The organism is Rhizobium mayense, from assembly GCF_030272705.1.
GTDB lineage: Bacteria > Pseudomonadota > Alphaproteobacteria > Rhizobiales > Rhizobiaceae > Rhizobium > Rhizobium mayense.
Map to the genome: position 1 here is coordinate 1 of NZ_JARFYM010000004.1, position 113,039 is coordinate 113,039.

General features: G+C 59.0%; 112 protein-coding genes. 57 read left to right on the forward strand and 55 right to left on the reverse strand.

The window, feature by feature from the left end; translation table 11 throughout:
- Window positions 1–306, reverse strand: a 306-nt coding sequence (locus PY649_RS07275; RefSeq protein ID WP_285867557.1) for an alcohol dehydrogenase catalytic domain-containing protein, incomplete at its 3' end; no start/stop codon positions are given.
- Window positions 307–347: 41 nt separating this feature from the next.
- Window positions 348–1,181 carry a sugar phosphate isomerase/epimerase family protein gene (locus tag PY649_RS07280; protein WP_285867558.1) on the reverse strand — a complete coding sequence of 278 codons (834 nt, stop codon included), beginning with the start codon at window positions 1,179–1,181 and terminating at the stop codon, window positions 348–350.
- A 229-nt stretch (window positions 1,182–1,410) separates the two neighbouring features.
- Here PY649_RS07280 and PY649_RS07285 point away from each other — a divergent pair, with 229 nt between their 5' ends.
- On the forward strand, window positions 1,411–2,340 hold the full coding sequence (locus PY649_RS07285) for a sugar ABC transporter substrate-binding protein (protein WP_285867559.1): 930 nt from the start codon (window positions 1,411–1,413) through the stop codon (window positions 2,338–2,340).
- 191 nt (window positions 2,341–2,531) lie between these two features.
- A complete protein-coding gene (locus PY649_RS07290) occupies window positions 2,532–3,566 on the forward strand; it encodes a sterol desaturase family protein (protein ID WP_285867560.1) in 1,035 nt (344 codons plus the stop codon).
- A gap of 115 nt (window positions 3,567–3,681) precedes the next feature.
- Here PY649_RS07290 and PY649_RS07295 read toward each other — a convergent pair whose 3' ends face one another.
- Complete coding sequence (locus tag PY649_RS07295; RefSeq protein ID WP_285867561.1) at window positions 3,682–4,719, reverse strand: LacI family DNA-binding transcriptional regulator; 1,038 nt, start codon at window positions 4,717–4,719, stop codon at window positions 3,682–3,684.
- Window positions 4,720–4,934: 215 nt separating this feature from the next.
- Here PY649_RS07295 and PY649_RS07300 point away from each other — a divergent pair, with 215 nt between their 5' ends.
- Both PY649_RS07300 and PY649_RS07305 read left to right on the forward strand, forming a co-directional pair.
- Entirely contained in the window at window positions 4,935–5,264 is a 330-nt protein-coding gene (locus tag PY649_RS07300) for a MocE family 2Fe-2S type ferredoxin (protein WP_285867562.1), read from the forward strand.
- A 65-nt stretch (window positions 5,265–5,329) separates the two neighbouring features.
- The gene (locus PY649_RS07305; RefSeq protein WP_285867563.1) at window positions 5,330–5,701 is read left to right on the forward strand and encodes a COG4315 family predicted lipoprotein; all 372 of its coding nucleotides are present in this window, start codon (window positions 5,330–5,332) and stop codon (window positions 5,699–5,701) included.
- Window positions 5,702–5,938: 237 nt separating this feature from the next.
- Here PY649_RS07305 and PY649_RS07310 read toward each other — a convergent pair whose 3' ends face one another.
- The gene (locus tag PY649_RS07310) at window positions 5,939–6,160 is read right to left on the reverse strand and encodes a hypothetical protein (protein WP_285867564.1); all 222 of its coding nucleotides are present in this window, start codon (window positions 6,158–6,160) and stop codon (window positions 5,939–5,941) included.
- Window positions 6,161–6,462: 302 nt separating this feature from the next.
- On the opposite strand from PY649_RS07310, the gene PY649_RS07315 reads away from it, so the two are divergent.
- Genes PY649_RS07315 through PY649_RS07335 form a run of 5 tightly spaced genes read left to right on the forward strand, consistent with a single transcriptional unit; the run spans window position 6,463 to window position 12,178 of the window.
- Complete coding sequence (locus PY649_RS07315) at window positions 6,463–7,164, forward strand: CerR family C-terminal domain-containing protein (protein WP_285867565.1); 702 nt, start codon at window positions 6,463–6,465, stop codon at window positions 7,162–7,164.
- On the forward strand, window positions 7,161–8,174 hold the full coding sequence (gene hlyD, locus PY649_RS07320; RefSeq protein ID WP_285867566.1) for a secretion protein HlyD: 1,014 nt from the start codon (window positions 7,161–7,163) through the stop codon (window positions 8,172–8,174). The genes PY649_RS07315 and hlyD overlap by 4 nt, the downstream gene beginning before the upstream one ends.
- A complete protein-coding gene (locus PY649_RS07325; RefSeq protein ID WP_285867567.1) occupies window positions 8,171–9,913 on the forward strand; it encodes an ATP-binding cassette domain-containing protein in 1,743 nt (580 codons plus the stop codon). The genes hlyD and PY649_RS07325 overlap by 4 nt, the downstream gene beginning before the upstream one ends.
- A complete protein-coding gene (locus PY649_RS07330; RefSeq protein ID WP_285867568.1) occupies window positions 9,910–11,064 on the forward strand; it encodes an ABC transporter permease in 1,155 nt (384 codons plus the stop codon). Before PY649_RS07325 ends, PY649_RS07330 begins: the two co-directional genes overlap by 4 nt.
- Before the next feature lies 1 nt (window position 11,065).
- Complete coding sequence (locus PY649_RS07335) at window positions 11,066–12,178, forward strand: ABC transporter permease (protein WP_285867569.1); 1,113 nt, start codon at window positions 11,066–11,068, stop codon at window positions 12,176–12,178.
- 37 nt (window positions 12,179–12,215) lie between these two features.
- On the opposite strand, the gene PY649_RS07340 is transcribed toward PY649_RS07335, so the two are convergent.
- A complete protein-coding gene (locus PY649_RS07340; RefSeq protein ID WP_285867570.1) occupies window positions 12,216–13,028 on the reverse strand; it encodes an IclR family transcriptional regulator in 813 nt (270 codons plus the stop codon).
- An 82-nt stretch (window positions 13,029–13,110) separates the two neighbouring features.
- Between PY649_RS07340 and PY649_RS07345 the strand changes: the two genes are divergently transcribed.
- From PY649_RS07345 to PY649_RS07365, 5 genes are all read left to right on the forward strand, one after another.
- On the forward strand, window positions 13,111–14,403 hold the full coding sequence (locus tag PY649_RS07345) for an MFS transporter (protein WP_285867571.1): 1,293 nt from the start codon (window positions 13,111–13,113) through the stop codon (window positions 14,401–14,403).
- A 74-nt stretch (window positions 14,404–14,477) separates the two neighbouring features.
- Window positions 14,478–15,221 carry an SDR family NAD(P)-dependent oxidoreductase gene (locus tag PY649_RS07350; protein ID WP_285867572.1) on the forward strand — a complete coding sequence of 248 codons (744 nt, stop codon included), beginning with the start codon at window positions 14,478–14,480 and terminating at the stop codon, window positions 15,219–15,221.
- A gap of 27 nt (window positions 15,222–15,248) precedes the next feature.
- Window positions 15,249–16,145, forward strand: coding sequence for a polysaccharide deacetylase family protein (locus PY649_RS07355; RefSeq protein ID WP_285867573.1), 897 nt, complete (start codon window positions 15,249–15,251; stop codon window positions 16,143–16,145).
- Between the two features lie 141 nt (window positions 16,146–16,286).
- On the forward strand, window positions 16,287–17,888 hold the full coding sequence (locus PY649_RS07360; protein WP_285867574.1) for a gamma-glutamyltransferase: 1,602 nt from the start codon (window positions 16,287–16,289) through the stop codon (window positions 17,886–17,888).
- A 79-nt stretch (window positions 17,889–17,967) separates the two neighbouring features.
- Window positions 17,968–19,212: a flavin monoamine oxidase family protein gene (locus tag PY649_RS07365; protein ID WP_285867575.1), complete on the forward strand. Its 1,245-nt coding sequence runs from the start codon at window positions 17,968–17,970 to the stop codon at window positions 19,210–19,212.
- A gap of 98 nt (window positions 19,213–19,310) precedes the next feature.
- Here the strand turns inward: PY649_RS07365 and PY649_RS07370 are convergent, their stop codons facing one another.
- The 5 genes from PY649_RS07370 to PY649_RS07390 all read right to left on the reverse strand — a co-directional run bounded on the left by PY649_RS07370 (window position 19,311) and on the right by PY649_RS07390 (window position 24,790).
- Window positions 19,311–20,057, reverse strand: a complete 747-nt coding sequence (locus PY649_RS07370) for an ATP-binding cassette domain-containing protein (RefSeq protein ID WP_285867577.1) — start codon at window positions 20,055–20,057, stop codon at window positions 19,311–19,313.
- Complete coding sequence (locus PY649_RS07375; protein ID WP_285867578.1) at window positions 20,050–21,117, reverse strand: ABC transporter permease subunit; 1,068 nt, start codon at window positions 21,115–21,117, stop codon at window positions 20,050–20,052. Before PY649_RS07375 ends, PY649_RS07370 begins: the two co-directional genes overlap by 8 nt.
- A 107-nt stretch (window positions 21,118–21,224) precedes the next feature.
- Window positions 21,225–22,214, reverse strand: coding sequence for a substrate-binding domain-containing protein (locus PY649_RS07380; RefSeq protein WP_285867579.1), 990 nt, complete (start codon window positions 22,212–22,214; stop codon window positions 21,225–21,227).
- A gap of 229 nt (window positions 22,215–22,443) precedes the next feature.
- On the reverse strand, window positions 22,444–23,856 hold the full coding sequence (locus PY649_RS07385; protein ID WP_285867580.1) for an ROK family protein: 1,413 nt from the start codon (window positions 23,854–23,856) through the stop codon (window positions 22,444–22,446).
- Window positions 23,849–24,790: a tagatose-bisphosphate aldolase gene (locus PY649_RS07390; RefSeq protein WP_285867581.1), complete on the reverse strand. Its 942-nt coding sequence runs from the start codon at window positions 24,788–24,790 to the stop codon at window positions 23,849–23,851. The genes PY649_RS07385 and PY649_RS07390 overlap by 8 nt, the downstream gene beginning before the upstream one ends.
- Window positions 24,791–25,028: 238 nt before the next feature.
- On the opposite strand from PY649_RS07390, the gene PY649_RS07395 reads away from it, so the two are divergent.
- Both PY649_RS07395 and PY649_RS07400 read left to right on the forward strand, forming a co-directional pair.
- Complete coding sequence (locus PY649_RS07395) at window positions 25,029–25,946, forward strand: sugar-binding transcriptional regulator (protein WP_285867582.1); 918 nt, start codon at window positions 25,029–25,031, stop codon at window positions 25,944–25,946.
- The gene (locus PY649_RS07400; protein WP_349644413.1) at window positions 25,943–26,647 is read left to right on the forward strand and encodes an HAD-IA family hydrolase; all 705 of its coding nucleotides are present in this window, start codon (window positions 25,943–25,945) and stop codon (window positions 26,645–26,647) included. Before PY649_RS07395 ends, PY649_RS07400 begins: the two co-directional genes overlap by 4 nt.
- Before the next feature lie 15 nt (window positions 26,648–26,662).
- Here the strand turns inward: PY649_RS07400 and PY649_RS07405 are convergent, their stop codons facing one another.
- Together PY649_RS07405 and PY649_RS07410 are read right to left on the reverse strand one after the other, a co-directional pair.
- A complete protein-coding gene (locus PY649_RS07405) occupies window positions 26,663–27,931 on the reverse strand; it encodes a D-tagatose-bisphosphate aldolase, class II, non-catalytic subunit (RefSeq protein ID WP_285867584.1) in 1,269 nt (422 codons plus the stop codon).
- A gap of 26 nt (window positions 27,932–27,957) precedes the next feature.
- Complete coding sequence (locus PY649_RS07410) at window positions 27,958–28,911, reverse strand: sugar kinase (RefSeq protein WP_285867585.1); 954 nt, start codon at window positions 28,909–28,911, stop codon at window positions 27,958–27,960.
- Between the two features lie 239 nt (window positions 28,912–29,150).
- On the opposite strand from PY649_RS07410, the gene PY649_RS07415 reads away from it, so the two are divergent.
- Window positions 29,151–30,185 carry a LacI family DNA-binding transcriptional regulator gene (locus PY649_RS07415; protein ID WP_285867586.1) on the forward strand — a complete coding sequence of 345 codons (1,035 nt, stop codon included), beginning with the start codon at window positions 29,151–29,153 and terminating at the stop codon, window positions 30,183–30,185.
- A 19-nt stretch (window positions 30,186–30,204) separates the two neighbouring features.
- On the opposite strand, the gene PY649_RS07420 is transcribed toward PY649_RS07415, so the two are convergent.
- Entirely contained in the window at window positions 30,205–31,158 is a 954-nt protein-coding gene (locus PY649_RS07420) for an alpha/beta hydrolase (RefSeq protein ID WP_285867587.1), read from the reverse strand.
- A 295-nt stretch (window positions 31,159–31,453) separates the two neighbouring features.
- Here PY649_RS07420 and PY649_RS07425 point away from each other — a divergent pair, with 295 nt between their 5' ends.
- The 7 genes from PY649_RS07425 (at window position 31,454) to PY649_RS07455 (ending at window position 37,085) form a co-directional block, all read left to right on the forward strand.
- Window positions 31,454–32,530: a Gfo/Idh/MocA family protein gene (locus tag PY649_RS07425; RefSeq protein WP_285867588.1), complete on the forward strand. Its 1,077-nt coding sequence runs from the start codon at window positions 31,454–31,456 to the stop codon at window positions 32,528–32,530.
- The gene (locus PY649_RS07430) at window positions 32,530–33,348 is read left to right on the forward strand and encodes a sugar phosphate isomerase/epimerase family protein (protein ID WP_285867589.1); all 819 of its coding nucleotides are present in this window, start codon (window positions 32,530–32,532) and stop codon (window positions 33,346–33,348) included. Before PY649_RS07425 ends, PY649_RS07430 begins: the two co-directional genes overlap by 1 nt.
- Entirely contained in the window at window positions 33,348–34,178 is an 831-nt protein-coding gene (locus tag PY649_RS07435) for an alpha/beta fold hydrolase (protein WP_285867590.1), read from the forward strand. Before PY649_RS07430 ends, PY649_RS07435 begins: the two co-directional genes overlap by 1 nt.
- On the forward strand, window positions 34,175–34,900 hold the full coding sequence (locus tag PY649_RS07440) for a ribulose-phosphate 3-epimerase (RefSeq protein ID WP_285867591.1): 726 nt from the start codon (window positions 34,175–34,177) through the stop codon (window positions 34,898–34,900). Before PY649_RS07435 ends, PY649_RS07440 begins: the two co-directional genes overlap by 4 nt.
- Window positions 34,897–35,847: an ROK family protein gene (locus PY649_RS07445; protein ID WP_285867592.1), complete on the forward strand. Its 951-nt coding sequence runs from the start codon at window positions 34,897–34,899 to the stop codon at window positions 35,845–35,847. Before PY649_RS07440 ends, PY649_RS07445 begins: the two co-directional genes overlap by 4 nt.
- A gap of 232 nt (window positions 35,848–36,079) precedes the next feature.
- Window positions 36,080–36,499, forward strand: a complete 420-nt coding sequence (locus PY649_RS07450; protein ID WP_432761334.1) for a hypothetical protein — start codon at window positions 36,080–36,082, stop codon at window positions 36,497–36,499.
- A gap of 4 nt (window positions 36,500–36,503) precedes the next feature.
- The gene (locus tag PY649_RS07455; RefSeq protein WP_285867596.1) at window positions 36,504–37,085 is read left to right on the forward strand and encodes an OmpA family protein; all 582 of its coding nucleotides are present in this window, start codon (window positions 36,504–36,506) and stop codon (window positions 37,083–37,085) included.
- A gap of 112 nt (window positions 37,086–37,197) precedes the next feature.
- Here PY649_RS07455 and PY649_RS07460 read toward each other — a convergent pair whose 3' ends face one another.
- Window positions 37,198–38,025 (reverse strand): helix-turn-helix transcriptional regulator, encoded by an 828-nt coding sequence (locus PY649_RS07460; RefSeq protein ID WP_285867597.1) that lies wholly within the window; start codon window positions 38,023–38,025, stop codon window positions 37,198–37,200.
- Window positions 38,026–38,121: 96 nt separating this feature from the next.
- On the opposite strand from PY649_RS07460, the gene PY649_RS07465 reads away from it, so the two are divergent.
- Window positions 38,122–39,018 (forward strand): SDR family oxidoreductase, encoded by an 897-nt coding sequence (locus PY649_RS07465; protein ID WP_285867598.1) that lies wholly within the window; start codon window positions 38,122–38,124, stop codon window positions 39,016–39,018.
- Between the two features lie 59 nt (window positions 39,019–39,077).
- Here the strand turns inward: PY649_RS07465 and PY649_RS07470 are convergent, their stop codons facing one another.
- Window positions 39,078–39,836, reverse strand: coding sequence for an SDR family oxidoreductase (locus tag PY649_RS07470; RefSeq protein ID WP_285867599.1), 759 nt, complete (start codon window positions 39,834–39,836; stop codon window positions 39,078–39,080).
- 237 nt (window positions 39,837–40,073) lie between these two features.
- Between PY649_RS07470 and PY649_RS07475 the strand changes: the two genes are divergently transcribed.
- A complete protein-coding gene (locus PY649_RS07475; protein WP_285867883.1) occupies window positions 40,074–41,105 on the forward strand; it encodes an L-idonate 5-dehydrogenase in 1,032 nt (343 codons plus the stop codon).
- 17 nt (window positions 41,106–41,122) lie between these two features.
- Here PY649_RS07475 and PY649_RS07480 read toward each other — a convergent pair whose 3' ends face one another.
- Window positions 41,123–42,526 (reverse strand): helix-turn-helix domain-containing protein, encoded by a 1,404-nt coding sequence (locus PY649_RS07480; protein ID WP_285867601.1) that lies wholly within the window; start codon window positions 42,524–42,526, stop codon window positions 41,123–41,125.
- A gap of 127 nt (window positions 42,527–42,653) precedes the next feature.
- On the opposite strand from PY649_RS07480, the gene PY649_RS07485 reads away from it, so the two are divergent.
- Both PY649_RS07485 and PY649_RS07490 read left to right on the forward strand, forming a co-directional pair.
- Complete coding sequence (locus tag PY649_RS07485) at window positions 42,654–44,246, forward strand: isocitrate lyase (RefSeq protein ID WP_285867602.1); 1,593 nt, start codon at window positions 42,654–42,656, stop codon at window positions 44,244–44,246.
- Between the two features lie 69 nt (window positions 44,247–44,315).
- Window positions 44,316–44,495, forward strand: a complete 180-nt coding sequence (locus tag PY649_RS07490) for a hypothetical protein (protein ID WP_285867603.1) — start codon at window positions 44,316–44,318, stop codon at window positions 44,493–44,495.
- A 161-nt stretch (window positions 44,496–44,656) separates the two neighbouring features.
- On the opposite strand, the gene PY649_RS07495 is transcribed toward PY649_RS07490, so the two are convergent.
- Both PY649_RS07495 and PY649_RS07500 read right to left on the reverse strand, forming a co-directional pair.
- The gene (locus PY649_RS07495; RefSeq protein ID WP_285867604.1) at window positions 44,657–45,136 is read right to left on the reverse strand and encodes an RES family NAD+ phosphorylase; all 480 of its coding nucleotides are present in this window, start codon (window positions 45,134–45,136) and stop codon (window positions 44,657–44,659) included.
- Window positions 45,133–45,564 (reverse strand): Xre family toxin-antitoxin system antitoxin, encoded by a 432-nt coding sequence (locus PY649_RS07500; RefSeq protein ID WP_285867605.1) that lies wholly within the window; start codon window positions 45,562–45,564, stop codon window positions 45,133–45,135. The genes PY649_RS07495 and PY649_RS07500 overlap by 4 nt, the downstream gene beginning before the upstream one ends.
- A 433-nt stretch (window positions 45,565–45,997) precedes the next feature.
- Between PY649_RS07500 and PY649_RS07505 the strand changes: the two genes are divergently transcribed.
- The gene (locus tag PY649_RS07505; protein ID WP_285867606.1) at window positions 45,998–46,690 is read left to right on the forward strand and encodes a VOC family protein; all 693 of its coding nucleotides are present in this window, start codon (window positions 45,998–46,000) and stop codon (window positions 46,688–46,690) included.
- A 125-nt stretch (window positions 46,691–46,815) separates the two neighbouring features.
- On the opposite strand, the gene PY649_RS07510 is transcribed toward PY649_RS07505, so the two are convergent.
- The 8 genes from PY649_RS07510 to PY649_RS07545 form a co-directional block, all read right to left on the reverse strand.
- Window positions 46,816–47,448 (reverse strand): Vgb family protein, encoded by a 633-nt coding sequence (locus PY649_RS07510; protein WP_285867607.1) that lies wholly within the window; start codon window positions 47,446–47,448, stop codon window positions 46,816–46,818.
- Between the two features lie 76 nt (window positions 47,449–47,524).
- Entirely contained in the window at window positions 47,525–47,938 is a 414-nt protein-coding gene (locus tag PY649_RS07515; protein ID WP_285867608.1) for a GFA family protein, read from the reverse strand.
- A gap of 17 nt (window positions 47,939–47,955) precedes the next feature.
- Window positions 47,956–48,432 (reverse strand): SRPBCC family protein, encoded by a 477-nt coding sequence (locus PY649_RS07520; protein WP_285867609.1) that lies wholly within the window; start codon window positions 48,430–48,432, stop codon window positions 47,956–47,958.
- A complete protein-coding gene (locus PY649_RS07525) occupies window positions 48,429–48,758 on the reverse strand; it encodes an ArsR/SmtB family transcription factor (RefSeq protein ID WP_120706926.1) in 330 nt (109 codons plus the stop codon). The genes PY649_RS07520 and PY649_RS07525 overlap by 4 nt, the downstream gene beginning before the upstream one ends.
- A gap of 474 nt (window positions 48,759–49,232) precedes the next feature.
- Window positions 49,233–50,192 (reverse strand): glycoside hydrolase family 26 protein, encoded by a 960-nt coding sequence (locus tag PY649_RS07530; protein ID WP_285867614.1) that lies wholly within the window; start codon window positions 50,190–50,192, stop codon window positions 49,233–49,235.
- A gap of 60 nt (window positions 50,193–50,252) precedes the next feature.
- Complete coding sequence (locus tag PY649_RS07535) at window positions 50,253–52,118, reverse strand: glycosyltransferase family 2 protein (RefSeq protein ID WP_285867616.1); 1,866 nt, start codon at window positions 52,116–52,118, stop codon at window positions 50,253–50,255.
- A complete protein-coding gene (galE, locus tag PY649_RS07540) occupies window positions 52,115–53,101 on the reverse strand; it encodes a UDP-glucose 4-epimerase GalE (protein WP_285867618.1) in 987 nt (328 codons plus the stop codon). Before galE ends, PY649_RS07535 begins: the two co-directional genes overlap by 4 nt.
- Entirely contained in the window at window positions 53,101–54,054 is a 954-nt protein-coding gene (locus tag PY649_RS07545; protein WP_432761337.1) for a UDP-glucuronic acid decarboxylase family protein, read from the reverse strand. Before PY649_RS07545 ends, galE begins: the two co-directional genes overlap by 1 nt.
- Before the next feature lie 691 nt (window positions 54,055–54,745).
- Here PY649_RS07545 and PY649_RS07555 point away from each other — a divergent pair.
- Entirely contained in the window at window positions 54,746–56,101 is a 1,356-nt protein-coding gene (locus tag PY649_RS07555) for a carbohydrate porin (RefSeq protein ID WP_285867620.1), read from the forward strand.
- 273 nt (window positions 56,102–56,374) lie between these two features.
- On the opposite strand, the gene PY649_RS07560 is transcribed toward PY649_RS07555, so the two are convergent.
- Window positions 56,375–57,514: a helix-turn-helix domain-containing protein gene (locus PY649_RS07560; RefSeq protein WP_432761335.1), complete on the reverse strand. Its 1,140-nt coding sequence runs from the start codon at window positions 57,512–57,514 to the stop codon at window positions 56,375–56,377.
- 312 nt (window positions 57,515–57,826) lie between these two features.
- On the opposite strand from PY649_RS07560, the gene PY649_RS07565 reads away from it, so the two are divergent.
- Window positions 57,827–58,339: a DUF995 domain-containing protein gene (locus tag PY649_RS07565; protein ID WP_285867621.1), complete on the forward strand. Its 513-nt coding sequence runs from the start codon at window positions 57,827–57,829 to the stop codon at window positions 58,337–58,339.
- A gap of 153 nt (window positions 58,340–58,492) precedes the next feature.
- Here PY649_RS07565 and PY649_RS07570 read toward each other — a convergent pair whose 3' ends face one another.
- The 3 genes from PY649_RS07570 to PY649_RS07580 all read right to left on the reverse strand — a co-directional run bounded on the left by PY649_RS07570 (window position 58,493) and on the right by PY649_RS07580 (window position 61,192).
- Window positions 58,493–58,831, reverse strand: coding sequence for a hypothetical protein (locus PY649_RS07570; protein ID WP_285867622.1), 339 nt, complete (start codon window positions 58,829–58,831; stop codon window positions 58,493–58,495).
- A 344-nt stretch (window positions 58,832–59,175) separates the two neighbouring features.
- Window positions 59,176–60,165, reverse strand: coding sequence for a substrate-binding domain-containing protein (locus tag PY649_RS07575; RefSeq protein WP_285867624.1), 990 nt, complete (start codon window positions 60,163–60,165; stop codon window positions 59,176–59,178).
- A 46-nt stretch (window positions 60,166–60,211) separates the two neighbouring features.
- Complete coding sequence (locus PY649_RS07580; protein ID WP_285867625.1) at window positions 60,212–61,192, reverse strand: NAD-dependent epimerase/dehydratase family protein; 981 nt, start codon at window positions 61,190–61,192, stop codon at window positions 60,212–60,214.
- Between the two features lie 195 nt (window positions 61,193–61,387).
- Between PY649_RS07580 and PY649_RS07585 the strand changes: the two genes are divergently transcribed.
- From PY649_RS07585 to PY649_RS07595, 3 genes are all read left to right on the forward strand, one after another.
- The gene (locus PY649_RS07585) at window positions 61,388–62,173 is read left to right on the forward strand and encodes an ATP-binding cassette domain-containing protein (protein ID WP_285867887.1); all 786 of its coding nucleotides are present in this window, start codon (window positions 61,388–61,390) and stop codon (window positions 62,171–62,173) included.
- Between the two features lie 42 nt (window positions 62,174–62,215).
- The gene (locus PY649_RS07590) at window positions 62,216–63,214 is read left to right on the forward strand and encodes an ABC transporter permease (RefSeq protein ID WP_285867627.1); all 999 of its coding nucleotides are present in this window, start codon (window positions 62,216–62,218) and stop codon (window positions 63,212–63,214) included.
- 160 nt (window positions 63,215–63,374) lie between these two features.
- Window positions 63,375–63,584: a dodecin gene (locus PY649_RS07595; protein ID WP_285867629.1), complete on the forward strand. Its 210-nt coding sequence runs from the start codon at window positions 63,375–63,377 to the stop codon at window positions 63,582–63,584.
- 171 nt (window positions 63,585–63,755) lie between these two features.
- On the opposite strand, the gene PY649_RS07600 is transcribed toward PY649_RS07595, so the two are convergent.
- Entirely contained in the window at window positions 63,756–64,745 is a 990-nt protein-coding gene (locus tag PY649_RS07600; RefSeq protein ID WP_285867630.1) for a potassium channel beta subunit family protein, read from the reverse strand.
- 148 nt (window positions 64,746–64,893) lie between these two features.
- Complete coding sequence (locus PY649_RS07605) at window positions 64,894–65,829, reverse strand: LysR family transcriptional regulator (RefSeq protein ID WP_285867632.1); 936 nt, start codon at window positions 65,827–65,829, stop codon at window positions 64,894–64,896.
- Between the two features lie 115 nt (window positions 65,830–65,944).
- Between PY649_RS07605 and PY649_RS07610 the strand changes: the two genes are divergently transcribed.
- Window positions 65,945–67,261 carry an MFS transporter gene (locus tag PY649_RS07610; protein WP_285867633.1) on the forward strand — a complete coding sequence of 439 codons (1,317 nt, stop codon included), beginning with the start codon at window positions 65,945–65,947 and terminating at the stop codon, window positions 67,259–67,261.
- A complete protein-coding gene (locus tag PY649_RS07615; RefSeq protein ID WP_285867634.1) occupies window positions 67,258–68,391 on the forward strand; it encodes a mandelate racemase/muconate lactonizing enzyme family protein in 1,134 nt (377 codons plus the stop codon). Before PY649_RS07610 ends, PY649_RS07615 begins: the two co-directional genes overlap by 4 nt.
- Before the next feature lie 140 nt (window positions 68,392–68,531).
- Here PY649_RS07615 and PY649_RS07620 read toward each other — a convergent pair whose 3' ends face one another.
- From PY649_RS07620 to PY649_RS07630, 3 genes are read right to left on the reverse strand one after another with little or no spacing between them, the layout of a single operon-like run.
- Window positions 68,532–70,820 (reverse strand): xanthine dehydrogenase family protein molybdopterin-binding subunit, encoded by a 2,289-nt coding sequence (locus tag PY649_RS07620; RefSeq protein ID WP_285867635.1) that lies wholly within the window; start codon window positions 70,818–70,820, stop codon window positions 68,532–68,534.
- On the reverse strand, window positions 70,817–71,800 hold the full coding sequence (locus PY649_RS07625; protein ID WP_285867636.1) for an FAD binding domain-containing protein: 984 nt from the start codon (window positions 71,798–71,800) through the stop codon (window positions 70,817–70,819). Before PY649_RS07625 ends, PY649_RS07620 begins: the two co-directional genes overlap by 4 nt.
- A complete protein-coding gene (locus PY649_RS07630) occupies window positions 71,797–72,273 on the reverse strand; it encodes a (2Fe-2S)-binding protein (protein WP_285867637.1) in 477 nt (158 codons plus the stop codon). The genes PY649_RS07625 and PY649_RS07630 overlap by 4 nt, the downstream gene beginning before the upstream one ends.
- Window positions 72,274–72,706: 433 nt before the next feature.
- On the opposite strand from PY649_RS07630, the gene PY649_RS07635 reads away from it, so the two are divergent.
- From PY649_RS07635 to PY649_RS07660, 6 genes are all read left to right on the forward strand, one after another.
- Window positions 72,707–73,390 carry a 5-formyltetrahydrofolate cyclo-ligase gene (locus PY649_RS07635; protein ID WP_349644414.1) on the forward strand — a complete coding sequence of 228 codons (684 nt, stop codon included), beginning with the start codon at window positions 72,707–72,709 and terminating at the stop codon, window positions 73,388–73,390.
- Window positions 73,391–73,472: 82 nt separating this feature from the next.
- Window positions 73,473–74,177 carry an RNA polymerase sigma factor gene (locus PY649_RS07640; protein WP_285867638.1) on the forward strand — a complete coding sequence of 235 codons (705 nt, stop codon included), beginning with the start codon at window positions 73,473–73,475 and terminating at the stop codon, window positions 74,175–74,177.
- A 90-nt stretch (window positions 74,178–74,267) separates the two neighbouring features.
- Window positions 74,268–74,789, forward strand: coding sequence for a DUF4142 domain-containing protein (locus PY649_RS07645; protein ID WP_285867639.1), 522 nt, complete (start codon window positions 74,268–74,270; stop codon window positions 74,787–74,789).
- A gap of 11 nt (window positions 74,790–74,800) precedes the next feature.
- Window positions 74,801–75,121 carry a cupredoxin domain-containing protein gene (locus PY649_RS07650; RefSeq protein WP_285867640.1) on the forward strand — a complete coding sequence of 107 codons (321 nt, stop codon included), beginning with the start codon at window positions 74,801–74,803 and terminating at the stop codon, window positions 75,119–75,121.
- A 224-nt stretch (window positions 75,122–75,345) separates the two neighbouring features.
- Window positions 75,346–75,660 carry a hypothetical protein gene (locus PY649_RS07655; RefSeq protein ID WP_285867641.1) on the forward strand — a complete coding sequence of 105 codons (315 nt, stop codon included), beginning with the start codon at window positions 75,346–75,348 and terminating at the stop codon, window positions 75,658–75,660.
- Window positions 75,661–75,814: 154 nt separating this feature from the next.
- The gene (locus tag PY649_RS07660; RefSeq protein ID WP_285867642.1) at window positions 75,815–76,834 is read left to right on the forward strand and encodes a LacI family DNA-binding transcriptional regulator; all 1,020 of its coding nucleotides are present in this window, start codon (window positions 75,815–75,817) and stop codon (window positions 76,832–76,834) included.
- A gap of 29 nt (window positions 76,835–76,863) precedes the next feature.
- On the opposite strand, the gene PY649_RS07665 is transcribed toward PY649_RS07660, so the two are convergent.
- The 7 genes from PY649_RS07665 to PY649_RS35040 form a co-directional block, all read right to left on the reverse strand.
- Window positions 76,864–77,874 carry a zinc-dependent alcohol dehydrogenase family protein gene (locus PY649_RS07665; RefSeq protein ID WP_285867643.1) on the reverse strand — a complete coding sequence of 337 codons (1,011 nt, stop codon included), beginning with the start codon at window positions 77,872–77,874 and terminating at the stop codon, window positions 76,864–76,866.
- A gap of 82 nt (window positions 77,875–77,956) precedes the next feature.
- Complete coding sequence (locus PY649_RS07670) at window positions 77,957–78,745, reverse strand: L-iditol 2-dehydrogenase (protein ID WP_285867644.1); 789 nt, start codon at window positions 78,743–78,745, stop codon at window positions 77,957–77,959.
- A gap of 114 nt (window positions 78,746–78,859) precedes the next feature.
- Window positions 78,860–79,918 (reverse strand): carbohydrate kinase family protein, encoded by a 1,059-nt coding sequence (locus tag PY649_RS07675; protein ID WP_285867645.1) that lies wholly within the window; start codon window positions 79,916–79,918, stop codon window positions 78,860–78,862.
- A complete protein-coding gene (locus PY649_RS07680) occupies window positions 79,918–80,589 on the reverse strand; it encodes a D-lyxose/D-mannose family sugar isomerase (protein ID WP_285867646.1) in 672 nt (223 codons plus the stop codon). Before PY649_RS07680 ends, PY649_RS07675 begins: the two co-directional genes overlap by 1 nt.
- Entirely contained in the window at window positions 80,589–81,743 is a 1,155-nt protein-coding gene (locus tag PY649_RS07685) for a Gfo/Idh/MocA family protein (protein ID WP_285867647.1), read from the reverse strand. Before PY649_RS07685 ends, PY649_RS07680 begins: the two co-directional genes overlap by 1 nt.
- 21 nt (window positions 81,744–81,764) lie before the next feature.
- On the reverse strand, window positions 81,765–82,589 hold the full coding sequence (locus PY649_RS07690) for a class I fructose-bisphosphate aldolase (protein ID WP_285867648.1): 825 nt from the start codon (window positions 82,587–82,589) through the stop codon (window positions 81,765–81,767).
- Window positions 82,590–82,911: 322 nt separating this feature from the next.
- A complete protein-coding gene (locus tag PY649_RS35040) occupies window positions 82,912–83,484 on the reverse strand; it encodes a hypothetical protein (protein ID WP_349644415.1) in 573 nt (190 codons plus the stop codon).
- Window positions 83,485–83,664: 180 nt separating this feature from the next.
- On the opposite strand from PY649_RS35040, the gene PY649_RS07700 reads away from it, so the two are divergent.
- From PY649_RS07700 to PY649_RS07755, 12 genes are all read left to right on the forward strand, one after another.
- On the forward strand, window positions 83,665–84,549 hold the full coding sequence (locus tag PY649_RS07700; RefSeq protein WP_285867649.1) for a dihydrodipicolinate synthase family protein: 885 nt from the start codon (window positions 83,665–83,667) through the stop codon (window positions 84,547–84,549).
- Between the two features lie 24 nt (window positions 84,550–84,573).
- Window positions 84,574–85,233: a GntR family transcriptional regulator gene (locus PY649_RS07705; RefSeq protein ID WP_285867650.1), complete on the forward strand. Its 660-nt coding sequence runs from the start codon at window positions 84,574–84,576 to the stop codon at window positions 85,231–85,233.
- 51 nt (window positions 85,234–85,284) lie between these two features.
- Complete coding sequence (locus tag PY649_RS07710; RefSeq protein WP_285867651.1) at window positions 85,285–86,613, forward strand: ABC transporter substrate-binding protein; 1,329 nt, start codon at window positions 85,285–85,287, stop codon at window positions 86,611–86,613.
- Window positions 86,613–87,548 (forward strand): carbohydrate ABC transporter permease, encoded by a 936-nt coding sequence (locus PY649_RS07715; protein WP_285867890.1) that lies wholly within the window; start codon window positions 86,613–86,615, stop codon window positions 87,546–87,548. Before PY649_RS07710 ends, PY649_RS07715 begins: the two co-directional genes overlap by 1 nt.
- Window positions 87,548–88,369, forward strand: a complete 822-nt coding sequence (locus PY649_RS07720; protein ID WP_285867652.1) for a carbohydrate ABC transporter permease — start codon at window positions 87,548–87,550, stop codon at window positions 88,367–88,369. Before PY649_RS07715 ends, PY649_RS07720 begins: the two co-directional genes overlap by 1 nt.
- A 39-nt stretch (window positions 88,370–88,408) precedes the next feature.
- Window positions 88,409–89,479, forward strand: coding sequence for an ABC transporter ATP-binding protein (locus PY649_RS07725; protein ID WP_285867653.1), 1,071 nt, complete (start codon window positions 88,409–88,411; stop codon window positions 89,477–89,479).
- 265 nt (window positions 89,480–89,744) lie between these two features.
- The gene (locus tag PY649_RS07730; RefSeq protein ID WP_285867654.1) at window positions 89,745–90,827 is read left to right on the forward strand and encodes a substrate-binding domain-containing protein; all 1,083 of its coding nucleotides are present in this window, start codon (window positions 89,745–89,747) and stop codon (window positions 90,825–90,827) included.
- 78 nt (window positions 90,828–90,905) lie between these two features.
- Window positions 90,906–93,161: an ABC transporter permease gene (locus PY649_RS07735; RefSeq protein WP_285867655.1), complete on the forward strand. Its 2,256-nt coding sequence runs from the start codon at window positions 90,906–90,908 to the stop codon at window positions 93,159–93,161.
- Window positions 93,154–93,936, forward strand: coding sequence for an ATP-binding cassette domain-containing protein (locus PY649_RS07740; RefSeq protein ID WP_285867656.1), 783 nt, complete (start codon window positions 93,154–93,156; stop codon window positions 93,934–93,936). Before PY649_RS07735 ends, PY649_RS07740 begins: the two co-directional genes overlap by 8 nt.
- 146 nt (window positions 93,937–94,082) lie before the next feature.
- On the forward strand, window positions 94,083–94,850 hold the full coding sequence (locus PY649_RS07745) for an SDR family NAD(P)-dependent oxidoreductase (RefSeq protein ID WP_285867658.1): 768 nt from the start codon (window positions 94,083–94,085) through the stop codon (window positions 94,848–94,850).
- Window positions 94,851–95,171: 321 nt separating this feature from the next.
- Window positions 95,172–95,693: a hypothetical protein gene (locus PY649_RS07750; RefSeq protein ID WP_285867659.1), complete on the forward strand. Its 522-nt coding sequence runs from the start codon at window positions 95,172–95,174 to the stop codon at window positions 95,691–95,693.
- Window positions 95,690–97,102: a P-loop ATPase, Sll1717 family gene (locus PY649_RS07755; RefSeq protein ID WP_285867660.1), complete on the forward strand. Its 1,413-nt coding sequence runs from the start codon at window positions 95,690–95,692 to the stop codon at window positions 97,100–97,102. The genes PY649_RS07750 and PY649_RS07755 overlap by 4 nt, the downstream gene beginning before the upstream one ends.
- A 101-nt stretch (window positions 97,103–97,203) precedes the next feature.
- On the opposite strand, the gene PY649_RS07760 is transcribed toward PY649_RS07755, so the two are convergent.
- The 5 genes from PY649_RS07760 to hppD all read right to left on the reverse strand — a co-directional run bounded on the left by PY649_RS07760 (window position 97,204) and on the right by hppD (window position 102,007).
- Entirely contained in the window at window positions 97,204–97,653 is a 450-nt protein-coding gene (locus PY649_RS07760) for an SgcJ/EcaC family oxidoreductase (RefSeq protein WP_285867661.1), read from the reverse strand.
- A 133-nt stretch (window positions 97,654–97,786) separates the two neighbouring features.
- Window positions 97,787–98,419: a maleylacetoacetate isomerase gene (maiA, locus tag PY649_RS07765; RefSeq protein WP_285867663.1), complete on the reverse strand. Its 633-nt coding sequence runs from the start codon at window positions 98,417–98,419 to the stop codon at window positions 97,787–97,789.
- Window positions 98,416–99,441 carry a fumarylacetoacetate hydrolase family protein gene (locus tag PY649_RS07770; protein WP_285867664.1) on the reverse strand — a complete coding sequence of 342 codons (1,026 nt, stop codon included), beginning with the start codon at window positions 99,439–99,441 and terminating at the stop codon, window positions 98,416–98,418. Before PY649_RS07770 ends, maiA begins: the two co-directional genes overlap by 4 nt.
- A gap of 37 nt (window positions 99,442–99,478) precedes the next feature.
- On the reverse strand, window positions 99,479–100,840 hold the full coding sequence (hmgA, locus tag PY649_RS07775) for a homogentisate 1,2-dioxygenase (protein WP_285867665.1): 1,362 nt from the start codon (window positions 100,838–100,840) through the stop codon (window positions 99,479–99,481).
- 57 nt (window positions 100,841–100,897) lie between these two features.
- Window positions 100,898–102,007 carry a 4-hydroxyphenylpyruvate dioxygenase gene (hppD, locus tag PY649_RS07780; RefSeq protein WP_285867666.1) on the reverse strand — a complete coding sequence of 370 codons (1,110 nt, stop codon included), beginning with the start codon at window positions 102,005–102,007 and terminating at the stop codon, window positions 100,898–100,900.
- Window positions 102,008–102,135: 128 nt separating this feature from the next.
- Here hppD and PY649_RS07785 point away from each other — a divergent pair, with 128 nt between their 5' ends.
- Window positions 102,136–102,633: an Lrp/AsnC family transcriptional regulator gene (locus PY649_RS07785; RefSeq protein WP_285867667.1), complete on the forward strand. Its 498-nt coding sequence runs from the start codon at window positions 102,136–102,138 to the stop codon at window positions 102,631–102,633.
- Window positions 102,634–102,731: 98 nt separating this feature from the next.
- Here the strand turns inward: PY649_RS07785 and PY649_RS07790 are convergent, their stop codons facing one another.
- Window positions 102,732–103,193, reverse strand: a complete 462-nt coding sequence (locus PY649_RS07790) for an Lrp/AsnC family transcriptional regulator (protein WP_285867668.1) — start codon at window positions 103,191–103,193, stop codon at window positions 102,732–102,734.
- 122 nt (window positions 103,194–103,315) lie between these two features.
- Between PY649_RS07790 and PY649_RS07795 the strand changes: the two genes are divergently transcribed.
- Both PY649_RS07795 and PY649_RS07800 read left to right on the forward strand, forming a co-directional pair.
- Window positions 103,316–104,107 (forward strand): phenylalanine 4-monooxygenase, encoded by a 792-nt coding sequence (locus PY649_RS07795; protein ID WP_285867669.1) that lies wholly within the window; start codon window positions 103,316–103,318, stop codon window positions 104,105–104,107.
- 233 nt (window positions 104,108–104,340) lie between these two features.
- Window positions 104,341–104,550 carry a hypothetical protein gene (locus PY649_RS07800; protein WP_285867670.1) on the forward strand — a complete coding sequence of 70 codons (210 nt, stop codon included), beginning with the start codon at window positions 104,341–104,343 and terminating at the stop codon, window positions 104,548–104,550.
- A gap of 242 nt (window positions 104,551–104,792) precedes the next feature.
- On the opposite strand, the gene ppk2 is transcribed toward PY649_RS07800, so the two are convergent.
- From ppk2 to PY649_RS07835, 7 genes are all read right to left on the reverse strand, one after another.
- Window positions 104,793–105,710 carry a polyphosphate kinase 2 gene (gene ppk2, locus PY649_RS07805; RefSeq protein WP_285867671.1) on the reverse strand — a complete coding sequence of 306 codons (918 nt, stop codon included), beginning with the start codon at window positions 105,708–105,710 and terminating at the stop codon, window positions 104,793–104,795.
- Window positions 105,711–105,956: 246 nt separating this feature from the next.
- Window positions 105,957–106,718 carry an SDR family oxidoreductase gene (locus tag PY649_RS07810; protein WP_285867672.1) on the reverse strand — a complete coding sequence of 254 codons (762 nt, stop codon included), beginning with the start codon at window positions 106,716–106,718 and terminating at the stop codon, window positions 105,957–105,959.
- Between the two features lie 406 nt (window positions 106,719–107,124).
- On the reverse strand, window positions 107,125–108,708 hold the full coding sequence (locus PY649_RS07815; protein WP_285867673.1) for a Na+/H+ antiporter: 1,584 nt from the start codon (window positions 108,706–108,708) through the stop codon (window positions 107,125–107,127).
- Window positions 108,709–109,012: 304 nt separating this feature from the next.
- On the reverse strand, window positions 109,013–111,115 hold the full coding sequence (locus tag PY649_RS07820) for a PAS domain-containing sensor histidine kinase (protein WP_285867674.1): 2,103 nt from the start codon (window positions 111,113–111,115) through the stop codon (window positions 109,013–109,015).
- Window positions 111,108–111,524: a response regulator transcription factor gene (locus tag PY649_RS07825; RefSeq protein WP_285867675.1), complete on the reverse strand. Its 417-nt coding sequence runs from the start codon at window positions 111,522–111,524 to the stop codon at window positions 111,108–111,110. Before PY649_RS07825 ends, PY649_RS07820 begins: the two co-directional genes overlap by 8 nt.
- Window positions 111,525–111,612: 88 nt before the next feature.
- A complete protein-coding gene (locus tag PY649_RS07830) occupies window positions 111,613–112,263 on the reverse strand; it encodes a response regulator transcription factor (protein ID WP_285867676.1) in 651 nt (216 codons plus the stop codon).
- A 130-nt stretch (window positions 112,264–112,393) separates the two neighbouring features.
- A complete protein-coding gene (locus tag PY649_RS07835) occupies window positions 112,394–112,948 on the reverse strand; it encodes an RrF2 family transcriptional regulator (protein ID WP_285867891.1) in 555 nt (184 codons plus the stop codon).
- Window positions 112,949–113,039 lie beyond the last annotated feature (91 nt).

Sequence of the window (113,039 nt, forward strand, 5' to 3'; positions counted from 1 at the left end):
CTTGCGGCTGAGGCAGGAGGGGCATTCGCGGCATTCGGGCGTATAAAGCGGAATGACGTGGTCGCCTTTCTTCACCGAGGTCACACCCGGGCCGACATCGACGACGATGCCGGCGCCCTCATGGCCGAGGATCGCCGGAAACAGGCCTTCCGGATCGGCGCCCGACAGGGTGAAATCGTCGGTATGGCAGATGCCCGTCGCCTTGACCTCGATCAGCACTTCGCCGGCCTTCGGGCCGTCGAGCTTAACAGTCATGACTTCGAGCGGTTTACCGGCGGCAACGGCTACAGCGGCGCGTACGTCCATGGACATTTCTCCCAATATTGGTTTCGAGTTTGGTTCGAGCGTCAGTCGGCGGTTCTGGCCCATACATCGCGGGCCTCTCGCATCAAGAGCAGGGATTCCTCCCACCGGTCCGTGGTGTCTTCCCCATCGCGCCCCGTAATCGCATAGGGCTTCGGTCCCAACTCGCAGGTAAATGCGAGACTATCGTCCGCGCCGGCGCGCTTGCGCCAGCTTCGGAATCCATAGTCCCACCAGCCGAGAAAGAGATCGAGCCAAGGCCGATGATGCGGAAAGGAGATTTCGATCTGAACCTGTTCGCGCGAAGCGACCCGGCCATGAAAGGCCCATGAGCTATCGAGAATTCTGTGGATCAGAGCGTGGTTTTCATCCGATACCGGCCAGGCGAATTCCCGTCCGACAAGAAAATGCGAGATATCGCCCAACAGCTTCAAATCCGGAAGCCGGTCGAGCAGATCGAGCGTGAAGAAGAGGTCGGTGGTCATCCGGTCCCGATGTGTCTCGACCCAGACGTCGATACCTGCCTCATCCGCCAGCCGTTGCCAGCCTTCCAGCAAGGGAATGCAATCCTCGAGCCGCCGCAGCCGCACGTCCGGCTGAAGACAGATGTGATGAACATTATATTCGGCGGCGATTTCGAGAACGGGCTTCAGATCGTCGACGGTCTTGGGAAAGCATTGACCTTCCGCCTGCAGACCACGCTCTGTGAGCAACCCTGCCACACGACGCACGACGTTACGATCGTACCAATGAGTGCTGATGCCATCAAAGCCGGCCGCCGCGATCTTTTCGATATTCTCTTCCAGAGTGAGCTCCGGATATTTCGCGCTGCGCCGCTCCATGGCCCAGAGCGACTGGAATATAAGCATGCTCTGCATGGTGCCTCCCCTACCTGTGGCTTTCACAAATCACGAATTCCAACCCTTGGCCAGACGATCCGTTGAGGCGTTTTGATCATCACGGCGTTTCATTGCAAAACGGATGTATTCCAGCGTCTGGAGCTGGAGGCATGATGGTTTTTCATCAAAAAACTCTCAGACGCCAACGGGCTCTGTCGATAACTCTCTGGAGGCGGTCACCTGAGCCGCTGTTTCCTGGGAGGAGAACATGCTGAAATTTCTAAACGCAAGTGCTTTGGCATTGGTGTTGTCATCGCAAGCCCATGCCGCCGATCGCATCGGCGTTTCGATGGGATACCTGACGACCAATTTCCAGACCCTGATCGCCAATGGCATGCAGGACTACGCAAAGACCAAAGGCTTGGACCTGCAGGTGGAGGACGCTTCCAACGACGTCAACAAACAGGTCGATCAAGTGCGAAACTTCGCAGCAGGTGGCGTATCGGCCATCATCGTCGATCCGGTGGATTCGGACGGCACGCCGGCAATGAGCAAGATTGCCGAAGAGGCAGGCATTCCGCTGATCTACGTCAACATCCAGCCGACCGATCTGTCGACCCTCGGCAAGAAACAGGCTTTCGTGGGATCGAACGAGACTGAATCCGGAACGCTTCAGACCAAGGAAGTCTGTCGCGTGCTCGGCGGAAAGGGCGACGTCGTTATCATGATCGGCGATCTTTCCAGCCAGGCAGCGCGTCAAAGAACCCAGGACGTGCATGACGTGCTGAAGTCCAAGGAATGCGGTGGCATCAAGGTTGCGCGGGAGCAGGTCGGCAACTGGAGTCGCGTTGATGGCGCCGACCTCGTTTCGAATTGGCTGACTTCCGGCTTGAAATTCGATGCAGTGATCGCCAACAACGACGAAATGGCCCTTGGAGCGATCGCTGCGATCAAGAACGCGGGCGGCTCAACCGACAAGACGATTGTCGCGGGCATCGACGCCACGCCCGACGCGCTTCAGGCGATGAAGGCGGGCGACCTCAAGGTCACCGTGTTCCAGGATGCGAAAGCGCAGGGGCGCGGTGCCGTCGATACCGCCGAGAAGGCGATCAAGGGCGAGCCGATCGACAAGGAGGTCTGGATCCCGTTCAAACTCGTGACGAGCGAGAATATGGGCCAGTTCGAGCATCTCAATTAGATTCCGCGCTGCCGGGCGCATCAGCCGGGCAAGGAAAAAGGGGAGGCACCGGCCTCCCCCGACCCAAGTACTTCGCTTTCGTTGCCACGAATTTCCTAGCCGTGAGTAATTTTCATCAAAACTATGCTGTCGCCCCGAAGCGGCGTCGGTGAGACTGGTTGCATAATTTCCGTCAACTGGGAGAGGACACCATGGACGACACGCTCTACGGATCGCGCGATAAACGCGGAGACTGGAAGCCCAGCAAGCTGCTCAAATATCCTCCGGTCTTCATCTGGCCCGCAAAGCCCGCCGCCTTCCTGAAATGGTTCTTCGGCTATCCTGGCTATCTGCTGCCGTGGAACGTCCTCTATGCGGCCATCGGAACGATGCTATGGCTTTATGCGACACCATCGATGCAAACGATGAAGACCCTCGCGCCGGGCTGGATCGCCTATCTTCTTCTGCGCAATGCCGTCCTCGTCCTTCTGTTCTTCGGTCTGTTTCATTTGCGTCTCTATATGCAGAAGCAACAGGGCACGCGCTTCAAGTACAATGGCAAATGGCCATCGACGAACAATTCCGCATTCCTGTTCGGCAATCAGACCGTCGACAATGTGATCTGGACATTCGCGGGCGCCGTTCCCCTGTGGACGGCATTCGAGGTTCTGACGCTTTGGGCGTTTGCAAACGGGATCATTCCCTATGTCGATTTCGACGAGCATCCCGTCTATTGCACGGTGATCATGCTGCTAATTCCGGCGTTCCGTGACCTGCACTTCTATCTGGTCCACCGCCTCATCCACTGGCCGCCGCTCTACCATACGGTTCACAAGCTCCACCACAACAACGTGAACCCCGGTCCGTGGTCTGGATTGGCAATGCACCCCGTCGAGCACCTTTTGTATTTTTCGGGAGTGCTGATCCATTGGATCGTGCCGTCCAATCCGATCCACGCTGTCTTCCATCTGACGCATCTGGCCCTTGCGCCGGCACCGGGGCACGTCGGCTTCGATAAGATCGTGATCGGAGAAGATAGCGCGATCGATACCCACGCTTATGATCACTACCTTCATCACAAATTTTTCGAGTGCAATTATGCCGATGGCGTCATTCCGCTCGACAAGTGGTTCGGCACCTTCCACGACGGCTCCAAGGAGGCAGAGGACCGCATGAACAAGCGCTTCATGGAGCGGGCAAAAAAATACGCCGAAAAGCAGGCACGACGCTCGCAGGCCTCCGGCTGAAGCGCCAGCCGTTATCCCAGACCAATCTCCCCGCGCCGCCCAGCCAGCAGGCTATGGGCGGCGAGACTGCCGGAGCCTGCTTCGCCTCCATTGCAGGCTCCGGCCTTTTTCTCGATCAGGCCGGCGCGGAAAATTGTCCGATGTTCTCGCCTGTGTAAGTCAGGAATGGAACCGGATCCTGACTGACGGCGACGTCGATGATCCCCATTCTGTGAAGCACGGTATCCAGCGCGCGCCGGGCTTGCGTTTCAGGCGCCTGGTCGAGAACCAGGGTCATCAAGCCAGAGGAAATGAAGCTCCGCGTTTCATCATTCAACTCATGTGCGATCCAGACGAATTCGCCGGGCTTTCTTTCCCGGTAGCGCTGCAGCGCCGATCCCACGCCGAGATTTGCGCCCCCGGCATTGTAAATTCCGACGACACCTGCCTCCCGGCGTAGCGTTTCCGTCAGCATCTCGGCAGACCTGACGTCTTCGTCCAGGCCGAATATGACCTCTGAAAACCGATGATCCGGATTGTGATGGGCAGCAAGGTAGTCGGAGAAGCCGCGAATGCGTTCCTTGTGAATCTGATAGGCCCAGCTGTGACAGACGGCCACGATGCTTCCGGCTGTGCGCGCAAGCATCCTGGACATGTAAAAGCCAGCCGTCCGCCCGGCCGCATAGTTGTCGATGCCGACGAAAACATTGTCCTTTCCGGCCGTGTAAGAAACGATCTGGACCACCTCGATCCCGGCCCCACGGGCCTGGCGTAAGCTCTCCCTGATTTTGGGATGATCGACGGCAACCACGATCAGTCCGTGGCGGCGAATGGTGGTATTGGACACATGGGCCGCGAACTTCTCGGGATCATTCTCATCGACGAAAGTCCGGTGCAGGGTGATCGAGCTGTCGAGCGACGCAGCGATGCGTTCGAAGGCGCGATTGAGCCTTGCAAAGAACGGCGTCTCGGGTCTCACCATAATCACTTCGATGCGGATGGTGCCGCGATAGAGGTTTGGAATCAGCCCCTTGTACCCCAGCCTCTTTGCAGCGAGCACCACCTTCTCTGCTGTCTGGGGTTTCACGCTTCCGCGTTCATTGAGAACGCGTTCGACAGTGGCAAGACCAACGCCTGCCGCCTGCGCGATGTCGACCAAACGGGTTTTCTTCATTCCGCTCCTCCTGAGGAAAAATGATCATAATCGAACTGGAATGTGAAGGGCCATATCCCGCATGGTCGGCCCTGCTCTGGGAGGAGAAAAGCGAGTGCGATCAAGGAGCATGCTCCGCCGGGTAAGATCCCCGGTGAGACCCCTCTCCTCTCCCGCAGAGCCAAGTCTCAAGGGGTGGCTGCGAGCCACCGGACAGCCGTAGCCAGGAGAAGACAATGACGACATGGATCGACGCGTGTGGTGCTGACGACATTGACCAGGAGGACGTCGTTCGGTTCGACCATGCAGGCCGAACCTTTGCCATCTATCGAAGCCCTGAGGACCAATATTTTGCAACGGATGGGCTTTGCACGCACGAGAGGGTTCACCTGGCCGACGGACTGGTCATGGAAGACATCATCGAATGCCCGAAACATAACGGGCGGTTCAGCTATAAAACAGGCGAGGCCCGCGGCGCCCCCGTATGCGTCAACCTCAAGACATATCCGATCAAGGTCGACGGCGACCGCATTATGATTGGGCTCGGGGAACCGCCTTCGCGCTAGGGCGTTTGATAAGTTGTATCGGGTATCACCGGCATTCCGCCGACACGCCCGAGTGGGAGAGAATGATGAAAACGCTGCTAGTCTCGATAGGCTTTTTGGCTGTTACCGCTCTTTCGGTTTTTGCTGCCGAGCCCGCCAAGATGGTCGATACGAAAATGGGGAAGGTGCTGGCCACGGATAAGGGCATGACCCTGTACGTGTTCGACAAGGATACCAAAGGTAAATCAAACTGCGATGCGGCTTGCTTGAAGAAGTGGCCGGCCTTCCATGCCGCTGCCAATGCCAAGGCAGAAGGTGAGTGGTCGCTTGTCAAAGCAGCTGACGGCAAGGAGATGTGGGCCTATAGCGGCAAACCGCTCTACACATATTCCGGGGACAAAAAAGCCGGTGAAATGACTGGCGACGGCGTTGGCGGCGTTTGGCATGTGGCCAAGTGAATTTGAGGTGCGCATGCGGCGTTTGCCGCGCGCACCCATCTAGGACGACGGCCATGGATCGTCGATCGAGGACGAGACCGGCTTAAGGCACATTGGGGCGATAGAGGCCCCGCTTTGGCATGTCATCAATGCCACCGGCAAGCCGCTTGATTTCAAAGCAGCTTGCCGGGGCCGGATGAAGAGTTGTTGGCAGTCATGTCGCGCTCGCCCCAAACGAACGCAGACGGATACTCAATACTAATTCGCCGCAACTCTTCGAGCGAGAGCCATCACATATTCATCTGCGATATCGGCCAAGGTCAAAGCGACCTCGGATTCCTTCCAACCTGCGGCAACAGCCGTGAGCACGAATTCTCGAAATGCCTCAGCAAGGACCTCCTCGCGCTCTACAACGCGATATGGGTTATTCGTGGCATGCTGAGGGGCGCTGATTTGTATTGTTGGGCGGGTAGGTTCCATTGATGCGTCCCCTGAAGGTTGATTCATTGCATTTTCGCTTGCACTCGGCCTGTCTTGCCAGCACCGCTATTATGCTTCTTTTCTAAAAGGTTACGCGCGACGTGTCGTTAGACACGCATCCTGAAATTTGCCGCAGCGTCCATTTCTGCAATTACAGATCGGAGATTTCCGCCTGCCGCGCCCTCTGCTCATAGCTTTCAGTTCGAAGCTTGGGACGAGCTGCCGCTCATCGTCCGCAGACTGAGTTGGCAAAATTCAGTCAATCGATTGACTTATAAAAAAATAGGTTCATCATGAGGGGCATGAGACAGAGAAATAGTGATGCAAAGTCCGAGACCGCGCGCAGCGACATAACGCGGGAAAAACTGCTCGAAAATGCCCTCGACGTTTTCGGCCGATACGGCTTCGATGGCGCCTCGACCCGCAAGATCACAAACGCCGCCGGCGTGAACCTTCAGGCGATCACCTATTATTTCGGCAGCAAGGAAGGGCTCTACATCGCCACCGCGGAATATCTCGCCGAGATGATCGGGCGGTATGTCAGCGGCATGCGGCAACGGATCGCCGACCAGATCGCAGCGCTCGATGCAGCGGGTACGCCGCTCGACGAAGCGCAGGCTCGGCTCTTCTTGACCGAGATCGTCGAAACGATGGTCGTCCTCTTCGTCAGCAAGAAATCCGAGGCGTGGGCGCGCTTCATAATTCGCGAGCAGATGGAGCCGACGGCGGCCTTCGAACGAGTCTATTCGGGCATCATGGGACCGATGATCGGCCTTGGGCGACGTCTTATCGGGGCGATCATCGCCGATGATCCCGCATCCGAAAATGTGCGCCTGCGTTGCCTGTCTTTCGTCGGCAGCCTGATGGTTTTCAGAATGGCCAATGCGGCAGTGCTCGCTCAGATGGAATGGGACGCGATCGGCGAGAAAGAGATCGTCAGATTGCAGCAGCATGCGCGCAGGCTTGTCGCCGCCCTCGGGCCGGCGGGAGGAGAAATATCGTGAACAGGATCATTCCGATTGCGGTCGTTGCCATCATCGCCGCCGGCGCCGCCGCCTGGTGGTCTGACGCTCCGGCAAAACTCGGCTGGAAATGGCAGCAGCAACAAGAGTTCGTGCTCTACGGCAACGTCGACATCCGCCAGGTCTCGCTTGCGTTTCGCGTCAACGGCAAGCTCAGCGAGGTTCTTGTCGACGAAGGCGACGTCGTAAAAAGCGGCACGGTGCTCGCCCGGCTTGACGCGGAGCCCTATCAATATGCTGTCCGCTCGGCCGAGGCCAATGCCGCGGCACTGAGCTCCACACTCGACAAGCTCAAGGCAGGGGCGCGCCAGACGGAAATCGCGCAGGCGCGCGCCTTCTATGAAGAGCAGCTTGCCGATCTGCAAAACGCGAACCTGGCCTATGATCGCGCCAAACAGTTGCGGCCTCAGGGAAACATATCCGAAGCCAGCCTGGAACAAGCGTCGGCGGCGCGGGCCATGGCGTCCGCACGCGCGGATTCGGCCAATCAGGCGCTGAAGTTGTTGGAGGAAGGCAGCCGCGCCGAAGATATCGCCGCGGCGGAAGCGCAGCTCAAGGCTGCCCAGGCGACACTCGCGACGGCGCGCACCTCGCTTGGCGATACTGAGCTGCGCGCCCCGAATAACGGTGTGATCCTCTCGCGTGTGCGTGAACCAGGATCGATCGTGGCGCCGACCGACCCGGTCTTTGTGCTGTCGCTGACCGAGCCTGTCTGGGTACGCGCCTATATTGCCGAGCCGAATCTCGGCCGGATCCACCCGGGCATGAAGGTCAAGGTGACGTCGGATACCAAGCCGGACGAAGCCCATGAAGGCACGATCGGCTTCATTTCGCCTGTCGCGGAATTCACGCCGAAATCCGTGGAGACGCCCGAATTGCGGACGGATCTCGTCTACCGGCTGCGAGTCACCATCGACAAGCCCGGACCCGATCTGCGCCAGGGCATGCCGGTAACGCTTCACATCCCGACATTGCAGGCGGCGGAAAAATGAGCGACGTGCTCGACAGAGGCAGCAGCGGCGATCTTGTCCGGCTCGAAGGGGTCACAAAGCGGTTCGACGCAGCAAAGCCGGCGCTTGACGCCATCACCGGCGCGGTGCGTGGCGGCGAGATAACCGGCCTCGTCGGCCCGGATGGCGCCGGCAAGACGACGCTTATCCGCTTGCTGACAGGGTTGATGTTGCCGGAAAGCGGAACCGTGGAAGTTCTCGGCTTCGACACGCGCAACGATGCCGCCGCGATTCAGGCGGGGATCGGCTACATGCCGCAGCGCTTCGGGCTCTATGAGGATCTGTCGGTTCAGGAAAATCTCGATCTCTATGCTGATCTGCGGGGGCTGCCCAGGCATGAGAGGGCGGCCACCTTCGATGAGTTGCTTACCTTTACCGACCTCAAGCGTTTCACCAGCCGCCTCGCCGGCAAGCTTTCCGGCGGCATGAAGCAGAAGCTCGGCCTTGCCTGCGCGCTCCTTAAGAAACCGAAGCTGCTACTGCTCGACGAACCCGGTGTCGGTGTGGATCCCATTTCGCGGCGCGATCTCTGGAAGATGGTGGAAAACCTGACGGAGGAAGGCATCGGCGTCGTCTGGTCGACCGCCTATCTCGAAGAGGCCGAGGCTTGCGACCGTGTCTTCCTGCTCAGCGAAGGCAAGCTACTTTTTGCCGGCGAACCGAAGGATCTGACCGTGCGAGTCGCCGGCCGCGTCTTTCGGGTCAGCGGTATCCCTGGCAGGCGTCGCCAGATGCTGACGAAACTACTCGATGAAGACGGCGTGGTCGACGGCGTCATTCAGGGAGAGGCGATAAGGCTTGTCACAGTCAAAGACAGGGAGCCTCGGTTTTCGGCGGCCGGAGATTCCGAAGTCACCGCTACGGAGCCGCGTTTCGAAGACGCATTCATCGACATGCTGGGCGGCGGACCGGGCGGACGCTCGCGGCTGGCCGAGACGCAGCGCAGCTTTGCCGTCGAGGGAGAGAAACCGGTGATCGAGGCGCGCGCTTTGACCAAACGCTTCGGCGATTTCACAGCGGCCGACAACATTACCTTCGACATCCCGCGCGGACAGATATTCGGCCTGCTTGGCCCGAACGGCGCCGGCAAATCCACGACGTTCAAGATGCTCTGCGGCCTGCTGAAGCCGACGAACGGCGAAGGTCGCATAGCGGGTTTCGACCTGCGCCGCGATACCGCCGAAGCCCGCAATCGTCTCGGCTACATGGCGCAGAAATTCTCGCTCTACGGCGATCTCAGCGTTTCCCAAAACCTGCAGTTTTTCGCCGGCGTCTACGGCCTGCGCGGCGCGCACAAGCGCGAACGTGTCGACCTGATGGCATCGATCTTCGATTTTCGGTCTCGGCTGTCCATGTCGGCAAAAGACCTCCCGCTCGGCCTGAAACAGAGGCTGGCACTTGCCTGTGCGGTCATGCACGAACCGGAGGTGCTCTTCCTCGATGAGCCGACTTCCGGCGTGGACCCGATCACTCGGCGGGAATTCTGGACCCATATCAATGGGCTCGTCGAAAAGGGCGTCACGGTTCTCGTCACCACGCATTTCATGGACGAGGCCGAATACTGCGATCGCATTTCACTGATCTACCGCGGGCGCTCCATCGCACTGGGCTCGCCTGACGAATTGAAGGCCGGGGTCGCCAATGCGGAAAACCCCGATCCGACGATGGAAGATGCCTTCGTCGCCCTCATCCAGGCATCGGAGGAAAGGATGGCCGCATGACCTCCCCTTCCCCCATTGCAACCGCCTCCTCACGGCGCGAGCGCGCCCGCCGCTTCGCGGCGTTGGTGCGCAAGGAGAGCTTCCAGATCATGCGTGATCCGAGCAGCATCCTGATCGCCTTCGTGCTTCCGATGATCCTGCTCTTCCTGTTCGGCTATGGCGTATCGCTCGATACTCAATTGACGCGTGTCGGCTTGGTCATGGAGGAAACGACGCCACTTACCGCTGACCTCGCCGCCAGCTTCAGTGCATCGCGCTATTTTTCGGTCGTCAGCGGTCGCGACCGCCGGCAGTTCGAGGAGGACCTTGTCCTTTCACGCGTCCGCGGCATCATCGTCATCCCGGCGAATTTCACGGCGAACTATATGGCGGGCAATCGCCCGCAGCTCCAGGTCATCGTCGACGGCTCCGATCCCAACACCGCCAGCTTCGTCCAGAATTACGCCCAAGGCGCGGTCACCAACTGGCAGCGACAGCGGCAAGCGGAAATGATGGGAGGCAATCCGGCCATCACCGTCGAGCAACGCTTCTGGTTCAACCCGGAACTCACCAGCCGTTCCTTCCTCGTCCCCGGCTCCATTGCTATCGTCATGACGCTGGTCGGGACATTGCTGACATCGCTGGTGGTCGCGCGCGAATGGGAGCGTGGCACCATGGAAGCGATGATGGCGACACCTGTGACGGCGACCGAACTGCTTGCCGGCAAGCTGCTTCCCTATTTCGTGCTCGGCTTGACCTCGATGACGCTCTGCGTTCTGCTCGCCGTCTTCCTCTTCGGCGTGCCGTTCCGCGGCTCGGTTCTTGCACTTTACGTCTTATCAGCGGTTTTCCTGATGCCGGCGCTGGGCCAGGGTCTGTTGATCTCGGCTGTAACCAAGAACCAGTTTCTTGCCTCGCAGCTTGCGCTGATTTCGGCCTTCCTGCCGGCCTTCCTGCTTTCGGGTTTTCTTTTCGAAATCAACTCGATGCCTACCTTTATCCAGTGGATTACCTTCATCGTGCCGGCCCGGTATTTTATTCCTAGCCTGCAGACGGTTTTTCTTGCCGGCGACATCTGGCCGATGTTCCTGCAAGCGATCGCCGTGATGCTTGCCATCGGCTGCATCCTCTTCCTGCTTGCCGCACGCAGCACAAAAAAGAGGATCGGGTAAGATGTGGTGGTCGAGGCTAAAGGCGCTCATCATCAAGGAACTGCTGGCGGTGCTGCGCGATCCGAAGAGCCGCTTGATCCTGATCGGTCCGCCGATTGTGCAGCTTCTGGTGTTTTCCTATGCGGCGACCCTGGAAGTGCGCAACGTCGATATTGCGCTGCTGAACCGCGACAGTGGCCATTGGGCACAGGAACTCGTCCAGCGCATCGAAGGTTCGCCGACATTCCGCAGCATCTCGCGGGTACAAAATCTCGCCGAAATGCACGATGCGATCGACCGGCAGCGCGTCACCGCCACAGTCGTCGTCAACCCCAATTTCTCACGCGATATCGAGGCGGGCAGGCCAGCCAGCCTGCAGATCATTCTTGACGGCCGGCGTTCGAACGCCTCGCAGATCGTCGCCGGCTATCTCAACCAGATCGTCGCTACCCTTGCCGCCGAAACACCGGCAGGGACGCGCGCGGCCGCAAAAACCGTCGTCGTCGTGCCGCGCAACTGGTTCAATCCCAACCTGATCTTTCAATGGTTCATGGTGCCGAATCTGATTGCCAGCATTGCGCTGCTCATCGGCCTCATCGTCACAGCACTTTCCATTGCGCGAGAGCGGGAGCTCGGCACATTCGACCAGCTCATGGTGTCGCCCTTGCGCACCCATGAAATCCTGGTCGGCAAGTTCATCCCGCCGATGATGATCGGCCTGTTTCACATGACGATCTATATTCTCGCGGCGGTCTTCATTTTCGGCGTACCGCTACGAGGCTCATTGCTCCTGCTCTATGGCAGTTCCCTCTTCTATCTCGCTTCCGTCGCCGGTCTCGGCCTCTTCATTTCAGCACTCTCGGCGACGCAGCAACAGGCAATCCTCGGGGCCTTCCTTTTTCTGGTCCCCGCCATGCTGCTTTCAGGCTTCGCCACGCCGATCGAGAATATGCCGAGCTGGCTGCAGCCGCTGACCGTCGTCAATCCCCTCCGCTACTTCCTGGTGATCGTCAAAGGCGTCTTTCTGAAAGACATTCCACCTGCCGAGGTCCTCAATCAGACATGGCCGCTCCTAGTGATCGCGGCGGTGACCCTCAGCACCGCGTCGTGGTTGTTCCGCCGCAGGCTTGAATAGCCCGAGCGAAAGGACCGTGGTCACCTTCCGCGCTGATCTATCGCATTCGATGCGTGACATGGCGCTGCGATCGGCTAAGCGCCTGCGCCGTCTCGATCGCCAGCGGCGCGAAACGCTCCCTGAAAGCGTCTACCGTCCAATCACTCGTGGACGCTGCTATATGGACCGCGGCGATTGGACGGCCCACGGCGTTAGTGACCGCTGCCCCTACAGTTATTTCGCCGAGTACCGTTTCCTCTACTGCAAGACCGAAGCCGCTTTCCCGCGCCTCCTCCACCTTTTCCATGATAGCCACGGGGTCGGTGATGGTTTTGGGCGTTTTCGGCTTCAGATCCGACTTGGCAATGACAGCTGTGGCCTCATCCACCGGCAACTGCGCCAGAATGGCGCGCCCGCCGGCGGTGCAAAACACCGGAATGCGGCGGCCGATCAGCGAGCCATCGAAATATTCGCGCTTCGTCTGCTGGCGGATGACATAAATGGTGGTCGTCTCATCGTAGAGCGACAGGTTTGCCCGCTCCCCGCAAGAATTTCTGAGATCGATCAAAGCGGGCGTCGCAAGCTCAATCAGTGCATTCGAGCGCAGATAATAAAATGAAAGATCGAGCACCGGTTTGCCGAGCCGGAAACGCCGGGTCCGCTCGTCCTTTTCCAGATATCCGAGCTGCCAAAGCGTATGGGCGAAACGCTGCGTCGCGCTTTTATCGAGCCCCGTATACTCACCGATTTCCGATAGGCTCAGATCGGTGATCGTGTGGCCGAAGGCTTCCAGCACCCGAAAGGCCTTTGCAACCGAGGCAACATACAGCGGATCGCCCCGTTCCGCGACCGCTGACTCATTGTTTGACATCCCTAGCCGTTCCTTTTATAATTTTCAGTATTGCATTACAATACCAAAAATCAAATTGCAAGACAAGCCAAAGGGAACAGGTATGGGCAACAGCATCTCGACAAACGTGGCGGAAGGCGACGTCCGCACCAGCATGGAAAGCTGGCGCGCCGTCAGCGCCGCCGTCGCCGGCAATATCCTGGAATGGTACGATTTCGCGATCTATGGCTACGTCGCGACAATCATCGCCAGGAATTTCTTTCCCAGTGGCGACGAGGTCGGGGCGCTACTCGCCACATTTGCCACCTTCGGCATCGGCTTCGTTGCCCGGCCGCTGGGCGGCATCATCATCGGCCGGATGGGCGATACCAAAGGAAGAAAAGCGGCGCTGCTTTTGACCATCTTCCTCATGGCCCTGGGGACGATCGGCATCGGCGTCATTCCCAGCTACAATTCGATCGGCGTGCTTGCTCCGCTGCTGCTGGTCATCTGCCGGCTGATGCAGGGTTTTGCTGCAGGCGGCGAATGGGGCGGCGCGACAGCCTTTATCGTGGAATGGGCACCTCAGAATCGGCGCGGCTTTTTCGGGAGCTTCCAGCAGGCCAGCGTGGCCGGCGGCCTGCTCCTGGGATCGGCAATCGCCGCTATTTGTAGCACGCTTCTCTCAGGCGATCAGATGGAGTCCTGGGGATGGCGTATTCCGTTCCTTCTCGGCATCTTTCTCGTACCCGTCGGCATGTATATGCGCAGCGATATCGAGGAGACCCCCATCTATCGCAAGGCCAAGGAAGCCCCGTCAGGTCCGCAGACGCCCGGCTGGATCCTTGCGGCCAAGGCGTTCGGTTTCACGATCCTGTGGACCGTTTCCTATTATGTCATCCTCTATTACATGCCGACCTTCACGGAAAAATATGCCGGGCTGGCGCGCACGCAGTCGCTCTGGTCAAACACGATCGGGCTGATCCTTCTCGTCGTGGCCATTCCGGCGATGGGATTGCTCTCGGATAGGATCGGGCGCAAACCCCTGCTCATCGGTTGCTGCATTGCTTTCGCGCTTCTGACCTATCCCCTTTTCTCCTTCATGCTTTCCGGCACGTCGTTGGCGACTGTGATCATCGTCCAGCTCATATTCGGATTGATGATAGCGATGTTCTCCGGTCCGGGCCCGGCGGCGATCGCGGAGATCTTTCCGACCCATTCGCGTTCGACGTGGATGTCCACCGGTTACAGCCTGGCAACCAGTATCTTCGGCGGTTTTGCGCCGTTCATCGCGACGTGGCTGATTAGCTCGACCGGCTCGCCGATTTCTCCGACCTACTACCTGATCATCGCGGCCATAGTCTCGGCGATCGTCATCGCGACGCTGAAGGAGACGGCGCACGAAGAGTTGCGCTGATGGCGCCAAGGCTGCGGCTTGGCCACGCTGAGCCGTTGCCCCTTTGCAGACAAGATAGACGGAAGGCCACCAACATGCTGGATTTCACAGGCAAGACAGTGGCGGTCAGCGGCGCGGCGATCGGCTTCGGCCGCGCCATCGCCACCCGCTTTGCTAGTGCCGGCGCAGCCGTTTTCGGTTGCGACATCCTTGATGCGGACGATGATTTGGACGGCAACATCACCCTATCCAAGGTCGATCTTCTTGACCGGCGTGCGGCGGCCGGATGGATATCGTCCATCGAAGAACGAACCGGCCGAGGCATCGACGTCCTCGTCTGCAACGCCGGCGGTGTGGCTGGACAGGCGGAAAAGCCGCTCGAGGACGTGGCCGACGAGGATTGGGACCGAATCATCAATATCAATCTAGGGGCGGCCTTTGCGCTTTGCCGCGCGGCCGCTCCAGCCATGAAGCGGCAGGGGTCGGGTGCGATCGTCACGATTACCTCAGGCGCCGCCCTGCAGGCGTCGCTCACCGGCGTGCAGGCCTATTGCTCCGCCAAACACGCGGTCCTGGGTCTGACCCGGCAACTGGCGCATGAACTCGGACCCCATGGCATCCGCGTCAACAGCGTGGCGCCAGGTTTCGTTCGGACCAATGCTGCGACAGAACGTCAGTGGGCGTCCTACGGCGCTGACCGCCAGCGCGAAATCGTTCAGAATATCGCCTTGAAGCGTTTGGGAACGGCGGACGAGATTGCCAAAGCCGTCTTGTTTTTCGCCTCCGACCTCGCCAGCTTCGTCAACGGTCAGGTTTTGCCCGTCGATGGCGGCAAATGAAGCTCCTACAAAGAAGGATCGTGTCCTATGAGCAATGAAATGGATGCACGCGAGCCGTGGCAATGGGATGAAGCTCACTGGCGCAAGCTGGTGAACCAGACGCGCGCTGGTCGGCGGCTGGCGCCGTCGACCTGGAAAAACGGCGCCCGTTGCGCTGTTGCGCTTTCCTTTGATTCCGATCACGAAACCAACGAGCTGCGTGACGGTGGCAAGTCCATTGGGCGCATGTCCTGGGGCCAATACGGCAATCGCGTCGGCGTCCCGCGTGTTCTCGAGTTGCTGAAGCGACACGACGTCAAGGCGAGCTTCTATGTTCCCGCCGTCGCCGCCCTTCTGCACCCCGACGAGCAGCGCCGCGTCGTCGCCGAAGGCCATGAAATCGGCATTCACGGCTGGATTCACGAACTGAACTCCGTGCTGCCCTACGAAGCGGAACGGGATCTGATGTTCCGTTCGACCGATACGCTCGAAAAGATAACCGGCCTGCGCCCGGTCGGCTTGAGAACGCCATCCTGGGACTTCAGCCCCAATACGCTGAAGATCGAGACGGAGCTCGGTCTGCTTTACGACTCCTCCCTTATGGCGGATGAGGATTGCTATGAACTCGTCATGGACGGAACCCCTACGGGGATCGTCGAAGTCCCTGTAGAATGGGTTCGCGACGACGCCGTTTACTTCATGATGCATCGTTTCCAATCGCTGCGGCCATACACACCACCGAAGGACGTGCTGGATATCTTCCTGCGGGAGTTCGAGGCGGCCTATGAGGCCGGCGGCTTGTTCCAGCTCACCATGCATCCGCACATCATCACCGCACGCTCTCGCGTCTGGATTCTCGATGAGATCATCCGGCATGCAAAGTCGAAAGGTGACGTGTGGTTTGCCACACACGCCGAAGTCGCGGCCTACGTCAAGGATGCCTAAGACCGTCGCGGTCGGCCCGAGGAAGACGCTCGGCTCGATTGATATCTGATATCGAGCCACCGAATATCTGTGGCTTCGCAGCGCCTGTCCGACAGGATTGCGCCTCGGGCAGCTTTGCCTCCTTCCATACGGGGAAAACTCATGACAACAGACCGTTTGTCTTATCAATCGCAAAATTGGATACTGACCAAGCCATCCGCAAAGGGCAAGAACGGTATCGTGGTTTCGCAGAGCAGCGACGCAGCGAAGGCAGGTGCGGCAATACTCGAGGCAGGTGGCAATGCAGCCGATGCAGCCGTCGCCGCCTGCTTCGCGCTGGCGGCGGTCGAGCCCTGGAATAGCGGCCTCGGCGGCATAGGCTTCGCTGTCGTCCTTGGCGCGGGCGCAACCCAGGCCAAGGTCGTGGATTTCGGCCCTGTCGCGCCTCATCGCGCCGATCCAGCGGATTATCCTTTGACCGGCGCGATGAAGCGCGATCTCTTCACCTGGCCTGAAGTCGAAGGCGACAAGAACATTCATGGACCCCTGTCCTTTTGCACGCCTTCCGCAGTCGCAGGCTATGCCAAACTGAAGGAAGCCTTCGGCACGCAGATGCCGGTCGCCGACCTGCTGGCCCCGGCTATTACGCTCGCCAAGCGAGGCTTGGCGCAGGATTGGTATACGACGCTCAAGATCGCCTCATCGGCCTCCGTCCTCAGGCTCTATGAGGAAAGCGCGCGTATCTATCTGCCCAACGGCCTTCCTCCGGTACAGCCTTATCAGGGTGTCCCCGGCTTTTTCCAGCTTGGCCGACTAGCTTCAACGCTGGAACGCCTGGCGGAAGCCGGCTTCGACGACTTCTATCGCGGGGATATCGCCGCTCGCCTTGCAGTAGACATTGCCGCGATGGGCGGCGTTGTCGATGCCGAGGATCTCGCCGGTTGCCAAGCCGTGGTTCGCGACGCACCGACCATCGACTGGCGCGGAACCCATTTCATTCACACGGCGGGAGGTCTGACCGCCGCGCCTACACTTGCCGATGTCATCGCGGGCATGGCCGATTATCCTCCAACGGCGTCCGGCCCGGGAGCCGACTGGTTTACAGGCCTGTCGCGCGTATTGCGGCGCGCTTACGCCAGCCGTCTCGAGGGACTTGGCGCGGCGCGCGCTGCCGTCGAGCCCGGCGACACCTGTACAACCCACCTCACCGTGGTCGACGGTGACGGCAATCTCGTCGCCGTCACCACGACACTGCTCTCATCAATGGGAAGCCGCGTGGTCCTGCCGTCGACCGGTGTACTGATGAACAACGGCATGATGTGGTTCGATCCCCGGCCCGATAGCGCCAATGCGATCAAGCCTGGCGCGCGACCGCTCTGCAACATGTGCCCGGTGATCGTCACGCCGAAGGATGGCGGATGGCCGCGTATGGCCGCGGGCGCGTCAGGGGGGCGTCGCATTCTTGCGAGCGTGTACCAGATGCTCGCTTGGACGCTCGATTTCCACATGACCGTGCCGGCAGCCGCTCACGCCCCGCGTATCGACGTGTCCGGCCCCGACGATACCAGTGCCGACCGGAGATTGCCGGAAGATGTTCTTGCCGCATTGGAGGGTGCCGGGCCGCTTTCGGTCGTGGAACATGGTGTGCTGCCGATCAACTTCGCCTGTCCCAATCTGATCGTCGCCGATCGCGACGGAGCAGAAGGCTGCAGCGACGTCGTCTCTCCATGGTCGGCTGCGATTGCGGCCACTGCCCGCATTTGATCGTCGGTGAGAGGCTTGCTTGCGCAGTATGCCAAGATTAACGCATGATGCGTGACCACATCGAGTCCCAGTCGCTGCAATGAATTCAGAACCAGACATCGCAATCATTGGCGCCGGCGCAGCTGGCATCGGCGCCGCACGGCGCCTTGCCCAAACCGGGCTTTCCATATCGATCTTCGATGCGCTGCCGCGCCTTGGCGGCCGCGCCTGGACGTACAAGACATCAGTAGGGGCTGTCGATCTCGGCTGCGGCTGGCTTCACTCCGCCGATCGCAACCCATGGACACGAATCGCCGAAGAATCGGGATTCGAGGTCGACCGTCGCTTGACCGCCTGGGGCGAACAATATCGCAGCCTTGGGTTTCCGAAAGCCGAGCGCGAGGACGCTCGGCGTGCCTTCGCGCGATGGAGCCACCGCGTTGCGACGGGGCAGCCTGCCAGCGACAGAGCCTCGGACGCGCTGGATCCCGACGGGCCTTGGACAGCCTATCTGCAGGCCTTGAGCGGCTATATCAGCGGCGATGAGCTTGAACGCATTTCAATGAAGGATTATGCGGCCTATGACGAAGCCTCCACCGATTGCAACTGGCGCGTACCCACTGGCTATGGTGCCCTGATATCGGCGAGCCTGCCGGTCGGCGTCGAGCTTCATCTCGCCACCCCCGTGGAAGCACTGACTCTCGGCCAGAGCCGCATCCTGCTCCAGACCGCGCGCGGCACCGTGCGAGCCCGCGCTGCCATTCTCACGGTTTCGACGAATGTGCTCGCGGGCGGCGCTATCTCCTTGTCATCGGCGCTCGACCCATGGCGCGAGGCTGCCGCCCGCCTGCCGCTCGGCAATAACGAAAAGCTGTTCCTGGAGATTGTTGGCGAAAGCCCCTTCGCGCCTGAGAGCCACGTTCTCGGTGATCCCCATGATCCGACGACCGGCACTTACTATATTCGCCCCTTCGGCTCACCGGTGATCGAATGCTTTCTCGGAGGCGCCGGCGCACGGGTTGCGGCAGCCGAAGGGCACCGTGCGGCATTCGACCGAGCGATAGGCCAACTTGCATCGCTCTTCGGCTCTTCCGTACGCGACTGCCTTCGGCCACTCATCGCTTCCGACTGGGCTCATACGTCATCGATCGGCGGTGGCTACAGCCACGCTTTGCCCGGCCAGGCGGACGCTCGAATTGCTTTGGCCAGGCCGTTCGACAACCGGCTGTTCTTTGCAGGCGAAGCAACGCACACAAGCGACTTTTCTACTGCGCACGGTGGCTACGAGAGTGGTGTCCGCGCCGCCGAGGAAGCGATCAGCGCACTCTCCCCGCGCTCGCGATAGCATGACTGACGACGTCCCGCTTGTCGCGGCCGCTTTGGCGTGGCAGCCCGGCTCACGCCTCCACGTCCACCAGGCGCAGCCCGATGTGGCGGCGCGTTTTAGCCGCCGATCATCAGCTTGACGATTTCCTCATGGGTCGTTTCGCTGATCTTGCGCTCTCCGGCAACGATGCCACGTCGTAGGACGATGATGCGGTCGGACACCGAAAAAATGTCCTGGAGGTTGTGCGAGATGAAGATCACGCCACGACCTTGTGCCTTCAGCGACTTGATCAATGCCACCACCTTGCGCTGCTCCGGCACACCGAGAGCTGCGGTGGGCTCGTCCATGATCAGGATCCGGGCGTTCCAATAGACCGCGCGGCCGATGGCCACCGCCTGGCGTTGGCCGCCGGAAAAGTTGCTGACCGGCGCATCCAGCCTTTTCACATGGAAGTCAAGCCGCGCCATCGTTTCGCGGGCTGCCTCTGCCATCGCCTTCCGGTCTAGGACGGGCAGGAAGCCGAAAAGCTTCTTCATGGGTTCGCGGCCAAGGAAGATATTGGCACCGATCGTCAGATTGTCGGCAAGCGCCAGATCCTGGTAGATCGTCTCTATTCCCTTTTCCCGCGCATCCTGTGGCGAGGAGAAGGTGACAGGCTTTCCCTCGATCAGGATTTCACCGGCCGTCGGCGGATAGACGCCGGAGATCGCCTTGATCATCGTCGTCTTGCCGGCGCCATTGTCTCCCGCCAAGGCGACAACCTCGCCGGGGTGGACGATCATGGAGCAATTGTCGAGCGCCCGTACAGCTCCGAAATACCGCGACAGATTCCGGACTTCGAGAAGGGGTGTTTCGCTATTCATCCTGTTTTGCTCCGCTGAACCGGCGCTGCGCCTGATCGATGAGTACCGAAATGATGATGACGATACCGACTGCGATGAACTGCCAGAACGGCTCGACATTCATGAAAACCAGGCCGTATTGAATGACGGCGATGACCAGCGCGCCGGCGATGGTGCCGGTGATCGTGCCCGAACCGCCGAACAGACTGGCGCCGCCGATGACGACCGCGGCCACGCTATCGAGCAGCAGCGGTTCGCCGGCCTGGGCAGCGCCGGCGGTAAAGCGGGCCGCATAGAGCGCGCCGCCGAGGCCGGCGCAGACCGCCGAAAGTATGTAGAGCCTCAGAAGGTGGGTTCTGATATCGATGCCGGCCCGTCGCGCTGCCTGCGCGTTGGCGCCGATCGCATAATTATGCTGGCCGAAGCGTGTCTGGCTCAGCAGGTAATGCATGATGATGACAAAGACGATGGTAACAATGACGAGATAGGGCACGCCGTAAAAGCGGCCGTTACCAAGCTCGGCGAAATAGGAATTCTTGACGGGCACGGTCGTGCCGCCGGCAAGCAGAAATGCAGTGCCGCGGGCGACGCCGAACATGCCGAGCGTGCCGATGAAGGGCGGGACCTTCAAGCGGGAAATCAGCAGGCCGTTGATGAGACCGGGCAAGGCGGCGGCAAGCATTGCAACGAGAATGCCCAGAACCATCGCCACCGGTAGAGGCATATAGAGACCGGCGATATTGGTGACGTGCGCGGCGATGACCGCCGCGAAACCCATAATGAAGCCGGTCGAAAGGTCGATGCCGCCGGATATGATGACGAAGGTCTGGCCGATGGCAAGCAGCAGCGGCGCCACGGCAAAAACCGCAACCGATTGCCAGTTGAACGATGAGCCGATGAAGGTGCCGCCGAAATCGATGCGCGCCCAGATCTCGAAAATCACGATCAGCGCGGCAAGGAAAAGCCACGCACGCAATTGAGCGATGCGATTGACGATAGTCTTTGCCTGATCGCTATGGTCCGCCTGCGGCGCCACATGTTGCTGGTCCGTTTTGGGGGCCTCGATATTATCGATTGTCATGTATCAACCCGAACTCGAGCGAGGACGGCCAGAAGCCGCCACGCTCATTCTCTACCGTGGTCAAAGATGCGCCTCGCCCATTGAGCGGGGCGCCAGACTCCATCCGATCAATCGGAGTAGATGAATTTCGCGACATTCTTGTCGGTGACATTCGACTTGTCGATGACCGTGAAGCCGGTACCGATGGAAGTCGGAATTGAATTGCCGGTCAGATGGGCAAAAGCTGCCATGACACCGAAGTAGCCGATCTCGGCCGGATGCTGGGCAATCGCAAGATCGACAAGACCGGAGTTGATGTTGTCGACGATCGTTGTCGGCGCATCGAAGGCGACGACACGGATCTTGCCCGTCTGACCCGCCTGCTGCACGCCGTTCGCAGCGCCGAGCGCGGAAAACAGATTGGCACCGAAAACGCCGTCGAGATCCGAATTGCGAGCATAGACTGCCTGCAGCTGGGATGCCGCCTTGTTGGCGTCATCGTCGTTGTACTGTGTTTCCAGAACGCTGATGTTCGGATATTTCTTCATCTCGTCCTTGAAGCCCTGCTCGCGCTGGTCGGTCGTCGAGATGCCGGGCTTCACGTTGGAAACATAGACCTTGCCCTTTTCGCCGATAGCCTTTGCAAGCGCGCGTGCAGCGATCGCGCCTCCGAGGAGGTTGTCCGAGGCGATATAGGAAAGCGGGAAATCGGCGTCGCCTTTGCCCGTTTGGTAGACACCGGTGCCGATGAACGTATCGACGGTGATGACCGGAATGCCTGCATCGGCAGCCTTCTTCAGCGGCTGGATCAACTGATCCTTGTCGGTCGGCGCAATCAGGATTGCATCAGGCTTCTTCGCGATGATAGCGTCGAGAACCGGAACCTGCGTGACCGGATTGAAGTCGGGCGCTCCTTGGAACACAAGCTCCGCACCCACCGCCTTGGCAGCCGCTTCGGCACCCTTGCGCATGGTGATGTAGAAGGCGTCCGTGGTCAGGCCCGGAATCAAGGCAATGGTGAATTTCTTGTCTTGTGCCTTGACGCTTCCGGCGACAGCCGACACGCCAGTGGCAAGCGTTGCCACAGCGGTGGCTTTTAGAAATGAACGACGCTCCATAATTTCCTCCTCTTGAAGCCGAACCTCCCCTGTTCGGCAGAACGGATAATCAGCGGCTTATAGCGGGCCGTCAAGTAATTTTTTTCCGCAACGAATTTCCAGTATCTGTTTGAAATAACTTGCCAATTAGCGCGATCGACAATGCTCCGCACCCTGCACGCCAACGGAGTGCTGCGCGGTCGTTTGAAATCAGGTCGTGCTTTCTCGGCCGCCTGGAAGGCGGCTGCATTCATGCCTGGTCGAACACCTTTGAAATCCAGGCCGTCACATCCACGATGTCGGGTTCCTTTGTCTGATCGACCGTCATCACCGCGCCACATCCCATGGGTTCTGCGCGATCGGCGAGCGCCACCAGTTCCGGAACATATTCGGCCCCCGGATGACCTGGCAGCCTGTTCTTCAGACGACTGGCATATCGCTCCCCCGCCACAATGCCCGGGACCTTGCACCAAAGCTCCGCGACGCGATCGACGCCAGCGTCTTTGATATAGGCTTCGAGCACGGCTTTTGGCTGAAACCCAAACCATGCGTCGACGATGAATGTAGATCCGGCCGGCGCCTCACGAATGAACGACCAGATCGCCTGGTAGCTTGCTCTCCCCAATGTCCGATTGAAATCTCGGTCCACGCCGCCGATGTGCTCCAGAAACGGGTTCTTGATGCCATCGAGGGAGAGGACCGGCCACCCGGTCCTTTGCGACAACAATTTTGCCAGGCGGCTTTTCCCCGATGCCGGCACGCCGTTGACGAGAACGACACGTTTTTCGGCAGAGCTGTCGAGACCCGCGAATGTCGATAGGCCCGCCCCAATCACACCGGCGTCATCACCGAGTTTCGCCGGCACAATCGTTGGCCGAAACCATGGCGCCATCGCCGGAAGATCGGCAAGGGCGCGCGCCGCGTCGGAACCGAGGCCGCCTCCCAATACGATGATTTCCGGATCCATCGTTGCTGCAATATTGTCGAGCGCCATACGCAGAGGGGACGCCCAGGCATGCAACACCGCCCTGGCGGCGGCATTTCCGCCGGAGGCCATTTCAAACACCTCACAGACGGATAGGGCCGGGAGCCCGGCTTCTTTCATGTGTCGACGCAGGGCCGTTCCCGAGCTGAAGGTCTCCACGCAGCCACGTCTTCCGCAGGCGCATAGAGGGCCATCCTGCAGGACGGAGATATGGCCCAGCTGCCCGGCCGCCATATGGCCGTGATAAATCCGACCGTTATCGGCAACCGCGCCGCCAATACCTGTTCCTATCGTCAGCATCGCGACGCTCTGATAGCCCTTGGCGACACCGATGCTCATTTCGGCGATGAGCGCCATGCTGCAGTCGTTTTCGAGGACGACCTTCTTGCAGAGACCTGCCTCCAGCCGATCGGCGAAATCGATGTCGGCCAGGTTCAGAATGCCGCCGGATAGAACCGTGCGATTTGCGATGTCGACGCGGCCGGGGATGCCAACTCCGATCCCGACAACCCCAGCCACGTCGAGTTGTGTCACCATTGCCTTGACACGCTCGACAACCTGCAAGGGATCCGCCGGAGTTTGTTCCGATAGCTTTCTGAGAAGCTCGCCTCGACTGGACACGAGGGCCGCTCGGATGTTCGTACCGCCAATATCCACGCCAATGGCTATTTCAGGCATCTGCTTTCTGTCCCTGGTCGATACCTTCGGACTTAACGCCTTTGAAATGGGCTGATATCACCGCTTGAATTTCACGAAGCCGCGGAACCGCCACTGACTGCAATCTATCCCTCGTGACGGACCGGTCGAGCGAAATGCAGTCTTTCCATAATGAGCGTCCTGCGATGACGCCGGAAGCCCCATTTCGCATGGCATCTTCAACTTGTTTCAGGAACGTCGAGTGGTCGACGCCGGCCGACAACACTGCCCACGGCACGTCCCCTGCGAGCTTCGTGACCTCCGCGCAAGCTTCAGCAGTTCCAGGATAGGGAATCTTCAGCACCTTGGCGCCGCAATCCAGGCAAATCCTGCTTCCTCCGACGACCAGCGACGGCAGCTTCGCTTTATACTCGGCCTCATTTTCGTCATCAAACCTGTAGGTCAGGAACTCGACAACGAGCAGCAGGTCCTCGCGTGCGAAATCGTCGATGCACTGACGCAGGATATTGATGTTGTGCGCGTTCGCTTCCTCCCGATCCGAGCGGAGATAGACCATGATCTTGCCGCCGGTGGCGCCGAGTTGGCGGACGCTGCGGGCCGAGATGCCCGGAACCAGCTTGGAAAGGCGATAGCCTTCCGGCGACGTACCCCATCCTGACGCATCCAGGCCGATCAGAAGGGCTGTATCGCGTTGGATGATGCGGTCATCGACCAAAGCCGGAACGGCACAGATCGGATCGACCAGCACGCAGGATGCCTTGCTTGCCAGAAACCTGGCGATGTCGGCCTTCGTATCGCCGAGGGTCTTGTCAGAGATAGCGGCTTGCGCCTCCGGATCCTTTGCAAGCAGACTGCGCATGCCGCCGCGTTGATCGCAGGCGATCACCATCATGGCTCCGTCATTGCCGCAAATCTGCTGGTACCCTCGCATTTCAGCTGTCGTCAATCTGGACATCTAATCCTCCGTTTAGGGCGCCCGAAACAAGATGCTGAAAGCCCATCCCGCTCTCAGGATTCGCATGGGATGGCCAATGAACCTTGATATCCCTCATGCGCCGCATGATCGTTGCGAAATCGGCCGTTTTGAGCGATAACTTCTTCATACGCCGCATGTGTAACACATTGCAGAAAGGAATTTCAACCTGAATTCATCTCAGTCGCAAGAGGCTGCAACAAACCGTGCGTTGCTGCATATGGTTGCAAAGCTGCATTACCAATCCGACATGTCGCAGGTCGACATCGCCAAAAAGCTCGGCTTATCAACGGCTACGGTTTCACGCTTGCTCCAAAAAGCCCGCTCGGCCGGGATCGTTCGGATTGAGGTGATTGATCTCTCCCCGTCGGAAGACTTGAGTGCGGCGCTGGTTGACGGCCTAAAATTGCGTACGGCCGCTGTGATCGACACCCCGTCGTCCAATGTCCTCGCCGCACTTGCTCCGCCGGTCGGGTCCATGCTGCAACAAGCGGGTCTGCGATCGGGTTCGACCCTTGGCATCGGCTGGGGACGCGCTGTTCGCGAAGTTACGCTTGCGGGCTTGCCGCGGTTGCCCGGCATCGTAACCACTGCCCTCAACGGCGGGATGCAGCAGGCAGCGCCGCATTTCCAAATCAACGAATTCGTGCGCTTGGCAGCCGAGCAAATGGGGGGAATCCCGCATTTCCTGCACGCGCCCTACATTTCGTCATCGGAGCTGCGCGACGCTTTCCTGGCAGATCCCACCGTCCAGCAGGTGACGTCGCTCTGGGACAAGCTGGATGCCGCGATCGTCGGTGTAGGACTGAGACATGCGGCAAATCCGTCCGAAGCGACGGCGGCTCTTCCGGGGGAGAAAGCCCTAAGCCATGCCGCAGGCGATGTTCTGCGCCACTATATTACGGAGACCGGCGATGTCCTTCATTGGGATGGTGAAGAGCGCATGATTGCCGCCTCTCCGCAGCAATTGCGGCAGGTGCCCCTGTGCATCGCGGTTGCCGCAACGCCAGCCAAGGCCGCCGGCATCATCGGCGCAGCCCGATCAGGCATGATCAATGCCCTCGTGACGGACGCCAACACAGCGCAGGCCATTCTCGATCGCTTGTCCGCCGCCCACAAGAGCGAGGAAACACCTTGACGACCTCATTGTCAGGCGGTTTCGATCGGTCACCCATTGATTTCTACCCCAACCGATCCTTCGGCGCTTTCCTGTTCGACATGGATGGAACGGTCTTGAATTCCATCGCTGTGGCCGAACGGGTTTGGACGGCATGGGCTTTGCGGCACAATGTCGATGTCGAAAGTTTGCTGGCGACGGTTCACGGAAGAAAGGCAGTCGAAACAATCTCGCGGCTTGGCCTGCCTGGGGTCGATCCGGCCGAAGAAATGAGGCTTCTCACATTGGCCGAAATCGCCGACGTGGCAGGCATCGAGCCGATCGCAGGAGCCGGCCGTTTCCTGGAGGCTTTGCCCAGGGATCGCTGGGCGATCGTAACATCGGCGCCGCGAGACTTGGCGGTTGTCCGCCTCAAAGCCGCGGGCCTGCCCTTGCCGCCACTGCTGATTGCCGGCGAGGATGTCGAGAATGGCAAACCGGCGCCGGACTGCTTTTTATCGGCGGCCGAGAGATTGGCTCAGCCCATAGAGGAATGCCTTGTTTTCGAGGATGCTCCGGCGGGGATAGAAGCCGCTGAAACGGCAGGCGCTGCGGTGATGGTGATCAGCGCAACTCATCGGACCTTGCTGCAGACGCAGCATCCGAGCGTTGCGAGCTATGATGACCTTGTCACAGATATCACGCACGCCGGTTCCCTTCGGATCTCGGAGAAGCGGCGTTAGCTTTGCGCTGCACCGCTACCGTTGTTGAGCAAAATCGATAGCGTCCGCATAGATATCGAGCACGCGAATAACACTGCCAAGGACGATTGCATCCGCCTGTGACGCCAGAGATCCGGACCCGACCATCGGCTCAAGATGGCCGAGATGCTGGCTGATCAGCGGTCGCGGAATTGTCACTCCCTGAAGCGCTGACATTAGTTCGTTCACTGCATTTTGCGCGGCGGGTGCTGTCCAATAATAACGGATGCGGTCGCTAAACGAGTAATGCCGCTGGACATATTGTTGATGCGCATCCCCCGGATAATATTTCTGCCAATGGTCCGGCGATGAAAGCATGACCCGCTCCATGGCGACTGGCAAGGTTTCGCGGATCGCGTCCGGCACCAGGATCCCGGCAATAGCGCTTAGTCCATACAGCGCCTCGCGCAGCGCAAACGTCAGCCAAGGACCGACTTTCAAAATCGCAAATCCGTCGCCGACAAGGTGGCGAAGCGCCTCCCCGCTCTGATAGTCCGTCGAATGGGCCTCGAAAACAAATTGCTCTATGTCGCTCAATGTAGCGACGAGTTCGGCCGCCGCTTCGCGCCTATAGGGAATAACCTCCGCATTTCCGAACTCCACACCCGGCTGAACAACAATGCCGATTGCGCGTGCGAAAGCCTCATCCAGTCCAAGCCGGGAGAATGCAGCGCGGTGAAGCTCCACGGTTTCACGGGCGTCCGCAGGGGTGGTGATGTGCAAATGGTCGAGCGCTTCGACTGCACCACCTGGAACAGGAACCTCGGTGCCGATGATGTAGCTCGGAGCCTGCGTGCCGGATTGGCGCACCCTTGTTTCGGACACCGCAGCCAATTGGGCTGCCCGGGATGCAATCGTCTCATTGGGGACAGCCGGAGGATCGCCCGCGCAGGCCATGCTTGTATCGAGATGGAGCTTAGTGAAGCCGGCGGCTGCATAGGCGTCAATCATTTCGCTGGCTTTGTGCATCGCATCGCCGGCGGCCAGGTGCCTCCAGGGATTTGGCCCAAGATGATCCCCGCCAAGAATGAGCTGGTCCAGGGGAAAGCCGACTTTCGCTGCGATCTTTTCGACGAACACGCGGAAAGCAGCAGGCGTCATGCCGGTATAGCCGCCATCCTGATTGACCTGATTGCACGTCGCTTCGATCAACACATCACTATTCCGGCCCCTGCCGTGAATTAGTGCTGCCTCGATCACTACAGGATGGGCGGAGCAGACCGAGGTGATGCCGAATGGCCGACCGAAGCCACGATTCTGCGGCATGCTTGCCAGTCGTTTTGTAGCGGCGCTCAAGACGCTGAGCCCTCCGTCGCCTCGGATATGAATGCCTGGATTTCGGCAAAGGTGGCAATTCCCTCCATCGGTCCCTTACGCGTCACAGCCAGCGCGCCGCAGGCGCAGGCAAACTTCAATGCCTCCTCGGGCTGCGCACCCCTTAGCCAAAGCGAGACGAAGCCCGCGCCAAAACAATCGCCCGCCCCCGTAGGATCGACCTCCCGGACTGAGAAACCGGCCGCGGCGACCTGACGGTGCGGCTCGTAGTAAACCGCGCCCTCCGATCCTTTTTTGACGATAACTGCCGATATACCGCGCTGAAGCATCTCAGCGACCGCGGATGCCTCATCTTCGGCCTTGGTGAAAATGAAAAGCTCCTCACCGCTGGGCAGGAAGAGGTCGGTTCGCGCCAAGACCTGGTACAGCGCCTCGCGCATGCCAGGCAACTCGATCATTTCTTTTCGTATATTCGGGTCGAAGGAAACGGTGCCGCCACGGCGCTTGACCGCCTCGATGCCTGCGAGAATGACGGCGATAGCCCTTTCGGAAAACAAGGAAGAGCCCATGACATGAAAGTGATCGGCGCCGGCCAACAAGGCTTGCGCTGCATAGCCGATCTCCATCAACCCAGCCGCACTATTTTTGATATTGAAGACGAAGTGGCGAGAGCCATCTGCCCGATAGGCCACAAAGGCCGTGCCGGTCGCCTGCCCCTTGTGAACCGTGACAGCGGAGACGTCGGCGCCCCAATCGCGCAGCCTGTCGATGTTCATTTGGCCGAAATCGTCTTCGCCAACGGCGCTGATCAAGCCGGTGGGCTGGCCGAGCCGCGCTGCTTGAGCGATAAAGATCGCCGGTGCGCCGGACGGGAATGGCCCGTGAAGCAGCCCAGGTTTGGCCAAGCTCTGATCGAGCTGATCTGCCATGATTTCGACAACGATCTCCCCGGCGCTGACGATCTTCTTCATGAGGGACGAACTCGCTTCCAGAGAAATCTCTTTTGGTGGTTGAGGTGGCAGACCGGTCACGCAGATTTTCTAGGGCTTGCATTTTTTTGCGTCAATTAATAATTTTTCGCACGTAATGTTTTGGCGTGACGCAAGGCCCGAAAGAAGTTGCCTGAAACTTACCTCGCCGATTGCGCCATCCGCGCAGACGCATAACGATCGCTGGCAGAAGCAATAGTTTGAAGAATGGGCGACTTCCGATGGAAAAATTGACGCATAGGACCATGGAGGATTTTGCAAAGTCCTGCGGCGTCTCGCGCCCGACCCTTTCCAAGTATTTTGATGATCCAACGAGCGTGAAGCCGACGACCCGCGCGCTCATCGAGGCCGCGCTCCGCTCGTCGGACTATCAGCCTAATCTTTACGCGCGAAACCTCAACCGGAAACGAACGCGCAATGTCGGCATTCTGGTCCCCGCTCTCACCGACCCGTTTTACGCCGAGATGGTCAATCGCCTGGAATTGCGGTTGCGGAACGAGGGATATTGGCCGATCGTGTTTTCCTCGCACGGCCTGCCGGAACTCGAAGCCGAGGCCGTCAGCACGATGCTGTCGTTGAAGGTGGCGGGTGCGCTCGCCGCACCGCTAGGACAGAAATCCGATCCTCGCGCCTTCGAAAGGCTCGCGCAGAATCTGCCGATCGTCTATTTCGACACCTATATCGAAGGCAACACGCCATTCATCGGCAACAATAATCACCAGAGCGTCGCAACTATTGTCGAATATCTCTGCAGGTCCGGAGAGCCGCCGGCCTACCTCGACATACCGCATGTCAACCATAACTCCCCGGAGAGACTGGCAAGCTATGTCGCCACGATGGAGGCATCGGGCTATGAGCCGGTGGTGATCAAGACCAACGCCGCCTACAGATGGGACTTCGAGCGCGTCGGATATGAGCAGATGGACGCCATCCTCGACGAAAAGAAGCTCCCCGGCAAAACCATCCTCTGCGCCAACGATCGCCTCGCCTTTGGCGTTATGGCTGCGGCGTTCGCGCATGGGCTGAAGGTCGGGCGCAAGAAGGGCGACGACCTCCGTGTTGCGGCCCATGACGATCACCCCTTGAGCCGCTACACCTGCCCGCCGCTGACGACAATGGCGCAAGACTTTGCTTCCATGACAGCAAACAGCGTCGATACATTACTGACGCTTCTCGGAGACACAGAGGCTTCGGCAGTGACGATCGCCCATCAAGTCAGCCTGGATGGGACGTTGGTCATGCGGCAATCGGCATAAAGCGGCGTCGCGGATCCGATCAATCCGGAGCCGCTTCAAAGCTGCGCCACGCCGCCACCGCTTCCTCTATCGCCTGCCGCGCGACCGGTATGAACCTTCCCATCGACACAAAGCCGTGAATCTGACCCGGCCAATGGCGCGAAACGACGCGAACCCCGTCCTGGCGGAGCCGCGAGGCATAGGCTAAGCCTTCGTCCGCAAGAATGTCGTACCCGGCAGTAGCGATGAATGCCGGCGCGGCCCCTGCAGCGCTCTCTGCCCGCAAGGGCGAGACCTTCCAATCGACGATATCGGCAGCGGTGCGAACATAGTGATCGCGAAACCATTTCATCGTGGTCGCGGTCAAACCGAAGCCGGTGGCATAGCGGCGATAACTGTCGGCCGTCTGCGCGGCGTCCGTATTGGGATAGATAAGCAGTTGCGCCGCAAGCCATGGGGCGGCGCCTGAACGCGACATCAGCGCGAGCACGGCCGCAAGATTGCCGCCGGCACTGTCGCCAGCAACCGCGATCCGCCTGAGATCGATACCGAAATCCGTGGCCGACTCTGCCATGAACGCCAACCCTGCGGCGCAATCCATCAATCCCGCGGGAAACTTGTGTTCAGGCGCCAAGCGATAGTCCGGACAGATCACGGTACATTCGGCGAGATTGGCGAACCACCGGCAGATCTCGTCGTGAGAGTCGAGATTGCCGATCACCCAGCCGCCGCCGTGAAGGTAGAGAAGACCCGGACCATCCTTCGGGGGTGCTCCGACGCCGCGATAAATGCGCACAGTGATCGGACCGTAGGGACCGCTGATCTGACGATCCTCCACTGAAGCAACCGCCTCCTTAGCACCCTGAAGCGCCGGAAAGCCAGCATTGTAGTCGATACGGGCTTGCCGAGGCGTGCCGGTTTCAAGCGGTCGGGTATTCGACCGATTGCTAATATCGAGAAGCCATCGAACACCCTCATCAAGCTCTTCTGTCATATCGGCTTCCTCCCTCGGCGATCAGGCCTCTGTACCACATTCTGATCCCGCCCTGGATCCGATGACTGCCGCGCGCCCGACGGACGGCTGCTCAATAGGTCTCGTCATGGCCTAATCATCTCATTTCTTGACGCGCGACAAATTTTTATGAAACATATGATAAACTGGCAGAGAGATCATGGAGGCCGCCAGTCTTCTTCCTGGGGAGCGAAACCATGCCTGATTTCAAAAATGCGTCAGCCGTAAAGGGCAACCGCGAAACGATGCGCAGCGACGGCGCTTAAGGGAGAGGATCATGATCGAGAAGGAGAATCGCCGTCTTCGCGTCGGTGTCCTGGGCTGCGGGCCGATTGCACAATTTGCGCATCTGGAATCCTGCGTGAAAGCCAGAAACGCCGATCTCTATGCGATCTGTGACGCTGCACCCGATTTGCTTGCGCGCATGGGCGCGACCTATGAGCCGCAGAAGATGTTCGGCGACTATGACGCCATGCTGGCCGATCCAGAGCTGGAAGCGGTCATCGTTGCAACGTCCGACGCCTTTCATGTGCAGATGTCGGTCAAGGCGCTCGAAGCCGGCAAGCACGTGCTTTGCGAAAAGCCTATCGGCGTTTCGGTCGAGGAAGGACAGCAGCTTGCCGACGCCGTCAAGGGCTCGGGCAAGATTCTGCAGGTCGGGCACATGAAGCGCTTCGATCCGGCGCTTCAGGCCGCGCGCGACTTCGTGCGCGACGATATCGGCCATATCCTGGCGCTGAAGGCATGGTATTGCGATTCCACCCACCGCTATACCAATACTGATGCGGTGCAGCCGCTTCCCATCACGAGCAAGCTTGCGCGCAAGCCGGGCGGCAATCCAAAAGCCGATCTCAGGCAATATTTCATGCTGGCGCATGGCTCCCATCTGGTCGATACCGCCCGCTTCCTCTGCGGCGATATCGTCGCCGTGCGCGCCCGCCTGCTAGAGCGCGCCGGCGCCTATTGCTGGTTCGTGGAAACCGAATTCGCCAATGGCGCCCTCGGCCATCTCGACCTGACGGTCGCCGTCCGCATGGATTGGCACGAGGGTTTCCAGCTCTACGGCGAATACGGCTCCGTGCTCGCGAAGACCTTCAATCCCTGGTATTTCCGATCGAGCGAAGTCGAGATCTTTCATGAGAAGGATGCAACGACCAGAAAGCCGCTCGGCGCGGACGGGCATTTCTTCCGCCGGCAGCTCGAAGGCCTCGCTGACACGGCACTCAAGGGCGCGCCGATGCGTGGCGCCAATGTCGAAGACGGTGTCGCCTCCATCCGGGCGATGGTGGCGATCGCCCGGTCGGTGGAGACCGGGGAGCGCGTCGAGCTCGCGACCGTGACGGGAGCCGTCTGATGCAGATCGGGATCTTCGCCAAGACTTTTCCCGGCACCGATCCGCTAAGCGTGCTCTCCGCGGTGCGTGACAGTGGCTATGCCGGCACGCAGTTCAATCTAGCCTGCTGCGGGCTGCCCTCCATGCCGGACGCCGTGCCGGCGCCTTTGATAACGGCGATCCGCGCGGCGGCGCAAGCGACAGGCGTTACGCTTGCCGCCCTGTCCGGCACCTACAACATGGCCCACCCCGACCCGTTCGTACGTCAAAAGGGCCTCGCTCAGCTCTCCGTCGTCATCGAGGCGGCTGCGGCACTCTCTATTCCGCTCGTCACACTCTGCACCGGCACGCGCCATCCCGCTGATCAGTGGGCACACCACCCCGAAAATACCAATCCGGCCGCCTGGATGGATATGGCCACGGAAATGTCGAAAGCGCTGGCGCTGGCTGAAGACCACGGTGTCGATCTCGGTATCGAGCCCGAGCAGGCGAATATCGTGACATCCGCCGCTGATGCCAAGCGGTTGATTTCCGAGATGAGATCGGAAAGGCTGCGCATCGTCCTCGACCCGGCCAATCTCTTCGAAAGCGCGACACCCGCGGAAGCGCGCGCCATTGTCGAGAGCGCAGTCGAGACAGCCGCCGGGCACATCGCCATGGCGCACGCCAAAGATCGCCACGCCGACGGGCGTTTTGCGACCGCCGGGACAGGCGTGGTGGATTTCCCCGATTTTATCGCCCGACTGCGGTCCGTAGGTTTCGACGGTCCGCTCGTCACCCACGGCCTATCGGCGGCAGAGGCGCCGCAGGTGGCCGCCTTTCTCAAGGAATTGGTCTGATGGGGGCTCCTACGCATTTCATGTGCGGCGACGCCAGCCTTGCCGTTTTCGACAGCGGGCAAGGAGTGCCCGTCCTCTTTCAGCACGGGCTGGGCGGCGATAAGGCGCAGGTTGCGCAAACCTTTCCATCCGGTGGAGCGGAGCGGCGCGTCACGGTCGAATGCCGCGGACATGGCGCTTCATCACTTGGCGACATCAGGCCCTTTTCACTTCGAATGTTTGCCGAGGATGTGCTGGCCGCGGCGACGGAACGCGGATTTGATCGCTTTGTCGCCGGCGGAATTTCCATGGGAGCTGCACTTGCCCTTCATCTCGCCCAACACAACCCGCACCGTGTCACAGCCCTCGTTCTTGTCCGCCCCGCCTGGACCTTTACCGCCGCGCCGGCCAATCTGGAGCCGGTTCGCGCTGTCGCGGCCTTGCTCCGCTCGTATTCGATTTCAGAAGCCAAGGAGCGCTTCGCCGGATCAGAAATCGGCATGCGCATGTGCGCGGACGCGCCCGATAACTTTGCCTCCCTGCTCGGCTATTTCGACCGGCCGAACGCCGCCGCTTTCGCATCCGTGCTGGCCGACATCGCGGCCGGCGGCCCGGACGTGACTCAAGCAGCGGTCGCCGCTCTCACAGTCCCTACCCTTGTCATCGGGAACGAACAGGACGCTATCCATCCGCTTGCCTGCGCACGGACTCTCGCTGAAACGATTCCCGGCGCAAGCTTTGTCGAAGTCACTCCCAAGGCGGCCGACAAGACACGGCATTTCGCCGAAGTTCAAGGCGCGATCGCCAGTTTCCTCGCAACGAAGACCATCCGGAGCCTCTTCTCATCATGACATCAAAGACTCTTTCCGGCCCGGCGGCCATCGCCGCACTTCCTCGCAACCGGATACTCGGCGAATTCTCGCTGTGGTCGGCCGATCTCGCCAATATGGAGGCCGATCTTAGGCGCATAGAGCCCTATGCCGACCTGCATCATATCGATGTCGCGGATGCACGCTTTACCCCGGGCTTCCTGTTCTTTCCGGATTTCGTCGCCCGTATCGCCAAGGCAACCGCCAAGCCTATCCACGTTCATCTGATGGTCGAAGCAGAAATCGTCGAGGAACAGACGCGCCAATTCATCGAAGCCGGTGCCGATCTTATCAGCGTTCATGCCGAGAATGGCGAAGCAGGTTTGCGCGCCATCGCGCTGGCAAAGAAACTGGGCGCCGAAGCCGGCGTCGTTCTGCGATTGGAGACCCCCGTTTCAGCGGTCCGGCCATTCATAGACCATGTCGCCTTCGTGACCCTGCTTGGCACCTCGATCGGCGTCAAAGGGCAAAGTCTTTCCGAAAAGGCATGCGACCGTTTGATCGAGGCGCGCTCGCTGCTGAAACAGTCCGGTCGGGAGGATCAGGTGATCTTGGCGGCCGATGGCGGGATTCGCGAACAGACCGTGCCGCTGTTGCGCGCGGTGGGAGCCCAAACGGTCGTCCTCGGATCGCTCGCCTTCGGCGACAAGAACCTGGGCGACCGAATCGCCTGGCTGCACGGATTGGAAAGTCGGGTTTCGTGAAAAAGGTTGCCCTCGCATTTGATCTCGGTGGAACGGAGCTTCGCGCCGCGCTGGTGAGCGAGGAAGGAAACTTGCTGTCGTTCTCGGTCGTTCCGACGCATGCCGCTGAAGGACCGGCCGCTGTGATCCAACAGATCGAATTGTTGGCGGCAGCGGTGCTCGCACAAACGCCCGATCTTTCTCCTGTCGGAATCGGGATCGGCGCGCCCGGCCCTCTCGATCCCGAAGCCGGCATCGTTATTGCGGCGCCGACCTTGGCTGGATGGCACGAGGTTCCGCTGGCTGACATCCTCTCCAGCCATCTGCAATTGTCGGTGCGACTGGAAAACGATGCAAATGCGGCGGCACTTGGCGAATGGCGATACGGCGCCGGGCGCGGTGCACGGTCGATGGTATTCGTCACCGTATCGACCGGTATCGGCGGCGGCGTGATTGCCGATGGGCGGATCCTGCATGGCAGACGTGGTCTGGCGGCGGAAATCGGCCACATGACGATCACAAACGAGGGGGAGCGGTGTTTTTGCGGCGCGATCGGTTGTTTCGAAGCGGTCGCCTCAGGGACGGCTCTTGGCAGACGGGCAACGGCATGCACCCGGCAGTTCGATGGATCGGCGCTGCGCCGACTGTCTGCGAATGCGGATGTGACCGGGCGGCACGTCGTTGAAGCCGCGCGACGGGGCGATGCCCTGGCCCTCGAACTGCTTGATGCCGAGGCGAGATGGCTGGGTATCGGCTTTACCAATCTGCTGCACCTCTACTCCCCGGACATACTGGTGATGGGTGGCGGCATATCACATGGCTTCGACCTCCTGCAGGAGGCCATGACGGCGACCATTCGCAATCGCGCCATGCCGGCCTATCGCGATGTGCCGATCGTTCCCGCGCAACTCGGACGTCATGCAGGCTTGATCGGTGCCGCCAGTCTCGTCCTAGGGAGTGAAGAATAAATCGGCTTTGCGTCATCGGGCCCTAAATGCCGACAACCGTTCGCCTTTCCAGCCGCTCTGTCGAGAATGGGGAGACAACAGCCGGCTGACCCGGTTGCTTGATCCTGTCCGCGCCCATCCATAGCGCGTATTTTACAGTACTTTACACCCACATACTTCCGCGCGCCTCAGCTTTTCGGCAGGTTTTGCCGGCACGCCGATCCCGGCGGGCAGATCTCCATGGGGGTTGATGATGTCGAGGAGAAGCAATCTTTTCGCGGCTGTTACGCTTGCCTGCATTGCGTACGCCGGTCTCGTGCAGGCCGATACCATAAGCTACGCGGATGCGATCACGAAACTTGCCGGTGACTGCGGTTCCGACATCCACAAATTCTGCAGGGGTCTGAACCTCGGCGGCGGCCGCATCGCCGACTGTCTCCAGCAGAACGCGGAGAAGGTCTCGCCGACCTGCAAGAGCTCGGTCGCCAGCGTCACACAGTCGATCAGCCTGCGTCAGCAGGCGCAGGCTTCCTACAGCGACGTCTGCAGGTTCGACATCGCCCAGCGCTGCAGAGGCATCAAGGGCGATGGCAATATTCTTGCGTGCCTCGTCAAGAACAGGCTCACCACCGACAAGTGCAGCCAGGCAATCACCGATGCAGGCTGGAGGTAAGACCATGCTAGCGCGTTCCTTCAAAATACTGGCAGTTCTCCTCGCCGTCGGCATGTTGCCCGCAAGCCTCGCCGTCGCCCAGGATGTATCGCAACAACGGATCGTTTCGGGTCTGGGCAAACTCAAGGCGAACGCCCAAGCCGTCGATCTCGAACTGTTACGCCAGGAGGCAATGAGAGGGGCAGGCCAGCCGATGTCGGCGCTGCCCAATTGGAGCAAGATCGGCCAGTTGCCGCAGATGGTCGTCGAGATCAATTTCGAAAATGACTCGGTCGCTATCGAGCCGGAATCCTATCGCACCCTCGGATTGATTGCGGACGCCCTGCATCATCCGAACCTTTGGGCCTACAAGTTTCTGGTGATCGGTCATTCCAGTTCGACCGGCGACGCGAAACACAATCTCGAGCTCAGCGATAAGCGCGCCGCAGCCATCAAGGAAGCTCTGGGAACCACCTTTGCCGTCGATCCGCAGCGGCTATATGCCGTCGGCGTGGGCGAAGCTTTCCCGATCCCAGGCTCCAACACAGAAGCCGCCGGCAACAGGCGCGTGCAACTCGTCAATCTCGGCTTGTTCACGCAAAAATAGTAATTCCGAAGGGCCTTAAGTGCACGTCGTAAATATCGCGCCCCGACGCCACCAGAGTTTGCTCCGGAGGCGGCGGGGCGCTTGACGCGCGCTGTCCAGAGCTTCGGTAAAATCATCGCTTGATGAGGGATCTGATCCTGTCCAAATCCGCCGGCGTCACCGGATTGTAGACCACCATACTGAGATCGGGGCGGCCATCGACCGCAAAGGCTGAATATTCAAACGCAAGTGGGCCGAGAACCGGGTGTTTTATGTGCTTGACGGTCTCGCCATGGCTGCGGAGCTCGTTGTCGCGCCACATCACTTTGAACTCCGGGCTCAATTGGCAAAGTTCATCGACGAGAGGTTCTACTTCCGCCGCGGCCCCTGCGCGAGCCGCATCCATCTTGAACGCGCCCACGACGAAGCGCGCCACGCTTTCCCAGTCATATTGCGCAGCGCGGGCACGCGGATCGAGGAAGATGAAGCGCAGTATATTGCGCTGTTCCGGCGGCAGTGATCCGTAGTCCGTCGACATCACGGCCACCGCGCGGTTCCAGGCGACTACGTCCCATGTCGCCGTTCTGATGAGGACGGGTGTCGGCTCCAAAGCATCGAGCACGCGTTGCAATCGCGGCGTGACGCCTTCGTCTTTCCGGTAGCGCACTTCAGGTGGATGACCGAGACCAAGCAGGAAGAGATGCTCGCGCTCGATATCCGTAAGCATAAGGGCACGAGCGATCCGGTCGAGCACATCGGCCGAAGGCGCCCCGCCGCGCCCCTGCTCGAGCCATGTGTACCAGGTCGGGCTGATATTGGCGCGTTGCGCCACCTCCTCCCGACGCAGCCCAGCGGTGCGGCGCCGCGCCGGAGAAAAGCCGAAGGCAGCCGGATCGAGCTTCGCGCGTCGGTCCCTCAGATAACTGCCAAGCAGATTTTCGCTTGTGGCGTGTTCGCCCATCCTGTTAGCCATTATACTACGATAATCTCACTACTTTACCAGGATAGCGCATCGGTTCAAACCTGTCTCCAACGAAACCACATGGAGACTGCATTGATGCGTGTATTTGTCACTGGCGCGACCGGCTTCATCGGATCGGCCGTTGTAAAAGACCTGATCGTGGCTGGCCATCAGGTGCTCGGCCTTGCGCGTTCAGACGAGAAAGCGGTGGCTCTAGCTGCCACTGGTGCCGAGGTTCTTCGCGGGTCACTTGAGGATCTGGACAGCCTCAAGGAGGGAGCGGCTCGCGCGGACGGCGTCATCCACCTGGCCTTCAACCACGACTTCTCGACATTCGCGGCGAACTGCGAGGACGATCGCCGTGTGATCAAGGCGCTTGGCTCGGCTCTCGCCGGCTCCGACCGGCCCTTGATTGTGACCTCCGGGACCCCGATCGCCAATACTGTGCCTGGCCAGCCGGCCAAGGAGGACAATGCGACCATCGGTGCTGACGTGCATCCTCGCGCAGCCTCGGAGGAAGAGGCGAGGTCCGTCGCCGCGGGCGGGGTCAATGTCTCGGTGGTGCGACTTCCGCAGGTTCACGACCCAGTCAGGCAAGGTCTCATCACCCCTCTGATCGAGATCTATCGCGCCAAGGGCGTTTGCTCCTATGTCGGAGATGGGCTCAATCGCTGGCCAGCGGCGTATATCCTTGATGTCGCCCGCCTCTACCGCCTGGCCATCGAAAAGGCCGAGCCGAATGCAAAATATCACGCGGTCGGGGAAGAAGGTGTGCCGATGCGTGATATTGCCCAAGTCCTTGGTCGGCGCCTGAAGCTGCCGGTCAAATCCGTCGCGCCGGAAGAGGCCCACGCCTATTTCGGCTGGCTCGCAATGTTTGCCGGCCACGACATGCCCGCTTCCAGTGCGCAAACGCGTCGGGCGCTGGGCTGGGAGCCGACCGGACCCGGTTTGATCGCCGATCTCGAACAGTTGCGCGGCGCCGAGAGCTGAGGCTTGCAGACCTTTCCGTCGAAACGGCCGTGACGAGGAACCGTCGCGGCTGCATCGCATTACAGCGACGCTGTGATGCCGCCGTCGACATAGAGCACATGCCCATTGACGAAAGAGGATGCGTCGGAGGCCAGGAAGATGCAGGCGCCGACCAGCTCTTCAACGCGCCCCCACCGCCCGGCCGGCGTGCGCTTCTCCAGCCATGTCGAGAAATCGGGATCGGCGACCAGCGCTGCATTCAACGGCGTGTCGAAATAGCCCGGCGCAATGGCGTTGCACTGCAATCCGTATTTCGCCCAGTCCGTGGCCATGCCCTTGGTGAGATTGCCGACCGCGCCTTTGGTTGCCGTGTAGGGCGCGATCGAGGGTCGCGCCAGCGCGGTCTGGACGCTGGCGATGTTAATGATCTTGCCGGCACCGCGCGTAATCATGTGGCGCGCTACGGCCTGACCGACATTGAAAACGCTCGATATATTGGTTCGAAGAAGCCGTTCGAATGCATCGGCCGGAAAATCTTCCAAAGGCGTGCGAAACTGCATCCCGGCGTTGTTGACCAGAATGTCGATGGCACCGCTCTCAGCTTCGAATTGATCTATCGCGTCACGAGAAGCCTGATGATCCGTCACGTCGAAGGGCAGAACGTGAACTGTGCCGTCGAACTCAGCCGCAGCCTTGGCAAGCTTTTCAGCGTCGCGCCCGTTAAGCACCAATTCCGCACCCGCGCCCGCCAGTCCTTGGGCAAGAGCAAAGCCGATGCCTTGCGACGAACCGGTTACAAGCGCACGCCGCCCTTTGAGATCGAAGAGACCAAGAGACACCGTTTCCTCCGTTTTTCAGCTCGACAAATGCCGGTGTTTGCTTAGTTATCGATAACATTCGCTGTCAAGCAAGGCATCGAAAAGATATGAAGGCCAGCGATTACTTAGATCAGGATTGGCTTCGATATGCAGAGCGCCCATTCCGACATCGAGGCGAAGGTCTAGGCGACCGACATGGAATTCATCTTTGATCCGGTGAAAACCGGCAGAGAAGCCCTGTTCTTTGAGGAGCACGACATGAAGGCCATTGTCGCTCACGCCGCCAAGGACGTGCGAATTGAGGAATTTCCGGACGAAGAACCAGGTGCGGGAGAGGTCAAGCTCAGGCTCGCCACCGGCGGAATCTGCGGCAGCGATCTCCACTATTACAATCACGGCGGCTTCGGCACCGTTCGATTGAAGCAGCCGATGATCCTGGGCCACGAAGTCAGCGCAACGGTTGCGGCGCTCGGCCCCGGCGTTCAAGGGTTCGAGATCGGCCAACTCGTTGCAGTTTCACCGTCCCGTCCGTGCCGGACCTGTCGCTACTGCCAGCAGGGCTTGCACAATCAGTGCTTGAACATGCGCTTCTACGGCAGCGCCATGCCCTTTCCCCATATTCAAGGCGCATTTCGGGAAACGCTCGTTGCCGATGCCATTCAATGTGTCCCGGCGGACGGCCTGACAGCCGGCGAAGCGGCCATGGCTGAGCCGCTTGCCGTTACGCTGCACGCCACGCGGCGTGCCGGGGAGTTGCTTGGCAAGCGGGTCCTCGTAACCGGCTGCGGACCGATCGGTGTCTTGTCCATCCTGGCCGCCCGCCGTGCCGGCGCCGCTGAAATCGTAGCGACCGATCTCACGAATTTCACGCTCTCGATTGCCAAGCAAGCCGGGGCCGACAGAGTCATCAACACAAAGGAAGAGCCGGAGGCGCTCGCCGCCTATTCGGCCGACAAGGGAACTTTCGATATCCTTTATGAATGTTCGGGTGCCGCCGCGGCGCTCACCGGCGGGATCGCGGCGCTAAGGCCACGTGGCATCATCGTGCAACTGGGTATCGGAGGCGACATGACGCTGCCGATGCTCGCCATCACCGCCAAGGAGCTGGAGCTGCGTGGCTCGTTCCGCTTCCACGAGGAATTCGGCACAGCTGTGGAATTGATGCGCAAGCGTCTGATCGATGTCAGACCGCTGATCACCCATTCCGTGCCGCTTGCCGACGCGATCGGTGCCTTCGAGATTGCGTCCGACCGCAACCGGGCCATGAAGGCGCAAATCATCTTCTCCTGAGGCAGGGTTCGTCTGTGTTACGAGTCTGAAAAACCGAACGGCGCCTCGGTGCGACGATAATCGTCCGGTAGAATTTGGCGGCCGATGGGCGGCTCGGAGCGCGACGTGCATGTCGTGCGCTGGCAGAGCCGGCAGGCTATTCCGATAGGCGTGGGTGCGGCAGCCTGAGGATGATGGCGGCTGTAGATCAAGCGTTCGGCGTGATGGGCTTCGCAAACAAGGGCGATGGCGCGCTCAACGCGCGATGCCCCAAAGGCGCCTCCGCCGGAACTGACGGTGCGTGCAATCGAGAAGAAGCGCTGGCCGTCCGGCAGTTCCAGCCATTGCGTCACGACCTTGCGCGGCGTTGTGAAAACCTGATGGACGCTCCAGAGAGGGCAACCGCCTCCGTGACGGGCAAAGGGGAAGTTGCCGCTGTTAAGCCGCTTGGAAACATTGCCGGCGACGTCCACGCGAATAAAAAAGAAAGGAATTCGCTCGTGTCCCGGCTTCTGAAGCGTCGTCAGCCTATGGGCAGTCTGCTCGAAACTCGTGCCGAACTGACGCGACAGTGCCTCGATATCGTAGCGGCGCGTCTCGACCGCCTTCGCAAAAGCCGCATAGGGCATAATAATGGCGGCGGCACAGTAGGCCGCAAGGGCCCGATGCGCGAGCCTGCGTGCGCTCTCGGTTTCGAAATTGCCCTCTTGCGTGGCAGTTCCAATCTCCTGATCGAATTCGAGATAGGCAAGCTGTTGAGCAAGCTGGAAATTCTGGCTTGCGGTATCCAGCGTCTCATCGAGCAAAAGGTCTTTTCGATGCCAATCCAAGCGCCTGAGCGAGCCGGCCATCACCTCTGACGGTAACCGCCTTACGCGAAGCTGATGACGCTGTTTGAAATAGTCCGGAAGTCCTCCCGCCTCCGCGATTTTCGTCGATAGCTTTTCCGCGGCGACATCCAGCACTGGGAAACAGTTGCGTCGCGCCGAAAGGAAGTTGCGCACGGCGGCGACCGGGTCTCCCGAAGCCCCGGCGCCATCGCCGAAACCTCCCTGCCTTCGATCGGCAAGAGCGAATTGTTCCTCCTTGTAGGCGGTGTAAAGGCGCAGCATGGCTTCGGCGATGCCGGGAAAACTATGCACGGCATCGGCTATTTCCAGGGGCACCAGGTCAATATCCGCAAAGATCGGGTCACGCATGACTGTTTGAAGTCGCGCGATCAGGTCAGGTCCTGTCTGTTCGGCGAAATCGGAGAAATCGACTTTGTAAGCTTTTGCCAAGCGCAACAGCGTTTCTGCCGTCACCGGTCGCTGATTGCGCTCCATAAGGGCGATGTACGAAGGGGAAATCTCGAGATCCGCTGCCATGTCGGCCTGTGTGAGCCCGAGATCGCGACGCAGCCGCCGCAGACGTGGTCCGAGGTAGACGCCTTGCTTTTCCATGTCGATATTACAACATTACAAGGCGATCTTGTAAAGTTTGACAACATGACATCGAGAGGCCTCCCCACCGTCGTCAAATGAGCCTAGCTCTATTCGCAGTCGCAGCATAATGCCCTGTGGAGGAAAGATGTCGTACCAGACCTTTGTTGAAGACGCCGATAAGCTCATTCAAGCAAACGAAATGTGGACGGGCATTACGCCCGAGGCGGTCGCCCGCATGCGCCTGCAGAACCGTTTCCGCACTGGTTTGGATATTGCGCGGTATACCGCGGCGATCATGCGGCGGGACATGGCCGCCTATGATCAGGATCCCAGCAAATACACGCAATCGCTTGGTTGCTGGCATGGCTTTATCGGGCAGCAAAAGGTCATTTCGCTGAAGAAGCACTTCGGCTCCACCGAGCGGCGCTATCTTTATCTTTCCGGTTGGATGGTTGCGGCCCTCCGCTCGGAATTCGGGCCGCTTCCGGATCAGTCGATGCACGAGAAAACCAGCGTCCCGGCTCTGATCGAGGAACTTTACACATTCCTTCGCCAGGCCGATGCACGCGAACTCGGCATGCTGTTCCGGGATATCGACCGCGCCCGCGAAACGGGCGACAGCGTTCGTCATCGGCAGCTGCAACAGGCGGTCGACACCTATCAGACCCATATTATTCCGATCATAGCCGACATCGACGCCGGCTTCGGGAACGCCGAAGCGACCTACCTGCTGGCAAAAAAGATGATCGAGGCGGGCGCTTGCGCGCTTCAGATCGAAAACCAGGTCTCCGATGAAAAGCAATGCGGCCATCAAGACGGCAAGGTCACGGTTCCGCACGAAGAGTTCATCGCCAAGATCCGCGCTTGCCGCTATGCATTTCTCGAACTCGGCATCGACGATGGCATCATCGTCGCGCGCACCGACTCCCTTGGCGCCGGCTTGACGAAGCAGATCGCTTTCAGCGCCAGGGAAGGCGATATCGGCGATCAGTACAATTCCTTCCTGGATTGCGAGGAGGTCACCGATGGTCAGCACCAAAACGGCGAAGTTCTGATCACGAGAGGCTCCAAGGTTCTTCGGCCCAAGCGGCTGCGTTCGAACCTCTATCAGTTCCGCGAGGGCACCGGTGCTGACCGCTGCGTCCTGGATTGCATCACAGCTCTGCAGAATGGCGCCGATCTTTTGTGGATCGAAACGGAAAAGCCCCATATCGCGCAGATTGCCGGCATGGTCGACCGCGTTCGCCAGGTCATTCCGAATGCAAAGCTCGTTTACAACAACTCCCCCTCGTTCAATTGGACACTGAATTTCCGCCAGCAGGTGTTTGATGCCTGGAAGAACGATGGCAAGGAGGTTTCCGGCTACGATCGGCCGAAGCTCATGAGCGAAGAGTATGATGGCACACCGCTGGCGATGGAGGCTGATGAGCGCATCCGGACATTCCAGCGAGACGCCTCGGTGCGCGCCGGTATCTTCCACCATCTCATCACCTTGCCGACCTACCACACCGCGGCTCTTTCGACAGACAATCTCGCCAAGGAATATTTTGGCGACCAGGGCATGCTCGGCTACGTCGCGAACGTCCAGCGCAAGGAAATCCGTCAGGGAATCGCCTGTGTCAGACACCAGAACATGGCGGGCTCCGATATCGGAGATGACCATAAGGAATATTTCTCGAGCGAAGCCGCGCTGAAGGCGGGCGGCAAACATAACACGATGAATCAGTTCGCCGCATAAGAACCAGCCAAATACTTGCAATACACGAGCGGGCGATGACGTCCCGCTCCTTTCAAAAAGGAGAACGAAATGTCCGAATATCAAGAGGCAACAATACCGAACCAGCCCCAGCGGTCACGTGCCGTTTTTTCGCAGGAAGATTTTGAGCTCATACGGGTGGCGATCGCACACTACCTGCATGAGGTCGAAGGCCAGCGTGACGCGGTCAAATATTCGAACCTCTATCACCGCCTTGGTCGCGTAGGCTAAGCAGATGCTTGACCATTGGTCCAGTTGGCAGCGGACGTGCGATGACGCCTGAGGTGGCCGCCCTGGTCGCAGGCGTCATCGATGGATTTGCTGCTTAGCTCATTGGCCATGGACTGGAGCGCACAAACTTAATTGGGGCTGCATCAAGCTTGAGCTGCTCATTACCCAAACAGTCGCTTGTCCCAAAAAACCGGGTGATGCAGGCTCGCAGAGATAGCCCGGAATTCGGGGTGGGCTGGATTGATGATGATATTATTGTCGAGGCGCGCTATCGCGCTGGGCACGATCAGGATCGCGCTTCGTTTCTCCAGGCACCATTGCTCTCCGAATCTCTTGCTCACCGTTGCCGGCATCCTATCCCAACCTGGAAGCGCCGGTTGGGAAAAGACCTCATAGGTCAATCCTCGCGGAATCGTAATTTCCACGTAATGCTGGTTCGGAGGCAGCTGGCCACTGCCATGGACCAGTTTCTCCAGCAGGGCAGTCGAATAATGTTCGCTGCTGTAGATGACCGGACTTCCCGGTGTATTCCATCGTCCCGGCGCGATGGTCGAACCGGTAGCATCGAAGATCGGAAACGTTCCCGTGGGATCACCGATCCTGAAGGACGACAGCGTGCGATCAAGAATCTGAGCCGTCACGCAGCGCTGCCGTATTTGAGGCTGGCGAGAATATCGAGCACCAATTCCGCACCGATCTCATTCTGAATAACCACATCGATCGGCTTTCTGTCCTCCAGCATCGGGTGGGAGCGAAACAGAAAATCTCGTGCTGCGTCAGCCGTCTGCCAGACATCGACGGCGAGATTCCATACGCGTGCCACCCGCGCAACCCGCATTCCTTCATCCGACGACAGGCGGTGCGAGCTCTTTCGCCGCTCATAGGTCGCTTTCGGAACAAAGCGGTATTTGAACTGGCTATCATTCGGAGCAAGTAGGCTCGACACGTGCTCCAAGGCGGAGATGGGCAACCCGCCCTCAATTCTAGACATTAGCCCGAACGGCGAACGGGCTGATGTCTCCTTGGCAGGCAGGCCAAGCACATCGGCAACATTCTCGAACGCTAGCATCTTCATCTCCTTCGGTCCATTTGAGGCTAAATATAGTCTCATCCAACACCATCCGCAAGTGAGAGCCAGCAGGGCTGTTTGTTTTGCCGCTCAGCGAGGGACGCTGTGGCCGAGCGGCCTGCCGTCCGGCACACCCGAATTTGTTCAGAAAAACGGCCGCATTCGTGGTGGCTAGCAGAAGCCCACAACGAATAACGGGCGATTCTGCCTCCTGAGGAGTATATTCGGACGGCATACAATAGGGACGGCCATTTCGCCGCATGGGAGCAGCCCAAATTCTTCTGCGGGAAACTGCCCGCGGCCGCCAGGGGGACCTGAAGCTCATATCTATGGCGGCCTGCCGCTTCGTTCTCCCCCAGGCGGAGAGCCGGATATTCGAACCCGGCCGCCGCACATGATTTCATGCAAGGCAACCAACTCTAGGGAGCTAAAAATGAGCAATGTTCAAGAGCACAGCGAAGCTGCAATCGAAATGCCGAAGCAGCAGGCAGTCGACACGAAGCTCGAGGTCATCGTGATCCCCGTCTCGGACGTCGATCGCGCCAAGCGATTTTATGGTGACATGGGCTGGAGGCTTGACGCCGACTTCAGCCAGGGGAACGACTACCGCGTGATCCAGTTCACGCCGCCGGGTTCCGGATGTTCGGTCATCTTCGGCAAGAACGTCACCGCGGCCGCACCCGGCTCCGCCCAGGGATTGTACCTGATCGTCTCCGACATAAAGTCTGCTCGCGACGAGCTGCTTGGTCGCGACATCAAGGTCAGCGAGATATTTCATCCCAGCGACGGCGTGTACGCGGGCACGGACGAACCCTACCTCTTTGGGCGGCTTCGGGTCAGCGGCCGGGATTCCGAACAACGCAGCTATCGCTCGTTTGCCTCGTTTAGCGATCCGGATGGCAATGGCTGGCTATTCCAAGAGATCACCACGCGATTGCCTGGACGCGTGGATGCGGACGAAACCACATTCACCTCGGTGAGCGACCTCGCGAGCGCGCTCCGTCGCGCTGCGACCGCGCACGGTGAACACGAAAAACGGAACGGCGGGCAGTACGATGAGAACTGGCCGGACTGGTACGCCAAGTACATGGTCCGGGAGCAAGCCGGCGAGGCGTTGCCCTCATAGGCGGTGAATACGACGTCATCATTGCATAACGCCTCGACGTCGCATTGAACTAGGCCTGATCAAGACCGTATGATCGGCGTCGCATTGTGCGAGGCCGATCATTATCGCTTTACGGCGGAAGGCGCTTATCTCGGCCGACGGATAGCCCGGATCTTGCCGCTGCTCCCGCCGCCGCAAAAGAACTGATCTCCACCATCGGACTCAAGCCCCGATATGAAGACGCCGGCCGGCATGTTGACACGTTCCAAGACCTTATCCGTTGCGGGATCCACCCGCCGCACGTCGCTCTCCTCACCATCCCAGGTCGCGTGCCAGAGCTCGCCATCGATCCAGGTGACGCCGGTCACAAAGCGGCTGGACTCGATAGTGCGAAGAATCGTCCCCGTTTCCGGATCGATCTGATGGATCTTTCGGCCCTGATACTGCCCCACCCAGAGCGTTCCCTCAGCCCAGGCAAGCCCGGAGTCGCCGCCGTTACCCGGGGCCGGGATCACGGAGAGCACCTCGCCTGTCTTCGGATCGATCTTCTGGATGCGATCCTCAGCGATCTGGAAGAGATACCGGCCGTCAAAAGCCGTTCCGGCATGTGAGGCGACATCGATCGTCTCCACGATCTCACCGGTCACCGGGTCCACGGCGTTGAGCTTGTCTCCGGACGCGAACCAGACGTGCTCGCCGTCATAGGTGACGCCGTTCACACGACTGGTAGCCGGAAAAGGCCCATACTCACGGAGGACTTCAGCTTTGGACTGTTTCATCGCTTCATCCTAATCGTTGTGCACCGAACCGTGGAGTAACAAAGTTGACGGGAATCGACGCAGGAGACGCTCTATTTCAAGTCGTCGGCATCTTGTCGAATTTCGGCACTGCCGGATCGAGGTGATCCCAAGCATATCCAGCTGTGGTCCAGGACACCAATTGTGGCTTATAGCGGCTTGGGTCGTCGAGGCTTGCCGGCGTGACGATGAATACATCCGGCATATCGGGAAATGTCATGTAGACGGACGAACCGCATGTCGGGCAGAAGCCTCGCCGCTTCACGGTTCCGCCGTCGCCGACGGACTGCCAATGTGATGCCTCTCCCTCGACCTTCACCTCAGCCGCAACAAAAGTCAGGTGCGACTGATGTCCGGTACCGCTGTCGCGCTGGCACTGCCGGCACTGACAGTCAACCATGACTGCCGGTTCGCCCGTGATCTCATAGTGGATCTCGCCACAGGCGCAGCCACCGGTATACAGATTGTTCATATCGTTCTCCTGTTGCTTCAATGTGCTTGCGAAGACGCCTGTTCGGCAATCACTATGTCGAGCTTCTTGACCACCTTTTTCCAGCCTTCGCCCATGTTGCGGTAGGCGGTGTCGTTCTTCGGAAGCACGAAGCCCGAATGGACTAGCCGCAGGCGCGTGCCTGCCTCGGCCTTGGAGAGGGTGAAGGTGACCACCGTCTCCAGTTTCGAGCCATAGCCGTCGTTGCTCTCATGACCGCCCTTCCATGCATAGGACAGCCGCTCATTCGGCACGACCTCGAGCACTTCGCAATGAATGGTGCCGTCCCATTCGCCTGCCGGCGTGGTTTGAAAGGTGAAACGGCAGCCAGCCACAGGCTCGAAGCCCTTCGGCGCCATCAGCCAACGGCCGATCAGCTCGCCGTTGGTCAAGACTTTCCAGACGACTGTCGGCGCATGCGGGAAGACTTCTTCGGCCACGATGGCTTGCGTGTTCGGGTTCACGGCTTGGTTCATGGATCGATCTCCTTCAGGAGGGTTCTGAGATTGGTGAAACGCTCGCGCCAGAAGACGCCATAGTGGCTCATCCAGTCCACGAGAGGCGTCAAACCTTCCGGTTCAGCGCGATAGTAGACATTCCTGCCTTCAGGCCGCTCGGCGACCAGACCGGCTTGTTTCAGCGATTTGAGGTGCTGGGAGATAGCGCCCTGCGTCACGCCGCTTCCCCGCGTCAATTCGACCACCGTTATTTCGTCCGAACTTGCGATCCGCTCGTAGACCGCCCGCCGCGTAGGATCGGCAAGGGCGCGCATGACATTGGTAATGGAGGCCGGTTCAATCATGAAAATACGATAGTCGACACTAATTGATTAGTCAACACTATTTATATTGACCATGCTGACTGCCTCACAACTCGTCCTTTTGGGACAGTGCGTAACATTGCTGCGGATTGTCGGATCTTCAGCGCTCCGACCAGGGCAGGCCGCTCGTTCGATGATCTAATCGGTAGAGGCACGTGTCTTGTTAGGAACGTGCTGATTGGACGGAGGCACCATGTAGACGCCACCTTCGGCAGGAACCGGATAGTCGCAAACGCAATCCACCGCGTCCTTGGCGCAAAGGCATCCGGCTTATCAAATGCAATAAAGCGGATGCGACAGACTTACGTCGCACCCGCTTCATGCCGCTTCTACAACGATGGCAAGCTTCCCGGCCGTCGACCGCAACGGCGGCGCTGTGATCCAGGCAACTTTAGGATCATACGGGCCGCGGTGGCGTTGTCGCACTTTGTGAAGACGCGACTTCCCGTATCCCGTTCAATTCATGGCCTCTTTGACAACCCGCCAGTTGGGGAGGCCATAGGGTTTGGGCCAAGGATAGAGCTCTTTGTCATTGAAATAGACAACGGCCGTCAGATTCGGAAATTCGGGATATCGCTTGGCGGCGTTCGCGGCCCAGTTGCCAACATATGTGGAATCCCCGTCATAACCGAGCTCGGCCACGACGATGGGCTTGGCAAAGCCCTGGACCAGCCGGTATTTGGGCGCCAGCAGTTGCGCAAAGGTTCGGTCTGTGCCGAAATGATCCTTGTCAAACTGCTGCAGGCCGAACACCGACAGGCCGATGACGTCGACGACATCATTCCCGGGATAGAACGCGGCAAGGCCAGGCTCGCCCTTGGGCGACCACATAAATTTTGCCGATTTATCATGCTTGCGGCAAACGTCCACCATTCGCCGGTAGGCTGCGACGTAACTGCTGGGTTGCCAGTGCGACCAGCTAAACCGGTTTTCGGTTTCGTCCATCTCCTGAGCCCAGCGGATGGTCACATCACTCTTAAGCGCAGCCGCGGTCGAGCAGACGGCAGCCATGTTGCTGTCGTACTTGCCAGCGAGAATGCCTTCGAGCAGCTTCTCGGATGTCGTTCGCCAATCTGTCGACCAGGACCACGGCTCCACCGTAATCAGCAGCTTCCGTCCCCGCTTCTGGGCGTAGTCATCAGCGAGCGTCAAGGTTGAAAGATCGACATCCTCCCAAGGAAGGAAGACATGCTCGATCTTTGAGTTCGAGTCACTAGTGAAATCACCGTGAGGATCATAGGCACCGAAAGTCACGGAGTCCGGACCGATTTTTGGCCGCTTGTCGGTTATCTGGTTGGCCTGAGCCGTTGCGCCAGTCGGGATTCCGCGGGGTATGCTTGCCGCCAGGATTGTTCCCGTCGTCGCCAAAGTTACAAATAGGGCGACCGCTGTTGCCTTGGTTTTCTTGTTGCTCATTGGGTCTTCCTCCTGTCAACAAAACACTGGTATCGTTTGCCTGCTCATCGGTTCCGATCCTCAGATCGGATCCGACGACTCTTCCTGCGAAAGCTCGCTGCCCGACATGGCGGGCAACCAATGTGGATTGAACGTGAACCTGTGGAGGTCTTGCCTTCCAAAGCCGGCGCCGGCCACTGCATACGTCGTTTCATAAAGTCTCAGTCGCCCGGCGCCCCACGTCAGAGACACCAATCCTTCCGTTCCGCGTTCGACGGTGGCAAATCCCGGAGCAGCGATGAGGCAGAGGAGGCTCGCGGCCATAACCGGCCGGTACGAGCCTGCTCGAATCCTGACGACATTTTCCCGAGCGTGCTGGATGACGATTGTCAGCAACAAAAGGGTGTAGAGCACGGAATTGATAATTCCGAAGATATAGAAACCCCGCGTTTCGCCGGCGTTGTTCACGAGCAGAACGGGCGCCACGGAAGCGAGCGACAGAACGGCGTACGGTATCAGGACTCGCCAGGGCAGCGGATCCACTTCGGACGCGCCTTTGGGCGTGATGCGAAAGTCGACATAGGAGCCGGTCATCCAGTCCCTGACAGCAGCGACCGTGCCGGCCAACGCCCAAGGCCAGCGTGCGAAAAGGAAAAACACGGCCTCCCAGCTCAAAATCTTGGCATCGAACGGCCGGAATGAACCGGTGGCTCGCCAACGATAGGCCAGAACCGTCAACGTGGCAGAGAGCGGCGCGAAATGCGCAAGAAATTCGGGATAGCCCACCGCGGCAAAGTTCTGATGGAAGGCAAGCGCCAGAATTGGCATGACGAACATTACGGCCATGAACAGCGCAAAAAGCGGATACCACAGCTGAGCGAACAGAAACTGGCACTTCAATCTCAGGGGCAAGCGCGAAAGGTAAATCGGCGTATATCGCAGCAGCAGCATGACAAGGCTGCGTGACCACTGAAATTCCTGAGTGATGAGGTCCGCAAATGTGCGGGGGCCGTCACCATGCGCTATGGCATCAAGTGCGTGCACACCACGCCAGCCATTTGCGTTCATGATCAACGTTGTCGAATGGTCTTCCGCAAGTTCCGGTCCCAGTCCGCCAATTTCCTTGAGCGCGGCTGTGCGCACGGCGTAGTGCGATCCGATGCAAAGAGGGGCGAGCCCGTAATTGTAGCCGGCCTGGAGGGAGCCGTGCATGCTCGCCTCCGCGTAAAGCCGCCCGCGTGCAGCCCAGCTTTCCGATGCGTTACGATCGCAAATGCTCGGCGCGGAGACGTAACCGACAGAGGGGTCGCCAAAGGGGCGCAGCATTTCGACGAGATAGCCGGGTTCCGGAACATGGTCCGCATCGAGCTGCACGACGAAATCGTAGCGCTCATAGCCGTAGTGATCGTAGAAAAAGGCAAGATTGCCCTCTTTGCATCGCGTGCGGCGTGGCCAACTTGTACGGTGATAATCCGGCCTGTTCTTTCGTGTCGAAACCAGGACGCCGCGCTGTTGGCACCAGTTCAAGGTCTCTGGGCTCGGATCTTCGTCCGCAAGCCATGTGTCGTGCGGAAATGCCTGATCGAGCATCGCCTGCAACGTCGTTGCCACGACGGAAAAAGGCTCGGACGGCGCTTTGGTCACAACCATGGCGACGCGGCTGCCGACTGGCAGCTTCAACGGTCCGCTGGGTTTGCGCGCGCGATAGAATATTGCAATGAAATAGGCCGGCAGAAGGGTGACCCACGCCAATATCGCTGTGACCAGGGTGAAGCGCCAGAAGCCGATATAATGCTCCGGCTTCAGCCACCAGGCCCAGAAATAAACAAGCATTGCCAGCCAGATTGCAGCACCGACAAGATATTCCCTGCGGCACCGACCTTCGAGAACCGGGACCTGTGAGGGTCCAGCGGCATCCAGTGCGATTTTGTCAGCAAAATCCGTCATGCCCGCGACTCCAAGCCAAAGAAGGGAGCGGCAGTGCGGATGATCGTGTCGATGTCGGAATATTCCGGCGAGAAGCCGAGCGTCTCCCGCGCAAAGGCCGGATCGGTATAGAGAGCCGGCGGGTCGCCGGCCCGTCGTGAATGCATTTCAACCGGCACTTCGCGGCCGGTCACCCGAGCGATGGCCTTCAGGATTTCGCCTATCGACAAGCCGTGACCGGTTCCGAGATTGACTGCGAGGTTCTGGCCGCCGTTGATGAGATGTTCAAGCGCCAGAACATGGGCACGCGCCAAATCCGTTACATGGATATAGTCGCGGATGCAGGTTCCGTCTTCCGTGTCGTAGTCGTCGCCGAAAACGCCGAGATGCGAGATTGCCCCGCCGGCCGCGAGCAGTGCTCTTGGAATGAGATGCGTCTCCGGCTCATGCCATTCGCCGAGCTCGCCATCCGGGTCGGCCCCGCAGGCGTTGAAATACCGCAGCGCAACATATTTCATGTCATAGGCCGTCGCGTAATCCCGCATGACCTGCTCGGCAATGAGCTTTGTCCTGCCATAGGGATTGATCGGCCGCTGCGCCGTTGTCTCCGTTATCGGGAGAACCTGCGGAGTGCCATAGGTCGCGCAGCTCGACGAGAATATGATCTTGTCGATTTCGGCATGACGGCAAGCATCCAGGAGGGATAGCGTGCCGATGACATTGTTCCGGTAGTATTTGGCGGGGTCTTCGACGGATTCTCCGACATAGGCGGATGCGGCAAAATGCACGACCGCATCCGGCTTGTATTGCATGAGGGTCCGCGTCAGGTCGCTCGTATCGAGGATGTCGCCGTGCACGAACGGCCCCCAGCGCACTGAAGAGCGATGTCCCGTGACCAGATTATCGAAGACAATCGGCTCGATATTGTTTGAGTGAAGGAGCTTTGCCGTGTGGCTGCCGATATATCCGGCGCCACCAGCTACCAGAACTTTTCGTTGCCACATCACGCGGTCCCCACCCATTCATGCGCTTCTACGGTCAGGAGGCGATCGAAATAGCAGATCGTCTTTTCCAGGCCGGTGGATAGCGGCACCAACGGCTGCCAGCCCAATTTGTGCTGCGCGAGCGATATGTCGGGACGGCGTTGCTGCGGATCGTCTTTGGGCAACGGCTTATGGATGGTCTTCGAGCGTGAGCCGGTCAGTTTGATCACCTGCTCGGCAAGCTCCAGAATGGTGAATTCGCCAGGATTTCCGAGATTGACGGGCCCGGTGAATGACGGGTCAGTCGCCATCAATTGCAGAAAGCCCTCGATGAGATCATCGACAAAGCAGAACGAGCGCGTCTGCGAGCCATCGCCATAGATGGTTATGTCCTGGCCCTTCAGCGCCTGCACGACGAAGTTTGAAACCACGCGACCGTCGTCAGGACGCATGTGGGGGCCATAGGTATTGAAAATGCGCGCGATTTTGATCTCGACGTCGTATCTCTGATGAAAATCATAGAACAGCGTTTCGGCACTGCGCTTGCCCTCGTCATAGCAGGACCGAGGACCAAACGGGTTCACGTTCCCCCAATAACCCTCAACCTGTGGATGTACAAGCGGATCGCCGTATACTTCCGACGTAGAGGCTTGGAAGATGCGGGCACCGGTGCGCGCAGCCAGTTCCAGCAAATTGAGCGCACCGAAGACGGATGTCTTCATCGTATGCACCGGATCAGCCTGGTAGTGGGGAGGCGACGCCGGGCAGGCAAGGTTGTAGATCTCATCGACTTCGATATCGATCGGATCGACGACGTCATGCTTTATGACGCTGAAGCGCTTGAAGTTCCGCAGATGACTGATGTTACGCTCCAGTCCCGTCGAGAAATTGTCGACACAGATGACTGTGTGCCCCAGTTTGAGGAGGCGTTCGCAAAGATGAGACCCAAGAAAACCGGCGCCACCGGCGACCATAATGTGGCGAGCCTGTTGTTTTGAGCGGAGGATGCGTATTTCGCTAATGAGCGTATCAGTATTGATGCGGTTATTGATCGGACGCATGACTTTCATTGATCTAGCCCCGAAGTCTGCCTATTCTTTGCCGATTGAAAGCACACTTGTGGCGTGCAAAACCGGATCAAAGCGTTGTATTCGGCGTTGTTATGATTGTTTTTTTATACTTTCTTAAATTCTAACTGTCGTTAGACGCGAATCCTGAAATTTGCCGTAGCGTCCATATTTGCGACAGCATCTCTTGCCGATCGCGATTTTGAGAGGACCGCCAAGTGCCGATCTTTCGGCCCGGTCGGCGGACCAACGATGTCTGCTTTTTCCATTTGGCGGCGGTCTTTTGATCGATCCCATGCCGTGTCGAAAGCGCCTCACGCTCTCTTCACTATTTTGTATTGCTCGACGAATTGCCTTGCGTCGTGGCGCTCCCATGCAGAACATCGGCCATGGTGAATTCCTCCAAGATCGCGAGAGGATTGCACCATCAAACATTGGCATCGAACATCAACGCAGAGATTCAACTCGTCACAGCGATGCGCGCCACCTGTCTACTTGACCCACAGGTTTTCCATGTCCGCATCGAAATTATCCTGTCCACGGCCTGCATTCGCAGGCTTACTGAAATAAGATCAATGTTGCAGGTAAAGGAAAGCCGATGAAAAAATCAGCTATCGCTGCTCTTCCGCTCACACTCGCCATGATAATGTTTGCGGCAGATGCCAGGGCTGATGATACGGCACCGCCAAACTACGCTGCGACGACGCTCACCGGCGATTGGCATGGCTATCGCAACTGGCTGCGGGACCAGGGTGTTACTTTCACGATGTCGCAAACCAGCGACGTGCTCGGTAATGTATCGGGCGGTGTGAGAAGGGGAGTTGCCTATGACGGTGTCTTCCAATTGCAGGGCGACTTCGACATGGGCCGGTTGGCAGGCTGGACCGGCGGCAGCATTCATATTTCTGGCTATGCGATCCAGGGCCAGGGCCTGTCCGGAAAGGATATAGGCAATCTTCTGACCGTGACGTCGGTGGAGGCTGATCCTGGCGTCAGGCTTGGAGAATTTTACATCTCGCAGAGTCTTATGAATAGCAAGGTGACGGTGAAGGTCGGCCAAATATTGGCGGACCAGAACTTCGCGATCAGCAATACCGCAAGTCTTTTCGTCAACTCGACATTCGGATGGCCCGGCATTTTCGCGGCAGATCTTCCCGGGGGAGGCCCGGCATATCCATTTGCCGTTCCGGGCGCCCAGATCATCGTCAAGCCTGACGATGCTTGGACGTTGCAGGCCGCCGTCTTCAATGGGAGTCCAACCGGGTCGGACCCGAACGGCAATGCCAACGGATTGGGATTTCCAATTAGCGATGGCGTGCTCGCAATTGCAGAAGCGGCTTATGCCTATATGCCGGGGAAAGGTGATCCCGGCTTGCCGGGCACATATAAGATCGGCGCCTGGTACAATTCAGAGAAGTTTGACAGTCTTTCCACCGCATCGAACGGTGTTTCCTTGGCCGATCCTTCGTCGAGCGGGACCCCTCGTCGGCTCTCCGGCAATTTTGCGGTATATGGCGTTGTCGATCAGACCCTTTGGCAAGAGCCAGGTAGTACAGACAACGGCCTTAATGGATTTGTCCGTCTGGCGGTTGCGCCCCAGCAGGAGCGCAATAGCATGAACTGGTATGTCGATATGGGTCTTGCCTATAAAGGGCTTTTGCCGGGGCGTGACGATGACACCGCGGGAGTCAGCTTTGCTTATGCCAGCATGAGTTCGGGCATGTCGGACCTGGTAAAGGCCGAGAATGCCTTCACCGGAACATCGCAGCCGGTGCCGAGTTCCGAAGCTGTAATCGAAACTACATATCAGGCCGCCGTCACGCCATGGCTGTCGGCCCAGCCCTTCTTTCAATATGTCATACGACCCGGCGGCAACGCAGCCGATCCCAACAAGCCCAATTCACGGATACAGAATGCAGCGATTTTTGGCCTCAGAGCCGTAGCAACGTTCTGAGATGGCTGACGGAAACCTCGTCGCCAGTTCGGCCCCATATGACCAATTGCCGATGTCACGCTTAGATGGCGCGGCGAATGGTTCGCAAGTAAGCCTCCGCAGGATGACATGGAGGCTTGGTGTCATCTCGGTCTCGACACTGAAGACTGCATCCATTGATGTGCCAGGCCTCTCAACCCCGACGGCGGGCTTGCGAGACGCAAGCGGTCGGCCGCCTATGGCAGCCCCTTAAGGAGGCACCCCTGCCAGGCATTGACCGTCGATGCGCTTGCATCAATGTCCGAGGGAATTGAGCCAGTTGCCAAATGGGTTTGAGCTGTCTTTCACATCCACGGATGAAACTGTCCGAGCGAGAAAAGCCGGCGCCGCGACGTTTCGAGCCTCGCGAGGCGTATAACCAAATTCCTTGCTGAACGCCCGGCTGAAGTGAGCCGCGGAGGTAAAACCGACAGCGGTGGCAATCTCCAGGATCTGCTGCCGGTTCACCGTGTCGCTCAGAGCGACATGTGCCGAAAAAAGGCGACGCTTCTGTATATAGTGAAGGACACCGCCGCTCGACTCGAACAACTGGTAAAGTCGAGTGCGCGAAATGCCGAGTTCTCGGCTTATTGTGTCGGGCGTGAGATTCTGCGAACCCAAATTTTGCTGAACGAAACGGCGCACCCGCTCCATCAGGGCTAAATTGCTCTGTGCCTTTTCAGGACCAGAGCTTCCCGCCGGCGACGATAGACATGTGACCAGCATATCGCGCGTTGTTTGGACAACACGGGGAAGATCCGGCGCGGTCATGCTGGCCAGTTTTGCCTCGAGGCTGCCAAGGTAGTCGATCAGAAGGTTAATATAGGTATCGGAGAATACCATGTTATTTTTAATGTCGTTGACCGCGGTCGTGTCCAGAAACAGCTCCCGCGGCAGGTAAAATGACAGACTTTGTGAGTCCGTCGCTCTTCCTCTAAAAGGATGTCCCAGAGACCTCAACTCGACTTTTCCCGGCCCACCCTCCGAGACTTTACCGTCGACCTCGGTCCAGCTTCGGCCGCTGCGCAGCAATACGACATGCCAATGGTCGATTGAATTTGATCGCAGCTTTGCCGCCGAACGCACGTAGGAATGCGCAGGCACCGACTGCTGGACGACAAGCATGCCCCCAAGATTCCAAGCCGTGTGATCGGCCGGAAAGCCAGCGTCATCCGATGCACCGTCCGGCAATCGGATATCGATCAAAGGCGCCAAATACGCCTGCCAGGCTGCAAATTGATCGCTCAACGGCAAGCCGCGCGTAGAAAACCGCAGAGGTTCCAAGGCCGGAGGCAAAGGCGGACTTGCTTCCTGGGCAGTGTCCGATGACCGGGGCCAACGCCGGCGTTCGACGGGAACTGGTGGCGAATGCCCATTCTGTGGCGAGTCAGGCAAAATTTCCTCACAGCAATCAATGGGTTATTTGTACCACCCTAAGTTTCTATAAGCAAACAATTTAAAACCAAATTGTTTATGATTGATAATTCATACATCCATGCAATCTTGCGGCGAAACGAAAGTGCCCTCCGGTCGCCAGGAATGTTTTGCAGCAGCGCCGTTGCCTCGTGGCAGGCCGTAAAAATCAGCCGCTTGCAAGATCAACCACAAGCTGCTCAAATTAGCGAACGGCAAAATACCGCAATTGTCCCAATGCCAATCTATCGCCAATCATTCGCCGGCTGAGATTCAACAGACAGGAGGGAATCGATGACTGCATTCCGAACGCTGTTACTATTGTGTATCTTCGGCGCGATCAGCACGAGTGCGATTGCCGCCAATACTGTTCACGGCACAATGTCAAAACCGCCGGCCAAGTCGGTACAAATGACCGCCGAGGAGGTGTTTCAGCTCTATTACAATCGCACCTGGATCTGGAAGAATGGCGCAGGCTATTTTGCAGCAAAACAGCGCGACTTTAGAGCTTGGTCCGGTGAGGGAACGGGTTCCGTCGGTGTTGGGCATTGGTTTACAACCGACACAGGCAAGCTTTGTTTCAGGGCGACATGGTACGCGCAGACAGGAAGCGCCCCGGCACTGACGTGTTTCAGTCATCGAAAAAGAGGCAACGTCATTTTCCAGAAGCGCGAACCGGACGGAGATTGGTATGCATTCAAGACAACTCCTGCCAAAGCCGACGATGAATACCTCAAGGTACGGCCCGGCGACCACGCAACCGCTGGATACAAGCGCATGCGGCTAAAGCTATCGCAAGGCAAGTAGGCCAAAGCATTCTCGCAAGGAACATTTTGCTGGCCGACCGGCCGCTTGCGTTTATGCTGACTTAAGGATCGAACAGACGGCCTCTTCAGCTCAGGTTCCGTACTCCTTGCGGCTCCGACCCGATGTTCAAGACCGCGAGATGAGGAAAGCCGCTCATCTTAAAAAGCATTTTGAAGTATGTCCAAATCCGCTTGGGGTGCAAATATACGGCGCTGCCCCGAGATAAATTGGTTTTACAAGTTTTGTAGAAGTCGCGTTTTGGCTCTTCACAATTTTCTTTTTTGCATCCGATGGTTTCATGACGTTTTGCTCGCCCTGCTCTGCCGAGATTGGTTGTGCGGTTGCCATTTCCATTGGCCCGACTGCACAAACCGCGACCAACAAGGCGGCCTTAAATATTTCAAATAATAACGTCCGAGCAGATATTACTCTGAGGCTGCCTCTCGGCGTCTCAGATGGCAGGAAAATCCAATCTTCATTTTCAACACACATCCCAGACGACCCCCAGACTTCGACAGGTGAGCGTTTTAATACGAGATCTATTTCAGGGCATTTAACGCGGCAGAATCGACGCAACGCTTCGGGGCTGATCGCGGCGTAACAGACTATTGAAATCGTGGACTGAGCGGTCACGCTCGGACGCGATAGAGATCCCCTTGTGACTGTAGTCCCGAGAGACTTGGCTGTCACAAAAATCTTCGAATTTTCACCCTTCTTTGGCTAGGGAAAAGACTTCCGGTCTGGGCCTACCCGATCGCCACAGTAAGCTATTCCCACTTTCAGCGGCACATTTGTCAACCGGAGCATGAGAACGCGACATGCTCCGGTTACGGCTTTTACTTCTGAATGCAAGTATCGGCGGTGTCCTTGGTGCATTCATCGAGCCCCGTGAAAAGCGTACCCTCGACCTTCTTGCCGGCGATCAGGTCCATCATCACGGTAGGCGCCTTGTAGCCCATCTCGAATGGCCGCTGGCCGACGAGTGCCGTCACCAGGCCCTCCTTGGCAATCGCCACCTCGTCACCGATCGTGTCCGCAGCACCAATCGCGAACTGGTTCTTGCCGATCTTGTCGGCCATCGGTTTGAGCAGGTCACGATAGGGTTGCGGCGCGCCGAACAGCGGCCAGCCGCCCATGAGGCCGAAGGCGTCGAGGTTCGGATTTGCAGCCAGGATGTCGGTCATCGCCTGGACACCCTTGGCACCGTCATCGTTCGTGAACACCGGGCAGCCTGCGACTTCCGTCCAGCCGCCCTCACCCTTCATCTCAGTAAGGCCTTTCTTACCGGTCAGCGTGTCGCGCATACCCTGCGCACGACGAAGGATATTGTCGGCGCCGGGGTTGCCTTCGATCGTGCAGATCTTGCCGCCATTCGGCTTGGCCTTCTTGATGTACTCACCGATGCGCGCACCCATCGTATAGTTGTCGGTTCCGAGATAGGTCTTGCGCAGCGCAGCGTCCTCGGCCGCCAGATCGGCGTCGACCGTCATCACCGGAACCTTCGGATTGGACGTCTTCAGCGTCTGGGCAATGAGTTTGGCATTTGACGGCGATATGGCTATCGCTGCCGTTTCGGCCTTGCCCAACACGTCCTGAACGATCTGCGCCTCGCCGGCCTCATCGGAGGTCGAGGCTGGACCAGTGTAGAAACATTCGTATTCGGAGCTCGCATTTTCCTTGTTCCACTTCTGGCAACCCTGGTTGATCGCTTCGAAGAACGGGTTGTCCAAACCCTTCACGACGATGACAAGCTGTTTCTTGGCTGCCAGGGTTTGTCCGGCCGTAAGCGCCAATACCGCGACTGTAAGCAACAATGCCTTCCTCATGGCTTCCTCCCTTTGAAAAAGGCGGGCGCCACTGCCCGCCACGTGATCAACCCGGATACCAGACGATGCGCGGATCCTCCTCCGAACGCTCGTATCCCCAGGCCGAGTCGATAAGCATTTCCAGATCGTAGACAGGGCTCCAGTTCAGCAGGTATTTAGCCTTGCTGTTGTCCATCCAGTTCGAATGGAACTGGCTGGCTATATCAATGGAACCGAGACCGCGTGTGCGCGCGAGATAGGCCGCGACTTCGCCGTAATCGACGGGGCGATCCATGCAGACGTTAAAAAGCTGGCCTTTCGTACGCGGATTGTCGATGGCCGAAAGGATCGCCGAGACAAGGTCTTCGACATGAACGAAATTGCGCTTCAACGGACGTCCGTCGGCGTCGTGCAGCAGGGGAACCGTGCCGTCCCTGGCATAACGCTCCGCATCTGCGCGCGGGACAAGCGTCTTCCAGTCAGGTCCGCCGAAGACGTCGTCGCCGAACGACAATGTGAACTTGAAGTCATCCTTTTCCATGATCCAGGGCGCGCGCAGGCAGCAGCCGTTGAGGCCGTATTGGATGCCGAATTGCTCCAGCATCACCTCTTCCAGCACTTTCGAAAGCGCGTAGCATCCTGGATAGGCTTGGTGCGGTGTGGTTTCGGTGATCGGCGCTTGGTGACGATAGTAGAAATGGCCGATACCAGCGTCGCCGCCGATGAGGATGAATTGGCGCGCGGTGGCACTTATGCGGAAGTGCTCGAGTAGCCAGAAGAGCCCCTTGACCGTAACGTCCATGACGTCGGCGCGCGTTTCCTTGCATGTGGCGAGATGCACGACATGGGTGATGCCGGCAAGCGCCTTGGCCACTGTTTCCCGGTCGGCGATCGAGCCGCGTGTGACCTCGACACGCTCTGTTTCCGGGCGCATGCGATTATGGCAAAGCGCGCGGATGCGCGCCTTTGAAAAGCGTGAATCGTCAAGCAACCGGGCAATAAAATGCTGCCCGACCTTGCCCGTTGCGCCGGTGACAAGGATTAACATGCTCCCCTCCGACAACAGCTAATATACGTGCATCCCCGCGCGTCCGCGGAATTGTACTACAAACGAATAATTGTAGGGAAGACAGTAAATTAGTATCATCTGATTGACGATTTCACGCGGTTCTGAGTAAATATTGGTGACGCCTGCCAGGGAGGAAACCGGCAAGCGAAACGCAGCTCAAATCGAAACGAATATATTCGGAAAGGGCGAGACTGCGGCTTGGGGGAGGCTAGACGGCTGGTGGCAGTTCTTGAGCTTGCCAACATCTCAAAACATTTCGGCGCCATACAGGCGGTGAACGATGTTTCGTTTTCATTGGAGGCGGGAGAGGTCGTCGGGCTGATGGGCGACAATGGAGCCGGCAAGTCCACGCTGGTCAAGATGATCGCCGGCAACTTTCGGCCGAGCCACGGCACCATGAGCCTCAATGGCGAGGATCTCACTCTGTATCGGCCGATTGAAGCGCGACAGCGCGGCATCGAAATCGTCTATCAGGACCTGGCCCTCTGCAACAATCTGACCGCTGCCGCAAACGTCTTTCTGGGGCGCGAACTGCGCCTCGGACTCGGCCCCCTGAGGATCCTCGACTATAAGGCGATGTACAAGCGCGCCGGCGAAATTTTCAAGGAGCTGAAATCCGAGACGCGCCCGCGGGACCTCGTAAAGCAGATGTCCGGCGGCCAGCGGCAGGCGGTGGCGATCGCCCGCACGATGCTGGCGGAGGCAAAGCTCGTGCTCATGGATGAACCAACCGCTGCCATTTCCGTTCGGCAGGTGGCTGAAGTGCTGGCCCTGATCCGCCAATTGCGGGACCGTGGTATCGCCGTCATCCTGATCAGCCACCGCATGCCGGATGTCTTTTCCGTCGCGGATCGGGTGATTGTGATGCGGCGCGGGCGCAAAGTTGCCGACAAGCCGATCGCGGCAAGTTCGCCAGAAGAAGTCACGGGGCTCATCACCGGCGCGATCGAACAGGTATGATCAACACGCCGTGCCGGTATCGAAAGCAAGCGAAGGTCGACCATGGCAATCACTCTTGATCAGACGATCGCACACAAACAGCGGAGCTTTCTTGCTGCAATATTCGGCAGCCAGACATTCTGGGTGATGATCGCCGTGATCCTTGCCTGTATTTTCCTGTCATTCGCTACCAGTTCGTTCGCAACGCCTACCAACCTCTATAACATCACCCGCAACGTCACCTTCGTGGCGATCATCGCGCTTGGCATGACGCTCGTGATCATCACCGGCGGCATCGACCTGTCTGTCGGCTCCGTGCTTTGCCTTTGCAGCATGGTGCTCGCGGTCGTCATGCATGCCGGTTACGGGATCGTGACGGGCATTGTCGCGTCCGTTGGTACCGCCCTTGTCGTGGGAGCCTTCAACGGCATAATGATCGCCTATGTCGGCTTTCCGCCGTTCGTTGTCACGCTCGGCATGCTGTCGATTGCCCGCAGCTTGGCGATGGTCGCGTCCAACAACACTGTGGTCTTTCAATTCGGACCGGATCACGACAAGCTTCTCGCACTCGGTGGCGGCGCCTGGCTCTTCGGCATTGCGAATCCCGTGGTCTACATGATCGCGCTGGCACTCCTGACCGGCTTCGTACTGCGTTGGACCAGATTCGGCCGGTACGTCTTTGCCATCGGTGGCAATGAGTATGCCGCGACGCTCACCGGTGTACCCGTGCGAACGATCAAGGTCGCCGTTTATATGCTCTCTGCTTTGTCGGCCGGCGTCGCCGGTATTGTTCAAACCGGGTGGCTTGGTGCCGTCACCACCAATATCGGCGCCGGGATGGAACTGCAGGTGATCGCCGCAGCCGTTATCGGCGGGGCCAATCTTGCCGGTGGCGCCGGCACCGCCTTCGGCGCGCTTGTCGGCGCCGCTCTGATCGAAGTGATCCGCAACAGTCTCGGCCTGCTCGGCATCAACGCCTTCTGGCAAGGCACCTTCATCGGCGGCGCGATCGTGCTTGCCGTCCTGTTCGACCGGATCCGTAACTTTCAGCAAAGCGAATAGGAAGCCCGCAACGGAGCCTTCAACCTCGATGGGAGATGAGCCGATCGCAAATTTAAACCCGAAATTCCCCTTGCGGCGCCGGGAAACCGAGACCACGGAAAATGCGGTACGGGAGAGCCTGCGAAGCCAAGCATAATCTAAACCAGCCTGGGAGGATAACATGAGCGATCACGTCTATAAGAAGGTCGAACTTATCGGCAGTTCCAAGACCTCGGTGACCGAGGCGATCGAAACGGCGATTTCGCGAGCCTCGAAAACCATGAGAAATCTCGAATGGTTCGAAGTGGAGCAGATCAGAGGTCACATCAAGGATGGCGAGATCGCGCACTACCAGGTGGTGGTGAAGGTTGGATTTCGCATTGATGATTGATGCGTACCTCCGGCCCGTTCACCGGCTGAGGCGCGACATGATTCCTCCCGGATATCAAAGCCGCGGATTCAGATAGCTGTATGCAACGAAATTAGTTGTAAACGGCAAGCGGCCCGTGCCGCCGCCGACGAGGCGAAAACACGGGCGCTATGGATCTCGGGAACTTCAGGATTAGAACCGCTGCGGGGCAGCAGGCTTGTTTCCAACGATGGCGTCAATACGAGCCAACAAGTCGGGAGTCAGCTTGTCCTTGTGTGCCAGCGCCGCCAGGTTATCCTCGAGTTGGCTCATGCGCGATGCGCCGAGGATCACCGTCGACACATTGCGGTTGGAAAGGCACCAGAGCAAAGCGAGATGGGTGATCGAAATGCCGACCTCTTCTGCGAGATCCGCCAATTCCGCCACCTGCGCAAGCCGAGCCAGGCCGGCCTCGCTCGCCCATTTTTCCTTCAGCCATTCATAACCGGGCAAGTTCATGCGGCTGTCGTTGGGCATTCCCTTGTTGTACTTGCCGGTCAGTACGCCTGATGCAAGCGGGGACCAAATCGTCGTGCCCAAGCCGATCAGATCGTAAAGCGGCAGGTAATCGCCTTCCACCTTCTGGCGTTCGAAAATGTTGTATTGCGGCTGCTCCATCGTCGGAGGCGTGATGCGCAGATCACGGGCCACCGCATAGGCCTCAGTCAATTGCTGGGCCGACCATTCCGACGTGCCCCAATAGAGAATTTTGCCCTGGGTGACGAGGTCGTGCATGGCACGTACAGTTTCTTCGATCGGGGTATCGATGTCAGGCCGGTGGCAAAAATAAAGGTCGAGATAATCGACCTGCAGTCGCTTTAGTGCTGCATGGGCAGCGTCGGTAACATGCTTGCGCGACAGGCCTCTTTGCGTCGGTTTCTGGCCACCCCAAAACACCTTGCTGGAAACGATGAAGCTGTCCCGGCTCCAGCCGAGCGTTTTCAGCGCTTCGCCCATGACGATTTCGGATTTTCCGCTCTCATAACCCTCGGCATTATCAAAGAAATTGATGCCGTTGTCATAGGCGTAGGCCATCAGACTGACGGCATCGCTGCCTTCGACTTGCCTGCCGAAGGTAACCCATGATCCGAACGAGAACTCGCTGACCATCAGGCCGGATTTTCCAAGACGACGATATTCCATAGCGCAAATTCCTAGAGACAAAGATGGCGCACCATAGGCCCATGGCAGCAGCAAAGACAACCGCCTTCCCGCCGCGCCTCATCCAGCACCCTAGCTTCGGGCGTGGTGAAGCCAGGCAAGGTCCCGGGGATGGACCGTTTGGCACCGGCTACGATACCGTTGCATTGTCCGATGACGAGCCATTGCTGTCGATTTCCAGATAGTGCATTTTTTTCAGCACCCGGCTCGTCGTTCGTTCGACGGCCATGATCTTCTGGTCGGCCACGCCCGCGCGTGAGCCGAGGAACAGCCGGCCGTTTTCGATTTTAGGGCTGGAGGCCAGCATCTGGATCGTGCCTTCCGCAACATAACGAAGAGCCATCGGGGTCGGCAGGATCCCTGCCCCCAGGCCCGCGGCCACGAGCTCCGGGATGACTGCCACGCTCGTGCAGACACTGATCTTTTGCGGCTGGATGCCCGCCAGCGCAAACCAGTGGGTGACCTGCCTGTACATGGCCGACGGCGGTGGGTTCGAAATGATGGGCTTGTCCCGGAGATCCTTGGGTTCGACGGCACTCCCCATGTCCCAGGAAGCCGGCGCGACCCAATGTGTCGGCTGGGGGCCGAGTGGCTTGAGCGCGAGCTTTTCGTGACCGAGCGGATTAAGCAGAACGGCGACGTCGATCTTGTCGTCCAGGAGCGAGGCTTCCAATGTCGTGCTCGTCGCAACGACCCACTCCGGCTCCAGGGACGGGTAATCCTCCAACAGGCCCGCGAGCAATGGCGCCAGGCAATTGACGGCAAAACCCTCTGCGAGGCCGACCCGGATGGCGCCGGCAACGGCAAGGGCGGAATCCCGCTGCTGGATGCTCTGTATCTCCGCCATGATCGATTTGACGCGAGGCAGCAGCTTGCGCCCCTCCGCCGTCATGATGAGGCCGCGACTTGACCGCTCCAACAGTTCGACACCCAGGACCTCTCCGAGATCCTTCAAACGCAGGGATATGCTCGGCTGCGCGAGATTAAGATGATGCGCAGCCTTCTGCGCCGAACCGAGCTGAACCGTCCAGTAGAAAGCTTCGACCTGAGCGAGCGTTATCCGCACATTTAAATTTCCTATATCGCTATCTTTAAAAAACTCATTTGATTGAAAATGTCAATGTTGGTTAAAGGAACGAGAGGGATACAGGCGAGTATTGGACCTGTGGGAGGAGATAACTATGACGGATAGACCAGATATCATCAGCAAGGCAGCAAAGCGGATCCTGCCGATCCTTATGCTTTGCTATTTGGCGGCCTTTCTCGATCGCGTGAACATCGGCTTCGCTGCTTTGACGATGAATGGCGACCTCGGCTTTTCAGCCTCCGCCTTCGGTTTCGGGGCAGGCATCTTCTTTCTGGGCTATGTTTTGTGCGAACTGCCGAGCAACCTCATGCTGGCCCGCGTCGGCGCGCGCCTCTGGATCGCCCGCATCCTCATTAGCTGGGGCATTCTCTCAGCGTTGACGGCCTTCGTCTGGAACCCCGCCAGCTTCTATGTCGTGCGCATATTGCTGGGCGCCGCCGAAGCTGGCTTTTTCCCGGGCATGATCTTCTACATGACCCTGTGGTTTCCGCGTGCCTATCGAGGCTCGATGTTCTCGTCGTTCAATGTCGCGGTGCCGCTGGCCTCGGTCCTTGGAGCCCCCGCATCTGGCCTCATTCTGGAAAGCCTGAACGGAGTGGCTGGTCTTCACGGCTGGCAATGGATGTTCCTGATCGAAGGCCTGCCCGCAATCATTATGGGGCTCGTCGTCTTCTTTGCCCTGCCCGACCGCCCCGCATCCGCATCCTTTCTCAACGAAGAGGAGCGCAGCTGGCTGACAAAACGCCTGGACAGCGAACGTGAGGCCCAGGAGGAGGTCGAGCATTTCTCGGTCGGACGCGCCCTCGTCGATCCGCGCGTTTTGCTGATGTGCCTGATCGCCGTCGGCTTGGTCATCGGTACCACGGGTATCGCCATCTGGATGCCGCAGTTCATCAAGCAATTCGGCCTTTCCACCCTTCAGACCAGCCTTGTGGCTGCGATCCCGTTCGTCTTCATGGCCATCGCAATGGTCGCGGTCGGTCGTCATTCGGATAAGACAGGCGAACGCGTCTGGCATACGGCCGGGCCTTTTATCGCCAGCGCAGTCGGCTTTGTGATCGCCGCCTTCGCCGGCAACCCATTCGTGGGCGTCATCGGTTTGACGATCGGAGCGGCGGGCATTGGCGGTGCTTCGCCGACGATCTGGATTTTCCCTTCGACGCTTCTGACCGGCACCGCCGCTGCCGCCGGCATCGCGCTGATCAATTCGGTTGGCAGCACCGGCGGCTTCTTTGGCCCGACGATTATCGGATGGGTCCGTGACGCGACCGGCGGCTTCCAGGGCGCATTGCTTTTCCTGGCCGCGGCCATGGCAGTTACGGCGGCTGCGATCTTCATTCTTGGCTACAGCATGAGGGATCTGATGCGCGCGAAGGCTTCAGCTGCCCTCTCCGCAAGGACGCAATCATGAAAATATCGGAAATCCGCCTCTACCATCTCTCGGCTCCCTTGGAGGAACCGATTGGAAATGCTCTCATTTTCTTCCCCAGTCGGCAAACGCTTCTGGTGGAGATCGTGGCTGGCGGACTTTGCGGATGGGGCGAAGCATGGGTGGCTCCCGCGACTGCCGCAGCCATGATCGAAGGGCAACTCGCTCGCCATTTGATCGGGCAGGACCCAACGCATATTCGAGCGCTCTGGCAGACGATGCGCGAAGCCAATGAAGGCGACGGCATAATGACCGCAATTTCCGCGGTCGACATGGCGCTGCACGATCTGACGGCACGCGCCTATGGCATACCGCTGTCCAGCCTTCTCGGCGGCGCCCGTCGCGACAAGGTTCTTGCCTATGCGAGCGGTCCGTTCTTCAAGCCCGGCGGCCACCCATACCGGGATTTCGAACGGGAGATCGACGGTTATCTCAGCGAAGGCTTCCGCGCATTGAAGTTGCGAAGCGGCTTCAACCCGGAAGACGATGTGACCGCGGCTTTCGCCGCGCGTCGGCAGATCGGCAATGAGGCCGATCTCATGATTGATTTCAATCAGTCATGCACACCGCGGCGTTCGATCTCCACGGCCGCCTTGATGGAAGAAGCCAGGCTGCTCTGGGTCGAAGAGCCGGTGACCCCGACCGACTTGCCGGGCTACCGACTGGCAGCACGGCAGATCAAGACCGCCATCGCCGGGGGTGAAGCGATCATGAATCCTGCGGGTTTCCTGCCGTTTTTGGCGGATGGCTGCATGGACGTTCTTCAACCCGATATCGCCATTTGCGGCGGCCTCACCGGTGTCGGCCAGGTGGTCGCTCTGGCGCACATGCATAATCGCCCGGTCATACCGCACGTCTGGGGCAGCACCGTCAATTTCCATGCGGCGCTCCATCTGCTCTCGACTCTGCCTCGCCATAGGGCCGGCGGGCAGCAACCGTTTCCCTATCTCGAATATGATGTCGGGCCGAACCCGCTGCTGGAATTGGCCGGAAGGCCGAAGGTCAGTGCCGACGGCACGGTTTCCGTTCCCGACGGGCCGGGGCTCGGAATAGAGCTCGATGCCACCAGGATCGAGCCCTATGTCGCCTCCCGCAAGATCATTTCGGCATGAAGCCCGGATCTATGCCTGATCCATCTTTGCCAAATCGAAGCGCCCTGCGGGGCGCACCCTGTTGGAGATCTGGCAGGCGACGCGACGATAGCCGAGGATGATGAAACCCAAGCACGGGGCCATCATCCTCGGTTGGACTGCTACATGAGCTTGTCCAAAGTGATCGGCAGATCGCGGATGCGTTTGCCGGTCGCATGGAACACTGCATTGGCGATCGCCGGCGCGACGCCGACGATGCCGACTTCCCCGACGCCCTTGCCGCCCAATGCCGAGGCATTGTAGTCCGGCACGCCGACCGAGATCACCTGGATATCCGGTATGTCCGAGTTCGTCGGCACGAGGTAGTCGCCCATGTTGTTGTTGACCGTCCGGCCGTTGCGCATGTCGACCAAGCCCTCCTCCAGCAGCGCCTGGCCGATGCCCATGATGATGCCGCCGCGCCACTGGCTTTCGACCAGCCGGGGATTATAGAGCCGGCCGCAATCGAAGGCGGAGACCATGCGGGACACCCGCACCGTGCCGAAATCCTCGTCCACCCGCACCTCGGCAAAATGGGCGCACCAGCTATGCATGGAATATTCGCCCATGGTCGGACCCTGAACCTTCGACAAGGTCGTCCAGGCCTGGTGATGATCCTGGGCGCTTGCCCCTTCCGGCAACGTGTCGCGACGGATTTCGATCTCCACGCGCTTGAGCCTTGCCATCAATTCCGCCAGCGTAAGAGAGGGGCCCTCGCCGCGCGGGGCAGTGACACGGCCATCGGCGAAGTTCAGCGTATTCGCCCCTGTGTCCCGGAACGGCGAGTTGGCGTCGTTGAGCGCCAGCCCGATGAGCTCGTCGCGCGCAGCCGTTGCCGCCTTGTGCACGGCCCCCATGATGGAACCCGCCAGCATCGAGCCGCCGGCGATGGCCGAACCCGGCAGACGGGAATCCCCGAGACGGACATCCACCTGATCGACCGAAATTCCAAATATATCAGCCGCGGTCTGGGCCAGGATGGTATAGGTCCCCTGCCCCATGTCGATCGCGCCGCTGACGACTTCGACCCTGCCATTTGCGAGGATGCGGATCAGGGCTTCGCTCGGCGCCCGGATGACCGGGAAGGTACCGCAGCCGATGCCCCAGCCGATGAGCTGGCGGCCGTCTCGCATGGAACGCGGCGCGTGACTGCGCCGGGACCAGCCGAAGGCCTCCGCACCTGTGATCAGCGCCTCACGCAGGCGGCGCGTCGACCAGGGCTTTCCGGACTGATAGTCATGATCGGCATAGTTCTTCAGCCGGATTTCGAGCGGATCCATGCCGAGCTTGTAGGCCAGTTCCTCCATGGCGCTTTCGATGCCGAAAGCACTCGGGTTCTTGCCCGGACCGCGGAGCGCGCCCGGCGTGACGGTATTGACCGGCACGACCCGATGCTGCGAGGAGAAATTCTCCACTTTGTAGAGGATCGGCGTCGCTGCGCCCGTCTGTTCCGGCCAGTCCGCATAGGTAGACGTCTCGCTGGCGCCGCGATGCACGATCGCCTGCAGGATGCCGTCTTCCGTTGCCCCAAGCTTGATTGTCTGGCGCGTCGCGGCACGGCCACCATAGCTGGTGAAGTTCTGGGTTCTTGTAACGGCGAGCTTCACCGGCCGACCAAGTTTTCTTGCCGCGAAGGCAGCTACCGCACCATAGGCGAGAGCCCCACCCTTCGAGCCGAAACCGCCGCCGATGAAGGGCGAGATCAACTGGACATTCTCGAAGGGAATGCCGAACCATTCGGAATAGGTACGCGCCATGCCATGCGACCACTGGCTCGGCTCCCAGACGGTCAAATGATTGCCGTCCCACCTTACCGTCAAACCGTGCGGCTCCATCGCGACGTGATATTCACGCGGGGTGCGAAATTCGCCTTCGACCGTGACGGGCGCTGCGGCGAGTGCTGCTTCCGCATCGCCCCAGCCGGCGGTGAGGTTGTCCATCACCTTGCCTTCGCCGGCATTCGGGTCATCGAGGCTCGGGATCGACGGGCTCTCCTCATAGGTGACGCGGACCAGCTTGGCGGCTTCAGCGGCCTGTTCACGGCTTTCCGCAACGACGGCTGCGACTGCCTGGCCGTTAAAGCGAACCTCGCGCGGCAGCGGATAGTAGGGCTGGTTTTCGGGTCGATTGCCGTACCAGTCGGTAGCCGTCACGAGGCCGAGATCGTCATCCGGCGTCAGCACCATCAGCACGCCTGGCGCGGCAAGCGCCATCGCCGTATCGATCTTCACGACGCGGCCGGCCGGGATGGTGCTCTGCACCAGGACAGCATGGGCAAGACCTTCAGCCGGATATTCCAGCGCATAGGTCGCGGAGCCCGTGACCTTCATGCTGCCTTCGAAGCGGGACTGACGACCGCCGATCGTACCGTCGGAGGCGTCGCCGTGTTTGCGGGGTTCCATAATGGTCATGCGAGACCTCCAACCTTTAAGATGGCGCGGCTAACGACGCGCGGCGCGAGTTCAATCTTGTAATGATTGCCACCATTCGAGACGGCCCCCTCCATTGCGAGACGGCTGGCCTTGTCGATGGTTGCCGCATCGAGAACCTTGCCGATAAGCGCCTGTTCGACGGCGTGGGCCCGCCAAGGCTTGGTGGCAACTCCACCAAGGGCGATGCGGATATCGCGCACGGTCCTGCCGTCCGCCTCGAACGCGAGACCGACCGCCGCGCTGGCCGCCGCGAATTCGTAGGACTGCCTGTCGCGGACCTTGAGATAGGTCGAGTTTCGTGCGGCGTCAGAGGCTGGAATGACGATGCCGGTGATGAGCTCACCGCGTTCAAGGATAGTCTCCTTGTCCGGCGTGCTGTCGGGCGTCAGAAAAAAATCATCGATCGCCACCTTCCGGCCGCCGAGATCGACCAGCGCATCAGAAGCTGTCAGAGCGACGGCAAGGTCGCCGGGATAGGAGGCAATACAATCATCGCTCGTGCCGAGAACGGCGTGATTGCGGGTCACCCCGCCGATCGCCGAACAACCGGATCCCGGATTGCGCTTGTTGCAGGCGGTGAAGGCGCCCGGATCGCGGAAATAGGAACAGCGGGTTCGCTGCAGGAGATTGCCTCCGATCGTGGCCATGTTGCGAAGCTGCGCGGACGCGGCAAGCGACAAGGATTCCGAAACTGCCGGGAAGGCGACGCGGATATCCTTGTGGTCGGCCACCTCGCTCATCCGGGCAAGCGCACCGATCGTGACGCCCTCGGCATCGACGGCAATTGCGTCCAATCCGGTTAGATGGGTGATATCGATGACGGTTTCTGGCTCGACCACCCCGCATTTTGCAAGATCAAGGAGCGTCGTGCCGCCAGCGAGCAACATTGCACCGGCCTGGAGTGCAGCGCTGCGGGCCTCGTCAGCGGAAGCGGCGCGGAGATAGGAAAAGTCTTTCATCGAGCCGTCTCCGCCGCTTCGCGCACCGCCGCGACGATGCTGTTGTAGGCCCCGCAACGACAGAGGTTGCCGGACATATATTCGCGGATTTCCGCATCGGAACCCGCATGGCCTTCTCGAATGCAGGCAACCGCGGACATGATTTGACCCGGCGTGCAGTAACCGCACTGGAAGGCGTCGTTTTCGATGAAGGCCGCCTGGACCGGATGCAGATCGCCGTTTTCACCCGCCAGCCCTTCGATGGTGCTGACCTGTCGGCCTTCGACCTGGGCGGCAAGCGTCAGACAAGAGAGCACGCGCTTGCCGTCGACATGACAGGTGCAGGCGCCGCACTGGCCCTGGTCGCAGCCTTTCTTTGTGCCGGTCATCGCGAGATGCTCGCGCAACGCGTCGAGCAGCGTGACGCGCGGTTCGACATCGAGTTCGTGGCGCCTCCCGTTTATGTCGAGCGAGAGATGGATGGTTCGTGTCATGAAAAGCTCCTGCCTTCGTCACGAGAATGAAAATATCGGCTTCTACAAGGGACTGGTCGATGGTCGGCCAAAGACTAAATGTTTTCTCCAAGGGACGCGCCGACGCGGTTTCGGCATGACGTCCTGGAAGCGTCTGGATTAAGAAGTGAAAGGCGCCCACATAACCGGAGGCGCCTCCGGTTAAACTAGCGGCTTATAGAACTTCGTCAAGTCTCTTTTCTTTGAAGCAGCGTTCGACGGCGGCCAGGGCGCACATGGCACTGTCCCGCGCCGCGCGGCCGCGGCATCGCCGAAAACCTCCCCCGGGCAACGCGCCAACGGAAAAATCTCGATTCCAGAACTAAGTTCACATATAATTCTCCAAACAAAAACGATCATTTGAGCCCAAGCAGGTTTCGATGGCGGATCACAAAGCGCTATTTGAGGAATGCAGATGACCATGTCGGATCAGCGAGATACGGACGACGCGTCCTCTGAATTCGCATCGCCAGCCTGCCTAATGCATGAGATCCAACCAGCCTCCAGCGGCTCTTCGGCTAACGAGGCTGCCCCCTCGGACATTCCGGCATGGCGGAAGACAGAGCGTCAAAAATTGATCGATGAGCGGAAATCCTTGCTGTCGGCGCAGCGGGAGGAATTTACCCGCTTGATTGCGAATTATCTTAATCACGTGGTTACCGACGTCGCCGGCCGATACATCAGCATGTTCTGGCCGTTTCTGGGAGAGCCCGATCTCCGCGGATGGATGGCTGCTGCGACCAGCCGTGGCGCGACATGCCTGCTACCCGTGGTCGCCGCCAAACGAACACCCCTGATTTTTCGGTCGTGGAAAATAGGAGAGCGGCTGGAACGTGGCATCTGGAATATTCCCGTGCCGGCAGACGGCAAGGAAGCTATCCCCGATGTCGTTATTGCACCGCTCGTCGGATTCGATAGCAATTGCTTCCGGCTTGGCTATGGCGGGGGTTATTTCGACAGGACCCTCGCTCATCTCGGCCGCAAGCCGCTGGCTATCGGCGTTGGCTTCGAATCGCAAAAGATCAAGACCATCCATCCCCTCGCCCACGACATTCCGATGGATGTAATCGTGACAGACACCGGGGTGCGATATCGATGAACTCCCGCGCAAATCTCAAAACCTTGAGAATCTCGGGAACATTTTCCAAGGCCGGACATCCAATCGCCGATTGGAGATGAAAATGAAGGCAACAAATCTTGTAGTCCTGGCCGGACGGGCCCTTCCGGATGATCAGACGAGTGACGCCGCTCTGATCGAGCACGCCACCGGCAGAGATCCTGGGGCATTTCGAACGATCATGCGCCGCTATAATCAGCGTCTTTTCCGGATTGCGCGTGCCATTGTGCGCGACGACAGCGTCGCCGAAGACGTTGTTCAGGAAGCCTATATGCATGCCTTTGAGCATCTCGGCAATTTTCGAGCCGAGTCATCATTGTCCACGTGGCTGCACCGGATCGTCATGAACGAGGCCCTCGGCCGGCTTCGCAAGACTTCGCGCAGCCCTGAGGTTATCTTGCCTGCCCATGCGGCAAGCGCTGACGTCGTCCCATTTCCAAATGGCATAGCCACAGACGATCCGGAAAAGACCATGGCACAACGGCAGATATTGCGGCTTGTGGAAGAGGCGACGGACGAATTGCCAGATGATTTTCGCCTGGTTTTCATTGCGAGGGTCATCGAAGGCATGAGCGTCGAAGAAACCGCAGAGCTCTTGGGTATCAAGCACGCGACGGTGAGATCCAGGCTTCACCGCGCCAGGGAGCTGTTGCGAAAGCACATCGACGATCGTATCGGCCCAATGCTCCTCAATGCATTTCCCTTTGCCGGATGGCGCTGCGAGCGGCTGACAACAAAAGTGATGAAACGACTGGGCATCGAAGAATAATTTTGGGAACGTTGCGCCTCGATCGGCATCCAATGAGCGTCACCAACAAAAACCGGCACGCAACTCGTCGCCGGAAAGAGGAGCTCTAGAATGTTTGTCCGATTGAGCGCGGCCGTTGCCGCAATCTGCCTTCTCAGCCCCGCAGCTTTTGCCGCCGGCGCTGCGCCGACAGATCCACAGATCGCCCACATCGCCTATACGGCCGGAGTGATCGACGTCGAAGCGGCAAAGCAGGCTCTCAGTATCTCCAAGAACAAGGAGGTCACTGCTTTCGCGAACGAGATGGTACGCGACCACGAGGCCGTCAACAAACAAGCCCTCGACCTTGTAAAGAAGCTGAAGGTCACCCCCGAAGACAATGACACAAGCCGCCAATTGACGAAGGCTGCAACTGAAGAGCGCGCCAAACTCGCAAAGCTCAAGGGCGCCGCCTTCGACAAGGCTTATGTCGAGAACGAAGTCGCTTACCACAAACAGGTCAATAGCGCCCTCGAAGGCACGCTGATCCCGTCAGCCCAGAATGCCGAGCTGAAGGATCTCTTGAAGACGGGCCTCAAGCTGTTTCAAGGCCATGAGCAGCACGCCGAGCATGTTGCTTCAATGCTGAAATAAGGAAGCAGACGATGCGAATTGCATGTGACGGCCGGCTGCGATTGGCCGGCCTGGGGCTGTTGCTATCCGTCCTTCCCGCCGAGGCCGCGACGATCGAGGTCACCATTGAAAAGCTTGAAATCAGGCCGGCGGTGGTCAGCGCGACCGTCGGCGACACGATCAGGTGGGTCAATAAGGACATCATGGTGCATACGGCCACTGCCGATGGAAGATTCGATGTCGTCATTCAACCGCGTCAGTCGGCTTCGACGGTGGTAACCAAGGCAGGTGTTGTTGATTATTACTGCCGCTTTCATCCGAACATGCGCGCCCGACTGGAGGTGGCCGAGTAATCATCTTCAAATACGTCTCCGGCGGATCGCCTCGGTCCGCCGGCCAGGTTGTATTCGCATTTGAGCCCGTCGAACGGCTGGGGTGCCGAACAAAACAGCAAACCGCCTGCCAAACCGGCATTGTCTCGTACCGGCGCCTCGGCCTCCCCGTAGGGATTATCGTCTCCAGACATTGGCATAGGGATTGCTTCGGTATCCCTGGATACCTGAAGAGACGATATTCGATGCTGTATGTTCTCCCCGCCTTGCTTTTGAGCTTTTCCCTCGGGCTCAGCTGGAACAGATTTCTGCTTACATTTACAAGCCGCACCGAGCTGCTTCAAAATCAGATGCCGGTGACGGTGGTCGCCGCAGCCGTCAGCCTTTCCGCGTTCGCGCTGTCCGTCGGCGATATGGGCCCCTGGTTGGGAGGAACGATCGTCCTGCTTGGACTTGCGCTCGCAGCAATAATCAAAGGTCTTTTCCACCCCATTCCCGTCGTGGCGCTTTCAGCCGCCAGCCTCGCGGCCTACCTGTATTTTAGAGTACTTGCCGTTTAGGTCTCAACGACGGCAACCGGCGGAAAGGCCTCGAGTTGCTCGTATCGCGCTTGATGCCGCGTGCTGCCGGTGGTTTAGTCAGTGGCGAAATCGAGGTGAACTTTTGCAGCTCGTCTCTTGAATGGTCTACCGCTAAAGAAAGAAATGCGAGCAAGTGACGACCAGCATCAGACATATCGCCAAACTTGCGGGAACATCGGTCTCTTCGGTCTCACGCGTTCTCAATAATAGTGGCTATGCCTCGCCCGAACTCAGGGACCGGGTGGAAGCGGCTATACGCACACTGAACTATACGCCCAGCAAGGGCGCACGCATGCTGCGGGGTGCGCCAAGCCGAATGATCGGGCTGATGCTGCCGTCGATCGACGTGCCCTTCTTCGGCATCCTGGCTCATGCCATCGAACAGGAATTGTTCCAGCGCGGCTACCAGACGCTGATCTGCAGCACAGCGGAGAATATGGATCATGAGGCGCGCTACACGTCCATGTTGCTTTCCCAGCGCGTCGATGGCGTCATCGTGGCAAGCGCCTTCGGCAGCACCGAGCATTTCGAGGTGCTGCGGGACGCAGGTATTCCGATAATCGCCATTGACCGCGAGCTCAGCGGCATCGCTGACGACGCGGTCATGGCCGATCACGAGGAAGGCGGCCGTCTGTTGGCGCGTCACCTGATCGACCTCGGCCATCGGTCCATTGGCATCGTCGGTGCGCCGGCGCACAGCCAGCCAGTGCAGCTTCGCCTCCGAGGCATCTCAGCAGAAATGGCGAAAAGCGGGATCACGCCCGCTGCCGTGACGATGGCCGAGGAGCACAGCTTCGCGGCGACCTACCCGCTGGCGCGGGATCTGCTGGCGGCGCATCCGGAGATCACGGCAATCATCGGCACGACCGATATTTCGGCGATTGCGGCAATCCATGCCGTCCTGGATCGTGGTTTTTCCGTTCCAGACGATTATTCGGTGATCGGTTTTGACGATCTGCCGGAGGCAGCCTATGTCTTTCCGCGGCTGACAACGGTCGCACAGCCCATCCGCGATGTCGGGCAACTGGCGGCACAGCGGTTGGAAACACTGATCAAGGAACATCAGACGGGGAACAAAGCGCGACCGGGCACCGTCGTGAAAGTGCCGGTCACTCTGATCCATAGGGACTCCACCGGCCCCGTCCGTGGCTGAGGCGGAGTAGGGTCATGGCGTGACCCGAACTATGGTCGGACGATGACTTTGATCTCGCCTGGCAATGGCGCGCTGCCCACCACCTCCGCGACCTCTTCGAGACCGATGCTCTTGGTCACCAGCATATCCAGCTCCAACGCCCCGCTCGCGACCATTGCCGCAGCCCGCGAATGGGTGAACGGATTGAGATAGGCCGGCCTTATGTCGACTTCACTGACGAGCAGATTGAACGGCAGGACGGGCACCTCGACACCTGCGGGTGTCACTCCGAAAAGCACGAAGATGCCGCCGCGTCGCGCCATCCGCAGACCAGTCTGCAAGGTGTCGGGCACACCGGCGCATTCGATGACGACATCCGCGCCACCGTGGGTGACGTCTCGAACAGCGGCGACCGCGTCCGAAGCTGCCGGGTCAAAGGCATGCGTCGCTCCCACCTGCAGCGCGGTCTGCCGTCTCGAGAGCTGCCGCGTGATCAAAATCACCTGGCTTGCTCCAGCCAAGCGGGCCAATTGCACCATAAGCAGGCCGATCACACCTCCTCCCAGGATAGCGACGCTCTCGCCCGGTCGGATCTCGGCTTTGTCGATGGCATGAAGACAGCAGGCAAGCGGCTCGCAGAAAGCGCCGTGCACGGGATTAAGTTCGGCAGGCAGCGTGAATGCCTGACGGTACGGCACCGCCGCATATTCGGCAAAACCCCCATCTCGCGTCACGCCGATCGCGGTCAAATTCTCGCACAAGTTCACCCGCCCGCGTGTACAGGCATGACAACGGCCACAGGCGATATTCGGGTCCACGGTCACGATCTCACCGCCGGTAAAGCCTGCAACCTCATTGCCCACCTCTTCCACGATGCCGCAGAATTCATGGCCCATGGTGACCGGAATCGCCGTCGGATACTCGCCCTTGTACATATGGCGATCGGAGCCGCAGATGCCGGCGGCCAAGACACGGACAAGCAATTCGCCCGGCCGGGCAGCCGGTTTTTCGACGCTGCGCATCGTCATGGACCCGATCGACTCCAAGCGAACAGCCTTCATTCCTCTCCTCCTCGCTAACGATTTCACATTGCAGAATGACGAACCTATCCGGCACTGGCCTGGGAAGGCCCTGCCCGACCGATCAGCTCATGACGTTGCCGCCATCGACATTGTAGCACTGCGCGACGATGTATGCCGCATCCGGCCCGGCCAGGAAGGCAGCCATGGCAGCCTGTTCTTCGGCCATCCCAAATCGTCCGGCGGGAACGGCGGCCGCCACGCGGCGCTTCACCTCGCCGGGCTGCAAACCTTCGCGGCTCCCAAGTTTCGCATCAACAACGTCCCACATCGGCGTATCGACCACGCCGGGAGCGATGGCGTTCACGTTGATCCCGTAACGGATCAGTTCCAGAGCGCAGCTTTGGGTGATACTGATAACGGCCGCTTTGGAGGCGCAATAAGCCACGGCAGGTCCCTCGCCGCGGCGGCCGGCCTGAGACGAGAAATTGATGATGCGCCCGCCCTCGCCTCTCTCAACCATATGCCGGGCAACGGCCTGCGTCATGAAAATTACGCCTTCGATATTGACCTGGAAGACCCTGGCCGTGCGCCTGCGCGACATCTCCAGGATGGATTGGACGTCGTAAATGCCAGCGGCGTTCACCAGTATGTCTATCTTGCCGGCGGCCTCTATCGAGAAAGCCACGGCGGCGTCGATGCTCTCCTGGCTGGTCACGTCGAGCGCCACGCCCCAGCTATCGGGGCCGATCGCCTTCGCGACACCTGCGCATCGTTCGCTGTCGAGATCGGCTACGACGACCTTCGCTCCTTCGGCTGCGAAGCGCTCACAAACAGCCTTCCCGATACCGCTCGCGCCTCCCGTGACCAACGCCACCTTTCCGGACAGTCGAGATGTCTGCACAAAAGTCATCGCGTCAGCTCCTTGATCGCCGCGCCGCCACGGCCGCTACCATGCATGGCTTAATGTCGTCCTTCCTTGCTTGGATCATGACTGGCCACCTTCTGCCGATGCAGACTCAACAGGTTAATCGGATACTGGATTCATCTCCCTCGTGTCCTCAAGAAGGACCGCCATGCTGGGGACACCGTCGGTGGCGGTTGCGCCTCCAAGACAACGCGCGGCCGCAGCGTGGGCGACGGCGCAGATTTGTTCGACGGCCCAGTCCCCGTGCAGGCCGTAAAGCACGGCGGCACAGAAGGCGTCCCCAGCGCCGACGGTGCTGACAATGTTGCCCAGATCGACGGATCGCGACCGCGTGACGACGGGCGGAGCACCGGGCGCAAACCAGAAACAGATTTCCGGCGCATGGATGACGGCGCCTTTAACGACACCTGCCCTGAGCAAACGCTCGCCGGCGGCCAGAAGCGCCGCCTCGATCAACTCTCCCTTTGCGTCACGCACGGTGACACCGGCTGCCCGCCCCGCCTCAAGCTCATTGATGATCAGAAAATCGCAATAGGGCAGAGCGACACCGACCTTGGCGGCGAATTCCGGGTCTTCGCTCGATACGAAATCCACGCAGGTCGTGAGCCCCGCGCGACGCGCGGCTTCCAGCAGGCGCGATGCCCCTGAACAGCCGTCCGGACCGATCTGCTCGAGCCCGGGCAGCAACATCAGATAGCCGAGATAGAACAGCCGATAGCCGGCGTTGGCAAAGGTCGCAGGCGAGATGAGCGCGTCCGTCACCGCATCGTTGGCGCCGCCACGATAGAAGAAGGTGCGGTTATGGCCGGGCACATTCATAACATGCGTGTGTCCCGTCACCTGGTCGGCAAGCGGCGTCAGGCCGCCTATATCGATGTTTGCGGCCGCAAGGCGCGCCCTGACGATCTCTCCATCCGCATCCGCGCCGATGCAACCAGCCGCGGCGAGCTTTCCGGGAAAACCGAGCGAGGCCAGATCGGTGACCACATTAGCGGCCCCTCCCCCAACGCCCACATCCTGATGCAGAATATGCGCGAGATTGCCCTGCTCGGGCCAGTGGGACAGCGTATGCACGCGGTCGACAATGAAGTTTCCCGCGCAAACAATGCCTCCCTTATCTTTCTCTTCGCCGTCGCGAACCTCCTCCCCGGTCCGCATCAGCCACCTGCCTCATTCCATAGGGGTCTGAGGGGCGGCTCATCCTCCTCGATCGCCGCGAAGCGCCCGATCGGCTCCAGAAAATAATTGTCGCTGTTGTCGTCGTTGACCTGGCTGACCTCGCCGACGAACACAGGCCCGCCGCCCTTTCGGCCGTAGAAGCGATGATAGAGCCCCGTGTGGATCGTGACGCTCCGGCCGGGCGACAGAACCAGCGGCTCCCAAACGGCAAGCTTCCTCGGCAAGCCATCCACCGGAACGGTCACATCGTCCCGCAGCACATTGCCGTCGGGGTCGCTCGCCGCGAATTCGATGATGAGATCGCCGCCAGCCCGGTTGATGATGTCTTCCATCTTTGCCGCATGGCGGTGGGTCGGCGTCTCCTGCCCCTCCTCGACGAAAAGCAGCTTTTCGGCATAGGTGCGCTCGCCCTCAACGCCAACGATGCCGTTGCGCAGGCAGAACAGCACCAGGCCGCATTCGGAAAATCGACCTGAACCGAAGTCCGTGACATCCCATCCCAATTGATGAGTGCGCAGATAGCGCGCCGCTTCCGGATGGGCGGCGAAATCCGCTGCAGTCCAGTAGCCCCATTCCGGCAGGGACCATTGCCAATCTTCGAGGGTCTTCGTTGCGCGCCGCAGCGCTTCATTGATCTCGGAGCGCTTCATCAGGCGTCCGCTCCTTCATAGTTGACCGGCACCACGACATTCTCGCGACCGGATTTGAGTGCCGCCGTCAGTATTGCGTGGTGAGCCTGAGCCTCGGCGGGTGTCGCGCAGCCAAAACCGTTTGCATTTCCGCCCGCCAGCTCGTCGACGAAGGCCGCCCACATTTGCTGGATGGCATCGGTAAAGCCGAATTCGAAAATCTTGCCGGTGATGGTCGGAAACAGCGAGCCGTATCCAATGTCCTCGGTGCTCCAGGCCTGCGCGCCGCCATTATAATCCATCCACTGCCACTGGCGGGGCGTCTTGGTGCTGAAGAAGGCACTCTTCCTCATGCCGAGAACGCGGATGTACCAAGTGTTGGATTCACCTGGCGCTATGCGCCAGGTTTTCAGCACCATAGGGAAATCCTGATCCCCGGTGCGCACGCGGCTGCTGATCGTGGCATTGTCCCAGGTGGTGCAGGGCAGCATGCCACCCTTGCCGTCAGGGCGCTCGGTAACCTTCTTGATCAGTTGCGCATGCAGCGTTTGAGGCCGCCAGCCGAGCCGAAGCGGCACGTGCAGCACATGCATGCCGAGATCGCCCATGCAACCATATTCGCCGTTGATATCGGCCACGCGCTTCCAGTTGATCGGCTTCTGCCGGTCGATATCCGAGGAATGCAGGAAGCCGGCCTCGACTTCGAGGATATCCCCCATCTCGCCGCTTTCGGCGAGCGCAATGACCTTCTGTGCGCCCGGGAAGAAAAGCATTTCCGACGAGCAGCGAACCAGCAGTTCGGGATGCTCGGCGAGGACCGCCATGATCTCACGGTTCTGAGCCGCATCCATGCCGAACGGCTTTTCACCGAGCAGATGTTTTCCGGCCTTCAGAATATCGACGTAGAACTGCTGGTGAAGCACATGCGGGACGGCGCAATAGACCGCATCGACCTCAGGATTGGCCAGAAGCTCCTTGTAGTCGGCAGTGAATTGCCGAACCGTCGGCACATTATCCCTAAACCAGTCAAGCAGCGTCGGGTTGGTATCGCAGACGGCGGTGATTTCCGGCCGCGCCTTCATATCGGCCAAATGCAGCCAGCGCGCCGCAGCACTTGCGAATTCGCGCCCCATCAGACCACAGCCGATGACGCCGAAGCGGAATATTTTTGTCATGCCTCCTCCTCCCAAAATGCGTCAGGCGAGATGCCGTGAGGCTCCTTCGACCGAAGCCTTGTCATGGACGATCGCCATCAAGGCCCGTGTCATGCCCGCGGGATTGTTGTGCTGAATGACGTTGCGGCCGTAGACGATGCCGCGAGCGCCCTGCTCCATCAACTGCTTGGTGCGGGTCAGTATCTCCTGATCGGAAACGCGGCCGCCGCCACGCACCAGCACGGGAAGGCCCTGGGCGATTTCGACGACACGATGATATTCCGCGACATTGTCGCAGGGGTCGGCCTTGATGATATCAGCGCCGAGTTCGGCCGCCTGACGGACAAGTGGCAGGATCTTGTCGATCGCGCCGTCGACCATGTAAGCTCCCTTGGAATTGTCCTGCATGACCAGCGGCTCAACCATCAGCGGCATGCCGTAGATCTCGCATTCTCGCTTCAGGCTGTTCACATTGCGCACGCAGGCGCGGTAGACTTCGGGCTGGTTCGGCAACATCAAGAGATTGACGACGACGCAGGCAGCGTCCAACGCGACGCCTTGCTCCACCGCCCTGTCGATCATTTCCGAAAACAGCGCAGACGGCAGCGGATTGCCATAGATGTTGGCAATGTCCGTGCGCAGCACCAGCGCCGGGCGTTGCTTGCCGGGAATGGCCTGCAGAAGCGGCGCTGTGCCCGGCGGAAGCTGAATGGCATCCGGGCCCGCATCCGCGATCACCTTGATGGCAGTCTTCATGTCCTCAATGCCGGCCAGGAAGGTCCGCTCATTGAACATGCCGTGGTCGATGGCGACGTCGAAGCAATTTCCAGACACGCCGAAAAGGCGGTTAATCCGCGCGAACTTCATCAAGTTCCTCCCAATGCGGTAACGTTTCCACATCCCACATTAAGGGACCGGGATTATGAGTCAAGGGTCGTGTGGTAACGTTTCCACATCCCCATGTCCGAATGAAATAAGGGCCGACAGAACACAGCCATGCAAACATTGCTGCTTGAGGAGATTCCTACATGGGAACCCGCCGCTCGCGAGGGGGCCGAACCAACGACGGGCTTTGGTGACGGCTAGTTGGTCAGCGCTGCCACTTGCCAACCAACGGCCAAACAATAAGCTGCGGGATTTGTCCCATTGCGCGCGAAATTGTCGCCGCCGAAGGGGATAATGCTTGTCGTCATTTGACGCCGACGAGTTTCACGAGCTGATTTTCGTCGTGGACCCCCTGCCTATAGAGTTCAATGACCATTGCCGCAATTTTCTCGGCGTCTTCGGTATTGCGCGCAATATTGAGTTTGAGCAAAATGGCATCAAAAGCGTGTTGGCAGATGTTTAAATCCGTTGAATCCAGAGCCATGTCATGCTTGCTGAGATATTCTTTGATCACGGCCGTTCTTTCGCCCCATCGCCGTCGCCACAGCGGCAAACAGCCCATTTTCGACCGAAATGAATTCCAGCACAATAGCGTCGGCGGCTTGCCCGCCCTCAAAGGTCTTCGACAAAAAGGAGCCCCGTTGTGAACAGGGCTTGAAGTGAGAGTGCGGATATTGTGACTTGCCATATGCAAGTCCTGAAATACTAACGATTTATCGCAGCTTTTGGTTCCAATTTGCGAGCTAGGGCTTTTGACATTGCCGAGCAGACATTGATCGACGCCAACGCCACAGCCTAGACCGCGACCTTTCTGCTGCCTGACAAAACCCGCCGTTGGCGTGAGGGGCGACCAACGACGGGTTTTCACTAATGTCATAAAATTGGCCGGCTCATCCGGCCGAAGGAGGAACGTCAGCGACTGTTGTTTGTTCCGCGCCGGTATTGGCTCGTTCCACCTCAACCTTTTTCCACTCATCGACACCGACTGTACGATTCAGACTATACAGCTAACATGTTAGCATGTATGTACTGACTACACACTGGGGAGGAATGAAACTTGTCTCGCAAATTCGGTCTATCGGTTGCGCTTACGACGCCCTTCGATACCAACGGCGATATCGCGATCGGTCCAATGATCAACCAGGCCGAACGAAGCCTGGCATCGGGATGCTCGAGCGTCACGCTTTTCGGCACCACCGGCGAAGGATCCTCTATCGGAACGCAGGAGCGGGAAGAGGTGATCAACGCCTTCCTGGAAGCAGGGGTGGCGCCGAACCAGATCATCGTGGGCGTCATGGCGGATTCTGTCGAGGACGCCGCCGCACAAGCTGGGTTCGCGCTGACCAAGGGCGTACGCAACATCCTGCTTGCACCGCCTTTCTATTTCAAGAATGTCAGTGATGACGGGCTGTTTCGCTGGTTCTCGGCCGTATTCGCACGGCTGGCCGACAAAGCGCGGGACATCATCGTCTATAACATTCCTTCCGTTACCATGGTGCAGCTCTCGGTGGCACTGATCGGCAGGCTGCGCAGCGCCTTTCCCGGCATTGTCACAGGCGTCAAAGACTCCTCCGGCGATTGGCCGTACACCGAGGCGCTGTTGAAGGCGCATAGCGATCTCATCATCCTGATTGGCGATGAACGCCACTTGGCCAGAGGAGTTCGCTTGGGTGGCCAGGGAGCAATCTCCGGGATGGCGAATTTCGTGCCGCACGAAGTGCGGTTGATGGCTGAAGAAGGAAAGGATGATCCGCGCGTCGAGAACTTTGTCCCGGAATTGCTGAAATTCCCGGTGACTGCGGCAGTCAAAGTCATGGTGGCACAACTCTCAGGGGACGAAATCTGGCTTGCGGTTCGTCCGCCGCTTGTTTCAATATCCGGCGAAGGACGGAATCATCTCGCCGGGGCGTTCAACGCGCTTTTCAGGTCCAAGGCGGCTTAGACGAACAGGACTAGGGAGAAGACGATGGATGGCATGGACGAGCAGCCGACGTTGCGGGAAAAAGCTTATGCAAGCTTTACCCACCATCTGCTTGCTCGCGATGTGCGGCCCGGTCAGTTCGTCTCGCAGCGCAGGCTCGTGGAGCTGACAGGACTGCCGCTCGGCGCCATCCGTGAGCTGATCCCGCGGCTGGAAGCCGAAGGCCTGATCATGACCGTGCCGCAACGTGGTCTCCAGATCGCCCATATCGATCTCAACCTTATCCGCGAGGCCTTCCAGCTACGTCTCTTTCTAGAGAAGGAGGCTGTCGCGCTTTTCACACATTCGGCTTCAGACGACACGATCGCCAAGCTCTTGAAGCAGCACCGCGATATTGCCGACGCCATACAGGCAGGCGACACCTCGCCGGAGCTGGAGATCCACGCACAATCGGTGGACTGGGGCATGCATGATGCCTTCATCGACGCGCTCGGCAACACCATTATTTCAAACGCCTATCGCGTCAACTCGATCAAGATGCGGTTGATCAGCCAGGATCGATTCCGGATCAACGGGCATGTCGGGCCTGTCATGAACGAACATCTGAGAGTGCTTGAAGCGATCCAAAGACGATCCGCGGAAGATGCTGTCGCGTCTCTCGTTTCGCACATCAACGGAGCCAGAGATCGTGCATTGAAAATTTGAATTCAACGGGCCGCAAATGAGGAGATTTCCGGCCAAAGGAGGAGGAACAGCATGGCATCATTCATTAATCCCACACGCCGTCACTTCATGGCGGGTACGGCGGCTGTGGGAGCGGCAAGCCTGCTCGGCATACGAACGGCATCCGCGTCGGTGGATTGGAAACGGTTTGCCGGGACCACGTTGGAAGTCAATCTGATCAAAAGCCCGCGTAGCGAAACCATTCTCAAAAACCTCAGCGAATTCGAGGCATTGACCGGTATCAAGGTGAATGCCGAGGCGACACCGGAGCAGCAACAGCGCCAGAAGACGACAATTGAGCTGAGCTCCGGAAAGCCGAGCTTCGATGTCGTTCATTTGAGTTACCATGTCCAGAAGCGCCAGTTTGAAAAGGGCGGCTGGCTCGCCGATATCAGCGGCTTCCTGAAGGATCCCTCCTTGACAGACCCGTCGCTGACCGAGAGCGACTTTGCCGAAGCCGGCCTGGCCTTCGCCAAGGATTCAAACGGCGTTCTTCGTTCGCTACCCTTCTCGGTCGATTATTGGATCATCTACTGGAACAAGACGCTCTTCGAAAAGAAGGGACTGTCTTACCCGACCAATTTCGATGAGATGGCGCAAGCGGCGGAAGCTCTGACCGATCCGTCGACCAATACCTATGGTTTCGTCGCTCGCGGCCTCAAGAATGCCAATACCCCCGTCTGGACGACATTGATGCTTGGCTACAGCATGACGCCGCTTGGACCCGATGGGAAATTGCGCACGACGTCCGACGAGGCGGTTGCGGCAGCCAAGCTCTATCAGCGCCTGATGACCAAGTCGGCACCTCCTGGCGTTTCCGGTTTCAACTGGGCTGAAGCCCAGTCGGCCTTCCTCCAGGGCAAGATCGGCATGTGGCTCGACGGCGTCGGCTTTGCACCGCCAATCGAAAATCCGGAAAAATCCCGCGTCGTCGGCCAGATCGGTTACGGCATCATGCCGAAAGGCCCGAAAGCGCAGGCAGCCGCAACCACCGGCGATGGCATCGGCGTCGTGGCTGCCAGCAAGAACAAGGAAGCCGCCTACCTCTTTTGCCAATGGGTCATATCCCATGACATGGGAGCGCGGCTGTTGCAGGCAGGCGCGGGCGTGCCATTCCGCCAATCCGTCCTTGAAGATCAGAAGGTTCGGCAGGGCGTTACCATGCCGAGTGCTTGGCTTGACGCGGTAGTCGGCTCCGGCAAGGTGTCGCAGCTTGCATTGCCCGTCATCATTCCGGTCACCGAGTTCCGCGACATTTATGGCGTCGGTCTCACAAACATGATCGGTGGTGCCGATCCCGCAAGCGAACTGAAGAACGCGACCGCGCAGTTTGAGCCGGTGCTTGCGCGAAGCGAGGGATGATGGCTTCCGTGAGCATGGGAGATACCACGGCGACCGCAGCCAAAAAAAGGAGCAAGCCCCGAGGGCTTGCTCCCAATTATTGGCCCTTTGTGATCCCGGCCTTGGTGGTCATTGCCGCAGTCATCGTTTTTCCATGGGTCTTTACCTTGTGGATGAGCGTGAATAGCTGGACGCTCGGGCAATCCCAGAGTTTTGCAGGATTTGCGAACTACGCCCGCCTGGCCACGGATGTCCGTTTCTGGGAAGCGCTGTGGCATACCGTGCTCTATACCGGGCTATCCGTCATCGCGCCGGTTTTCCTCGGAATGCTGGCCGCTCTTATATTCGATGCGCAATTCCCATTGCGCGGCTTTCTGCGAGGCATTTTCGTCATGCCGATGATGGCGACGCCGGTGGCTGTCGCGCTTGTCTGGACGATGATGTTCCACCCGCAACTCGGGGTGCTCAATTATCTGCTCTCCTTAGTCGGCATCGGGCCGCAGGAGTGGATCTACAATCAGATGAGCGTCATCCCGTCGCTGGTGCTGGTCGAGACCTGGCAGTGGACGCCACTCGTCATGCTGATCGTGCTTGGTGGTCTGGCCGCCGTTCCGCGCGAACCCTATGAAAGTGCCGAGATCGACGGCGCCAATGCCTGGCAGAAATTCCGCTATCTCACCCTGCCGATGATCGCGCCCTTCCTGATGATCGCCGTCATCATTCGCAGTATCGATGCGGTCAAGAGCTTCGACATCATCTATGCGATGACACAAGGCGGGCCTGGAACGGCCTCCGAGACGATCAACATCTATCTCTACAATACCGCCTTTTCCTATTACGACATAGGCTACGGCTCGGCCATGGCGGTCATCTTCTTCATCCTCATCGTTGCGCTTTCCTTCGTCCTGCTCATGGCGAGACAGCGTGCGAACTGGTCGGATACGGAGACACGGTGATGAAACGCAAGACGCTCGATCGCATCGGTCTCCTTTTCGTGGCACTGGTCATGATTTCGCCGGTCATCCTCTTCTTCCTTTGGATGATCTCGCTCTCGTTGAAATACGAGATCGACAACGGCGCCTATCCGCCGATCTTCATTCCAGACCGTTTCGCCTGGTCGAACTACGTCAAAGTTTTCCAAGAGAACAATTTCTTCCTCTATTTCTGGAACTCGATCCTGGTGACGGGGTCCGCGACATTGCTCGCCCTGCTGATCGGCGTTCCGGCCGGCTACGGCATCGCACGGCTGAAGGCGGAGAAGTCGGCGGTCGTCATCATGATCGCGCGCATGACGCCGGGCCTTTCCTTCCTCATTCCGCTGTTTCTGCTCTTCCAGTGGCTGAACCTTCTGGGAACGCTCTGGCCGCAGATCATCATCCATCTCGTCGTGACGGTTCCGATCGTCGTGTGGATCATGATCGGCTATTTCGAGACGACACCGATGGAACTGGAAGAAGCGGCCAGCATTGACGGCGCCACACCGTGGCAGGTCTTCCGGCTGGTGGCCCTGCCAATGGCCAAGCCGGGGATCGTCGTTGCCTTCATTCTCTCCGTCATCTTCTCATGGAACAATTTCGTCTTCGGCATCGTGCTTGCCAGCCGCGAGACCCGCACCCTACCGGTCGCCGTCTACAACATGCTGTCCTTCGAGCAGGTAAGCTGGGGGCCACTTGCCGCGGCGGCACTGATCGTGACCCTGCCGGTGCTGGTTCTGACGATATTTGCCCAGAAACAGATCGTTGCCGGCCTGACCGCAGGCGCCGTCAAAGGCGGCTGATCACACAAGCCTCTGACCTCTTTCGAACAGGATTCAACCATGGCACCCGTGAACATACAGAACATCCAGAAGCGCTTCGGCCAGGTCAAGGTCATCCATGATATCAGCGTGGACATCGCCGATGGTGAGTTCGTGGTCCTCGTCGGCCCGTCGGGCTGCGGCAAATCGACATTGCTGCGCATGATTGCCGGGTTGGAGGAGGTCAGCGATGGCGAGATCCGTATTGGCGCACGCGAGGTCAGCAACCTGCCGGCGCGCGATCGCGACATCGCCATGGTGTTCCAAAATTACGCCCTCTACCCGCATATGACGGTCGCCGAAAATCTGGGCTTTGCGCTGAAATTGAAAAAAGCCAATCCCTCGGAAATTTCAGCGAAGGTGGAGAAGGCGGCCGCCATTCTCGGTCTCGAAACGCTGCTGGACCGCTTGCCGCGCCAGCTTTCCGGCGGACAGCGTCAACGCGTTGCGATGGGCCGCGCGCTGGTGCGCGATCCGCAGGTCTTCCTGTTCGACGAGCCGCTCTCCAACCTCGACGCGAAGCTTCGCGTTCAGATGCGAGCCGAGATCAAATCCATGCATCAGCGCGTCGGCACGACGACGGTCTATGTGACCCATGATCAGGTCGAGGCCATGACGATGGCCGACAAGATCGTCGTCCTGCATGGCGGCCTGATCGAACAGATCGGCGCGCCGCTCGATCTCTATGATCGCCCGGCCAATCTTTTCGTCGCCGGTTTCATCGGCTCTCCCGCCATGAACTTCATCGACGGCAAGATCGAAGAAGGTGTATTTCGCAGCGACAAGGGCCTTATCCTGCCTCTGCCGGAGCGGCTGCCCGTTTCGCAGCATGGCGGGCGCCCGCTGGTCTACGGCATCCGCCCCGAACATATTCGCGCCGAAACGGGAGGCATTTCGGGGCGGGTAGAGATTGTCGAAGGCACGGGTTCGGAGATTTTTGCCAGGCTCGATTGCGGCGGCGAACAGATATCCTGCCTCTTCCGCGAACGGCTCGACGTCCGCTTCGGCGACACGATCGGCATCGCGATCGATGCGGGCAGCGCGCATCTGTTCGACAAGGCGAGCGGCAAGCGGCTCGCTTTCGATCGTTAGGCCGGCGCGTCGTCAGTTCTGTCTTAGCCCTTTCGTGGATTCGTCGCCGCTTACGCAATGTGGTGATTGTCACCAGCGCGTGCGGTGAAAAAGCGATCATCGGGTGTTTCCAAGACGAACAAATTCGCCAATACGATGAGTTCACCGTTTACTTGCATCAGAATTGCGCAGAATATTAGCAAGTTAGGGAGGACGCCTTCGGCCCCACTCTCGATAAATTGCGCTCGAACGGCTGTACTCCCTTGGTTTCATGGGAGGACCAATCATGAGGCGGATTTTGCTGTACGCGGGATCGACCGCGATACTGTCGCTTGGCATTTTGCATGCATTTGCACAGTCGGGCAGTGTGGAGAAAGCGGTTGGCGGCTACAATTTCGCTGAAGCCGCCAAGGAAGCGCCGGGAACGAAGAACTTCCATTCGGCCGACGGTCATTTGACCTTCGCAATCGTGACACACACGGCGGGCAATGGCTTTTTTGACCCTGTCTATGTCGGCGCAACCGTCGCCGCCAACATGATCGGTGCCAAGATATTGCTGCTCGGTTCGGAATCGCCGGTGGACGATCCGGCTCGCGAGATCGAGATCCTGAACCAGATCGTTCAGGACCCAACCATTGACGGGATTATTATGACGACGCCGCAAGTCGGCGCCTACAATGATATCGTCAAGGCCGCCGAGGCGGCTGGCATCCCGGTCGCCACGACCAATTCGTACGATGCTACCCTTATGCATCGCAGCGGCATAAGCCATACAGGTCAGGACGCATCAGCCGCCGCAATCGGCGGCGAGGCGCTCGCAAATTGCGTGCTCAAAAGCGGCAAGACCAGCGGCTCGATTGTCCTGCCATCCTCGACGGCGATGGGCAACATTGAGGTGAACAACCGCGTGAAGGCCGCTTTCAACGCAATCGTCAAGACGCTGAAGGACGCCGGCAAGCTCGACGCCTTCAAAGTCGATGCCGGTCCGGAGAATGTCGGCATCGACACGAACCCGAACGATCCGGTCAACGCCCTTGTTTCGCTCTTCGAGTCCCGCGGTGACGTGGTCGGCGCCTTTACAGCCAACAACGTCTTTACGCCCCCGCTCGTCAAAGCAGTCGCCCAGATGGGGTTGACCAACAAGTTCTGCGCTTTTGGTTTCGATCTCGGCCCGGCACAGCAGGAAGGTATTGCCGCTGGAAATCTGACCGGCTCGCTGGGGCAACAGCCGTTCCTGCAGGGCTTCTGGCCTGTCATGCAGCTCTATCTGCAAATCGATCGCGGCATTTCTGCCGCCAATCTCGACACGCGCGCCCAGCTCGTGACGAAGGATAACGTCGCAAAGGTTGGCAAGCGCTTCGAAAACTAGGCGCTCGCAGTATCCGGAATGATGCAGGGGGGCGCAAACCCGCCTGCATCACGGCGGCAAGATTGATTGGTAGAAACCATGGGGCATACCACCACGACATCGCTAGGCCGTGCGCCATCTCAACTCGCAGGCGGCTGGGAGGTCGGGCTCCTGATTTTCCTTGCATTACTCTATCTTGGGGGTGTCGTTCTCAACCCGGCGTTTTTCGGATCGACGGATGCGCTTCATGCGCTTCTGCGCGATACGTCCCGTGTAGGGATCATCGCGGTCGGAATGACGTTTGTTATCGCCAACAAGGATCTCGATCTTTCGGTTGGTTCAACTTACGGCCTGGTCGCTGTGGTCTTTGCCAGGCTTTTTGCACCAAGCTTTCTCGACTTCGATGTCGCCACCTCGGTGATCCTGTGCATGGTTTTAGGCACGATGATCGGCCTGCTCAACGGCGTGCTTGTCACGATCCTGAAAGTGCCTGCCTTCATAGCGACGCTGACAATGCTCTTCATCGGTCGCGGCTTCGTGCTCGCATTCACGCAGGGTCAGGCAATCTACTACTCCGACAAGGCGAACAAGTTTCCCTTGTTCTTCCACCTTGGCGAGACGAATTCTCTCGGCTTCAACAATCAGATTGCTATCTTCTTCCTCATTGCCGTCATCGGAGCCTATGTGCTTGCAAAGACCCGCTGGGGTTACGAAACCCTCGCCACCGGGGGAAACGAGCAGGCGGCGGCCTATGCCGGCATTCGCACGCGCTGGGTGCGCATTCGCGCATATCTGCTCTCGTCACTCTGTGCGACCCTTGCGGCTCTTCTGTCAGCTGCGCAGGACAAGGGTGTCACCCCTCTCTACGGAGTGGGCTGGGAGCTCACTGTCATTGCATCCGTCATTATCGGCGGTGCATCGATCCTGGGCGGACGCGGGCGCGTGACCGGATCGTGTCTTGGCACCGCGGTCGTCGTCCTGATCGATAAGGTATTGCGCGAAGGCTGGCCGATCACCCGCACCGTCATTATCGACGGCGAAAGCATCGCAGTCGGCGCCAGGTTCACGCTGCCCGCCGGCGCTGTGCTGGTTTTCCTCGGTCTCCTTCTCGTCATCGCCGTGCTGATCGAGCCTTTCCTCATTCGGCGCCAGGCGGCAGCCCGATTCTGGGCCTGGCTCCGCCGCCGGCCGGCACCGCAAGCTCCTGAGACTGGCGGCGTGGCATTGGAGGGTGTCCAGACCAAGGGGGCCATGGCGACCGACGCGGAACTGTCGGCAACAGGGCTCGGCAAGTTTCTAGCCCGGCGTGATGCGCTCGCTATCACACTGGCAGCCGTGTTGTGGCTGACGGGCCTTGCGTTCAGGCCGGACTACTGGTGGAATTTGTCCAACACCTTCGCCATCCTGCTCAATTACACGGAACTGGCCATCATCGCAGTCGGCCTCACCTATGTGATTGCGGCCGGTGACATCGATCTCTCCGTGGGCTCAGTGCTTGCACTTGCAGGCAGTACCGCGGCCTATTTCCTGAAGGTGCTGGGCACAGATCCGATTACCGCTATCGCGATGGGCCTGCTTGCCGGATCAGCCGCCGGACTCGTCAACGCCGTCGTCACGGTCGGCTTCAAATTGCCCGCCTTCATCGCCACGCTCGGGATGTTCTACATCGCGCGGGGGCTGGCTGCCTGGTTCGTCGCAGGACAGCAACTGACTGGCTGGCCGGAGAGTTACAACCTTCTCGGCCGCAAGATGAACGACATTCTCCTCCATTTCGGCCTTGCGTTGCCGCCGGGTGTCATCCGCACGGTGGCTGAGGTCGTCAGCGTCCAGACGATCTGGATGTTTTTCGTAGCGCTCATCGCCGGCGTCGTGCTTGCCTACACTCCATTCGGGCTGAAGGTCTGCGCCACCGGCGGCAACGTCCGTGCCGCGGCCTACGCCGGCATCAACACGAACCGCGTGCGCTTCATCTCGCTCATGCTGTCGGCACTCTGCGCAACCATGGCCGGCATCATCAATGTCGCGTATTTTCGCAGCTTCAACCCCGTCGCCGGCCAATTCCGCGAACTCGATGCCATAGCCTCGGTGATCATTGGTGGCGGATCGATCTTTGGCGGCTATGGCACGATGATCGGCTCACTTGCCGGCGCGGCCGTCATCACGCTTGTCCGGGCACTCCTTCAACTCAACGTTCAGGGGTTCAGCATGCCGCAGCACTGGATCAATGTCTTCATCGGCGTCATCCTCATCGTCGCGGTGTTGATCGATATATGGGTGCGCCAGGCCAATATCTTCGGACGGCTACGAGCGTTCCTAGCAAGAGGGGCGCGCGCAGAGGAAGGCATCCATGGCTGACGCGATACCGTTACGGCCGATTGTGGAGATGCGAGGCATCGAAAAGGCCTTCGGTGCCGTGCAGGCGCTCCGCAAGGTCGACCTTGTGCTCTATCCCGGGGAAATTCTCGGCCTCGTCGGCGACAATTCTGCCGGCAAGTCGACGCTGATGAAGATTCTGACTGGCGCCTATCAGCGAGACGCCGGTGAAATCCTCGTTGCCGGGCAAGCGGTGCACTTCAAAGGCCCGCATGAGAGCCGCGATGTGGGCATCGAAATGATCTACCAGGACTTCGCGCTTTGCGGGAACATGGACGTCGGCCAGAACATATTTCTCGGCCGCTGGCCGCGCAAAGGCCTCTTCGTCAATCGCAGAAAGATGTATGCGGAGGCGGACAGCGTGCTGAAACGGCTCAAGGTCGACGTCAACTCTGTCTATCAAAAGGTTGAAAGCCTGTCGGGCGGGCGCCAACAATCGGTGGCGATCGCCCGGGCGATCTCGTTCGAGCCGCGCGTTGTGATCCTTGATGAGCCGACCGCCAACCTTTCCGTGATGGCGACAGAACGACTGCTTGAAACCATGCTGGAACTGAAGAAACAAGGCGTTGCCCAGATCATCATCTCGCACCGCCTGGTCGATATTTTTGCCGTGGGTGACCGCGTCATGGTCCTCAAGCGCGGCGAATATGTCGGCGACCGCTACGTCAAGAACACGGACGAGCACGAAGTCCTGGAGATCATCGTTTCCGGTACGCCAGAGACCGCGTTGACGGCCGATGCCGCGAGAGACATTTGATGGGCCACCCAGGCCGCGACCATGGGCTTCACGAAGAAGAGAAAGTCGCAACTGGCCGCTACCAATCCGCGATGAATTGGCGATAACATCCAGACTGCCGCATCGATGGCAGCATCAGCGAAACTCAACAGGGGCGAGGCAACGACATGGCTGACCGGCTAAAGGGCAAGATCGCAATCATCTCCGGGGGAGCGACGGGGATGGGAGGAGCATCCTCCCGGCTCTTTGCCGCCGAAGGCGCGCGGGTCGCAATCATCGATCGAAATGGCGACGCCGCCGCTGAAACCACGAAAGCCATTCGCGACGCCGGTGGCATCGCGGACTATTGGGTCGCAGATGTCTCCGACGAAACGGCGGTTGCAACCGCGGTGAAAGAGGTCGAGGAGAAGTTCGGGCCCGTCACCGTGCTTTTCAATCACGCCGGAACGATCGTCATCAAACCGTTTCTCGAGACGACGCTTGCGGAATGGGACTGGCTGCACGCCGTCAATGTCCGCTCGATGTTCCTGATGACCCGCGCTGTGCTTCCGGGGATGATTGCAGCAGGCGGCGGCTCCATCATATGTACGTCATCGATTTCAGCCGTCGCGGCGACGCCGATGGAAGTGCTTTACGATACCACCAAGGGCGCGGTTCACATGTTTGCGCGCGCCATCGGTGTCGAATTTCGAGACCGCAATATCCGCTGCAACGCCGTCTGCCCCGGCTTCATTCGCACGCCACATGGCTTGCGAGAGGTGAAGGAGCTTCAAGCGCTGGGCGTCGACGTGTCGGACGCGGCGATCGCTGCCCAGCAGGGCCGCATCGGCGAACCCGAAGATGTGGCGCGGGCAGCACTTTACCTCGCAAGCGATGAGTCTGGTTTCGTCAACGGCGCGCATCTGTTCGTGGATAATGGCTTTACTGCCATCTGAAAAAGAAGCTGCTTTGCCGGCACCTGACCTTGATGCCCATGGCTGCCGTTTTGCCTTGCCGTAGACCGGATCTCACGCTTATCCGGGCTGCCGGACGACTGCGCCAATGCTGCGGGGCTTTATAGTTTCGTCCGGCGCGCCATCGTTGGACGCCTGAATTACGACAGCACGCGGACGAAAACGTTGCAGTGCAATGAGCGGCATTATTTCTTAAAAAATGTATTGTTTCAAACTGAGTTTCTATTATACTTGCTATGGTTGTACGCTATCCTTATTCCTATCGAGATTATCCCATGACAATCCCGTTCGAAGCGTTCCAACATGTCGATTGAGGGCAGACTATACGTTGTCGCCCGTGAGTCCGTAAATGGACAATTTTCCACCTATGGCGACCTTGCGGCCAAGGTGCATGAGGCCGCGCCCGCGGAATTCACATATAATCGCCTCGAAGAAAAGCATGTCATGCAGGTGTCTTCGATCGTGCCCTACGTGTCCCTGATCCATTTGATTGGTCTGCTCCGGGTCAACGGTCACGAGCTCTACGAAAGCATATTGGATTCAGAACCGTCGCCCGAAGGTGCGGAGGTGGTGATCAATCAACGGGCCATCGCTAAATTGGAAGAATCCGGTTTTAACCGCGCCAACTACTTGCGGGCGATTCACGACCTGCTGCGCCCGGACGCCATTGTCTTGCCAACCCTGCGCGACGTCTACCAGGCAATGGGGCTTAACCTTACCGAACTGCATTTTCTTCAGCTCTGCGCGCTCGGGGGTGTCCGGCGCAATTTTGGGTTTTCGCTCATTACCCGACGCATGATGATTCCGACGGAGGTTCATCCATGAGCCGGGAGCAATTCATATCCTATGTGCAGGAATCGGATGCGCGCACCGACCCAAACTTGGATCTCTATCGTGTCGAGACTCAAGCCATGAAACGACTGGCGACAACGGCGGATCGCGCCTTCCTGGCTGTTGGATTGAAGGGCGTTGGCAAAACCGCCTGCTTCAAGAGTCTGAGCGCTGGACGTGACGTCGATTTTGTGCAGGCGATCAGCGCCGGCACACAAGAACCGCTGAGTATCGAAGGATCGCGACCGACTCTTCAGTTTGTGGAGGAGATTCGCTCAGAACTGGTGATGCAGGCGTTGAACACCCTGGTCGAAAAGCTGAAGATAGATAAGAAACTCGCCAAAAAGGTTCCCGACGATCTCCATCAGGAAGCGCGGGTGTTGGTAACGAACCTTTGGAAGCGGTTGAAAGACGCCTTCGGCAACCTTGGCGGCATCACTATTCTCGGTTGCGGGATCAGTTTTCGAAACCGCCAGCAGCAAGACACTGGTTTGAGGCTTGTACCGAGGGATGAATACACCAGGGCGTTCTCGATTGTTGAGCGCCTGTCGAAATCCATTGATTTCCGGATCGTCGTTGACGATCCGGAATCGGTTTTTGCTGCTGATGAAGGCCTCAACGAAAATCTCGTCGCCGCCTTGGCCATTGCTGCCCACGAGCTGCAAACTCGGCTTACGAATTTCAAATGCATCGTCTTAATGAAGCCGAACGTCCTTCGGGCGTTGCGAAGAGTCGACGAATTCGTCAACCTGCCCCCAAATGGCCGCGTCCGGCTTAGCTGGACGGACGAGGAACTGAAGGACGTCATTCGACTGCGAGCGAAAGCTGCGCAGATTGATTTGGCCACTGCATTCAAGGCCGATCCGGAGCCGGCACTCGACGCCATTGTTAAAGACTGTCGCTCTGGCCCGCGCGATGCCCTGCGTCGGCTTGAATTGCATTTCGATGCTCATCTCGACGAGCCCGTCACACCTGAGACACTTGAGAAAACAATCGACAGCTATAGCGAAGCCTGCTTCGAACAAATGTATGGCGCATACGAACGACAATATCGCGGCCTGTCACGCGCAGCGATTGTCCTCTTCGAAGGCCCATCCGCCAGTGTCCCTAAGGTCAATATTCGCAACCGGCTCGATTCCATGATCGGATCAAGCAAGGAAATCCTGGCGTTCAAGGATGAAAGCTGGGCCCGTGACGCGACCCTATTCGCCGACCTTCTCGTGCAATTCGGGCTCGTGGCGATTCAGACTGCTAATGGAATCGTCTTGCCTTATCACGCCCATTACCCCGAAGAAGCGGCCAGGTCCGATGCCGTTTTTACGCTTATTCCTGGTTTGCGAGGTCGCGCGAACATCCGCGCAGCAAAGACAAATCCCGCCATCGAGCGTCGCAAAGGCCGTTAATTCTTGGAGCATCACGGCCGAGAAAATCGAGATAAATAGTTGCAAGCTTCCTGGTGAGTAAGGTCGAGCACGACCAGCGGCGGTCTTCCACGGTTAGCAGGTCAGTTCTTGTATTCCGGCATCGCTGATGAGTGATGCGAGGCAATCAACCACTTTCCGTGTTCGACTTCATAGGTGAAGGTGTAGCGGGCTGGCACCTTCGTTCCGTCGGCCATCGTAAAGGTATAGAGGCCGGTGTCGGTGACCTTGTTGCAGCCGATCCTGATGGTTCGGCTGTCGATCTTGCCTTGCGGCTTCTTCTTCAGGAATTCCTTGAAATAGGCCATGCGCTCTGCCTGCGTCACGCGCGGCTTGTTCGATAAGGTGGGCAGGAGAACCGCGTCGGGCGCGTAGTTCTCGACAACTTTCTGGGGATCGAGCGTTGCCAACGAGGCATTCCAGCGGTCGAAGAGACCTTCCACCTGTTTCTTTGTGATCGGCGTGCATTCGACGGCCCATGCCGGACCCGCGATAAAAGATGCGAAGACGGCTGCCAGAACAAGTTTATGCATGGTGGTCCCCCAATCCCGACCTTTACTGTTTTCAATCACAGAATACCGTGTTCTGGTTGAACTGGCGAGTGAGAGGCCCTGCACAAACGGAGTCCGCAGCAGCCCCGAATTTGCTCATGGTTCGGATATTTCGTTAGGGTTTCACGCGATCTGGATGCGCCGCCTGAAATGCGGGCAGTTTGGCACACCTCGCATCGATATCGACGATGCGCTTGAGATCGGTCATGTCCACGCCCCAGCGGCGGGCGTTATAGACTTGCGGCACAAGACAGAGGTCCGCGATCGTCGGCCGATCTCCGAAGCAGAACTCTCCCTTGAATTCGCAGAGCATTGCTTCCAGTTTGCGGAGGCCGCCCGCAATGAAGTGCCTCATCCATTCTTCGCGGGCCTCGGCTTGGCCCACTATGGTCGCGACATGCGTCGCGACGTGCAAGTTGCAAATGGGATGGATGTCCATAGCGATAGCGTATGCGAGTGCTCGCACAGATTGTCGGTCTGCAATGGCCTGTGGCATCAATCCGCACTCCGGCCGAAGCTCGGCCAAATATTCGATGATTGCGAGCGACTGCGTCAGCACCCTTCCATCGATCACCAGTGTCGGCACGAACCCCTGCGGGTTGAGCGCCATATAGTCCGGACTCCTCTGCTTGCCTTCCAGCAAGTCGATCGGCACGGCTTTATAGCCAATCTCAAGCAAATTGAGCGCGATGCGGACACGATAGCTCGCCGATGATCTCCAGTAATCGTAGAGAACGACCTCACTCATGGCGACTTCAATTCTCCATATCTTTCGACAGTCTGCTCAATCGCCCCGAAGATCGAATGCCCGGCGCGATCTTTCATCTCGATACGGACTTGATCGCCAAACCGCAGGAATGGAGTCTTCGGCGATCCGGTTTCAATGGTCTCGATCATCCGCATCTCCGCGATGCAGGAATAGCCGTCGCCTCCATGTTCGACCGGCTTGCCCGGCCCGCCGTCAAGCTTATTGGAAATCGTTCCCGAGCCGATGATCGAGCCGGCCACGAGACTGCGGGTTTTGGCGGCATGGGCGATCAGTTGGCCAAAATCAAATGTCATGTCGACGCCGGCGTTCGCCTTGCCGAATGCCTTGCCGTTCAAGGTCACAAGCAGCGGAAGATGCACCTTGCCGCCATCCCAGGCCTCTCCGAGTTCATCGGGGGTCACCGCGACCGGAGAAAATGCCGACGCGGGCTTGGACTGGAAGAAGCCAAATCCCTTTGCGAGCTCTTCCGGAATGAGACCCCGCAGTGACACGTCGTTGACCAGCATCACCAGACGGATGGCGCTGCGGGCGACCTCTGGACTGGAACCCATGGCAACATCGCCAACGACGACGGCGACCTCGCCTTCCATGTCGATCCCGTAAGCCTCGTAGGCCATCACGATCGGATCACGTGGGCCAAGGAAACTGTCGGAGCCGCCTTGATACATCAGCGGATCGACCCAGAAGCTGGCCGGCATCTCGGCGCCCCGCGCCTTGCGCACCAGTTCGACATGGTTGACGTAAGCCGAACCATCGGCCCACTGATAGGCCCGTGGCAAGGGCGATGCGGCCTCGTGTTCGTGGAACCTGATCGTTGGCTGCGCTCCGGTCTCGATACCCTCGGCAATCAGCGCAAGTCTCGGAGCCACGTGCTCCCAGTCGTCGAGAGCGGCCTGCAAGGTGCGGGCAATGTGACCGACCTCGGAGCAGCGGGTCAGGTCGCGGGAGACGACGACGAGCCGACCGTCCCTAGTGGAGTCTTTCAACGTCGCGAGCTTCATGTCCCAATCCCAATGTCGGAGGATGCGTGGCCGGACTTTACTTGATCCCCGGCGTTCCGTCGAACCTGCGTTCCAGGCCGTCCCAGCACTCCAGGTAATTATCTTGCCGCGTTTCGAGCTCAGCGGCATATTTCGTCACCTGCTGCGGAAACCTGGTCTCGAACATGAAGGCCATGGTGTTCTCAAGTTTCACGGGCTTGAGCTCGGAACTGGATGCCTTTTCGAATCCGGAGGCATCCGGCCCATGTGGCAGCATCATGTTGTGCAGGCTCATGCCGCCCGGCACGAAACCCTGCTCCTTTGCATCATACTGACCATGGATCAGGCCCATGAACTCGCTCATGATGTTGCGATGGTACCAGGGCGGGCGGAAGGTGTGCTCGGCGACCAGCCAGCGTGGCGGAAAGATCACGAAATCGACATTCGCCGTGCCGGCACTTTCGGTCGGAGCGGTCAGCACGCTGAAGATCGATGGGTCGGGGTGGTCGAACAGGATTGCGCCGACCGGGGAAAATGTCCGCAGGTCGTACTTATAGGGGATGTAGTTGCCATGCCAGGCGACCACATCAAGGGGCGAGTGGCCGATTTCCGTGACGTAGAATTTCCCGCACCATTTGACATGCACGCGGCAAGGCGTTTCCTTGTCCTCGAAGGCGGCAACGGGAGTCTTGAAATCGCGCGGGTTTGCCAAGCAGTTCGCGCCGATAGGCCCGCGGTCCGGCAACGTGAATTTGGCGCCGTAATTCTCGCAAATATAGCCTCGCCAGACTTTCTCGTCGCCCTTGCGTGTCACCTTGAACATCATGCCGCGCGGGATGATGCAGATTTCCAAGGGCTCGACGTCCATGATGCCCATTTCGGTGAACACCCTGATGGCACCGATCTCAGGAACGATCAGCAGTTCGCCATCGGCATTGAAGGAATAATCATCCACCATGTCCTCGTTGAAGACATAGGCATGCGACGCCATGCCCGTTTGCGTCATAACATCGCCGGCGGTCGTGATCGTGCGAATCCCTTCCAGGAAGGTCAGCCTCTCAATCGGGGTCGGCACCGGATCCCAGCGAAGCTGGCCTAGAGGCAGCGAATGTTCGTCCAGGCAGGGTGCGGATTTCCAGAGCCGATAGGAAGCGTTCGAAAAGCGGCGGGTGTGGCGTACGCTCGGGCGAATACGATAGAGCCAGGATCGTTCGTTCGTTCCGCGGGGGGCGGTGAACGGTGAGCCGGAAAGCTGCTCCGCGTAGAGACCATAATTGCATTTCTGCGGACTGTTCTGCCCCTGCGGCAGAGCGCCCGGCAGCGACTCTGTCTCGAAATCATTACCGAAGCCCGGCATATATTGCAGCGTCTCCGCCGCCGTAGTCCGGTGATCGGAACCCCGGGTTCTCGTCTGGTCCATCGCTCCACTCCTCCCGAAACTAAAGCGATCCCACGCCTTGGCGAGATCGCCCGGAGATCACTCCGCTGCAGTGCCGATGACGCCGCGCTTGATCTGATCCGCCTCGATCGACTCGAAGAGAGCACGGAAGTTGCCTTCCCCAAACCCCTCGTCACCCTTGCGCTGGATGAATTCGAAGAAGATCGGGCCGATGACGGTTTTTGAAAATATCTGGAGCAGGATTTTCGTCATGCCGCCATTCACCACACCTTCGCCGTCGATGAGGATACCATGTTTCTTCATACGGTCGATGGGCTCGTCATGGCCGTTCACGCGTTCGTAGGACATGTCGTAATAGGTCTCCGGAGGACCCGGCATGAAGCGGAGACCGTTGTCGGCGAGCCTGTCGGTGGCCTCGTAGATGTCTTCCGTTCCAACGGCGATGTGCTGGATGCCCTCGCCCTTGTACTTCTTCAGAAACTCCTCGATCTGGCTTGTGTCGTCCTTCGATTCATTCAGCGGGATGCGGATTTTGCCGCAGGGCGAGGTGATGGCGCGGCTCACCAGGCCGGTGATGCGCCCATCGATATCGAAGAAGTGGATCTGCTTGAAATTGAACAGTTCGCGGTAAAAATCCCACCACTTGTCCATGTTGCCGCGGAAGACGTTGTGGGTCAGATGGTCGAGATAATAGAAACCCAGACCTTCAGGATGCGGGTCGCGCTCGCCAAGCCAGTCGAACTCAGCTTCGTAAGCCGATCCTTTCGCACCGTAGGTTTCAATAAAATACAGCAGCGAGCCGCCAATGCCGACAATCGCCGGGACATCGAGAGTCTTGTCGTCTCCTTCATAGGGAACGGCACCTTTTGACACTGCATGGTCGAACGCATGCTTGGCATCGACAACGCGCCAGGCCATCGACGGTGCGCAGGGACCGTGATCTCCAACGAAACGGGTAGCGTGACTGCCCGGTTCGGCATTCATGACATAGTTGATGTCGCCCTGCCGCCAAACAGTGATGTCTTTGGTCTTGTGCCTGGCGACTGCAACGTAGCCCATGCGTGTAAAGAGCTCGCGCAGCTTCTCGGGCTCCGGATGAGCGAATTCGACAAATTCAAAGCCATCGGTGCCGGCTGGATTATCGGCGCTGATTTCCGGCGGCGGCGCATCATGCGGATAAGGACCCATTTTCTCCTCCTGGGAAATTGCATCTGATTATGCAAAGTGTGATCCAAAACGCGTGCAATGTTCTTGCATTCTTCATGATAAAGGAGGAAATTATGCACGATCTGTGAGGGTTTTGTGGGTTTCGCGCAATGAATGAACAGCTCGACAAATTCGATTTGCGTCTGCTCCAGGAGCTCCAAAAGGACGGCAGGTTGACGAACAACGAATTGGGCGAACGGATCGCGCTTTCACCCTCGCAATGTTCACGCCGGCGAACGAGACTGGAGGCTGAGGGCTATATTCGAGGCTACCAGGCCAACTTGGATCGGCAAAAATTAGGTCTGGAAATGCTGGTGGTCATTTCCGTAACACTCGCAACCCACAACAGGGACAACGCCCAAAGATTTTCCCAGCTAATCAGCGGACTCCCGGAAGTACTAGAAGCCTATGCGTTGACCGGCGAAATGGACTATCACCTGAAGGTGGCAACCCGCGGGCTCACCGATCTTTCAAGGTTCGTCAACGACGTTCTGCTGCCCCACGAGTCGGTGCAGCACGTGAAGACCTCGATCGTCCTCGATACGCTCAAAACATTTGAAGGACTCCCGGTCATGCCAAATAGCTGGCATGGCGATAGCGAGCGCTGAGTTGGCCACGCGCGAAAGGCACGACACGCCCTATCTTTTTTGTCTTTTCGCAATCCCGGACGGAAAACCGCTTCGCACTTTTCCTGGTATTGCTCCAGCTAGATGGGCAGCTCGGTCGAGAATTTCAGCTCGCGCAGCACGAAGCTCGATACCACCGTGCGCACATGCGGGTTGCGCAGGAGGTAGCGGGTCATGAAGGCCTCGTAGCTTTCCACGTCCTTCGCCCGGATTTTCAGCATATAGTCGAAGGCGCCCGACAATGCGTAGCACTCCATGATCTCCGGCCGCTCCAGCACCACCGAGGCGAAAGACGCTACCGCTTCTTCGTGGTGATCCTCCAGCGTCACATGCGCGATTACACAGAGCTTGAGATCGAGTTTTCCGGGGTCGAGCAGCGTCACACGCTTGCGGATGACGCCGTCCGATTCCAGCTCCTGGATCTTCCGCCAGGCCGAACTCTGCGACATGCCGGCCTGTTCCGCCAGGTCCGCCAGCGAAAGACTGCCATCGGCCTGGACGAGTTGCAGAAGCTTGCGGTGAAAGGTCCCATTTTCTTTCATTTGTAGCGCCATATGCGAAAGTATTTTTCATGATTATGTCGAAGAGCAGCACGAAAGAAAAGAAAATCCGGCGAGTTCGGAGTATAATCGCAAGGTGACGCAGTGCCTGGGAGGATCAGCATATGACCAAGGAAAGCAGCTACACCGCCAAACTTCCCGGCCCAGACGGTTTATACGCCTACACTTCCGAAGAAGATGCGATATGGGGCGAACTTTACGAACGCCAGATGAAGCTGTTGGCCAATATGGCCTGCCGCGAATATCTTGACGGCGTCAAAACCCTGGGGCTCAAGCCAGACAAGGTCCCTCAGCTTCGCGATGTGAACCGGCGCCTGAACGAGACCACCGGCTTCGGCGTCGAAGGCGTGCCAGCGCTCATTCCGCCCTCGCGTTTCTACGAACTTCTGTCGCAAGGCAAATTCCCGCTCGCAACCTTCCTTCGCCGTCGTGAGCATATCGACTATATCGAGGAACCGGACCTGTTCCATGAGGTTTTCGGCCATTGCCCACTGCTGACGAACCGGAGCTATGCGAATTTCGTAAGGCATTTCGGCGAGACCGCCGCGCGCCTCGGCAAGGGCTATTCCTGGCATTTGTTCCGCATCTTCTGGTTCACCGTCGAATTCGGCCTGATCAACACACCGCAAGGCCGCCGCTGCTTCGGCGCGGGCATCGTCTCGTCGCCAAGCGAAACGAAGGCGGCTATGGAGGGTAAAGCGTGCGAATTCCGGCCGTTCGACCTGCTAAGCGTCCTCAGGACACCCTACCGGATCGATATCGTCCAGCCGATCTACTATGTCATCGACAGCTTCGCCGACCTTGAAGCGATCGTCGACCAGGATATCGGGAGCCTGATCGTGACCGCCAAGTCGCTGGGTGATTTCGCACCCACTTTCGAAGCCAAGGCCTCATGAACGGCTGATTATCCGGAGGCGGCGGGAGCCGAGCCCCTGCCTTCCGCATGCTGAATCTTTGGCCGCTCTTCGAATATGGCGCTATAAACACTAAAGATGAAAAACTAATCTTGGGCCGATGATTATCGAAGGTTCTGACAGGCTTCTGACTAAGGCCTTGAATTTGATTGCGCTCCACCCGATAGCTGCCCTATGCATCGCAACACTTGTCCAGCATCAATCAGGTATGCCCAATGAACGAAGACGATTTCATCGCTCTCTGCAAGAATGGGAAATTTAAGGAAGCGCTTGCGCACGCATTGCAGGGACGTGAGAAGGCGAAATATTCACCCAGCCGGTTTTCCATGGACAAGAACACAGGAAAACCGATCTTTTACCGCGGCAACAAACGCGTCGAAATGGATGCTGATGGGGAATGGCAGCTGGCTAAGAATACCAGGTAGGCAATTTGCCCTGATTGCCGATGATGAATTCCTTTCGAACTGCCATCGTGATCCGAAGATATGCTAAATCAGCATGCATACTTGCTATCGCATCTCGCCATCAGCAAGGCCACCGATGCCGCGCAACGGAGCCCCAGCGCCCACCTCGCTGTTGGAGATAGCGAATTCAGCGCGTTTTTTTTAGAGCGTCCGGTCCTAGCAACTCAAAATTGCCGCGCCTGATTGCCTTATCGCACTGCAAATCAGTATTTTGAAGGGACATAGAGTTCCGGTGGCAGAACCTTGCGCTCATAGCTGGGATTGAACACACGCTGCGGCAGCATGATTTCCTCATGTGGCACGTCTTCGTAGGGGATCTGGCCGAGCAGATGATCGATGCAATTGAGGCGCGCACGCTTCTTGTCATTGCCCTCGACGATGTACCACGGCGCTTCGGGAATGTTGGTACGGGCGAAGGTCTCTTCCTTGGCCTTGGTATAAGCCTCCCAGCGAACGCGCGACTGCAGATCCATCGGTGACAGTTTCCACTGCTTCAAAGGATCGTGGATGCGCATCAGGAAGCGCATCTGCTGCTCCTCATCCGTGATCGAGAACCAGTATTTCACCAATCGGATACCGGAGCGCACCAACATGCGCTCAAATTCGGGCACGTCGTTGAAGAATTGTTCGACCTGTTCTTCGCTTGCAAAACCCATGACCCGCTCGACACCAGATCGATTGTACCAGGACCGGTCGAAGAGGACGATCTCGCCGCCGGCCGGAAGGTGCGGGACGTAACGCTGGAAGTACCATTGCGTCTTTTCGCGATCCGAAGGAGCGGGCAGTGCCACCACGCGGGCCACGCGTGGGTTGAGGCGCTGGGTAATGCGCTTGATGACGCCGCCCTTGCCCGCCGAATCGCGACCTTCGAAGATCACCACGATCTTTTCTTTGTGATAGACGGCCCAGTCCTGCAGCTTGATCAGCTCGGCTTGCAGCGCAAGCAAGGCCCGAAAATAGTCGATGCGGGGGATCGAGGGCGGATGTGCCTTTTGATAGATCTTGCGAATTTCCTCAGAAAGCGCCGGCTCGGAAAGCTCGAGCTCATAGTCCTCATCTAACGTATCGGCCAATTCCGCTTCCAGCCAATCGGGCTGCTCGGCCTTATCTTTCGACGTCATCTTCCGCTCCTACGCGCTTTGCATCCGCTGTGCCTCAGCCCGCGATTGTCGGGCTGCCACATTGTCACTTATTCCATATCCGCATGAAATAAATTTGAAACAATGTCCAAGCGTCGGACTTCGGGATTGACGTCTTTTAGTGGATTTAGCGGGCAGTGCCAGCCCGGCGAGAAAATGTCCCGATGACGTGAAATCTCCAGAACGGACGAGGCCTGGCGGCTAGCCAGGCCTGGGCAGTTCCGGCTGTCAGTTCTTGCGCGCAGATTGACTGTACCACCTGTCGAAGCCGATGGCGCCGAGGCGCGGATTGTCCCCTTCCCTCGGGACGAGCGACCCGTCATCCAACTCCGTGCCGAAATAAAGAGCGTGCGGATCCGCGACGACCTTGCGCTGATCGTTGGACGCCTTCAGGAATCGTGCGATCATGTCGGTGAAGGGCGCCCGTTCCGGGCCGGCGATGTAAATTATGCCGTTTGCCGGCGGCGCAAGTGCCACGTCCGCCATGACGTCGGCGACGTCATCCGACGCGATAGGCTGAAAATTGACGGCTGGCAGATGCACGGTCTCACCGACAGTTGCCGACTGAGCGATGCCGGCCAAGAACTCGAAGAACTGTGTCGAGTGTACGATGGTATAGGGTATCCCCGAGCTCGTGATCAGCTTCTCCTGAGCCATCTTGGCGCGCAAATAGCCGCTGCGCGGCAGGCGCTCGGTCCCTACGACCGAAAGCGCGATATGGTGCTTCACCCCGGCGGCCGCTTCCGCGGCAAGCAGGTTTCGGCCGGACGTTTCGAAAAACTCCAGAACGGCCTTGTCCTCAAAGGATGGCGAATTCGCGAGATCGAGAACGACGTCCGCTCCGGCAACAGCCTGGGCCAACCCTTCGCCCGTGATGGTATTGACCCCAGTGTTCGGGGAGGCGGCAATCACTTCGTGACCCTTCTTGCGCAGCCTCTCAGCTGTCTTTGAACCGATGAGGCCCGTGCCGCCAATAATAACGATTTTCATGTCCAATCCCCCAATTTGCGGTTTGAAATTGCGTAGCGCTGCAGTGGTCGTGACCAATGCTGCGGAGAATGCGCCAGCCCGGCGCGCAGGCCTATCGAACGGAAGCATTGGCCACATGATGCCAAAGTGTAGGTTGGCTAGGCCAGGCGATAGGCAATGCCGGCCGAAACGTGTTGGCCATCGTTACTGTCAGCATTGGCTGGGTTCGCAGTGCGTGCAGATGGCTGACCAGTGTCAGGTATCGGCTCTTGACGGCCGGAACATCCGCGTAAGCGGATACACGCCTAACCCACGAAGCTCGAACCTACACATTCGATCGAGCTGGCTGCTCACATTGGCGAAAATTTCCCCGGCATCAGCTTCGCACTTCACCCAAAATGCCGCAAGACACCTTGTGCGACCGCACTTAGGATTTGGCGGAAATCGCGCTTAGCTCTTCAAGATCGAGGTCTCGTTCCAGCTCATCCAGCGTCTCGTCATCGATATCGCCGGCGCGGTGAAGCCGTATGAGTTCGCGGCGCCCGGTAGCGACCGCTGCCAGGACAACATCGAAATGAGCCTGGAGCACAGGCACGTAATGATCCGTGCGGTCGGCATAGTCGACGATCATCACGGCCCTGCGCTGATACCGCTCCAGCAACTGAGGATGGATGAGATTGCCCTGGCTGTCATAGGCCCGGCTTTGAACGGTCGCCAATTGCGCCTTGGCCATGGCGGCCTCGGCCTGGCTCATGGTGAGGCGCGCCTTTTCCGACTCCGGCTCGGTGAGCCTCGCCCAGTCGATCACACGCCCCAGCGTCGTACCCTGGACCAACACCGTGCCGAGAATGACGGCAAACGACGTCACCAGGATGAAGTCGCGGCCGGGAAAACCTTCGGGCAAGCTCAGCGCAAGCGCCAGCGTCACCACGCCGCGAACACCTGCCCAACTGAGCACGGTCGCGCCGGAGGCGCCGAGCGGCGTGTATCGATCAAGCCCCAAAACATTGCAAAGTTTGATCACAATATCCGATCCGAGTATCCAAGCGAAGCGCGCGAGGGTGAGTGCAATCAGGATCACAAGTATCGGCAATCCCATTGTTGCGATCACTACGCCAAAGCCGCCGCCTCGTTCGACAACACCTCGCAGCGATAGTCCGATCAATATGAAAACCGCGGCTTCCATCAGAAAAATGATCACAGTCCAGAAGGACGTGCCGCGCATGCGTGTCGAGGCCGAAAGGACCGTATGTTGATGCCAGCTCAAGATCAGGCCCGTGGTCACGGTAGCGATGACGCCCGAAACATGGATTTGTTCGCCGAGTAGATAAGAGGTCCAAGACAACAGCGTTGTGGCGGCAATTATCAGATATTCATCGCGAAGCCGCCGTATGAACAGGACCCAGACGGTCCCGACGACGATACCAACAAGGGCGCCGCCTGCAGCCAAAAGCAAAAAGCTCCCTGCCGCATCGACCGTGCTGAACGCACCGGTGACCCCGGCGGCGACGGCGAAACGGAAGAGCACCAGGCCGCTCGCGTCGTTGAGCAGGCTTTCGCCTTCGAGCAAGATTTGCAGGCGCCTTGGCAACTTTACCCGTTCCAGGACAGCGCGGGCAGAAATTGCGTCGGGTGGCGAAACGATCGCGCCGAGTGCCGCGCAAGCGGCCCAGGGCAGCGATGGGAACAGGAGATGGGTCACCGCGGCCAAGACGGCGCACGTAAAAAACACTGCGCCAATGGCGAGTGATGCAATGCCGATCATATGACGGCGCAACGGACGAAGCGCGATGGACCAGGCACCGTCCATGAGTAGTGGCGGCAGAAAAATGACGAGGACCAAGCCTGGGTCGACCGCAATTGCCGGCAGGCCCGGCAAGAAGGCGAGCATGGCGCCACCGGCAAGCAGCGCCACAGATGGCGGCAGCCCGAGCTTGTGGGCGGCATAATGCAGCGCGATGATCGCCACAAACATGCCGATAACCAACTCGAACAAGTGTGTTGGATCCATGCGCCTCTGCCCCGAAACTGTCTTGATGGCGACCGGTTTATTACAAAATATTATGACGGGTTTTATTACAAAGCGCGTCGCGTCGAAATGCAATCGCTGAGGAGTATCGATCGGGACGAACGCAACGGAAATCGCCCGGCCGCCTACCCAAGGTCGGGTAGGTTTCCGCAAGCGTCCACTGCCGTGTTCGAGGGGCTGAAATGGCAGGGCCTATGGCTGATGATCAGCGATGCCGACCACTTATCTTGCACCCATTGGGCCTACGACATCGTGACATCGCCATCCGGAAGAGCGGCCCGTCGCCTCATTCAGGCGTCTGCTCCGGGAAGGATTCGAAGATTGAGGCGGATTGCGTCGGCAGCGAGAATTGGAACTGGGCGCCGCCATCCGGATGGTTCGAGACGCGTATGCTCCCGCCATGGGCCATGACGATCGACTGGCACACGGCCAGTCCGATGCCGACGCCTCCGTCCTTGGTCGTGAAGAAACAATCGAAGATGCGATCAAGGTCGCCGGCCGCGATCCCGCAGCCGCTGTCGTGAATGGAGAATACGACTGTATCGCCATCCTCGCTGCTGGTGCTGAGATCGATCCGCCGCAACGAACCGCTCCCTTGTTCAATCGCCTGAATGCTGTTGACGAGCAGATTGACGATGACCTGTTGCAACTGGATCCGGTCTCCCAGAACCGTGGGAAGATCGGCGGCGAGCCTCACCGACAGATGGATTGATCTAGCCTCGATATCGTGGCGGACGAACACCAGCGCTTCATCGACCACTTCGTTCAGGTCGAGCGGAAGCCGCTCCGGCTCTTGTTTCGCCGCCATCCCCCGAATGCGCTTGACGATATCGCTCGCGCGGCGCGCGCTCGATACCACGCGCGTCGTGAGCTCGCCGACCTTGACCAAATTCGGATCGTCGCGCGACAACCATCTGAGGCTGGTCTCGCCATTGGTCACGATCGCAGAGAGAGGCTGGTTGACCTCATGCGCGATCGACGTTGCGAGCTCGCCGAGGATGGAGATTCGCGCGGCATGCGTGAAATCGGTTTCGAGCTGCCGAAGCCGTCGCTCGGTTCGAAGCCGTTCGGTGATGTCTTCCAGGCCAATGAGTGTGACATCAAGCCTTTCCGGCGATGCCGGAAAGGTCACCGACAGCCGCACGTCGAGGGTTTGCCCATCAAAGGTCCGAATCTTCATGATCTCTGAATAACTGCGTCTTCCTTCGTAGCGCGCGACCAACAGCCTTCGAGTCGTTTCGGGAGCGGCCGCGTACAGGAAGCCGACAGGCCTGATGAAATCGGCGGGCACGGTGCCATTGAAGAGCGCCACCGCCTTCTGGTTAGCGTCAACGACACGAACAACCTCGTTGGCAAAGGTGATCAGCTCCGGATGATCGTCCAGATAGCGGTCCAGGTCTTTGACACCTTCGGCCTTCAGTTCTTCCAACACCTTTCCCATGCGACCTGAATCGACCTGCAGCAAGGCAGTCGGCAGACGGTGGATCAATTTGCGATAGCGTTCTTCGTTGGCGCGCAGATACCAGAACGAGCGGTCGTCGTCGGTTGCACCACTGACAGCTACGAACACGGTATCCCGGCACTGGAGCGTCTCGGATCGCCAAACGGTTACGACCGCATCGCGCAATATCCCGTCGGGGGCAACCTTGCGGTTGGTGGTCGCGGAGCGGTCCGTTGCCACGACCGCGATAAGTTCGGCGAGCACGCTACGGCCGACGCGTGGCCAAAAGGCGCCGACGGATTGGCCGATCATCCCGTCGCGACCGGCATGAGCGCCTACGAGATGCGCCGCCCGGTCGTTGACATTGACGATGCACGTACCTTTCAAAATTTCATCCGTCCAATCCGGCCGCCGCGCCACTTCGGCGACCAGGTCTCGGCTGATCAGGTCGCCCATCTTATCGAGAAGCGGGCGGATGTGCGACGTGTCGAGTTCCCAGCTCGCGGCCGCTTGCCGGTGCAAGTTGACCTCTGGGAGAGAAGACAGATTGCGTTCTTTGTCGGCACTTTGTCCGTATTCGACTATGTCGCGGGGGCGGCCATCTGCGTCGCACCTCACGGTCTGCCTGACGGCCGCAGTGACCTTTCCTCCCCAGGATGTGCGCCGTTCGAGCAAGCCCGACCAGGTCCCTTCCCGCAGAAGCGCGTGCCACTGCCTGACGTATAGCTCCGCATTTGAGGATATTTCTGCGATGCTGCGTCCGACCGAGCCAATGGCCGGCCAGCCGTAGAGCCGTTCCGAAGCCGGATTCCAGTATCGGATATTGCCGACAAGGTCGAAGACCACCACGCTCTCCAACGCTAGATCGGCGAGCTCTGTCTCTGAGCCTACGGTCCAGGAAGCATTGTCGTCGTCAGCCAGAGCGCGTCTTGCCGCCATTTCAGCCATCGGGCGCATCCTCCTGTTCGTTCCCATCACCAAGCGGATTATTCGAGCGCAGGGCCGAATTCAGATGCCGAAGAAGAACTTCGTCGGTAAATGGCTTGGTCAAATAAGCATATGCACCGCCTTCCAGGGCGCGGGATTGGATGCCGGGATCCGCATAAGATGTGACGATAATCACAGGCATCGTCGAGCCCCGCTCTTTGAGGCGCTGCAGGAGATCCAACCCACTGATTCCCGGCAGCCGCACATCGCTGACGAGGCAGCCGAAAGCCGAAAGTTCATGGGCAGCCAGGAAAGATTCAGCGCGATCGAAGGTACGGCACGGCAGACCGAGAACCTGGAGAAGATCGGAGAGGGCTTCTCGCATGGCGTCGTCGTCTTCAACGATCGCGATGACAGGCGACTCGAGCAAGTGAATGGCCTTTGTTGCTGCCGCGGCTTCTCAGGCCGCCTTCCCAAGGTTTCTCTGAATCCGCCCCACATTGTAATCATACCAAGGTCTAGGGTTGATGCCTCTCACGAATGTCGGCGGGCAGCGTGTCCCAGGCGCGGATGAGCTCCCCAACCGAAATGGTCCGCATCTTGCGCATCACATTGCTGCGATGAAGCTTGACGGTGATCTCGCTGATGCCGAGCTCGTAGGCGATCTGCTTGTTGAGGCGGCCATGCGCGACTTCACGCAGCACCTGCCGTTCGCGCGGCGTCAGCGACGTGAACCGCCCGACATGCTGCATCACCGTTTGGGCTCGCGCCCGCTGCGTGGCGTCCCGCTCGATACCGGCGATCACCGCATCGAGCAGGGTCTGGTCTCGGAAGGGCTTTGTGAGGAAATCGATGGCACCGCCCTTCATCGCCTGCACCGTCATGGGAATGTCCCCGTAGCCGGTGAGGAAGATGATGGGTTTGGCGTTGCCTCTTAAAGCGAGTTGATACTGGAGGTCGAGACCACTCGATCCGGGCATGCGGACGTCGAGCACCAGGCAACCGGGCCGCTCCGGAAGCTCCGATTCCAGAAGTTCGCGCGGCGAGGCGAAGCTGCGGGCGTCCAGGCCAACGGACAACATGAGCTCTTGAAGCGAATCCCGCACGTCGTCGTCATCATCGACGATCAGAACGAGCGGACGATCTATCTCGCGGGCAAGCGCGGTCATGAACCTGCCTCCAAATCGGAAAGTCCCGCGCGGGCGATGATGATTTCTTGTTTCATAGCCATACCCCCTTCTGCTCATCCGACGTGACGCGTTTCAGCCGTCCGGCTGCGGCTCGAAAAGATTTGGTCTCTTAAGGTTCATCGATCCCCGGCTGTGAAGACAGTTCGCGCCCGACCGGCTTGCGGGCGCGAGACTTGACCCGGCCATCAAGCCAATCGCGAACGTCGTTCGAAAAATCAGCCGGCGCCTTGCGGTCGAGGACGCCTGCCACATCTGCCAGCGTCTGACTGGCCAACGAATCACGCATCGCCTTCTCCGCACGCAGCATCACCGCATGGATCGCGCACGTACCCGTCGTCGCCCAACCGGGCGGCCGTTCACCGAATACGGCGCAACGACCACGAATCTCCTGGCAATCGAATAGCGGCTTCTGACCCTCGATCGCATCGACGACGTCCAAAACGCTGATATCCCCAGGCTCTTTGGTGAGCAGATATCCTCCGTGCACGCCTTCCGATGCCCCTACGATCCCTGCCTTCTCGAGTTTCGGAAAAATCTTCGCCACGAAGCTCGGGGAGATGCCCTGGAATTCTGCCAGGTCGCGACTGCTCAACGGCACAGCCGAACCGGCCAACCAGAGCAAACAATGCAATCCATATTCCACGCTTGCGGTCAAATGCGCCATAACACAGACAATATCAGTCTGTGTTATGGCGCGCAAGTCAAAACTCGGATAATCTCTATCCGTGTTTATTCAAATCATCGTTCGATGAAGT

Excerpts from the sequence above, each read along its gene's own strand:
- PY649_RS07280 (WP_285867558.1), bottom strand. The coding sequence starts at position 1,181 with ATGCAGAGCATGCTTATATTCCAGTCGCTCTGGGCCATGGAGCGGCGC.
- PY649_RS07285 (WP_285867559.1), top strand. The coding sequence starts at position 1,411 with ATGCTGAAATTTCTAAACGCAAGTGCTTTGGCATTGGTGTTGTCATCG.
- PY649_RS07290 (WP_285867560.1), top strand. The coding sequence starts at position 2,532 with ATGGACGACACGCTCTACGGATCGCGCGATAAACGCGGAGACTGGAAG.
- PY649_RS07295 (WP_285867561.1), bottom strand. The coding sequence starts at position 4,719 with ATGAAGAAAACCCGTTTGGTCGACATCGCGCAGGCGGCAGGCGTTGGT.
- PY649_RS07300 (WP_285867562.1), top strand. The coding sequence starts at position 4,935 with ATGACGACATGGATCGACGCGTGTGGTGCTGACGACATTGACCAGGAG.
- PY649_RS07305 (WP_285867563.1), top strand. The coding sequence starts at position 5,330 with ATGAAAACGCTGCTAGTCTCGATAGGCTTTTTGGCTGTTACCGCTCTT.
- PY649_RS07310 (WP_285867564.1), bottom strand. The coding sequence starts at position 6,160 with ATGGAACCTACCCGCCCAACAATACAAATCAGCGCCCCTCAGCATGCC.
- PY649_RS07315 (WP_285867565.1), top strand. The coding sequence starts at position 6,463 with ATGAGACAGAGAAATAGTGATGCAAAGTCCGAGACCGCGCGCAGCGAC.
- PY649_RS07325 (WP_285867567.1), top strand. The coding sequence starts at position 8,171 with ATGAGCGACGTGCTCGACAGAGGCAGCAGCGGCGATCTTGTCCGGCTC.
- PY649_RS07330 (WP_285867568.1), top strand. The coding sequence starts at position 9,910 with ATGACCTCCCCTTCCCCCATTGCAACCGCCTCCTCACGGCGCGAGCGC.
- PY649_RS07335 (WP_285867569.1), top strand. The coding sequence starts at position 11,066 with ATGTGGTGGTCGAGGCTAAAGGCGCTCATCATCAAGGAACTGCTGGCG.
- PY649_RS07340 (WP_285867570.1), bottom strand. The coding sequence starts at position 13,028 with ATGTCAAACAATGAGTCAGCGGTCGCGGAACGGGGCGATCCGCTGTAT.
- PY649_RS07345 (WP_285867571.1), top strand. The coding sequence starts at position 13,111 with ATGGGCAACAGCATCTCGACAAACGTGGCGGAAGGCGACGTCCGCACC.
- PY649_RS07350 (WP_285867572.1), top strand. The coding sequence starts at position 14,478 with ATGCTGGATTTCACAGGCAAGACAGTGGCGGTCAGCGGCGCGGCGATC.
- PY649_RS07355 (WP_285867573.1), top strand. The coding sequence starts at position 15,249 with ATGAGCAATGAAATGGATGCACGCGAGCCGTGGCAATGGGATGAAGCT.
- PY649_RS07360 (WP_285867574.1), top strand. The coding sequence starts at position 16,287 with ATGACAACAGACCGTTTGTCTTATCAATCGCAAAATTGGATACTGACC.
- PY649_RS07365 (WP_285867575.1), top strand. The coding sequence starts at position 17,968 with ATGAATTCAGAACCAGACATCGCAATCATTGGCGCCGGCGCAGCTGGC.
- PY649_RS07370 (WP_285867577.1), bottom strand. The coding sequence starts at position 20,057 with ATGAATAGCGAAACACCCCTTCTCGAAGTCCGGAATCTGTCGCGGTAT.
- PY649_RS07375 (WP_285867578.1), bottom strand. The coding sequence starts at position 21,117 with ATGACAATCGATAATATCGAGGCCCCCAAAACGGACCAGCAACATGTG.
- PY649_RS07380 (WP_285867579.1), bottom strand. The coding sequence starts at position 22,214 with ATGGAGCGTCGTTCATTTCTAAAAGCCACCGCTGTGGCAACGCTTGCC.
- PY649_RS07385 (WP_285867580.1), bottom strand. The coding sequence starts at position 23,856 with ATGCCTGAAATAGCCATTGGCGTGGATATTGGCGGTACGAACATCCGA.
- PY649_RS07390 (WP_285867581.1), bottom strand. The coding sequence starts at position 24,790 with ATGTCCAGATTGACGACAGCTGAAATGCGAGGGTACCAGCAGATTTGC.
- PY649_RS07395 (WP_285867582.1), top strand. The coding sequence starts at position 25,029 with ATGGTTGCAAAGCTGCATTACCAATCCGACATGTCGCAGGTCGACATC.
- PY649_RS07405 (WP_285867584.1), bottom strand. The coding sequence starts at position 27,931 with ATGCCGCAGAATCGTGGCTTCGGTCGGCCATTCGGCATCACCTCGGTC.
- PY649_RS07410 (WP_285867585.1), bottom strand. The coding sequence starts at position 28,911 with ATGAAGAAGATCGTCAGCGCCGGGGAGATCGTTGTCGAAATCATGGCA.
- PY649_RS07415 (WP_285867586.1), top strand. The coding sequence starts at position 29,151 with ATGGAAAAATTGACGCATAGGACCATGGAGGATTTTGCAAAGTCCTGC.
- PY649_RS07420 (WP_285867587.1), bottom strand. The coding sequence starts at position 31,158 with ATGACAGAAGAGCTTGATGAGGGTGTTCGATGGCTTCTCGATATTAGC.
- PY649_RS07425 (WP_285867588.1), top strand. The coding sequence starts at position 31,454 with ATGATCGAGAAGGAGAATCGCCGTCTTCGCGTCGGTGTCCTGGGCTGC.
- PY649_RS07430 (WP_285867589.1), top strand. The coding sequence starts at position 32,530 with ATGCAGATCGGGATCTTCGCCAAGACTTTTCCCGGCACCGATCCGCTA.
- PY649_RS07435 (WP_285867590.1), top strand. The coding sequence starts at position 33,348 with ATGGGGGCTCCTACGCATTTCATGTGCGGCGACGCCAGCCTTGCCGTT.
- PY649_RS07440 (WP_285867591.1), top strand. The coding sequence starts at position 34,175 with ATGACATCAAAGACTCTTTCCGGCCCGGCGGCCATCGCCGCACTTCCT.
- PY649_RS07450 (WP_432761334.1), top strand. The coding sequence starts at position 36,080 with ATGTCGAGGAGAAGCAATCTTTTCGCGGCTGTTACGCTTGCCTGCATT.
- PY649_RS07455 (WP_285867596.1), top strand. The coding sequence starts at position 36,504 with ATGCTAGCGCGTTCCTTCAAAATACTGGCAGTTCTCCTCGCCGTCGGC.
- PY649_RS07460 (WP_285867597.1), bottom strand. The coding sequence starts at position 38,025 with ATGGGCGAACACGCCACAAGCGAAAATCTGCTTGGCAGTTATCTGAGG.
- PY649_RS07465 (WP_285867598.1), top strand. The coding sequence starts at position 38,122 with ATGCGTGTATTTGTCACTGGCGCGACCGGCTTCATCGGATCGGCCGTT.
- PY649_RS07475 (WP_285867883.1), top strand. The coding sequence starts at position 40,074 with ATGAAGGCCATTGTCGCTCACGCCGCCAAGGACGTGCGAATTGAGGAA.
- PY649_RS07480 (WP_285867601.1), bottom strand. The coding sequence starts at position 42,526 with ATGGAAAAGCAAGGCGTCTACCTCGGACCACGTCTGCGGCGGCTGCGT.
- PY649_RS07485 (WP_285867602.1), top strand. The coding sequence starts at position 42,654 with ATGTCGTACCAGACCTTTGTTGAAGACGCCGATAAGCTCATTCAAGCA.
- PY649_RS07490 (WP_285867603.1), top strand. The coding sequence starts at position 44,316 with ATGTCCGAATATCAAGAGGCAACAATACCGAACCAGCCCCAGCGGTCA.
- PY649_RS07500 (WP_285867605.1), bottom strand. The coding sequence starts at position 45,564 with ATGCTAGCGTTCGAGAATGTTGCCGATGTGCTTGGCCTGCCTGCCAAG.
- PY649_RS07505 (WP_285867606.1), top strand. The coding sequence starts at position 45,998 with ATGAGCAATGTTCAAGAGCACAGCGAAGCTGCAATCGAAATGCCGAAG.
- PY649_RS07510 (WP_285867607.1), bottom strand. The coding sequence starts at position 47,448 with ATGAAACAGTCCAAAGCTGAAGTCCTCCGTGAGTATGGGCCTTTTCCG.
- PY649_RS07515 (WP_285867608.1), bottom strand. The coding sequence starts at position 47,938 with ATGAACAATCTGTATACCGGTGGCTGCGCCTGTGGCGAGATCCACTAT.
- PY649_RS07520 (WP_285867609.1), bottom strand. The coding sequence starts at position 48,432 with ATGAACCAAGCCGTGAACCCGAACACGCAAGCCATCGTGGCCGAAGAA.
- PY649_RS07525 (WP_120706926.1), bottom strand. The coding sequence starts at position 48,758 with ATGATTGAACCGGCCTCCATTACCAATGTCATGCGCGCCCTTGCCGAT.
- PY649_RS07530 (WP_285867614.1), bottom strand. The coding sequence starts at position 50,192 with ATGAGCAACAAGAAAACCAAGGCAACAGCGGTCGCCCTATTTGTAACT.
- PY649_RS07535 (WP_285867616.1), bottom strand. The coding sequence starts at position 52,118 with ATGACGGATTTTGCTGACAAAATCGCACTGGATGCCGCTGGACCCTCA.
- galE (WP_285867618.1), bottom strand. The coding sequence starts at position 53,101 with ATGTGGCAACGAAAAGTTCTGGTAGCTGGTGGCGCCGGATATATCGGC.
- PY649_RS07545 (WP_432761337.1), bottom strand. The coding sequence starts at position 54,054 with ATGGTCGCCGGTGGCGCCGGTTTTCTTGGGTCTCATCTTTGCGAACGC.
- PY649_RS07555 (WP_285867620.1), top strand. The coding sequence starts at position 54,746 with ATGAAAAAATCAGCTATCGCTGCTCTTCCGCTCACACTCGCCATGATA.
- PY649_RS07565 (WP_285867621.1), top strand. The coding sequence starts at position 57,827 with ATGACTGCATTCCGAACGCTGTTACTATTGTGTATCTTCGGCGCGATC.
- PY649_RS07570 (WP_285867622.1), bottom strand. The coding sequence starts at position 58,831 with ATGTGTGTTGAAAATGAAGATTGGATTTTCCTGCCATCTGAGACGCCG.
- PY649_RS07575 (WP_285867624.1), bottom strand. The coding sequence starts at position 60,165 with ATGAGGAAGGCATTGTTGCTTACAGTCGCGGTATTGGCGCTTACGGCC.
- PY649_RS07580 (WP_285867625.1), bottom strand. The coding sequence starts at position 61,192 with ATGTTAATCCTTGTCACCGGCGCAACGGGCAAGGTCGGGCAGCATTTT.
- PY649_RS07590 (WP_285867627.1), top strand. The coding sequence starts at position 62,216 with ATGGCAATCACTCTTGATCAGACGATCGCACACAAACAGCGGAGCTTT.
- PY649_RS07595 (WP_285867629.1), top strand. The coding sequence starts at position 63,375 with ATGAGCGATCACGTCTATAAGAAGGTCGAACTTATCGGCAGTTCCAAG.
- PY649_RS07600 (WP_285867630.1), bottom strand. The coding sequence starts at position 64,745 with ATGGAATATCGTCGTCTTGGAAAATCCGGCCTGATGGTCAGCGAGTTC.
- PY649_RS07610 (WP_285867633.1), top strand. The coding sequence starts at position 65,945 with ATGACGGATAGACCAGATATCATCAGCAAGGCAGCAAAGCGGATCCTG.
- PY649_RS07615 (WP_285867634.1), top strand. The coding sequence starts at position 67,258 with ATGAAAATATCGGAAATCCGCCTCTACCATCTCTCGGCTCCCTTGGAG.
- PY649_RS07620 (WP_285867635.1), bottom strand. The coding sequence starts at position 70,820 with ATGACCATTATGGAACCCCGCAAACACGGCGACGCCTCCGACGGTACG.
- PY649_RS07625 (WP_285867636.1), bottom strand. The coding sequence starts at position 71,800 with ATGAAAGACTTTTCCTATCTCCGCGCCGCTTCCGCTGACGAGGCCCGC.
- PY649_RS07630 (WP_285867637.1), bottom strand. The coding sequence starts at position 72,273 with ATGACACGAACCATCCATCTCTCGCTCGACATAAACGGGAGGCGCCAC.
- PY649_RS07635 (WP_349644414.1), top strand. The coding sequence starts at position 72,707 with ATGACCATGTCGGATCAGCGAGATACGGACGACGCGTCCTCTGAATTC.
- PY649_RS07640 (WP_285867638.1), top strand. The coding sequence starts at position 73,473 with ATGAAGGCAACAAATCTTGTAGTCCTGGCCGGACGGGCCCTTCCGGAT.
- PY649_RS07645 (WP_285867639.1), top strand. The coding sequence starts at position 74,268 with ATGTTTGTCCGATTGAGCGCGGCCGTTGCCGCAATCTGCCTTCTCAGC.
- PY649_RS07650 (WP_285867640.1), top strand. The coding sequence starts at position 74,801 with ATGCGAATTGCATGTGACGGCCGGCTGCGATTGGCCGGCCTGGGGCTG.
- PY649_RS07655 (WP_285867641.1), top strand. The coding sequence starts at position 75,346 with ATGCTGTATGTTCTCCCCGCCTTGCTTTTGAGCTTTTCCCTCGGGCTC.
- PY649_RS07665 (WP_285867643.1), bottom strand. The coding sequence starts at position 77,874 with ATGAAGGCTGTTCGCTTGGAGTCGATCGGGTCCATGACGATGCGCAGC.
- PY649_RS07670 (WP_285867644.1), bottom strand. The coding sequence starts at position 78,745 with ATGACTTTTGTGCAGACATCTCGACTGTCCGGAAAGGTGGCGTTGGTC.
- PY649_RS07675 (WP_285867645.1), bottom strand. The coding sequence starts at position 79,918 with ATGCGGACCGGGGAGGAGGTTCGCGACGGCGAAGAGAAAGATAAGGGA.
- PY649_RS07680 (WP_285867646.1), bottom strand. The coding sequence starts at position 80,589 with ATGAAGCGCTCCGAGATCAATGAAGCGCTGCGGCGCGCAACGAAGACC.
- PY649_RS07685 (WP_285867647.1), bottom strand. The coding sequence starts at position 81,743 with ATGACAAAAATATTCCGCTTCGGCGTCATCGGCTGTGGTCTGATGGGG.
- PY649_RS07690 (WP_285867648.1), bottom strand. The coding sequence starts at position 82,589 with ATGAAGTTCGCGCGGATTAACCGCCTTTTCGGCGTGTCTGGAAATTGC.
- PY649_RS35040 (WP_349644415.1), bottom strand. The coding sequence starts at position 83,484 with ATGACATTAGTGAAAACCCGTCGTTGGTCGCCCCTCACGCCAACGGCG.
- PY649_RS07705 (WP_285867650.1), top strand. The coding sequence starts at position 84,574 with ATGGATGGCATGGACGAGCAGCCGACGTTGCGGGAAAAAGCTTATGCA.
- PY649_RS07710 (WP_285867651.1), top strand. The coding sequence starts at position 85,285 with ATGGCATCATTCATTAATCCCACACGCCGTCACTTCATGGCGGGTACG.
- PY649_RS07715 (WP_285867890.1), top strand. The coding sequence starts at position 86,613 with ATGGCTTCCGTGAGCATGGGAGATACCACGGCGACCGCAGCCAAAAAA.
- PY649_RS07720 (WP_285867652.1), top strand. The coding sequence starts at position 87,548 with ATGAAACGCAAGACGCTCGATCGCATCGGTCTCCTTTTCGTGGCACTG.
- PY649_RS07725 (WP_285867653.1), top strand. The coding sequence starts at position 88,409 with ATGGCACCCGTGAACATACAGAACATCCAGAAGCGCTTCGGCCAGGTC.
- PY649_RS07730 (WP_285867654.1), top strand. The coding sequence starts at position 89,745 with ATGAGGCGGATTTTGCTGTACGCGGGATCGACCGCGATACTGTCGCTT.
- PY649_RS07735 (WP_285867655.1), top strand. The coding sequence starts at position 90,906 with ATGGGGCATACCACCACGACATCGCTAGGCCGTGCGCCATCTCAACTC.
- PY649_RS07740 (WP_285867656.1), top strand. The coding sequence starts at position 93,154 with ATGGCTGACGCGATACCGTTACGGCCGATTGTGGAGATGCGAGGCATC.
- PY649_RS07745 (WP_285867658.1), top strand. The coding sequence starts at position 94,083 with ATGGCTGACCGGCTAAAGGGCAAGATCGCAATCATCTCCGGGGGAGCG.
- PY649_RS07750 (WP_285867659.1), top strand. The coding sequence starts at position 95,172 with ATGTCGATTGAGGGCAGACTATACGTTGTCGCCCGTGAGTCCGTAAAT.
- PY649_RS07755 (WP_285867660.1), top strand. The coding sequence starts at position 95,690 with ATGAGCCGGGAGCAATTCATATCCTATGTGCAGGAATCGGATGCGCGC.
- PY649_RS07760 (WP_285867661.1), bottom strand. The coding sequence starts at position 97,653 with ATGCATAAACTTGTTCTGGCAGCCGTCTTCGCATCTTTTATCGCGGGT.
- maiA (WP_285867663.1), bottom strand. The coding sequence starts at position 98,419 with ATGAGTGAGGTCGTTCTCTACGATTACTGGAGATCATCGGCGAGCTAT.
- PY649_RS07770 (WP_285867664.1), bottom strand. The coding sequence starts at position 99,441 with ATGAAGCTCGCGACGTTGAAAGACTCCACTAGGGACGGTCGGCTCGTC.
- hmgA (WP_285867665.1), bottom strand. The coding sequence starts at position 100,840 with ATGGACCAGACGAGAACCCGGGGTTCCGATCACCGGACTACGGCGGCG.
- hppD (WP_285867666.1), bottom strand. The coding sequence starts at position 102,007 with ATGGGTCCTTATCCGCATGATGCGCCGCCGCCGGAAATCAGCGCCGAT.
- PY649_RS07785 (WP_285867667.1), top strand. The coding sequence starts at position 102,136 with ATGAATGAACAGCTCGACAAATTCGATTTGCGTCTGCTCCAGGAGCTC.
- PY649_RS07790 (WP_285867668.1), bottom strand. The coding sequence starts at position 103,193 with ATGAAAGAAAATGGGACCTTTCACCGCAAGCTTCTGCAACTCGTCCAG.
- PY649_RS07795 (WP_285867669.1), top strand. The coding sequence starts at position 103,316 with ATGACCAAGGAAAGCAGCTACACCGCCAAACTTCCCGGCCCAGACGGT.
- PY649_RS07800 (WP_285867670.1), top strand. The coding sequence starts at position 104,341 with ATGAACGAAGACGATTTCATCGCTCTCTGCAAGAATGGGAAATTTAAG.
- ppk2 (WP_285867671.1), bottom strand. The coding sequence starts at position 105,710 with ATGACGTCGAAAGATAAGGCCGAGCAGCCCGATTGGCTGGAAGCGGAA.
- PY649_RS07810 (WP_285867672.1), bottom strand. The coding sequence starts at position 106,718 with ATGAAAATCGTTATTATTGGCGGCACGGGCCTCATCGGTTCAAAGACA.
- PY649_RS07815 (WP_285867673.1), bottom strand. The coding sequence starts at position 108,708 with ATGGATCCAACACACTTGTTCGAGTTGGTTATCGGCATGTTTGTGGCG.
- PY649_RS07820 (WP_285867674.1), bottom strand. The coding sequence starts at position 111,115 with ATGGCTGAAATGGCGGCAAGACGCGCTCTGGCTGACGACGACAATGCT.
- PY649_RS07830 (WP_285867676.1), bottom strand. The coding sequence starts at position 112,263 with ATGACCGCGCTTGCCCGCGAGATAGATCGTCCGCTCGTTCTGATCGTC.
- PY649_RS07835 (WP_285867891.1), bottom strand. The coding sequence starts at position 112,948 with ATGGCGCATTTGACCGCAAGCGTGGAATATGGATTGCATTGTTTGCTC.